Origin of the sequence: Celeribacter indicus (assembly GCF_000819565.1) — a bacterium.
Taxonomy (GTDB): domain Bacteria; phylum Pseudomonadota; class Alphaproteobacteria; order Rhodobacterales; family Rhodobacteraceae; genus Celeribacter; species Celeribacter indicus.
This window is the reverse complement of sequence record NZ_CP004393.1, coordinates 3,277,719-3,389,334: the sequence shown is the minus strand read 5'-3', so window position 1 is coordinate 3,389,334 and position 111,616 is coordinate 3,277,719. Positions and strand designations below refer to the sequence as shown.

109 protein-coding genes, 4 tRNA genes and 2 pseudogenes (2 of these 115 only partly in view) are annotated in these 111,616 nt (G+C 64.5%); 71 read left to right on the top strand and 44 right to left on the bottom strand.

Features of this window, described 5'->3' with window-relative positions:
- Window positions 1-1,250, bottom strand: the 5' portion of a protein-coding gene (locus P73_RS16710; RefSeq protein ID WP_043870454.1) for a TadE/TadG family type IV pilus assembly protein. It extends 487 nt beyond the left edge of the window; the window shows 1,250 of its 1,737 coding nt (coding positions 1-1,250); the start codon lies at window positions 1,248-1,250; its stop codon lies off the left edge, out of view.
- A gap of 343 nt (window positions 1,251-1,593) precedes the next feature.
- Here P73_RS16710 and dnaG point away from each other — a divergent pair, with 343 nt between their 5' ends.
- The 4 genes from dnaG (at window position 1,594) to P73_RS16695 (ending at window position 6,793) form a co-directional block, all read left to right on the top strand.
- Window positions 1,594-3,555, top strand: a complete 1,962-nt coding sequence (gene dnaG / locus P73_RS16705) for a DNA primase (RefSeq protein ID WP_043870453.1) — start codon at window positions 1,594-1,596, stop codon at window positions 3,553-3,555.
- A gap of 311 nt (window positions 3,556-3,866) precedes the next feature.
- Window positions 3,867-5,867, top strand: coding sequence for an RNA polymerase sigma factor RpoD (gene rpoD / locus P73_RS16700; RefSeq protein WP_043870452.1), 2,001 nt, complete (start codon window positions 3,867-3,869; stop codon window positions 5,865-5,867).
- A gap of 89 nt (window positions 5,868-5,956) precedes the next feature.
- A complete protein-coding gene (locus P73_RS25730) occupies window positions 5,957-6,280 on the top strand; it encodes a hypothetical protein (protein WP_174446914.1) in 324 nt (107 codons plus the stop codon).
- A 222-nt stretch (window positions 6,281-6,502) separates the two neighbouring features.
- Entirely contained in the window at window positions 6,503-6,793 is a 291-nt protein-coding gene (locus tag P73_RS16695) for an HlyU family transcriptional regulator (protein WP_043870451.1), read from the top strand.
- A 6-nt stretch (window positions 6,794-6,799) separates the two neighbouring features.
- On the opposite strand, the gene budC is transcribed toward P73_RS16695, so the two are convergent.
- Both budC and P73_RS16685 read right to left on the bottom strand, forming a co-directional pair.
- Complete coding sequence (budC, locus tag P73_RS16690; protein ID WP_043870450.1) at window positions 6,800-7,558, bottom strand: meso-2,3-butanediol dehydrogenase; 759 nt, start codon at window positions 7,556-7,558, stop codon at window positions 6,800-6,802.
- A 121-nt stretch (window positions 7,559-7,679) separates the two neighbouring features.
- A complete protein-coding gene (locus P73_RS16685; RefSeq protein ID WP_043870449.1) occupies window positions 7,680-8,534 on the bottom strand; it encodes an SDR family oxidoreductase in 855 nt (284 codons plus the stop codon).
- A gap of 127 nt (window positions 8,535-8,661) precedes the next feature.
- On the opposite strand from P73_RS16685, the gene P73_RS16680 reads away from it, so the two are divergent.
- The 5 genes from P73_RS16680 (at window position 8,662) to ribD (ending at window position 11,675) form a co-directional block, all read left to right on the top strand.
- Window positions 8,662-9,054 (top strand): winged helix-turn-helix transcriptional regulator, encoded by a 393-nt coding sequence (locus P73_RS16680; protein ID WP_043870448.1) that lies wholly within the window; start codon window positions 8,662-8,664, stop codon window positions 9,052-9,054.
- Window positions 9,055-9,155: 101 nt separating this feature from the next.
- Window positions 9,156-9,419 carry a hypothetical protein gene (locus P73_RS16675; RefSeq protein WP_043870447.1) on the top strand — a complete coding sequence of 88 codons (264 nt, stop codon included), beginning with the start codon at window positions 9,156-9,158 and terminating at the stop codon, window positions 9,417-9,419.
- 107 nt (window positions 9,420-9,526) lie between these two features.
- A complete protein-coding gene (locus P73_RS16670) occupies window positions 9,527-9,946 on the top strand; it encodes a secondary thiamine-phosphate synthase enzyme YjbQ (RefSeq protein WP_043870446.1) in 420 nt (139 codons plus the stop codon).
- Window positions 9,947-10,079: 133 nt separating this feature from the next.
- Entirely contained in the window at window positions 10,080-10,547 is a 468-nt protein-coding gene (nrdR, locus tag P73_RS16665) for a transcriptional regulator NrdR (protein WP_043870445.1), read from the top strand.
- Between the two features lie 6 nt (window positions 10,548-10,553).
- Entirely contained in the window at window positions 10,554-11,675 is a 1,122-nt protein-coding gene (gene ribD / locus P73_RS16660) for a bifunctional diaminohydroxyphosphoribosylaminopyrimidine deaminase/5-amino-6-(5-phosphoribosylamino)uracil reductase RibD (protein ID WP_052453361.1), read from the top strand.
- On the opposite strand, the gene P73_RS16655 is transcribed toward ribD, so the two are convergent.
- From P73_RS16655 to P73_RS16645, 3 genes are all read right to left on the bottom strand, one after another.
- On the bottom strand, window positions 11,643-13,412 hold the full coding sequence (locus P73_RS16655; protein ID WP_052453360.1) for a capsular polysaccharide export protein, LipB/KpsS family: 1,770 nt from the start codon (window positions 13,410-13,412) through the stop codon (window positions 11,643-11,645). The genes ribD and P73_RS16655 overlap by 33 nt on opposite strands.
- Window positions 13,409-14,542, bottom strand: a complete 1,134-nt coding sequence (locus P73_RS16650; RefSeq protein WP_174446913.1) for a polysaccharide biosynthesis/export family protein — start codon at window positions 14,540-14,542, stop codon at window positions 13,409-13,411. The genes P73_RS16655 and P73_RS16650 overlap by 4 nt, the downstream gene beginning before the upstream one ends.
- Window positions 14,543-14,811: 269 nt before the next feature.
- Window positions 14,812-16,116 (bottom strand): capsule biosynthesis protein, encoded by a 1,305-nt coding sequence (locus tag P73_RS16645; protein ID WP_043870444.1) that lies wholly within the window; start codon window positions 16,114-16,116, stop codon window positions 14,812-14,814.
- A gap of 231 nt (window positions 16,117-16,347) precedes the next feature.
- On the opposite strand from P73_RS16645, the gene P73_RS16640 reads away from it, so the two are divergent.
- From P73_RS16640 to P73_RS16610, 7 genes are all read left to right on the top strand, one after another.
- Window positions 16,348-16,947, top strand: a complete 600-nt coding sequence (locus P73_RS16640) for a riboflavin synthase (RefSeq protein ID WP_043870443.1) — start codon at window positions 16,348-16,350, stop codon at window positions 16,945-16,947.
- Window positions 16,944-17,498 (top strand): hypothetical protein, encoded by a 555-nt coding sequence (locus P73_RS16635; protein WP_245629189.1) that lies wholly within the window; start codon window positions 16,944-16,946, stop codon window positions 17,496-17,498. The genes P73_RS16640 and P73_RS16635 overlap by 4 nt, the downstream gene beginning before the upstream one ends.
- 104 nt (window positions 17,499-17,602) lie before the next feature.
- Window positions 17,603-18,703 (top strand): 3,4-dihydroxy-2-butanone-4-phosphate synthase, encoded by a 1,101-nt coding sequence (gene ribB / locus P73_RS16630; RefSeq protein ID WP_043871857.1) that lies wholly within the window; start codon window positions 17,603-17,605, stop codon window positions 18,701-18,703.
- Between the two features lies 1 nt (window position 18,704).
- Window positions 18,705-19,250, top strand: coding sequence for a 6,7-dimethyl-8-ribityllumazine synthase (locus P73_RS16625; RefSeq protein WP_043870441.1), 546 nt, complete (start codon window positions 18,705-18,707; stop codon window positions 19,248-19,250).
- Window positions 19,247-19,744, top strand: coding sequence for a transcription antitermination factor NusB (nusB, locus tag P73_RS16620; RefSeq protein WP_043870440.1), 498 nt, complete (start codon window positions 19,247-19,249; stop codon window positions 19,742-19,744). Before P73_RS16625 ends, nusB begins: the two co-directional genes overlap by 4 nt.
- Window positions 19,745-19,840: 96 nt before the next feature.
- Complete coding sequence (locus tag P73_RS16615; protein WP_043870439.1) at window positions 19,841-20,149, top strand: hypothetical protein; 309 nt, start codon at window positions 19,841-19,843, stop codon at window positions 20,147-20,149.
- Between the two features lie 347 nt (window positions 20,150-20,496).
- The gene (locus tag P73_RS16610; RefSeq protein ID WP_043871856.1) at window positions 20,497-20,973 is read left to right on the top strand and encodes an MmcB family DNA repair protein; all 477 of its coding nucleotides are present in this window, start codon (window positions 20,497-20,499) and stop codon (window positions 20,971-20,973) included.
- Window positions 20,974-20,976: 3 nt separating this feature from the next.
- Here the strand turns inward: P73_RS16610 and P73_RS16605 are convergent, their stop codons facing one another.
- On the bottom strand, window positions 20,977-21,162 hold the full coding sequence (locus tag P73_RS16605; protein ID WP_043870438.1) for a DUF6324 family protein: 186 nt from the start codon (window positions 21,160-21,162) through the stop codon (window positions 20,977-20,979).
- Between the two features lie 137 nt (window positions 21,163-21,299).
- Between P73_RS16605 and P73_RS16600 the strand changes: the two genes are divergently transcribed.
- Together P73_RS16600 and P73_RS26685 are read left to right on the top strand one after the other, a co-directional pair.
- Window positions 21,300-21,376: transfer RNA gene (locus tag P73_RS16600), tRNA-His, on the top strand.
- 272 nt (window positions 21,377-21,648) lie between these two features.
- Entirely contained in the window at window positions 21,649-21,777 is a 129-nt protein-coding gene (locus P73_RS26685) for a hypothetical protein (RefSeq protein WP_275451662.1), read from the top strand.
- 89 nt (window positions 21,778-21,866) lie between these two features.
- Here P73_RS26685 and P73_RS16595 read toward each other — a convergent pair whose 3' ends face one another.
- Window positions 21,867-22,427, bottom strand: a complete 561-nt coding sequence (locus P73_RS16595; RefSeq protein ID WP_043871855.1) for a type 1 glutamine amidotransferase domain-containing protein — start codon at window positions 22,425-22,427, stop codon at window positions 21,867-21,869.
- A 115-nt stretch (window positions 22,428-22,542) separates the two neighbouring features.
- Window positions 22,543-22,866: a DUF6476 family protein gene (locus P73_RS16590; RefSeq protein ID WP_082033276.1), complete on the bottom strand. Its 324-nt coding sequence runs from the start codon at window positions 22,864-22,866 to the stop codon at window positions 22,543-22,545.
- Between P73_RS16590 and P73_RS16585 the strand changes: the two genes are divergently transcribed.
- The 3 genes from P73_RS16585 (at window position 22,865) to P73_RS16575 (ending at window position 26,162) form a co-directional block, all read left to right on the top strand.
- Entirely contained in the window at window positions 22,865-23,887 is a 1,023-nt protein-coding gene (locus tag P73_RS16585) for an RluA family pseudouridine synthase (protein ID WP_043870437.1), read from the top strand. The two genes, P73_RS16590 and P73_RS16585, sit on opposite strands and share 2 nt — an antisense overlap.
- A 288-nt stretch (window positions 23,888-24,175) precedes the next feature.
- Window positions 24,176-25,072, top strand: coding sequence for an RNA polymerase sigma factor RpoH (gene rpoH, locus P73_RS16580; protein ID WP_043870436.1), 897 nt, complete (start codon window positions 24,176-24,178; stop codon window positions 25,070-25,072).
- Window positions 25,073-25,187: 115 nt separating this feature from the next.
- Complete coding sequence (locus P73_RS16575; RefSeq protein ID WP_043870435.1) at window positions 25,188-26,162, top strand: Gfo/Idh/MocA family protein; 975 nt, start codon at window positions 25,188-25,190, stop codon at window positions 26,160-26,162.
- 335 nt (window positions 26,163-26,497) lie between these two features.
- Here the strand turns inward: P73_RS16575 and P73_RS16570 are convergent, their stop codons facing one another.
- Entirely contained in the window at window positions 26,498-27,667 is a 1,170-nt protein-coding gene (locus P73_RS16570) for a dipeptidase (RefSeq protein WP_043870434.1), read from the bottom strand.
- 127 nt (window positions 27,668-27,794) lie between these two features.
- On the opposite strand from P73_RS16570, the gene P73_RS16565 reads away from it, so the two are divergent.
- On the top strand, window positions 27,795-28,112 hold the full coding sequence (locus P73_RS16565) for a DUF4389 domain-containing protein (RefSeq protein ID WP_043870433.1): 318 nt from the start codon (window positions 27,795-27,797) through the stop codon (window positions 28,110-28,112).
- Window positions 28,113-28,115: 3 nt separating this feature from the next.
- On the top strand, window positions 28,116-28,385 hold the full coding sequence (locus P73_RS16560; protein WP_043870432.1) for a DksA/TraR family C4-type zinc finger protein: 270 nt from the start codon (window positions 28,116-28,118) through the stop codon (window positions 28,383-28,385).
- Here P73_RS16560 and P73_RS16555 read toward each other — a convergent pair whose 3' ends face one another.
- The 4 genes from P73_RS16555 to P73_RS16540 form a co-directional block, all read right to left on the bottom strand.
- Window positions 28,386-28,859, bottom strand: a complete 474-nt coding sequence (locus tag P73_RS16555) for a GNAT family N-acetyltransferase (RefSeq protein ID WP_043870431.1) — start codon at window positions 28,857-28,859, stop codon at window positions 28,386-28,388.
- 2 nt (window positions 28,860-28,861) lie between these two features.
- A complete protein-coding gene (locus P73_RS16550) occupies window positions 28,862-30,682 on the bottom strand; it encodes a M3 family oligoendopeptidase (RefSeq protein WP_043870430.1) in 1,821 nt (606 codons plus the stop codon).
- Window positions 30,683-30,745: 63 nt separating this feature from the next.
- Window positions 30,746-31,708, bottom strand: a complete 963-nt coding sequence (locus P73_RS16545; protein ID WP_043870429.1) for an alpha/beta hydrolase — start codon at window positions 31,706-31,708, stop codon at window positions 30,746-30,748.
- 2 nt (window positions 31,709-31,710) lie between these two features.
- Window positions 31,711-32,001 (bottom strand): SCP2 sterol-binding domain-containing protein, encoded by a 291-nt coding sequence (locus tag P73_RS16540; RefSeq protein WP_043870428.1) that lies wholly within the window; start codon window positions 31,999-32,001, stop codon window positions 31,711-31,713.
- A 96-nt stretch (window positions 32,002-32,097) separates the two neighbouring features.
- On the opposite strand from P73_RS16540, the gene P73_RS16535 reads away from it, so the two are divergent.
- The 5 genes from P73_RS16535 (at window position 32,098) to P73_RS16515 (ending at window position 37,353) form a co-directional block, all read left to right on the top strand.
- Window positions 32,098-32,655: a tetratricopeptide repeat protein gene (locus P73_RS16535; RefSeq protein ID WP_043870427.1), complete on the top strand. Its 558-nt coding sequence runs from the start codon at window positions 32,098-32,100 to the stop codon at window positions 32,653-32,655.
- A gap of 34 nt (window positions 32,656-32,689) precedes the next feature.
- Entirely contained in the window at window positions 32,690-35,680 is a 2,991-nt protein-coding gene (locus P73_RS16530; protein ID WP_043870426.1) for a helicase-related protein, read from the top strand.
- On the top strand, window positions 35,681-36,061 hold the full coding sequence (locus P73_RS16525; protein ID WP_043870425.1) for an RNA-binding S4 domain-containing protein: 381 nt from the start codon (window positions 35,681-35,683) through the stop codon (window positions 36,059-36,061).
- 53 nt (window positions 36,062-36,114) lie between these two features.
- Window positions 36,115-36,453, top strand: coding sequence for a ferredoxin FdxA (fdxA, locus tag P73_RS16520; RefSeq protein WP_043870424.1), 339 nt, complete (start codon window positions 36,115-36,117; stop codon window positions 36,451-36,453).
- 390 nt (window positions 36,454-36,843) lie between these two features.
- On the top strand, window positions 36,844-37,353 hold the full coding sequence (locus P73_RS16515) for a CarD family transcriptional regulator (RefSeq protein WP_043870423.1): 510 nt from the start codon (window positions 36,844-36,846) through the stop codon (window positions 37,351-37,353).
- 66 nt (window positions 37,354-37,419) lie between these two features.
- Here P73_RS16515 and cobS read toward each other — a convergent pair whose 3' ends face one another.
- Window positions 37,420-38,172, bottom strand: coding sequence for an adenosylcobinamide-GDP ribazoletransferase (cobS, locus tag P73_RS16510; protein ID WP_043870422.1), 753 nt, complete (start codon window positions 38,170-38,172; stop codon window positions 37,420-37,422).
- 91 nt (window positions 38,173-38,263) lie between these two features.
- Between cobS and cobT the strand changes: the two genes are divergently transcribed.
- Entirely contained in the window at window positions 38,264-39,268 is a 1,005-nt protein-coding gene (cobT, locus tag P73_RS16505; RefSeq protein WP_043870421.1) for a nicotinate-nucleotide--dimethylbenzimidazole phosphoribosyltransferase, read from the top strand.
- Between the two features lie 74 nt (window positions 39,269-39,342).
- Here the strand turns inward: cobT and P73_RS16500 are convergent, their stop codons facing one another.
- From P73_RS16500 to P73_RS16485, 4 genes are all read right to left on the bottom strand, one after another.
- Window positions 39,343-41,235 (bottom strand): monovalent cation:proton antiporter-2 (CPA2) family protein, encoded by a 1,893-nt coding sequence (locus tag P73_RS16500; RefSeq protein WP_043870420.1) that lies wholly within the window; start codon window positions 41,233-41,235, stop codon window positions 39,343-39,345.
- A gap of 167 nt (window positions 41,236-41,402) precedes the next feature.
- Window positions 41,403-44,387, bottom strand: a complete 2,985-nt coding sequence (locus P73_RS16495; RefSeq protein WP_043870419.1) for a ribonuclease E domain-containing protein — start codon at window positions 44,385-44,387, stop codon at window positions 41,403-41,405.
- A gap of 141 nt (window positions 44,388-44,528) precedes the next feature.
- Window positions 44,529-45,533: a hypothetical protein gene (locus P73_RS16490; RefSeq protein ID WP_043870418.1), complete on the bottom strand. Its 1,005-nt coding sequence runs from the start codon at window positions 45,531-45,533 to the stop codon at window positions 44,529-44,531.
- Window positions 45,534-45,671: 138 nt separating this feature from the next.
- Window positions 45,672-46,394: a dienelactone hydrolase family protein gene (locus P73_RS16485; RefSeq protein ID WP_052453358.1), complete on the bottom strand. Its 723-nt coding sequence runs from the start codon at window positions 46,392-46,394 to the stop codon at window positions 45,672-45,674.
- 409 nt (window positions 46,395-46,803) lie between these two features.
- On the opposite strand from P73_RS16485, the gene P73_RS16480 reads away from it, so the two are divergent.
- Genes P73_RS16480 through P73_RS16465 form a run of 4 tightly spaced genes read left to right on the top strand, consistent with a single transcriptional unit; the run spans window position 46,804 to window position 49,093 of the window.
- Complete coding sequence (locus P73_RS16480) at window positions 46,804-47,223, top strand: hypothetical protein (protein ID WP_043870417.1); 420 nt, start codon at window positions 46,804-46,806, stop codon at window positions 47,221-47,223.
- Window positions 47,220-48,554: a relaxase/mobilization nuclease domain-containing protein gene (locus P73_RS16475; protein ID WP_074743067.1), complete on the top strand. Its 1,335-nt coding sequence runs from the start codon at window positions 47,220-47,222 to the stop codon at window positions 48,552-48,554. The genes P73_RS16480 and P73_RS16475 overlap by 4 nt, the downstream gene beginning before the upstream one ends.
- Before the next feature lie 19 nt (window positions 48,555-48,573).
- Entirely contained in the window at window positions 48,574-48,792 is a 219-nt protein-coding gene (locus P73_RS16470) for a hypothetical protein (protein WP_139267064.1), read from the top strand.
- 4 nt (window positions 48,793-48,796) lie between these two features.
- On the top strand, window positions 48,797-49,093 hold the full coding sequence (locus P73_RS16465; protein WP_043870415.1) for a hypothetical protein: 297 nt from the start codon (window positions 48,797-48,799) through the stop codon (window positions 49,091-49,093).
- Between the two features lie 36 nt (window positions 49,094-49,129).
- Here P73_RS16465 and P73_RS16460 read toward each other — a convergent pair whose 3' ends face one another.
- The gene (locus P73_RS16460) at window positions 49,130-49,519 is read right to left on the bottom strand and encodes a phosphoglycerate kinase (RefSeq protein WP_245629188.1); all 390 of its coding nucleotides are present in this window, start codon (window positions 49,517-49,519) and stop codon (window positions 49,130-49,132) included.
- Between the two features lie 322 nt (window positions 49,520-49,841).
- Here P73_RS16460 and P73_RS16455 point away from each other — a divergent pair, with 322 nt between their 5' ends.
- Window positions 49,842-50,105 (top strand): hypothetical protein, encoded by a 264-nt coding sequence (locus P73_RS16455; protein WP_043870413.1) that lies wholly within the window; start codon window positions 49,842-49,844, stop codon window positions 50,103-50,105.
- 4 nt (window positions 50,106-50,109) lie between these two features.
- Here P73_RS16455 and P73_RS16450 read toward each other — a convergent pair whose 3' ends face one another.
- Both P73_RS16450 and P73_RS16445 read right to left on the bottom strand, forming a co-directional pair.
- On the bottom strand, window positions 50,110-50,550 hold the full coding sequence (locus tag P73_RS16450; protein ID WP_043870412.1) for a hypothetical protein: 441 nt from the start codon (window positions 50,548-50,550) through the stop codon (window positions 50,110-50,112).
- Window positions 50,547-50,783, bottom strand: a complete 237-nt coding sequence (locus P73_RS16445) for a hypothetical protein (RefSeq protein ID WP_043870411.1) — start codon at window positions 50,781-50,783, stop codon at window positions 50,547-50,549. Before P73_RS16445 ends, P73_RS16450 begins: the two co-directional genes overlap by 4 nt.
- Window positions 50,784-51,312: 529 nt before the next feature.
- Here P73_RS16445 and P73_RS16440 point away from each other — a divergent pair.
- Window positions 51,313-51,492 (top strand): hypothetical protein, encoded by a 180-nt coding sequence (locus P73_RS16440; protein WP_043870410.1) that lies wholly within the window; start codon window positions 51,313-51,315, stop codon window positions 51,490-51,492.
- Window positions 51,493-51,503: 11 nt separating this feature from the next.
- Here P73_RS16440 and P73_RS25725 read toward each other — a convergent pair whose 3' ends face one another.
- Entirely contained in the window at window positions 51,504-51,800 is a 297-nt protein-coding gene (locus P73_RS25725) for a hypothetical protein (RefSeq protein WP_139267063.1), read from the bottom strand.
- Window positions 51,801-52,014: 214 nt separating this feature from the next.
- On the opposite strand from P73_RS25725, the gene P73_RS16435 reads away from it, so the two are divergent.
- Window positions 52,015-53,205: a Fic family protein gene (locus P73_RS16435; RefSeq protein ID WP_082033275.1), complete on the top strand. Its 1,191-nt coding sequence runs from the start codon at window positions 52,015-52,017 to the stop codon at window positions 53,203-53,205.
- A 281-nt stretch (window positions 53,206-53,486) separates the two neighbouring features.
- Here P73_RS16435 and P73_RS16430 read toward each other — a convergent pair whose 3' ends face one another.
- From P73_RS16430 to P73_RS16410, 5 genes are all read right to left on the bottom strand, one after another.
- Complete coding sequence (locus P73_RS16430; protein WP_043870408.1) at window positions 53,487-53,747, bottom strand: hypothetical protein; 261 nt, start codon at window positions 53,745-53,747, stop codon at window positions 53,487-53,489.
- A 30-nt stretch (window positions 53,748-53,777) separates the two neighbouring features.
- A complete protein-coding gene (locus tag P73_RS16425) occupies window positions 53,778-54,686 on the bottom strand; it encodes an ArdC family protein (RefSeq protein ID WP_043870407.1) in 909 nt (302 codons plus the stop codon).
- Between the two features lie 327 nt (window positions 54,687-55,013).
- Window positions 55,014-56,294: an McrC family protein gene (locus tag P73_RS16420; protein ID WP_043870406.1), complete on the bottom strand. Its 1,281-nt coding sequence runs from the start codon at window positions 56,292-56,294 to the stop codon at window positions 55,014-55,016.
- A gap of 15 nt (window positions 56,295-56,309) precedes the next feature.
- Complete coding sequence (locus tag P73_RS24520; RefSeq protein ID WP_052453357.1) at window positions 56,310-57,911, bottom strand: McrB family protein; 1,602 nt, start codon at window positions 57,909-57,911, stop codon at window positions 56,310-56,312.
- 3 nt (window positions 57,912-57,914) lie between these two features.
- Entirely contained in the window at window positions 57,915-58,946 is a 1,032-nt protein-coding gene (locus tag P73_RS16410; RefSeq protein ID WP_074743065.1) for a DNA-methyltransferase, read from the bottom strand.
- 1,376 nt (window positions 58,947-60,322) lie between these two features.
- Between P73_RS16410 and P73_RS25720 the strand changes: the two genes are divergently transcribed.
- Complete coding sequence (locus tag P73_RS25720; RefSeq protein ID WP_158401949.1) at window positions 60,323-63,634, top strand: LamG-like jellyroll fold domain-containing protein; 3,312 nt, start codon at window positions 60,323-60,325, stop codon at window positions 63,632-63,634.
- 86 nt (window positions 63,635-63,720) lie between these two features.
- Complete coding sequence (locus P73_RS16405) at window positions 63,721-64,038, top strand: H-NS histone family protein (RefSeq protein WP_043871849.1); 318 nt, start codon at window positions 63,721-63,723, stop codon at window positions 64,036-64,038.
- Window positions 64,039-64,061: 23 nt separating this feature from the next.
- Here P73_RS16405 and P73_RS16400 read toward each other — a convergent pair whose 3' ends face one another.
- Window positions 64,062-64,658 (bottom strand): recombinase family protein, encoded by a 597-nt coding sequence (locus tag P73_RS16400; protein WP_052453355.1) that lies wholly within the window; start codon window positions 64,656-64,658, stop codon window positions 64,062-64,064.
- A gap of 327 nt (window positions 64,659-64,985) precedes the next feature.
- Here P73_RS16400 and P73_RS16395 point away from each other — a divergent pair, with 327 nt between their 5' ends.
- From P73_RS16395 to P73_RS16375, 5 genes are all read left to right on the top strand, one after another.
- Entirely contained in the window at window positions 64,986-65,597 is a 612-nt protein-coding gene (locus P73_RS16395; protein ID WP_139267061.1) for a hypothetical protein, read from the top strand.
- Window positions 65,598-65,600: 3 nt separating this feature from the next.
- Window positions 65,601-66,302, top strand: a complete 702-nt coding sequence (locus P73_RS16390) for a hypothetical protein (RefSeq protein ID WP_043870404.1) — start codon at window positions 65,601-65,603, stop codon at window positions 66,300-66,302.
- A gap of 78 nt (window positions 66,303-66,380) precedes the next feature.
- Window positions 66,381-67,490: a VWA domain-containing protein gene (locus tag P73_RS16385; RefSeq protein ID WP_158401948.1), complete on the top strand. Its 1,110-nt coding sequence runs from the start codon at window positions 66,381-66,383 to the stop codon at window positions 67,488-67,490.
- Window positions 67,487-69,034, top strand: coding sequence for a type IV secretory system conjugative DNA transfer family protein (locus tag P73_RS16380; protein ID WP_043870402.1), 1,548 nt, complete (start codon window positions 67,487-67,489; stop codon window positions 69,032-69,034). The genes P73_RS16385 and P73_RS16380 overlap by 4 nt, the downstream gene beginning before the upstream one ends.
- A gap of 4 nt (window positions 69,035-69,038) precedes the next feature.
- A complete protein-coding gene (locus P73_RS16375) occupies window positions 69,039-69,461 on the top strand; it encodes a hypothetical protein (protein ID WP_043870401.1) in 423 nt (140 codons plus the stop codon).
- 59 nt (window positions 69,462-69,520) lie between these two features.
- Here P73_RS16375 and P73_RS16370 read toward each other — a convergent pair whose 3' ends face one another.
- A complete protein-coding gene (locus tag P73_RS16370; RefSeq protein ID WP_043870400.1) occupies window positions 69,521-69,910 on the bottom strand; it encodes a hypothetical protein in 390 nt (129 codons plus the stop codon).
- A gap of 210 nt (window positions 69,911-70,120) precedes the next feature.
- Here P73_RS16370 and P73_RS16365 point away from each other — a divergent pair, with 210 nt between their 5' ends.
- The 12 genes from P73_RS16365 to P73_RS16315 all read left to right on the top strand — a co-directional run bounded on the left by P73_RS16365 (window position 70,121) and on the right by P73_RS16315 (window position 80,480).
- Complete coding sequence (locus P73_RS16365) at window positions 70,121-70,747, top strand: VOC family protein (protein WP_139267060.1); 627 nt, start codon at window positions 70,121-70,123, stop codon at window positions 70,745-70,747.
- Window positions 70,748-70,854: 107 nt separating this feature from the next.
- Complete coding sequence (locus tag P73_RS25715; RefSeq protein ID WP_139267059.1) at window positions 70,855-71,463, top strand: hypothetical protein; 609 nt, start codon at window positions 70,855-70,857, stop codon at window positions 71,461-71,463.
- 25 nt (window positions 71,464-71,488) lie between these two features.
- A complete protein-coding gene (locus P73_RS16355) occupies window positions 71,489-73,120 on the top strand; it encodes a recombinase family protein (protein ID WP_074743061.1) in 1,632 nt (543 codons plus the stop codon).
- A 103-nt stretch (window positions 73,121-73,223) separates the two neighbouring features.
- A complete protein-coding gene (locus P73_RS16350) occupies window positions 73,224-74,444 on the top strand; it encodes a tyrosine-type recombinase/integrase (RefSeq protein WP_074743059.1) in 1,221 nt (406 codons plus the stop codon).
- Window positions 74,441-75,016, top strand: a complete 576-nt coding sequence (locus P73_RS16345; RefSeq protein ID WP_139267058.1) for a hypothetical protein — start codon at window positions 74,441-74,443, stop codon at window positions 75,014-75,016. Before P73_RS16350 ends, P73_RS16345 begins: the two co-directional genes overlap by 4 nt.
- 51 nt (window positions 75,017-75,067) lie before the next feature.
- Window positions 75,068-75,295 carry a helix-turn-helix domain-containing protein gene (locus P73_RS16340; RefSeq protein ID WP_052453353.1) on the top strand — a complete coding sequence of 76 codons (228 nt, stop codon included), beginning with the start codon at window positions 75,068-75,070 and terminating at the stop codon, window positions 75,293-75,295.
- 194 nt (window positions 75,296-75,489) lie between these two features.
- On the top strand, window positions 75,490-76,050 hold the full coding sequence (locus P73_RS16335) for a hypothetical protein (RefSeq protein ID WP_043870396.1): 561 nt from the start codon (window positions 75,490-75,492) through the stop codon (window positions 76,048-76,050).
- Window positions 76,051-76,064: 14 nt separating this feature from the next.
- The gene (locus P73_RS16330) at window positions 76,065-78,464 is read left to right on the top strand and encodes a phage/plasmid primase, P4 family (protein ID WP_074743057.1); all 2,400 of its coding nucleotides are present in this window, start codon (window positions 76,065-76,067) and stop codon (window positions 78,462-78,464) included.
- 470 nt (window positions 78,465-78,934) lie between these two features.
- Complete coding sequence (locus tag P73_RS16325) at window positions 78,935-79,216, top strand: hypothetical protein (RefSeq protein ID WP_043870395.1); 282 nt, start codon at window positions 78,935-78,937, stop codon at window positions 79,214-79,216.
- Complete coding sequence (locus P73_RS16320; protein WP_043870394.1) at window positions 79,216-79,734, top strand: hypothetical protein; 519 nt, start codon at window positions 79,216-79,218, stop codon at window positions 79,732-79,734. The genes P73_RS16325 and P73_RS16320 overlap by 1 nt, the downstream gene beginning before the upstream one ends.
- On the top strand, window positions 79,734-79,925 hold the full coding sequence (locus tag P73_RS26680) for an HGGxSTG domain-containing protein (RefSeq protein ID WP_074743055.1): 192 nt from the start codon (window positions 79,734-79,736) through the stop codon (window positions 79,923-79,925). The genes P73_RS16320 and P73_RS26680 overlap by 1 nt, the downstream gene beginning before the upstream one ends.
- 249 nt (window positions 79,926-80,174) lie before the next feature.
- Window positions 80,175-80,480 (top strand): hypothetical protein, encoded by a 306-nt coding sequence (locus tag P73_RS16315; protein WP_043870393.1) that lies wholly within the window; start codon window positions 80,175-80,177, stop codon window positions 80,478-80,480.
- A gap of 123 nt (window positions 80,481-80,603) precedes the next feature.
- Here the strand turns inward: P73_RS16315 and P73_RS25860 are convergent.
- Window positions 80,604-80,687, bottom strand: a tRNA-Tyr gene (locus tag P73_RS25860).
- A gap of 135 nt (window positions 80,688-80,822) precedes the next feature.
- On the opposite strand from P73_RS25860, the gene rlmB reads away from it, so the two are divergent.
- Together rlmB and P73_RS16300 are read left to right on the top strand one after the other, a co-directional pair.
- Window positions 80,823-81,602 carry a 23S rRNA (guanosine(2251)-2'-O)-methyltransferase RlmB gene (gene rlmB / locus P73_RS16305; protein ID WP_043870391.1) on the top strand — a complete coding sequence of 260 codons (780 nt, stop codon included), beginning with the start codon at window positions 80,823-80,825 and terminating at the stop codon, window positions 81,600-81,602.
- A gap of 198 nt (window positions 81,603-81,800) precedes the next feature.
- Window positions 81,801-82,232: a CoA-binding protein gene (locus P73_RS16300; protein ID WP_043870390.1), complete on the top strand. Its 432-nt coding sequence runs from the start codon at window positions 81,801-81,803 to the stop codon at window positions 82,230-82,232.
- 6 nt (window positions 82,233-82,238) lie between these two features.
- On the opposite strand, the gene P73_RS16295 is transcribed toward P73_RS16300, so the two are convergent.
- The 3 genes from P73_RS16295 to hisA form a co-directional block, all read right to left on the bottom strand.
- Complete coding sequence (locus P73_RS16295; protein ID WP_043870389.1) at window positions 82,239-82,553, bottom strand: phosphoribosyl-ATP diphosphatase; 315 nt, start codon at window positions 82,551-82,553, stop codon at window positions 82,239-82,241.
- Window positions 82,554-82,562: 9 nt separating this feature from the next.
- The gene (gene hisF, locus P73_RS16290) at window positions 82,563-83,360 is read right to left on the bottom strand and encodes an imidazole glycerol phosphate synthase subunit HisF (RefSeq protein ID WP_043870388.1); all 798 of its coding nucleotides are present in this window, start codon (window positions 83,358-83,360) and stop codon (window positions 82,563-82,565) included.
- A 136-nt stretch (window positions 83,361-83,496) separates the two neighbouring features.
- On the bottom strand, window positions 83,497-84,219 hold the full coding sequence (gene hisA, locus P73_RS16285; RefSeq protein WP_043870387.1) for a 1-(5-phosphoribosyl)-5-[(5-phosphoribosylamino)methylideneamino]imidazole-4-carboxamide isomerase: 723 nt from the start codon (window positions 84,217-84,219) through the stop codon (window positions 83,497-83,499).
- Window positions 84,220-84,374: 155 nt separating this feature from the next.
- On the opposite strand from hisA, the gene P73_RS16280 reads away from it, so the two are divergent.
- The gene (locus P73_RS16280) at window positions 84,375-84,761 is read left to right on the top strand and encodes a DUF2147 domain-containing protein (protein ID WP_043871843.1); all 387 of its coding nucleotides are present in this window, start codon (window positions 84,375-84,377) and stop codon (window positions 84,759-84,761) included.
- Between the two features lie 3 nt (window positions 84,762-84,764).
- Here the strand turns inward: P73_RS16280 and P73_RS16275 are convergent, their stop codons facing one another.
- From P73_RS16275 to P73_RS16250, 6 genes are all read right to left on the bottom strand, one after another.
- Window positions 84,765-85,751, bottom strand: coding sequence for a hypothetical protein (locus tag P73_RS16275; RefSeq protein WP_043870386.1), 987 nt, complete (start codon window positions 85,749-85,751; stop codon window positions 84,765-84,767).
- A 152-nt stretch (window positions 85,752-85,903) separates the two neighbouring features.
- Complete coding sequence (gene hisH, locus P73_RS16270) at window positions 85,904-86,542, bottom strand: imidazole glycerol phosphate synthase subunit HisH (protein WP_043870385.1); 639 nt, start codon at window positions 86,540-86,542, stop codon at window positions 85,904-85,906.
- A 27-nt stretch (window positions 86,543-86,569) separates the two neighbouring features.
- Entirely contained in the window at window positions 86,570-87,157 is a 588-nt protein-coding gene (gene hisB / locus P73_RS16265) for an imidazoleglycerol-phosphate dehydratase HisB (protein ID WP_043870384.1), read from the bottom strand.
- 411 nt (window positions 87,158-87,568) lie between these two features.
- A tRNA-Gly gene (locus tag P73_RS16260) sits at window positions 87,569-87,643 on the bottom strand.
- A gap of 55 nt (window positions 87,644-87,698) precedes the next feature.
- Window positions 87,699-87,773: transfer RNA gene (locus tag P73_RS16255), tRNA-Gly, on the bottom strand.
- Between the two features lie 95 nt (window positions 87,774-87,868).
- Complete coding sequence (locus P73_RS16250; RefSeq protein WP_043870383.1) at window positions 87,869-88,438, bottom strand: helix-turn-helix domain-containing protein; 570 nt, start codon at window positions 88,436-88,438, stop codon at window positions 87,869-87,871.
- Window positions 88,439-88,550: 112 nt separating this feature from the next.
- On the opposite strand from P73_RS16250, the gene P73_RS16245 reads away from it, so the two are divergent.
- Window positions 88,551-89,714: a benzoate/H(+) symporter BenE family transporter gene (locus P73_RS16245; RefSeq protein WP_043870382.1), complete on the top strand. Its 1,164-nt coding sequence runs from the start codon at window positions 88,551-88,553 to the stop codon at window positions 89,712-89,714.
- A 191-nt stretch (window positions 89,715-89,905) separates the two neighbouring features.
- Here the strand turns inward: P73_RS16245 and P73_RS16240 are convergent, their stop codons facing one another.
- Window positions 89,906-93,349, bottom strand: a complete 3,444-nt coding sequence (locus P73_RS16240) for a pyruvate carboxylase (RefSeq protein ID WP_043870381.1) — start codon at window positions 93,347-93,349, stop codon at window positions 89,906-89,908.
- Window positions 93,350-93,644: 295 nt separating this feature from the next.
- Window positions 93,645-95,186: an MDR family MFS transporter gene (locus tag P73_RS16235; protein WP_082033274.1), complete on the bottom strand. Its 1,542-nt coding sequence runs from the start codon at window positions 95,184-95,186 to the stop codon at window positions 93,645-93,647.
- 145 nt (window positions 95,187-95,331) lie between these two features.
- Here P73_RS16235 and P73_RS16230 point away from each other — a divergent pair, with 145 nt between their 5' ends.
- The 4 genes and pseudogenes from P73_RS16230 to P73_RS26785 all read left to right on the top strand — a co-directional run.
- Window positions 95,332-95,916 carry a MarR family winged helix-turn-helix transcriptional regulator gene (locus P73_RS16230; RefSeq protein WP_052453351.1) on the top strand — a complete coding sequence of 195 codons (585 nt, stop codon included), beginning with the start codon at window positions 95,332-95,334 and terminating at the stop codon, window positions 95,914-95,916.
- Window positions 95,917-96,004: 88 nt separating this feature from the next.
- Window positions 96,005-98,656: an ATP-dependent helicase gene (locus P73_RS16225; protein ID WP_043870380.1), complete on the top strand. Its 2,652-nt coding sequence runs from the start codon at window positions 96,005-96,007 to the stop codon at window positions 98,654-98,656.
- 70 nt (window positions 98,657-98,726) lie between these two features.
- Complete coding sequence (locus P73_RS24515; protein ID WP_139267057.1) at window positions 98,727-99,863, top strand: Hint domain-containing protein; 1,137 nt, start codon at window positions 98,727-98,729, stop codon at window positions 99,861-99,863.
- 179 nt (window positions 99,864-100,042) lie between these two features.
- Window positions 100,043-100,162 (top strand): annotated as a pseudogene (locus P73_RS26785) (IS481 family transposase); the annotation flags it as partial.
- A 14-nt stretch (window positions 100,163-100,176) separates the two neighbouring features.
- Here the strand turns inward: P73_RS26785 and P73_RS25705 are convergent.
- Window positions 100,177-101,078: pseudogene (locus P73_RS25705) on the bottom strand (IS630 family transposase).
- A gap of 931 nt (window positions 101,079-102,009) precedes the next feature.
- Window positions 102,010-102,225, bottom strand: coding sequence for a DUF1127 domain-containing protein (locus P73_RS16205; RefSeq protein ID WP_043870378.1), 216 nt, complete (start codon window positions 102,223-102,225; stop codon window positions 102,010-102,012).
- Between the two features lie 373 nt (window positions 102,226-102,598).
- Here P73_RS16205 and P73_RS16200 point away from each other — a divergent pair, with 373 nt between their 5' ends.
- The 8 genes from P73_RS16200 to mraY form a co-directional block, all read left to right on the top strand.
- Window positions 102,599-103,684: an Mrp/NBP35 family ATP-binding protein gene (locus P73_RS16200; RefSeq protein ID WP_043870377.1), complete on the top strand. Its 1,086-nt coding sequence runs from the start codon at window positions 102,599-102,601 to the stop codon at window positions 103,682-103,684.
- Window positions 103,685-104,507: 823 nt separating this feature from the next.
- Entirely contained in the window at window positions 104,508-104,999 is a 492-nt protein-coding gene (mraZ, locus tag P73_RS16195; RefSeq protein ID WP_043871839.1) for a division/cell wall cluster transcriptional repressor MraZ, read from the top strand.
- Window position 105,000: 1 nt separating this feature from the next.
- Window positions 105,001-105,996 carry a 16S rRNA (cytosine(1402)-N(4))-methyltransferase RsmH gene (gene rsmH, locus P73_RS16190; protein WP_043870376.1) on the top strand — a complete coding sequence of 332 codons (996 nt, stop codon included), beginning with the start codon at window positions 105,001-105,003 and terminating at the stop codon, window positions 105,994-105,996.
- 2 nt (window positions 105,997-105,998) lie between these two features.
- Window positions 105,999-106,358, top strand: coding sequence for a cell division protein FtsL (ftsL, locus tag P73_RS16185; protein WP_043870375.1), 360 nt, complete (start codon window positions 105,999-106,001; stop codon window positions 106,356-106,358).
- A complete protein-coding gene (locus P73_RS16180; RefSeq protein WP_043870374.1) occupies window positions 106,355-108,163 on the top strand; it encodes a peptidoglycan D,D-transpeptidase FtsI family protein in 1,809 nt (602 codons plus the stop codon). Before ftsL ends, P73_RS16180 begins: the two co-directional genes overlap by 4 nt.
- 29 nt (window positions 108,164-108,192) lie before the next feature.
- Complete coding sequence (locus tag P73_RS16175) at window positions 108,193-109,665, top strand: UDP-N-acetylmuramoyl-L-alanyl-D-glutamate--2,6-diaminopimelate ligase (protein ID WP_043870373.1); 1,473 nt, start codon at window positions 108,193-108,195, stop codon at window positions 109,663-109,665.
- A complete protein-coding gene (locus tag P73_RS16170) occupies window positions 109,662-111,059 on the top strand; it encodes a UDP-N-acetylmuramoyl-tripeptide--D-alanyl-D-alanine ligase (protein WP_043870372.1) in 1,398 nt (465 codons plus the stop codon). Before P73_RS16175 ends, P73_RS16170 begins: the two co-directional genes overlap by 4 nt.
- A 41-nt stretch (window positions 111,060-111,100) precedes the next feature.
- A protein-coding gene (gene mraY / locus P73_RS16165) for a phospho-N-acetylmuramoyl-pentapeptide-transferase (protein ID WP_043870371.1) crosses the window boundary here: on the top strand, window positions 111,101-111,616 show its beginning. 567 nt of this gene lie beyond the right edge of the window; 516 of the gene's 1,083 nt are visible here — the first part of the coding sequence; its start codon is at window positions 111,101-111,103; the stop codon falls past the right edge of the window.

Genomic DNA, 111,616 nt, shown 5'->3' with positions numbered 1-111,616 from the left:
ATCTTGTAATTGTCCGTCTTGAACGAGGTGACGCCCTCCGGCGAGACGAAGGCGTCGGTGTTTCCGCGGCGGTATTTGTCCTTGATGAAGTAATGCGTGTCGTGTTCCCCGTCGGTCATCAGCACGATGATTTTCTGGGTGCCGGCACTGTCGTTCTCGGCGGGAAAGTCCAGCGGGTACTCCTTCAGGGTGGAGGACACCTTTCCCTTCGCTTCGAGCGAGGCGGTGATCGGGCGGAAACTCGGATCGAGCAGGGCGGTGCCCCATTTCAGGCCGATGTTGATCGAGGTGCCGCCAAGGGCGCGAAGCCCCCGGATCTTGCTCCTTGCGTCTTCGTAGGAGTTGACGAAGGGCAGGATTTCGTTGGCTGCCGCAGAGTCGCAATATTCGAGCTCCAGGCCCTCGGACCTGTCGTTCCAGGCGTCGAAGGTGAAAGCCTGCGGATAGGTTTTCGCACCCGGCATCGTGTTGGGCTGGATGGAGATGGTTTTGAAGTCATTCGAATCGAATTGCAGACAATAGGAATAGTCGTTCGGGTCGCCGCGATTGAACATCTTCCCGATGGACGGGCCGGCATTCACCTGTCCGCTGTAGGGCACGATGGACAGGGCGATCTGTCCCCTGTCGTCGGCGCTGAAAATCGTCTTTGCGAAATCGTCGGCGGCGTCCCGCAGGTTGGCGATGCGGTGGTTCTGATCCATTGACCCGGACACGTCGAGCACAAGGGCGATTTCCATCTTGCCGACGGATTGCTCGGCGGTGCCGGCGGCGGAGAGGCCGATGTCGTCGACGCCTGCGAGACGCATGAAAAACGTGTTGATCGAGCCGTCGACCGTGGCGCTCACCCTGCGTCCGGCCATGCCGCGGGTCACGTCGATGTCGTCCTTCGAGATGTAGTCACCAAACCCGGCCTTGTCGAAATAGTCCAGCACGATGTTTTTCACATCGTCGTCGGTCGCGGCCTGTGTCTGGATGTTGGCGGCGACCAGGATGGAGCGGTCCAGCGTGCCCTGGAGCTGGGTGCGGAGGGTTTCGTGGCGAATGACGTCGACCCCCATCCCCGCGACCATGAGAATGATCACGAAGGCGAAGAGGCCAAAGATGAAGAGCGCCCCGTCCTCGTCGCGCCAGTAGGCGCGGCGCGCGGCGCGCATCGTGGCAAGCAGCTTGTAACGCGACAGACGGGCGCGGCCTTGCTGCCGGACCGGCTCCACAGGCGCCGCTTCGCGACGCGTAACATTCCCCAACATGACACCGTCTCTCGTTCCGAGTGGTGCCCCCGTGACCCCAGTTTGCGTGACGCCCGGCCGGAGTTTCCCCGTGCATGACAGTCGCCACCCGAGAGCATTCTGGACGCTTCTCGGGCGCCGGTAAAGCGCCATGACGTCTCGCCCCGAAATGGTCAGATTTGGCGCCGGAAGCGGCCCGGCGCGAGAGGGCGGCGCGGGGTCGCGCCACGATCTTGCCTTTTTTCGCCATGAGTGCGCCGGATTTTCGGCGCATTTTTTCCCAGATGTGAGTCCTTCGCGGAGAGGCGGGCATGGCGTGCGCATGCTCTGGACCTTGGCGCCGTGAGAGAGGATACTCCCGCCCATGTCTTTGCCGCCGGGATTCTTGGATGAGCTGCGCAACCGCCTGTCGCTGACCGACGTGGTCGGCCGAAAGGTCATGTGGGATGCGCGCAAGTCGAATGCCGGCAAGGGCGACATGTGGGCGCCATGCCCGTTCCACCACGAGAAGACCGCTTCCTTCCACGTCAACGACAAGGACGGCTATTACTATTGTTTCGGCTGCCATGCGAAGGGCGACGCGATCACCTTCGTGCGCGAGACGGAGAACGTCGGCTTCATGGAGGCGATCGAGATCCTCGCGCGCGAGGCCGGAATGCCCGTGCCCGAGCGCGACCCGCAGGCACAGAAGCAGGCCGACCGCCGCAGCGAGCTTGCGGAGGTGAACGAGGCGGCGAACCGGTTCTTCCGGCTCTGCCTGAACCAGCAGGGCGGTGCGGAGGCGCGCGCCTATCTCGACCGGCGCGGGATGAGGCCGGCGACGCGGGAGCGCTTCGAGATCGGATATGCGCCGTCCGGCAATGCGCTGATCCGGGCCCTGCGGGATCAGGGCGTCTCGCTCGACCTCGCCATCGAGGCGGGGGTGGTTGCGAAGCCCGACGACGGGCGCGATCCCTACGATTTCTTCCGCGACCGCATCACCTTTCCGATCCGCGATGCGCGCGGGCGGCTCATTTCCTTCGGCGGGCGGGCGATGGACCCGAACGCGCGGGCGAAATATCTCAACGGGCCGGAGCGGCTGCTGTTCGACAAGGGCGCGGCGCTCTACAACCACAGGGAGGCGCGGGCGGCCTGCGGGCGCGGCCAGGTGCTCGTGGTGGCCGAGGGCTACATGGATGTGATCGCCATGGCCGAGGCCGGATTCGAGGCCACCGTCGCCCCGCTCGGCACCGCGATCACCGACCGCCAGTTGCAGCTCATGTGGCGCATGTCGCCCGAGCCGGTGATCGCGCTCGACGGCGATACGGCGGGGCTGCGCGCGGCCTACCGGGTGATCGACCTCGCGATGCCGCTCTTGCAGGCCGGCCAGTCGCTGCGCTTCGCGATCATGCCGGAGGGGCAGGATCCCGACGACCTGATCAAGGCGAAGGGGCCGGAGGCGATGGCCGAGGTGCTCGCCGCCGCCGTGCCCATGGTCACGCTCCTGTGGCGGCGGGAGACCGAGGGCAAGGTCCTCGACAGCCCCGAACGGCGCGCGGCGCTCGACAAGGCGCTGCGCGACGCGATCCGCCCGATCGCGGATCCGTCGATCAAGCGACATTACGGCGAGATCCTCAAGGAGATGCGCTACGAGCTCTTCCGTCCGCAGCGCGGCGGCCAGGCGCGGGCGGAGCGGCGGGCGTGGACACCCCAGCGCGGGCGCTTCGGAAGGGGGCCGGCCGTGCCCACGGAGGGGCTGAAGGCCTCCGCCCTCGTCGCGGGCGACGAAAGCCATGCCGATCTGATGCGCGAGGCCGTGGTGCTCGCCACGCTGCTGCGCAATCCCGGCGCCGGGCTGAAATTCATGACGCAGCTCGAGGCGCTGCATCCGCAGGGCGAGGAACATGCCACGCTTCTCCACGCGCTTCTGCTGCATGCCGAGGAGGAGGATGCCGCCGCGCTGCGGGAAAACGTGATCGCGATTGCCGGGCTGGAGGCTCTTGACCGGCTGTTGGCGCATCCCCATGTGCAGATCGCGCCCCCGGTGCGCCGTCCCGACCCGGAGATCGCGGAGATGTGCCTGGCCGAAGAGCTTGCCAAGCTCAAGGCCCGCCGCGGCTACGGTGCGGAACTCGACGAGGGGGTGGCGGCGCTTCTCGAGGCAGAAGACGAAAAGCTGACATGGCGCCTGAGGCAGGCGGCGGAGGCGCGCAACCGCGCGACCAAGGCCGAGGCCGAGGATCGCACCGAGTTCGATATCGCCGAGAACGGGCTCGAATTGTCGCGCAGCGAAAGGGAGGCGTTCCGGGCGCTGCTGTCGCGGATTGATCCGCAAAGCCGGTCCTGACGGGGCTGGACACGGGGCGCCGGAGACATAGCTGTTGCCTGTGGACGGACAGGGGCGCGCGCTGCCCTCTGGTGCAGGAATGGTTAAGGAAATATGGGTATCCATGTGGCGAATCGTCGATTCGCGTGACATGATTCGCTTTAACTCAGTGGGGCGTCCTCGGGCAGGGGCGGTTCACGGGCTCCAGCGGTGCCTGCGCGGGACCGACGGTCCGGCAGGGGACTGACCCGTCCGTTCGACCCGATGGCATCGGGGCGGGGGTGCGGAACGGGACCGCCGGGCGGAGCCAAGTGACAGAAGGGGAGTGCCGTATGGCCGCAAAGGACAACGACGACACCAAGACCGAGGATCAGGATCAGGACGCCATGCTCGATGTGAGCCAGGCCGCGGTCAAGAAGATGATTTCCGAGGCACGCGAGAAGGGCTACATCACCTACGATCAGCTCAACAAGGTGCTTCCGCCGGAACAGGTGAGCTCCGAGCAGATCGAGGATGTCATGTCCATGCTCTCGGAAATGGGCATCAACGTCATCGAGGACGAAGAGGTCGAGGACGAGGACGGCGCGGTCGAGGGCGAGGCCCGGCCGGGTGGCGAACTCGTGACCACGGGCGGCTCGCGCGAGCTGGCCACGGCCTCCGGCGAGACCGAGAAGCTCGACCGCACGGACGATCCGGTGCGCATGTACCTGCGCGAGATGGGCTCGGTCGAGCTTCTGTCGCGCGAGGGCGAAATTGCCATCGCGAAGCGGATCGAGGCGGGCCGGAACACGATGATCGCGGGGCTGTGCGAAAGCCCGCTGACCTTCCAGGCGATCACGATCTGGCATGACGAGCTTCTGTCCGAGGACATTCTCCTGCGCGACGTCATCGACCTCGAGGCGACCTTCGGCGGCGGCGTCGAGGGCGACGACGAGGCCGGCGTGGTCGAGGGGCTCGCTGTCGAAAGCGGCTCCGGCGAGGCGAAGGAGAAGGAACAGGAATACGACGCGGACGGCAATCCGATCAGTTCCGACGACGACGAGGACGACGACGAGCAGGCCAACATGTCGCTCGCCGCGATGGAGGCCGCGCTGAAGCCGCAGGTGCTTGAGACGCTGGCGCGCATTTCCTCCGATTTCGCGACCCTGTCGGAGATGCAGGATCTGCGGATGAGCGCCACGCTCAACGAGGACGGTTCCTTTTCGGCGGCCAACGAGGCGGACTATCAGACCCTGCGCGGGGAGATCGTGGCGCTGGTGAATTCGCTTCACCTGCACAACAACCGCATCGAGGCGCTGATCGACCAGCTCTATGGCATCAACAAGCGGATCATGACGATCGATTCGAGCATGGTGAAGCTTGCCGACCAGGCGCGCATCAACCGCAAGGAATTCATCGATGAGTATCGCGGGGCGGAGCTCGATCCGACCTGGCTCGACCGCATGGCCGGGAAGGCCGGCCGCGGCTGGCAGATGTTCATCGAGCGCCACAGCGACAAGGTCGAGGAGCTGCGGTCCGAGATGGCGATGGTCGGGCAATATGTCGGCGTCGACATTTCCGAATTCCGCCGCATCGTGGCCCAGGTCCAGAAGGGCGAGAAGGAGGCCCGTCAGGCCAAGAAGGAAATGGTCGAGGCCAACCTGCGCCTCGTGATTTCCATCGCGAAGAAATACACCAACCGCGGGCTGCAATTCCTCGATCTCATCCAGGAAGGCAACATCGGCCTGATGAAGGCGGTGGACAAGTTCGAATACCGCCGTGGCTACAAGTTCTCGACCTATGCGACCTGGTGGATCCGGCAGGCGATCACCCGCTCGATTGCCGATCAGGCCCGGACCATCCGCATTCCGGTGCACATGATCGAGACGATCAACAAGCTGGTGCGCACGGGCCGTCAGATGCTGCACGAGATCGGCCGCGAGCCGACGCCGGAAGAGCTGGCCGAGAAGCTGCAAATGCCGCTGGAGAAGGTCCGGAAGGTGATGAAGATCGCCAAGGAGCCGATCTCGCTGGAGACGCCGATCGGCGACGAGGAGGACAGCCAGCTCGGCGATTTCATCGAGGACAAGAATGCGGTCCTGCCGCTCGATGCCGCGATTCAGGAGAACCTGAAGGAGACGACGACGCGGGTTCTGGCCTCGCTCACGCCCCGCGAGGAACGCGTGCTGCGGATGCGCTTCGGGATCGGGATGAACACCGACCACACGCTCGAGGAGGTCGGCCAGCAGTTCTCCGTCACCCGCGAACGTATCCGCCAGATCGAGGCGAAGGCGCTGCGCAAGCTGAAGCATCCGAGCCGGTCGCGGAAACTGCGGTCGTTCTTGGATCAGTGATCACAAAAGGCGCTCATCGGAGCGCCTTTTATTTTTCTCGCTTTTGGGTCTTTGTGAGACATAATTCCCTTGTTTTATTGGAGGGGAATATGGCTTTTACATATCGAGAGACCCAAATGGTTAAGGGAATGTTAAATCGTGGTGATAAGCAGCATGATATTGCTTCTTACTTCGGTGTGAATGGTGGGAGAGTAGCAGAGGTCGCGACTGGAAAGTGCGATTATCCTAATGCACAAGCGTTTCCAGAGGACAAGCTTCCCCCTCCGGGTCCTTATGTCGGAGCAAAGACAGTTTTCGAGATTAAAGAAATCTTGTCGGAGGCGAGAGAATTAATTGAAGAAGCGGGCACTCCCGAGGGTGAAGGCGCTGTGGCGATAGATGCAATTGAGACGGCGCTCAAGAAGCTGGATTAAATGACCGATTGCGCGGAACAAGACCGCAGGCCGCCGCACGTTGCCTGACCATTTTGGGGGCTAGCGATTTTATTGGATTGAGGCCTATCTCATTCGTCCGGCGGATTGGGCGGACATGAGGGGAACGGTTCAACCATTTGATCGCTGTCCCCCGCTCAGGCGATCCTCAGCTTGCACTCCCGACGCTCCCGCTCCAAACTGCCTCCCAAACAGGAGGTCCGCATGTCCCTTTTCTCGAAACTCTTCGGCGGCAAATCCCGGTCCGAAGATGCGCCGCGCCCCGCCGCGAAGTCGGAAGTGTACGGCAAGGGCTTTCGCATCTTCCCTGAGCCGCAAAAGGCCGAGAGCGGGTATCGCATCGCCGCACGGATCGAGAAGGATTTCGACGGCGAGACCCGTGAACATGTGATGATCCGCGCCGATACCATCGCCTCCGAGGACGAGGCGCGGCTGGCGAGCCTGCGCAAGGCGCAGATCTTCATCGACCAGATGGGCGACGGGATCTTCGACTGAGCCCGCTCAGCTCTGCGGCGGTTGCCCGTTGGAGGCCGACAGGCCGCCGTCCACCGGCAGGTTCACCCCGTTGACGAAGCCGGCGTCCTCCGAGGCGAGGAAGGCGATGACGGCGGCGATATCCTCGGGTTCGCCGGGGCGGCCGAGCGGGATCCGCTCCACGAATTTCGCGACCAGTTCCTCGTCCTTGAGCATGTCTTCGGTCAGCGCCGTCTTCGTGAAGGTCGGGTTCACCGCGTTCACCCGCACACCGGAATTCCGTGCGTCGAGCGCCAGCGCCCGCGTCAGATTGGTCACCGCTCCTTTCGCCGCGTTATAGGCGAACATGCCCCAGTCGCCGCCCGTGCCGGAGACGGAACTCGTCATCACCACATTTCCCTTCGACGCCTTCAAGTCCTCCCAGGCCGCCCTGGTGACGAAATAGGCGCCGTTCAGGTCAGTGTTCATCACATCGCTCCAGGCGTCGGTGCCGACCTCCCCGATCTCTCCCATCGCCACGATGCCCGCGTTGTTCACGAGCACGTCGATCTGGCCGAAAGCCGCCCTGGCCTCCGCGACGATCCTGCCCGCATTCTCCTGTTCGCGGACATCCGCGACGACCACCTTCGCCTGCGGGATGTCGGCGGCCACCTTCTCGAGCGTTTCCTGCGTGCGCGCCACGAGCACCACGTTTGCGCCTTCCCCTCCGAAGCGGCGGGCGGTGGCCGCGCCGATGCCGGAGGAGGCGCCGGTCACGATGACGGTCTTTCCTTCAAAGCGGGTCATGAGATCTCCTTCGCGGTATCTGGTCCCTGTCTGTCGGGGGAGCAACGCCCGCCGCGGCGGCCCGGTTCGCAGGATGCGGCGGGGCAGGGCACACAGTCGCGTGACCCGCCCCCGCGCGCGGTCAGGCCAGCGCCCGTTTCACCGTCTCCGCGATCGGTTCCGTCGGATGGCCGATGAGCGCCGAGAGGGTCCGGCTGTCGTCGAACAGCGCCCCCTGCGCCGCCTTCGCGTCGCTGTCCGCGAGCACGGCGGCGAAGCCCCCCGGCACCCCGGCCTCCACCAGCGCCTGCCGGAAGGTCTCTTCGGGCAGATCGGTATAGGCGACGGGCTTCCCCGCGGCGTCCGACAGGATCGCGGCATAGTCGGCGAGCGTGTAGGCCTCGTCCCCCGCGAGTTCGAGCACCTCTCCGTCATGGCCGCCCGCGAGCACGATGGCGGCGGCTTCGGCATAATCCTTGCGCGGCGCGGTGGCGAACCTGCCGGTTCCGGCGGCGCCGAAATGCTGGCCTGTCTCCAGATCCTGGGCGGCCGTCATGGTGATGTTGTCCGAATACCATCCGTTGCGCAGCAGAGTGAAGGCGATGCCGCTTTCGGCGAGCTTTGCCTCCGTGGCGAGATGTTCCTCGGCGAGCCGCATGCCGCCGGTGTCCGCATGGAGGATCGAGGTATAGGCGATGAAATCGACGCCGGCCGCGCGGGCCGCGTCGATGACATTGCCGTGCTGAGCGGCGCGCTGGCCCACCTCGGACGAGGAGATGAGCAGCAGGCGGTCGACGCCCTCCAGCGCGGTACGGAGCGCGGCGGGATCGTCGTAATCCGCGCGCCGGCTGGCGATGCCCTTCGCCGCGCAGGCCTCCGCGGCCGTATCGGAGCGCACGAGGGCGAGGATGTCCTGCGGGGCCACGAGCGTTGCGAGATGGTCGAGCACGAGCCGGCCCAGATGGCCGGAGGCGCCGGTGACGAGATAGGTGGTCATGGAAGCATTCCTTTCCGCTTCGGTGTCGCATATGATCGGTCTCATTTAGAGACCTTTTGGGCGGATCGAAAAGGAGGCACTTTTCGCGCCCCAGGTTACGTGCAGGGAACCGCCGGGGAGAGCCAGCATGCGTGACATACCGACCAGCCGCCTCGAGGAGTGGAAGGCGCGGGGATTCCATCCGGAGAACTGCCCGGTGCGGCAGGTGCTCGACCATGTGGCGGCGAAATGGACGGTGCTCGTCCTGCTCGAACTCGAACGCGGACCGCGCCGGTTCAACGTGCTGGGCCGGGCCCTGCCCGATATTTCCAAGCGGATGCTGACCCAGTCCCTGCGCGGGCTCGAGCGCGACGGCCTCGTCCGCCGCAGGGTCTTCGACACCAAGCCGCCGAGCGTGGAATATGCCCTGACGGATCTCGGGCGGGCGATGCTCGATCCGCTCGGCGCGCTCGTCGCCTGGGCCGAAGCCCGGATGCCGGAGATCGAAGCCGCGCGCCGCACGTTCGACGCGGCGGAGTGAAGAAGGCGCGCGCCACGGCGCGACAGTGAAACCATGGAATGAAACCATCTTGCGCGATCGGGTGTTATCTTCCTGTAGGACATGCTCAGGAGGGCCTGAAGATGCGATCGACGACCTTGACCTTTGGACTGCTCGGCGTGGCGGGACTGGCCGCCGCGGCCGCCGTCGCTTCGCCCTACGTTCCGCTCACCGAGGATCATCTTCACCCCGAACCGATCGTGATCGAAGTCCCGCAGGAGGATCTGTCGCGTTGCATCGCGACGCTCGAACAGGTGTTCATCGGCCCTGTCGTCGACGCGACGGTGCAAAGCGCCGCGCTCGATCCGGCGGAGCGGGGGCCGACCGTCACCTGTGTCGCGAAATGAGACCGGAAGGGTCCGGATCTTGACTTCGCCGCCGTCTGCAATGCCTATGCCGGGGTAGCGGTCTGCCGCGGCGCAGAGGGATTCATGACGCGGAAAGGAGCCTGAGGGTGAGCCACACGAGTTTCGACATCGACACCCATGGGCCGGGTCTCTACGAATTCACCGAACAGGTGGCGCGATGGGTCGCAGGCGAGGGGCCGATGGAGGCCTGCCTGACGCTGATGGTCCAGCACAGTTCTGCCTCGCTCCTCATCCAGGAAAACGCCGATCCCGAGGTGCGGACGGATCTCCAGGCGTTCTTTCACCGGCTGGTGCCGCCGTCCACCGATCCCGCGATGTCCTACCTCACCCACACCTACGAAGGGCCGGACGACATGCCGGGACATATCAAGGCGGCCTTGCTGCCGACGACCTTGTCCATTCCCGTCATCGGCGGCCGCATGACGCTCGGAACGTGGCAAGGACTTTACCTTTTCGAACACCGGGCGCGGCCGCACCGGCGCAGCGTCGTCGCCCTCCTGCGCTGAGAGGAGCGGCCACTACATCTAGGCTGGCAAATTTCATCTACCCAAATTCTGGGCGAGACCCTATAGTACCTGTGGATAAATGGGGCGCAGACCCCATGGGGGCAGAGGCAGAGAAGGATAGAGGGGCGCCAGAATGCGTTGTCCATTTTGCGGAAATGTTGATACCCAGGTGAAAGACAGCCGCCCGGCTGAGGATCACGTCGCGATCCGGCGGCGGCGTTTCTGTTCGGCTTGTGGCGGGCGCTTCACCACCTATGAGCGTGTGCAGCTGCGCGACCTCGTTGTCGTGAAGTCTAACGGCCGGCGCGAGGATTTCGACCGCGACAAGCTCGAACGCTCCATCCGCATCGCGGCGCAGAAAAGACCCATCGAACCGGAACGCCTCGACCAGATGATCTCCGGCATCGTGCGCCGCCTCGAGAGCATGGGCGAGACGGACATCCCCTCCAAGACCATCGGCGAGATCGTGATGGAAAGCCTCGCGCGGATCGACACGGTCGCCTATGTGCGCTTTGCCTCCGTCTACAAGAATTTCCAGGCCGCCGACGATTTCGACAAGTTCGTGAGCGAGCTGCGCCCCGACGCGAAGATCGAAGAGTAACCCGCGATGGACGACGACCGGGCGCATATGCGTCACGCGCTGGCGCTGGCGCGGCGCGGCCTCGGGCGCACCTGGCCCAACCCGGCGGTTGGCTGCGTCATCGTGCAGGACGGGCGGATCGTCGGGCGCGGCTGGACCCAGCCGGGCGGACGCCCCCATGCGGAGACGATGGCGCTGGCGCAGGCCGGCGCGGCCGCACGCGACGCCACCGCCTATGTCACGCTCGAACCCTGCGCGCATCACGGCAGGACGCCCCCCTGTGCGGATGCGCTGGTGGCGGCGGGCGTGGCGCGCGTGGTCGTGGCCCTCGGCGACCCGGATCCGCGCGTCGACGGGCAGGGCATCGCGCGGCTGCGCGCCGCCGGCATCGCCGTGGACACCGGGATCTGCGCCGCGGAGGCCCGCGAAGCGCAGGAGGGTTTCCTGCGCCGCGTGACGCAAGGGCGCCCGATGCTCACGCTGAAGCTCGCCCTGTCCTGGGACGGGCGCATCGCGACGGCGACGGGGGAGAGCCAGTGGATCACCGGCCCGGAGGCACGGCGGCGTGTGCATGCGATGCGCGCCGATCACGATGCCGTCCTCATCGGCGCGGGCACCGCGCGGGCGGATGATCCGGGCCTCACCGTGCGCGGCCTTGGCATCGCGCATCAGCCGGTGCGCGTGGTGATGTCGCGCCGCCTCGACCTGCCGCGCGACGGACAGCTCGCGCGCAGCGCGCGGGAGGTGCCGCTCTGGCTCCTGCACGGGCCCAGCGTGGCGGCGGACCTGCGGGAGGCGTGGCGCGATCTCGGCGCGGAGCTGATCGAGGCGCCGGTGATCTGCGGACAGCTCGACCCGGCCGCCAGCCTCGCGGCGCTCGGCGCGCGCGGGCTGACGCGGGTGTTCTGCGAGGGGGGCGGGACGCTTGCCGCGTCGCTCCTCGGGGCGGGGCTGGCCGACCGGGTGGCGCTGTTCACTGCCGGGCTCGCGATCGGCGCGGAAGGGATGCCGGGGCTCGGCGCGCTCGGGCTCGACCGGCTTGCGCAGGCGCCGCGCTACAGCCTTGCGCGGATCGAACGGCTCGGGCCGGATGTGCTCACCCTCTGGCGCTCCGCCTCATCCGGCGAGGCCGAGCCACCGCGCCCGTAGCTGCCTGAGCCGGGCGAGCAGGACCTGCGCCGCCCGGCTGCGCCCGTCCGGCGCCTCTGCCAAGTGTTCGATTGCCTCCTCGGGCGACAGAGGCGCGCCGCTGCGGGGATGGAAATAGCGCGGGTAGTCGATCAGCGTCGCATGGGCGAGCGCGGCGAGGCTCACCCGCCGGCTCCGCCGCGCCGGCACCGGGCCGAGATCGGTCGTCAGGCCCCAGCCGGCATAGAAGGGCGCGCCGGTGCAGGTGACGGGCCGTCCGCGCAGCAGCGCCTCGAACCCGATCAGTGAGGTCATCGTCCACAGCTCGTCGCAGGCCGCGATGAGGGCGAGCGGATCGGCATCCCGCGCCACCACATCGGCGATCCGCGCGGCATCGGGCAGGTGGCCGCGGCGCAATCCGGCCTCCACGTCCGGATGCGGCTTGTAGACGATCACAGCCCCCGGATGCGCCCGCCGCGCCGCGTCGAGAAGCGCGCGGTTGGTTGCCGGCGTCCCCGCGCCGAGCCGGATCGAGGCGTCGTCCTCCACCTGGCCCGCGACAAGGATCCGGTGGCCGGGGGGAAGCTCCGGCAGGCCGCGGCCGACATTGTATTTCGACAGGTCGAGCGCGGTGAGCCGCGACAGCAGGGCCTCGATCCGCCGCGCGGCGTGCTGTGGCAGGTCGGCGCGCGCGGCGATCAGCGCCTCGAGCCGGGAGGGCCGGGTCGGGTCGAAATAGATCCCGAGGTCGTCGAAGACGAGAGACACCGGCCGCACCAGCGCCGCGCCGAGCCCGCGCGAGCGCAGGAAGCCGTCCTCGATCCGCAGATCGGCCTCTGGCTGTGCGGCGCCCCAGGCGAGGTGGCGGCGTCCTGCCCCGCGGGCCCGTGCGATCCCCTCCGCGTCGTCGCGGAAGCTGAGCCCGCCCGCGCCGATATAGCGCCGCAGGAACCGGCGTTTCCACGGCAGGATCCCGGAGGCGACATATCCCGCCGCGTCCTCGCGCCGCGCCCGCGCCCGTGCCTCGAGCCGGGCGAGAAGGCTTTCGAGCGTGCAGGATCGCCCCCCTGCCTGCCAGTCCAGCGCCTCGAGCGCGACGGCGGCGAAGAGTTGCGCGCGGGTGAAGGCGGGCCGCGGCGCGGGTGGGGGAACCTCGTCCCCGGTCAGCCCGAGCCCGTGATACCACGGCATGCCGAAGACGCGGGGGCGGTGACCGGCGAGGATGGCATCGAACCCGTAGCCCGCGCCATGGGTATAGACCGCGGTGGCGCGTTCGAGCGCGGGATAGAGCGCGGTGCCCGGCGGCAGGCGGGTCAGGCGCGGATCGTCCTCGGTCCCGAAATAGCCGTCCGCACAGCCGAGGACCGCGACGCGGGCGTTCAGCGTCTCGGTCTGGGCGAAGACGAGCATTTCCCGCATTGCCTCCTCGGAGGGGGCGTCGGGGCGGCGGCGCGTTTCGTCGAGGACGAGCACATAGGGAAATTCGGGGAGCGGACTGCGGTGTTCCGCCGGATCCGGACCCTCCGCCTGGAGCGCCGCCCACCAGTCCATCGCGTCGCGGGCGCGGACGAGTTGCGCACTGTCGTCGAGCGGCCCGGCTGCGAGCACCTCGTGCAGCCCGCGGCGGGGCAGGGCACCGAGGTCCGGCTCGGCCATCGCGCGTTCGATCAGCAGCGGCGGCGCGGAGAAAAGCCGCCCCCGCGCGGTGGCGGGGACGGCGGATGTCGCGCGGCGCGCGGGGGCGCCGGCCGGCGTCATTGGCCGGCGAGACTGTTGATCTGGTTCGCGGAGCCGGCGGTTCCGGTGATCGCGCTGAGCGTTTTCTGCCACTGGACGAACGGTGCCTCGGTCACATAGACCGTGTCGCCGTCGCGGATGAGGAAATCGCGGGCGAGGAACAGCCCGTTCGGCTGGGTCAGGTCGAGCACGTAGACCACACGTTGCGGTCCGATGAGATCCGTGCGGCCGAGGACGATCCTCGCGATCTGCTCGGGCTCGTTGCGGAAGACGAAGACGCCCTTCGGATCCGCCGAATTGGTCTGGAGCCCGCCGACCTGCGCGATCGCCTCGAGTGCGGAAAGGTCGCGGGTCTTGAACGGGATCACGCTCTGCGCCCCGGTCGCCCCGAGTGCGGTGTAGGACCGCGGGTCGGCCTCGACCAGCACCCGGTCGCCGTCCCGCAACGGAATGTCGAATTTCGGATTGCTGTAGAGATCGTTGAACCAGATCGTGCCGATCCGTCCGCCGCGCATCACCTTGACCTGCGCGACCTCGGGCTCGACCGAGGGACCGCCGGCGGCGGCAAGCATCGCGGTGAGGCGCCGGGTCGGGCGTTCGATCGGATAGACGCCCTGGGCGCCGATCTTGCCGCTGACGGTGACGGTCGCGCCGTTCCCGGCGGCGCGGGTGACCATGACCTGCGGGTCGGGCGTCTGGGCGTCGAGCTTTTCGGTGATGATGCGGCGTATGGCCTCGGGGCTGTTGCCCGCCGCCTTGATCCGGCCGGCATAGGGCACGAAGATGAAGCCGTCCCCGTCGACCTGGACCTCGGAGAGGGCGGTCGCATTCGCGCCCTGGCCGGCCAGCAGGCCGTCGTCGACGTTTTCCCAGATCGTGAGCGACAGGACGTCGCCGGGGCTGATCGTGTCGGAGCCCACGAGGCCCGCGTTGAGGAAGGTGGAGGAGAAGCCGAGTTCGCTGTTGATCGCGGTTGCGGTGTTGACGCGGTCGTTGACCGAGATGACGAAGGCGTCGCCCTCGTTGAGGACCGAACCGGAGAAGACCTCGCGCTTGTTCGGACCGGAGCGGGGCAGGCCGCAGGCGGACAGGCTCGCCAGCACGGCCACGAGCGCGACGGCGCGGGTGGTACGCGATGTCAGAAATGCCACGGATTGCTCTCCTCTGCCCCGGTAGATTTTTTATTGGGTCTAATCAGAAGATTATCGGCACGCGAGTCAAAAATCCACGAAACTGTGAATGGCCGGCGCAGGGTGGCGGGCGGTGTTGCCGCAAGGACGCGCCGGGAGCAGGGGCTGTGGTCGCGGCCCGTTCGCCCGCAGGATATGGTGGGAGGGGAGGCGGAATTTCGCGGCTGTCCCGCCCGGATTTCGCCTCATTTCCTCCGGGTTTCGTCCGGCACGGGGCCGTCGGGGCCTCTTCATCGCCTGAGGCGCAGGGGCTGGCGCGGCTGGGCGGTGCCGTGCAGAAGTGCGGTGTCCGGCGCCTCCGGCGCGAGCATCAGGTCGACCACGACGCGCATGAGCTGCCGCCGCCCGCGTTTCGAATAGAACCCGCCGGGGATCTGCGAGCTTTCAAGAAGGAATTGCCGGTAGTCGCGATAGGCGCGCCGGTCCGGGCGGACCGGCCGGGAGAAGAATTCGTCGAGCGGCTGGTGGGACACGAATTCCGGCTTGTCGTAGACCGCGCGTCCGAAGACCTTGAGCGGGAGGCCGAGGGCGAGCACCTGCTGGCCCGCGGTGGAGTTGACGGTCACGGCCGAGCGCGCCATGTGCAGCAGCCGTTTCAGCTTTCCGCCGCGCACGTAATGCACCCGGTCGGGGACGCCGTGTTCGGCGGCGATGCGGCGCACCTCCTGGGTGAGGTTGCGCCGGTCGTTCTCGAGAGGATGCGCCTTGAACACGAGATGGTGGTGGGCGGGGGCGCCGCTTGCGAAACCCGCGATCACGTCGGCGATGAATTCGGGCATCGTCGTATAGGGCGAATGCACCTGAAAGCTCGTGTCGTGTTCGAGCTGGAGCAGGGCGATATGAAAGGGAAAGCCGCTCGCGAGGATCCGGCGCGTATGCCATTCGCGCGACAGGTGGTGCCGCGGCATGAGCACCAGTCGCTTGAAATACAGCAGGAATTCCTTTGAGACGGGCAGCTCGCGATGGCCCTTGTAATGCCGGAAGGCACCATTGCGGAACATGACGAACCAGTGATAGAGCGCGCCGTAGAAGATGTGCTGGCGCATCTCGCCCCATTGCGGAGGCGGTTCGATGGGGTCGAGGTCGATCTTCTCGAGAGCGGTGCGCATGTCCTGCACGCTCAGGTGCATCAGCATCGAATTGCCGTTCGAGCCGTCGCGTTCATATGTGACCCAGTAGGGGCGGATATATCCTTCCTCGAAGACGTGCACGGTCAGGCCGAGCGCGCGGGCCCGGTCGGTGGCGAGCGCATGGACGGGCCGGGTATCGCCGTAGAGCACGATGTCGGTCACGCCCTTCTCGCGCACGAGCGCCTCGAACCGGTCCGGCCAGTCCTCCGCCTGCCCGGTATAGGGCAGGAAGCTGCCGGGGGAGAACCAGAAGGCGCGGTCGCCGGCGTTGAAGCCGACGCGCCACACCTCCGACCCGGTCCGGCGCAGCATGCGTCCGAGGCTCCAGAAGAACGGCCCGTGCGGGCCCTGGAGCATCAGGAACACCTTCCTGCCGGGGGTCGTGTCGGAGGTTTCGGTCTGCATGGGGATGTCTTGGCGTAAAATGGTTAAAAAATCTTCGCGAATATTCGGCTAGGAGAAAAATCCGGCGGTTTTGTGGCCACGGCTCCGCAGTCGCGCCGCGGTTGTATCCGCTCCGGGACCGGGTGCGATGCGCGAAAAACTTCGCGGCGGGCGGGGCCGCGCCGCTTGCAGCCGCGGCACGCCGGGGCTACCACTGGGATCACGGACGAACGGAGCCAAGGCGGAGGCGGGATGTTTACGGGGATCGTGACCGATATCGGCGAGGTGCTGGAGCTTGAGAAGCGCGGCGATCTGCGGGCGCGGATCGGCTGCACCTATGACGTCGCGACGATCGAGATCGGCGCGTCCATCGCCTGCGACGGCGTCTGCCTGACGGTGGTCGCGCTGGGGCGGGAGCCGCGCAACTGGTTCGACGTGGAGATTTCGGCGGAGACCGTCTCGAAATCGGGCATCGGCGGCTGGGAGGTCGGCACCCGGATCAACCTCGAGCGCGCGCTGAAGCTCGGGGACGAACTCGGCGGGCATATCGTCTCCGGCCATGTCGACGGGGTGGCGCGGATCACCGCGATGCAGGACGAGGGCGACAGCACCCGGATGACCTTCGACGTGCCGGAGGCGCTTGCGAAATTCATCGCGCCGAAGGGCTCCGTGGCACTCAACGGCACCTCGCTCACGGTGAACGAGGTCGAGGGCCGCAGCTTCGGGGTCAACGTCATCCCGCACACGCAGGAGGTCACGACCTGGGGCGGTGCGAAGGTGGGCGACGCGGTCAATCTCGAGATCGACACGCTCGCGCGCTATGTGGCGCGGCTTCAGGAATGGCAGGCATGAGCGGGATCGGCCACAACGGCGGCCCCGCGCTCGATGCCGGGGTGAGCTACCGGCGCTTCCTGTGGAAGAAGGCGCGGCACGGGCTGATGGGGGAGACGCTGTCCGTCGAGGTGATCCGCATGCGCGTGCGCCGCGCCGCGGAGCTCGGCCTGCCCTACCGCTCCTATGCCTCGATCCGCGCCTCCACGGGGCGCGACGTCATCGGCTTCCTGTTCTCCACGAACGCGCTGCGGATCGTGCGCGCGGGCGACCGGATGCCGGCGGCCTGCGCCGACCGGCTCGCCGCGCTCGGCGCGGCGCGGGTGGCGGCGGTGCATCATCCGCTCGCGCCGGGGGAGATTGCCGCACTCGCGGGGATCGACCGGGCCGGGCGCGCGCCGCGGCCTTTCGCTTCCTGGCCCGACCAGCGCGCGGCGCTCGCCGGGCTGCTGGGGCGGGAGTTGCCGCGCGACGGCATCGTGCTGGTCGCGGACGCCCCGTTCGAACGGGAATGGTGCGAGGTCGGAAAGCTCGCCGGCGCGCTGACGGCGGAGGGATTTTTCGGCCTCTGAGCGCGCATCGGCGCGTGTGCGCTGTGCGTCCAAGTGGCTGGCTTTCCCGCAAGCAAAGCTGTATCGGAGGGCGGAAGATGGACATGAGGCCCGCCGAGACGACCATGACTGAGACGAACGACAGCTACGAAGCCGCGATCTCCCCCATCGAGGAGATCATCGAGGATGCCCGCAACGGGCGGATGTTCATCCTCGTCGATCACGAGGACCGCGAGAACGAGGGCGATCTCGTCATTCCGGCGCAGATGGCCACGCCGGAGGCGATCAACTTCATGGCGACCCACGGGCGCGGGCTCATCTGCCTGACGCTCACCGGCGAGCGGATCGACGCGCTCGGCCTGCCGCTGATGGCGTCGAACAATTCCTCGCGTCACGAAACCGCCTTCACCGTCTCGATCGAGGCGCGGGAGGGCGTGTCCACCGGCATTTCCGCCCATGATCGCGCGCGCACCGTCGCCGTGGCGATCGACCCCAGCAAGACCGGGGCCGACATCGCGACGCCCGGCCATATCTTCCCGCTGCGCGCCCGCGAGGGCGGGGTGCTGGTGCGGGCGGGGCATACCGAGGCCGGGGTCGACGTGGCGCGGCTCGCGGGGCTTCTGCCCTCCTCGGTGATCTGCGAGATCATGAACGAGGACGGCACCATGTCGCGCCTTCCCGATCTCGTGGCCTTCGCGCAGAAGCACGGGCTGAAGATCGGCACGATCTCCGACCTGATCGCCTATCGCCGCCGCCACGACAACCTCGTGGTCAGGACCGCCGAGCGCGACGTGACCTCGGCCTTCGGCGGCGACTGGCACATGCAGGTCTTCACCGACGTGCTGAAGGGGGCCGAGCATATCGTGCTGACGAAGGGCAACGTGGCGACGCCCGAGCCGGTGCTCGTGCGGATGCACGCGATCAACCCGCTCGAGGACGTGCTGGGCATTGGCCGCACCTCGCGCGAGATCGAGGGCGCGATGGAACTCATCGCCGAAGAGGGTCGCGGCGTGATCGTGCTGCTGCGCGACACGGAGATGAAGCTGCTCGACGAGGGCAGCGAAGTGCCCCATACCCTGCGGCAATACGGGCTCGGGGCGCAGATCCTCGCGGTGCTCGGCCTGCACGAGTTGATCCTGCTCACCGATCATCCGCAGCCGAAGATCGTGGGGCTGGAGGCCTACGGGCTCAACATTTTCGACACGCGCAAGATCAAGGGAGCCTGACATGGCCGCCAATGAACAGCATTACACGCTCGCCCTGCCGGACTTCGACCGGCCGGTGAAGCTCCTGATCGTCGTCGCGCCCTATTACAAGGATATCGCCGACGAGCTCGTCGCGGGGGCGAAGGCGACGGTGGAGGCGGTCGGCGGCACCTGGGATCTCGTCGAGGTTCCGGGCGCGCTCGAGGTGCCGACGGCGATTTCCATCGCGGACAAGATGTCGAATTTCGACGGGTACGTGGCGCTGGGCTGCGTCATCCGGGGCGAAACCACCCATTACGAGACCGTGTGCAACGACAGCTCGCGCGCGCTCGCGCTCATGGGGCTCCAGGGGCTGTGCATCGGCAATGGGATCCTGACCGTGGAGAACCGCGAGCAGGCTGTCGTGCGCGCCGAGGCGAAGGGACAGAACAAGGGCGGCGGCGCGGCCGCTGCGGCCTTGCATCTCGTCGCGCTTTCGCGCAAATGGGCGAACCCGGAGAAGAACGTGGGATTCCATTCCGACGCGATCCGCCTCGCGGGGACGCCCGAAGGACGCGACAAAGCATGACTGATGAAGACGCCGGCGGCAACGCCCATCTGAAACCGCCCTCCAAGCGCGAGATGCGATCCGCCGCCCGGCTCTATGCCGTGCAGGCGCTCTATCAGATGGAAGCCGCCGACATGACGGTCGACAAGGTGCGCCGCCAGTTCTACGACCATTTCTTCGGTCTGGTGACCGAGGAGGAGGGCGAGTTCATCGACGGGGACAGCGACCTGTTCCACGAGATCACCGAGATCGCGGTGAACGACCAGGCAAAGATCGACCAGATGACGAACCGTGCCCTGGTGGCGAAATGGCCGATCGCGCGGATCGATTCGACCCTGCGCGCGCTGTTCCGTGCCGCCGGGGCCGAGCTCGTTTCCGACCGCACGCCGCCGAAAGTCGTGATCAGCGAATTCGTGGATGTGGCGAAGGCGTTCTATCCCGAGGGGCGCGAGCCGAAATTCGTCAATGCCGTGCTCGATCACATGGCGCGGGAGGCCCGGCCGGAGGCATTCTGACGCAGGGGCCGGGGGCCGTTGCGGAGGCGGCGCCGCTGGAAACCGGCCGGAAACATGCTATCTTCGAGACATGTTTCCCGCAACCGGTGCGCTGCCATGCCGAAACTCGTCAAACTCTACATCACCCAGGTGTTCATCGGATTCGGAGTCGCCGCCGCCTTCGTGGCGGGGCTTCTGTATTTCAACGTGGTGAACATGTGGCATCTCGTGAGCCATTCCGACATCGGCTGGCTCGCCGTTCTTATCCTCTGGTTCGCCAACGGGATCGTGTTTTCCGGCGTGCAGTTCGGGATCACGGTCATGCGCATGGCCGAGGCCGAGGGGGGCGATACCGGCGGCAAGCGCGACGATCTGCCCGTGGGTCTTCTGGAGCCGGTCCGGGTGGAGCAGGGCGAGCGCCGCTGACCGCCCGGCTGCACCCGCTGCACCCATAGGCCGATATGAAAAGCGCGCCCCCGGAGACAGGGGCGCGCTTTTTCGATCATGGGTAAGGCGGCGGGGGACCACAGCATCCGTAGCGACGCGTTGCTCCCGATGCCTGATAAATCAGGTGGGCGCCGGGTAACCGGACCAGGGCCCGGACAGAGCCAGCTCCCATTCGGTTGCGTAAGGCCTCCGGAGACGTGCGCCCGTGTGTACGAGAAGAGCAGATCCCGCCTGAGACCGGAGATAATATGCTGGCGGCCCGCGGACAAGGGGGCAGGGCGAAACAAACTCTTGAACTTCGTTTCCGTTTTGTTCACCTTGTCGCCATGTCCCCGACTCCCGATCCCTTTCACGCCACCGCGCAGCCCGGCCAGTTGCTTGCCCGCGGCGTCTGCCGTCATCTGCGGGAGCTCGACTTCGTCTGCGTCGAGGAACTCGTGCCGGCGCGCGGGCTGCGCGTCGACGTGATGGCGCTCGGCCCGAAGGGAGAGATCTGGATCGTCGAATGCAAGTCGAGCCGGGCGGATTTCATGGCCGACGGCAAGTGGCAGAACTATCTCGGCTTCTGCGACCGCTATTTCTGGGCGGTGGATCAGGCCTTTCCGCTGGAGCTCCTGCCCGAGGAGACGGGTCTCATCCTTGCCGACAGCTATGGTGCCGAAATTCTCCGCATCCCGGAGGAGGACAAGCTCGCGCCGGCGCGGCGCAAGGTCATGCACATGAAATTCGCCCGCCATGCCGCGAGCCGCCTTCAGGCCTGGCGCGATCCGGGCGTGGCGGCGCTGTTCGGCGGCGAGGGCTGAGCCCTACCTGGCCTTGCGGGCCTGTTTTGCGGCGGCGAGGATCTCCTCGGCGATTTCCTCGGCCTCTTCGGGTTCGAAATCCATCGGGATCTCGACCCCGCCGGCCTCGATGAAGATCCGCACCATCCCGAGCGTGGTCGGGCCGATTTGCAGATTGGCTTCGATGTCTTTTTCCGAATTGATGCCCATGGGACTGGTCTCCGTCATGATCGCGAAGGGGCATACGCCGAGAAGGGCAGCCGGCGCAAGGGGCGCGGGTTTTTCCGCCGCTTTTCGCGATCTGCCTCTTGCATTCACCGGCCGGGGGCAGTAAATCCGCGGCCAGTGCCGCCTTAGCTCAGTTGGTTAGAGCGCTGGATTGTGGATCCAGAGGTCCCCCGTTCAAGCCGGGGAGGCGGTACCACCTCCCCCCCTTTCCCCGTGCCCGTCTCATGCGGTTCCGCCGTGACCGTCCGTGGCCATCGTCGCACGCGCGGTCCGAGCGTCCCCTGACACGACCTCCCGCCGGTCCCGGAGCTTCGGAGCGGCGTTGCATGTTCCGGAATTTTCATTGAATTTCCGTCTGGTGTTCGTCCGGCAGCGGGGTGGGGCGGGACCATGTGTCGCAGAAGGGTGCGACAAAATGTAGCAAGATGGGCGATGCCGCGCTACAGTCTTCCTCAGGGAGGACACAGAATGCAGCTTTTCATCATCGGCCTCGTGTACGGACTTCTGGTCGCCTCGCCGGCCATATTCCTCGCCTTCGTCCTGTCGGACCTGCGCGACCCCGGTCGCGCCGCCGGCATGGAACGCCGGGCGGCATGACCGGTCGCGCGCCTTCGGGAGGAGGGCGCGCAAAAAAAACGCCCCGCGATCTGCGGGGCGTTTTCCTTTGATCCGGATCGGGGGCTGGCTTACGCGGCCTTCCGGTCGTGGCGGCCTTCCTGCACCTCCTCGACGATCTTCTTGCAGAACGCCTCGAGGTCGCCGGGATTGCGGCTGGTGACGATGCCGTTGTCGGACACGACCTCCACATCCTTCCAGTTGCCGCCGGCGTTCTGCACATCGGTCGAGATCGACTTGTAGGACGTCACCTCGCGCCCGGACACGAGCCCGGCCTCGATCAGCAGCCAGGGCGCGTGGCAGATCGCGGCAATCACCTTCCCGGCGTTGTTGAACTCCTTGATGAGGGCGATCGCCTCCGGCTCCACGCGCAGCAGGTCGGGGTTGATCTGGCCGCCGGGCAGCACGAGCGCGTCGTAATCGGTGACACGCACATCGTCGAGCGCCTTGTCGACGTCGACCTCCTGGCCCCAGTCCGTCTTGTCCCAGCCCTTGATCTTCTGCCCGTCGAGCGAGGCGACATCGACGGTCGCCCCCGCCTCGCGCAGCTTGTCGCGGGGCACTTCGAGTTCGGCCTGTTCGAAGCCGTTGGTGGCGAGAATGAGAATCTTCGCCTCGGTGATCTTCGGCATTATGTCCTCCATCACGTCTTTCGGTCCTGGCGCGGGTCCATCCCGTGCCTTCGGGGACATAACAGGCGGCCGGGCAAGTCGTTCCGGCCTCACGGCGGATGTGATGGGATCCCGGCTATTCGATGCCGATCCGCTGGCGCAGCGCGCCGGTCTCGGGATCGAAGATCAGGATTTCCCGCCCGGCGACGACGGCGATCCAGTCGGCGCCGCGGGTGAAGGCCTCGGGCCTCACGCCCTCGGGCAGGTCGAGGCGGTCGGGAAGATCGAAGGAGACGGGGGAGCCGAGGGACGGGAAACGGGTGACAAGCAGTCCGATCAGCACTAGAAACCCGGCAATCATCACCACCAGGAGCCCGGTGACGAGCCGGCGCAGGAGCGTCAGCCGCGCCGCGTCTCTCGGGTCCATTTCGCCCGCCTCGTTCGCCTTCGGATCGCTCATGCCCAAAACCACCCTGTCCTTCACCATCGCGGAAGACCCGCCCAAACGTCTTGATAAGGCGATCGCCCGCGATGTGCCAGAAGAAGCCACGCTCTCGCGCTCGCGTCTCGCAAAGCTGCTGGCGGAGGGTGCGGTCGCGGTGAACGGCGCGGTGGTCATGGATCAGAGCGCCAGGGTGGCCGAAGGCGACCGGATCGAGATCGCGGTGGAGGAGGCGGTCGAGACGGCGCTCCGGCCGGAGGAGATCCCGCTCGACGTGGTCCATGAGGACGACGATCTCATCGTGGTGGACAAGCCCGTGGGCATGGTCGTCCACCCGGCGCCGGGCGCGCCGACGGGAACGCTCGTCAACGCGCTGATGGCGCATTGCGGCGGCAGCCTGTCGGGGATCGGCGGCGAGCGGCGGCCGGGCATCGTGCACCGGATCGACAAGGATACCTCCGGCCTCCTTGTGGTCGCGAAAAGCGATCAGGCGCATCAGGGGCTGGCGAAACAGTTCGAAAGGCACACGGTCGAGCGCCGCTATCTCGCGCTCGTCTACGGCGGTCCCGACGCGATGGATCCGCGCCTGCGGGGCGTGAAGGGCGTCGGGTTCGAGGGCTCCAACATCCTGAGGATCCAGACCTTCCTCGGACGCCACAAGACGGACCGGCAGCGGCAGGCCGTCTCCTTCACCGAGGGGCGGCATGCGGTGACGCGCACGCGGGTGCTCGAGCTTTTCGGCCATCCGCCGCAGCTTGCGCTCGTGGAATGCTGGCTCGAGACCGGCCGCACCCACCAGATCCGCGTGCACATGGCCCATGCCGGCCATGGCCTCGTGGGCGACCAGACCTATGGCGGCCGGCGCAAGCTCAGCCAGAAGGCCCTGTCCGAAGAGGTGCGGGCAGCGGTGGCGGCCTTTCCCCGCCAGGCGCTGCACGCGGCCGTCCTCGGCTTTGTCCATCCGGTGACGGGGGACCGGATGCGCTTCGAGGCGCCGCTTCCTGCGGATATGCAGGACCTGCTCGATCGTCTTCGGTGATGCGCAGGGGCATGTTCCCACGCGCACATAAGTTTGATTTTACCGCACCATGTGTGCGTGATATGGATGTTGAAACAACCGGCACATTGCCGTGAGGGGAACGAAACCGCGTGGAACGACGACAGGGTTTCGTTCATTCTTCGTTCAAGACTTGACGATAGGAAAACGCGTGTCGCGGCCCTTGAAATCGCCTGTTAGCGGTCCCAAATGGATGTTAACACCCGTTACATCCGGAAGAGAGAGCGCCGCTGCAACAGGACGGGCCGTACATGTGGGAGAGTGAAGGACATGAGCAACTATGCAAATCTGCCGGCTCCGTCCCCCGAACAGGGGCTGAACCGGTATCTTCAGGAAATCCGGAAATTCCCGATGCTGGAACCGGAAGAGGAATACATGCTCGCGAAACGCTGGGTCGACCATGAGGACGCCTCCGCCGCGCACAAGCTCGTCACCTCGCACCTGCGCCTGGCGGCGAAGATCGCCATGGGCTATCGCGGCTACGGCCTGCCTCAGGCGGAGGTGATTTCCGAAGCCAATGTGGGGCTGATGCAGGCGGTGAAGCGATTCGACCCGGAAAAGGGATTCCGCCTCGCGACCTATGCGATGTGGTGGATCCGGGCGAGCATCCAGGAATATATCCTGCGTTCGTGGAGCCTCGTGAAACTCGGCACCACCTCGGCACAGAAGAAGCTGTTCTTCAACCTGCGCAAGGCGAAGGCCCGCATCGGCGCGCTGGAGGAAGGCGACCTGCATCCCGACAACGTGAAGCAGATCGCCCATGACCTCGGCGTGACGGAGGATGAGGTCGTGTCGATGAACCGGCGCATGTCCGGCTCCGACGCCTCGCTCAACGCCACCGTCGGCAATGACGAGGAAGGATCGGCCCAGTGGCAGGACTGGCTCGAGGACGAGAATGCCAACCAGGCCGCCGAATACGAGGCGCGCGATGAGCTCGAAAGCCGCCGCGAGCTGCTGGTGCAGGCGATGGACGTGCTCAACGACCGCGAGAAGGACATCCTGCTGCAACGCCGTCTGAAGGATCAGCCGGTGACGCTCGAGGAATTGTCGAGCCAGTATCAGGTGTCGCGCGAACGCATCCGCCAGATCGAGGTGCGCGCCTTCGAGAAGCTGCAAAAGCGGATGCAGGACCTCGCGGCCGAGGCCGGCATGCTCGAAGAGGTGTGACCCGCACTCAGGCGGAGGGATGAAACCGGACGGATGAAAGGGGTGCAGCGCACCCCTTTTTCTTTGCGCCGGGACTTGTCATGCTCCGCCGGACGGACAGGGACAGGAGGCAGAGATGACGCAACCGCTACGCTTCGGCATTCTGGGCGCCGCGAATTTCGCGCGCGAGCACATGGCGCGGGCGATCCATGAGGCAGAAGGGGCGGAACTCGTCGCGCTCGCCACCACCGCGCCGGAAAAGGCCGCGCCGTTTCTGGCCTTTGCCCCGCGGCTCGAGATCGAGCCGGGATATGACGCGCTGCTCGCCCGGCCCGATATCGACGCGGTCTACATCCCGCTGCCCAATCACATGCATGTGGACTGGAGCCTCAGGGCGCTCGAGGCGGGCAAGCATGTGCTCTGCGAGAAGCCGATCGCGATGAGGGCGGCGGACATCGACCGGCTGATCGCGAAACGCGACGAGACCGGGCTGCTCTGTGCCGAGGCCTTCATGATCGTGCATCATCCGCAATGGCAGCGCGCCCGTGCCCTGATCGCCGCGGGCGAGATCGGGCGGCTCCTGCATGTCGACGTGGCCTTCTCCTTCAACAATCCCGACCCGGACAACATCCGCAACAAGGCCGCGCTCGGCGGCGGGGTGCTGGGCGACATCGGCGTCTATGCCTTCGGCTGCGCCCGGTTCGCGACGGGCGAGGAGCCGGAGGAGATCACCTCCACCCGGATCGTCTATGCCAATGACGTGGACGTGACCGCCGAAGTGACCGCGCGCTTCCCCTCCTTTGCCTATCACGGCTATGTCTCGATGCGGATGGCGCCCTATCAGCAGGCGCGGTTCCACGGTGAGCGCGGTGTCATCACCCTGCGCACGCCCTTCAACGCCGGCGTCTACGGGCTGGCCGCGATGGAGCTGCGCGCGGCCTCGGGCCGCATCCGGCGCAAGGAATTTCCGACGGTGCGTCAATACGTTCTTCAGGTCGAGGCCTTCGTGCGCAGCGCGACCGAAGGTGCGGCCTATCCCTGGACGCTCGAGGAAGCGCAGGGCACGCAGGCGATGATCGACAGGGTGCTTGAGGCAGATCAAGGAAAATAGGTCCGAATCGGACTAAATTTTGATATGTTGGAACGGCGAGGAAAGGAGGTTCCGGGGAAGACGATCCCGAAAAGCCTGCCGATCCGACGCGGAGGAGCCGCCCGCGATCCCGCGACCGCGCCCCGTGGAGGGAGGAACGGTCAACGGAGACGGAGCGACCCGCCAGGTGCCGCCGGTTGTGGCGACGCGCTCTGGATGAAGCGAGACGGAGGAGCATGTGCCCCCTCGCTCAAAGAGCAGACATCTGACGGGATGGCCGGATGCGGAACGGCCCTCGGGAGGTAAATCTGGAAGGGCGCCCCTGATCGGGCGCCCTGTTTGCGTGGCGGCCGGCGTCACTCCGGCAGAAGTTCGGACAGCACGCGGACCATGTTGCCGCCCATGACCGCGGCGATGTCGTCGTCGCTCAGCCCCTCGTCGATCAGCGCCTGCGTGAGCGCGGCCAATTCGGAGCTGTCCATGTGGACCTCGACCGAGCCGTCGTAATCGGACCCGAGGGAGACGTGATCGACTCCCACGAGGTCGACGGCCGCGACGATGGTACGGGCGATGCCCGCCGGCGTCGCATCGCAGGTGACGTCCTCCCAGTAGCCGACCCCGATCACGCCGCCGGTCCCGGCGATTTCCCGCATCAGATCGTCCTCGAAATTCCGGTGCGCCTCGCAATGCGACCGGATGCCGGTATGGGACAGGATGACGGGCACATCGGTCATCGCGACCACGTCGTGCGCCATCTGCGGCGAGGCATGCGCAAGGTCGATTATCATGTGCCTCTCGACCATCTCCGCGACCACCTGCCGCCCGAAGTCGGTGAGCCCCGCGCCGCCCTCGCCATGGAGCGAGCCGCCGAGGGCATTGTCGAAGAAATGGGTGAGCCCCATGAGGCGGAAGCCCGCGTCGAAGATCCGGTCGAGATTGGCGATGTCGCCCTCGAGGATATGCCCGCCCTCGGAGCCGAGGAGCGCGCCGATGGTCCGCGCCCCCTCCGCGCGCGCCGCGAGAAGCGCATCGAGATCGGATTTCGTGCGGATCACCCGGACCACCTCCGGCGCCTCCTCGGCATAGCGTGTGAGCCGGTCCGCCATGTAGAGGCCGCGCTCGGTCAGGTCGAACCAGCTCTTCACCGGCCAGAGTTGGCCGATGGCGAGGGCGGTGATGTTGTCGCGCGTCTCGGCGGAGTTTTCCGCGTAATTCTGCCCGGCGGGGCTTTTCGTCACGGTGGTGAAGACCTGGATCGCCACATTGCCCTCCTGAAGGCGCGGGAAATCGACATGGCCACGATCGCCCCGCTCCAGAAGGTCGCGTTTCCACATCAGGCTGTCGGCATGCCAGTCGCCGATCACGAGGCGATCGTGGAGCCTTTGCGCCTCGGGCGAAATGGCATAGGGGGCATGGGCGACGTAACCGTTCTGCGCCTTTTCGACGATGCCGGGGGCGAAGGTGAAGAACAGCACCGCGCCGAGCACGATCAGGATGGCGATCCCGCCTGCGATCCGTTTGAGCATTGAAATTTCCTCCCTTTTCCCGCGAGCCTATCCGTCCCGTTGCCCCGCGCAAAGCGGGACCGCGCGTCACGTTCTCCTGCGGGGCGCTTCGCGCTAGACTGCAAGCTGCGCAGGAAGGGAATCACCCATGGCCAACCCGAACGAATTCGATCATGTGATGCCGGACCTCTCCGCCCCGCGCGAGGAGCGGGTGGAGGTGGTGCGCGAACCTCTCGGGATGCGCATCCTGTTCTCCGTCGTGATCTGGGTGATGATGAGCTTTGCCTCCACCGTCATCGGTGCGCTCGCGATCCTCCAGGGCATTATCCTGCTGACGGCGGGCCGGAAGCCCAACCCGCGCCTCGCCGGCTTCGGCACGGACATCGGGATCTGGTTCGCCAAGGCCACGCGCTACATCACCGCCGACAGCGAGGTGAAGCCCTGGCCCTGGACGGAGCTCGATTGAGCCATGGCGGGCGGCTGGGCCAGGGACGGTGCGGTGAGCGAGCAGATCGAGGCCTCGATCAGCGACGAGCTCGAGCGGATGAAATCACGCCGCGCGCCGGTCGGGGAAAGTTTCACCCATTGCGCGGAATGCGGGGAGGAGATCCCCGAGGCGCGGCGCCGCGCGGTGCCGGGGGTGAAGCTCTGCATCGACTGCCAGACGGGCCGGGACCGGGCCTACAGGCCGCGCGGCGGGATCAACCGGCGCGGCTCGAAGGACAGTCAACTCAAGTGATCAGCGAAGCGCGAGGCGCAGGATATGCTGCGGCCCGATCGCGCCGCCATGGTAGAGCGCGCCCGTATCGGTGAACCCGCCGTTGAGATAGGCCCTGCGCGCATGCGGATTGCGGCAATTCACCGTGAGATAGCACAGCGCCCGGTCGGGATAGGCGCGTGCGAGATAGCCGGCGAGCTGGCGGCAGGCGGCGGAGGCGATGCCGCGCCCCTGTGCCCGACGGTCGATCAGGAACATCCGCAGCCCGAGCGCGCCCGCCTCCGCGAACTCATGCGCCGTGGCATAGCCGCGGTCGATGGCGAAGAAGCCGACTGGGGTGCCGTCTTCCTCGATCACATGGCCGTCGCGATCGGGCGGGGCGTCGTCCATCGTCCGGGCCGGCAGGCCGCTGAACTGCGCCTGCTCCGGGGGCAGGGAAAACCCCGCGACACGGTCGAGCGCGTCGCGGGGCAGCGGTGAGATCGTGACGGTCACTGTTATTCCATCGCCTCGAGCTGGTCGATGAAGCCGGAGATCATCGACAGGCCCTTGTCCCAGAATTTCGGGTCGGAGGCGTCGAGGCCGAAGGGTTTCAGAAGCTCGGTGTGGTGTTTCGAACCGCCCGCGCGGAGCATGTCAAAATATTTCTCCTGAAAGCCCTCGGGCTGTTCCGTATAGGCCGCATAGAGCGCGTTCACCAGCCCGTCGCCGAAGGCATAGGCGTAGACGTAGAAGGGCGAGTGCACGAAATGCGGGATGTAGGACCAGTAGACCTCGTAGCCGTCCATGAAGTCGAAGGCCGGGCCGAGGCTTTCGCCCTGCACGCTCATCCAGATGCGGTTGATGTCCTCGGGCGTCAGCTCGCCGCCCTTGCGCGCCTCGTGGAGCTTGCATTCGAAATCGTAGAAGGCGATCTGGCGCACGACCGTGTTGATCATGTCCTCGACCTTGCCGGCGAGGAGCACCTTGCGTTCGGCATCCGTCGTCGCGGATTTCAGGAGCTTCTGGAAGGTCAGCATCTCCCCGAAGACGGAGGCGGTCTCGGCAAGCGTCAGTGGAGTGGAGGCCAGGAGCTCGCCCTGGTCGGCGGCGAGCACCTGGTGGACGCCGTGGCCGAGCTCATGGGCGAGCGTCATCACGTCGCGCTGCTTGCCGAGATAGTTGAGCATCACATAGGGATGGGCATCGGTCACGGTCGGATGGGCGAAGGCGCCGGGCGCCTTGCCGGGCTTCACCCCCGCGTCGATCCAGCCCTCGGTGAAGAAGGGCTGTGCGATCTCCGCCATCTTGGGATCGAAACCGGCATAGGCGTCGAGCACCGTTTCCCGCGCCTCGTCCCAGCCGACCACGCGGTTTTCCTCCATCGGAAGCGGCGCGTTGCGGTCCCAGACCTGCAACTTGTCGAGGCCGAGCCAGCCGCGTTTCAATTCGTAATAGCGGTGGCTGAGCTTCGGATAGGCGGCCACCACGGCGTCGCGCAGCGCCTGGACCACCTCGGGTTCGACATCGTTGGCGAGGTGGCGCCCGGTCTGCGGCGTCGGCATGCCGCGCCATTTGTCCTCGACCTGTCCCATCTTCGCCAGCGTGTTGTGCACGCGGGAGAAGATCTTGACATTGTCGCCGAGGACGCGGCCGATCTCCCGCGCCGCCGCCTCGCGCACGGAGCGGTCCTGCTCCATCATCAGTGTCGTGGTCGCCTCGATCCCGCGCGTCTCGCCGTTCACGGTGAATTTCAGGTCCGCGATGGTCTCGTCGAAGAGCTTGTTCCAGGCCGCGGCCCCCACGACCGACATGTCGTGCTCGTAGCGTTCGAGCTCGTCGGAGAGCTGGTAGGGCCGCATCTTGCGCATCCGCTCGAAGATCGGGCGATAGCGGGCAAGGCCCTCGTGGGTCAGCATCTCCTCGAGTTTCTCGTCGGGAATGCGGTTCACCTCGAGCGAGAAGAACACCAGCGGCGCGGTGTAGGTCGTGATCTTGTCCTGGATGTCGGAGTAGAATTTCGCCCGCCCGGCATCGACCGTGTTCTGGTAGTAGAGCAGCCCGGCGAAGGAGCCGAGGCGGCCGGCGACCTGGCTGATGCGTTCGTCGCGCAGGAGGCATTCGTACATGCCCGCGCCGTCGAGTTCCGCGAGCTTGCCTTCGTAATCCCGCGCGAAGGAGGCGCAGGCCTCCTCGAGCCAGTCGAGATCCCGCTTGACCTCCGGCGCGTCGGTCGCCGGATAGAGATCGGTCAGATCCCAGTCGGGAAGGTCTCCGAACTCCTGGCCGCCGCCGGTGGCCTTCGCGTCGAAAACCTTCTGTGGAAGCGTGAACCGCATCTCGTCTCTCCTCTGATCAGTCTCGTCCCAAGAGATAGGCGCTCGGGGGACGGGATGCAAAGGTCAGCGCGCCTGCGCGGCGAAAAAGGCGGCGAGGCGGTCGTAGAACAGCGCGCGCGTCTCCGGCCGCTCCATCGGGATCTCGTGCCGGGCGCCGGGGATCTCGATATAGTCGCAGGCGGGCCACAGGCTCGCGTAGGCCCTGACCGCCGCGGTGTCGATGATCTTCTCGTCGCCGCCGACGAAGCACAGCGCGGGCGTTTCCGGGTAGGGTTGCGTGCGGGACCAGTCGTTTTCCGCGACCGCCTCAATCACCCAATGGCTCGACGGGCCGCCGAGCGCGAGATCGGGCTGCGCGCGCACCTGCCGGGTCATGTAGTCGAACATCTCCCGGTCCGAGGTCAGCAGATTGTCCTCGAACCCGTGCCATTCCATATAGGTCGGCGCCCTGGTGCCGGGGGCGCGGCGGTTGTCGAGGCCGAGGAGTTTCAGCACCGGCGCAACGAAGCGCACCATCGCCTTTTGCAGTCCCGACAGCCCGATGCCCCACATCGGTGCGGAGAAGGCCGCGGCGGCAAAGGGCTTGCCCTCCATCAGCGCGCGCAGGCCGATCGCGCCGCCCATCGAATGACCGATGAGAAACCACGGTTTCGGCATGTCGCGCGCTTCCGCGAGCGCGATCACCGCATCGAGATCCTTCTGGTAATCGGGGAAATGCCCGACATGGCCGATGCTGCGATCCGTCAGGAGCCGGTCGGCGATGCCCTGTCCGCGCCAGTCGATCGCGAGGCTGGCAAAGCCGCGCGCCGCCAGATCGCGCGCCCCGCGGCCGTATTTCTCGATACATTCGGTCCGTCCCGGCAGGATGAAGACGGTGCCGCTGCACCGCTCCGCCCCGCCATGTTCGGTGCCGGCATGGGGCCAGAGGACGGCGCGGATGCGCAGCCCGTCCGCGGCGGTGAGCCAGAAGGCCTCCCGGCCCTCCGGTCCCTCCGCCAGGTCGGCGAAGTAAGGCGCGGTCTGCATCGTCAGGAGAGGGCGGATCCGAGCTGCATGGCGAGCCCCATGTCGCCGTCGACGGAGAGCTTGCCCTGCATGAAGGCCGCGGTCGGATTGACGTCGCCCTCGATCATGCCCTGGAAGGTGTCGACATCCGCGGTCAGCGTCACGTCGGCCTCCTCGTCGCCGGCGCGCGCGCCATCGGCGTCGAGCATGATCGCGCCTTCGCCCTCGATGACGAATTTCGCCACGCCGGCGTCGAAACCGCCCGCCATCTTCTCGTTCAGGGCTTCGACGGCCTTGGTCAGGACTTCGCTCATATCCGGTCTTCCTCCGTTGGGGTTCACGTCGGTCATATATAGGCGCGGTTTTGTGACTTTGCCCATCCCGCGTGAAAAGCTACACTCGGGGGTGTTATGAAATCATTGCGACAGTTTCTCAAACATGCCGTTGCGTCGGGCGCGTTTTTTGCGGCCGCAGGGGCGTTTGCGGCCGACCAGGCGCGGCTCGACCGGATGTTCGGCGAACTCGCCGGCGCCGGTCCGGTCGAGGCGGCGCAGCTCGAACAGGAGATCGCGCTCGAGATGGCGCGCTCCGGCTCCGATGCGATGGATCTGCTGCTCGACCGCGGGCGCGCGGCGTTGCAGCGGGGCGATGTCGACGGCGCCCTCGGGCATCTGACCGCGCTCGTCGATCATGCCCCCGACTTCACCGAGGGCTACAACGCCCGCGCCACCGCCTATTTCATGGCCGGCCTCTACGGACCGGCGGTGGACGATATCGGGGAGGTGCTGACCCGCGAGCCGCGGCATTTCGGGGCGCTGTCGGGGCTGGCGCTCATCCTCGAGGAGATCGGCGACGAGCCGATGGCGCTCGAGGCGCTCCTGAAGATCCGGGAGATCCACCCGCAGATGGCCGGGCTCGAGGCGCGGATCGACCGGCTCGAACTGGTCCTCCAGGGCACCACGCTCTAGAACGGTCCCGAGTCACAAGAAGAAAGCCGGTCTCATGCAAGGCGCGAGCGGGGCGGGCGGCCGGATCACGGCCGTGCTGGGCCCCACCAACACAGGCAAGACGCATTACGCTATCGACAGGATGCTGGCGCACCGCACCGGTGTCATCGGTCTGCCGCTCAGGCTCCTGGCGCGCGAAGTCTACGACCGGATCGTGGCCGCGCGCGGCCCCTCCGTCGTGGCGCTCGTCACCGGCGAGGAGCGGATCGTGCCGCCGCGGGCGCAATACTGGGTGTGCACGGTCGAGGCGATGCCCACCGGCATGGGCGCGGATTTCCTCGCGGTGGACGAGATCCAGCTTTGCGCCGATCCGGAGCGCGGCCATGTCTTCACCGACCGGCTCCTGCATGCGCGGGGGCTGCACGAGACGCTGTTCCTCGGCTCCGACACGATGCGCTCGGTCATCGCCGAGCTCGTGCCGAAGGCGCAGTTCATGCGCCGGGAGCGGTTCTCGCGCCTGACCTATTCCGGTTCGAAAAAGATAAGCCGCATGCCCGCCCGTGCCGCCATCGTCGGGTTTTCGGTCGACGATGTCTATGCCATCGCGGAATTGCTGCGCCGCCAGAAGGGCGGGGCGGCGGTGGTCATGGGCGCGCTCAGCCCGCGCACGCGCAACGCGCAGGTGGCGATGTACCAGAATGGCGATGTCGACTATCTCGTGGCCACGGACGCCATCGGCATGGGGCTCAATCTCGACGTGACCCATGTCGCCTTCTCCTCGCTCGTCAAGTTCGACGGCCGCCGCATGCGTCACCTCGCGCCCAACGAGCTGGCGCAGATCGCGGGCCGGGCGGGACGCTACCAGACCGACGGCACCTTCGGCGTGACGGGGGAGGCCGAGCCGCTCGACGCCGATGTGATCGAGGCGATCGAGGAGCATCGCTTCACGCCGCAGAAGAAACTCCAGTGGCGCAATTCCGCGCTCGAATTCGGATCGGTCGACGCGCTGATCGGCTCGCTGGAACGCGCGCCCGGCGATCCGGCGCTGGTGCGGGCGCGGGAGGCGGACGACCTGCTCGCGCTCAAGACGCTCGCGGATCTGAAATCCGTCCGGCCGCGCCTGCGCACCGGCCGCGACGTGCGCCTGCTGTGGGACGTCTGCCGCATCCCCGATTTCCGTTCGATCAGCCATAACGAGCACAGCACGCTGCTTGAACGGATTTTCGAGTTCCTGCACGAATATGGGCGGGTTCCCGACGATTGGCTCGCAGGGCAGATCAAACGCATTGACCGCACCGAGGGCAACATCGACACTCTCTCCAAGAGACTCGCCTACATCCGCACCTGGACCTATGTTGCCCAGAGGACGGGATGGGTCGATGACGAAAGTCATTGGCGCGACGCGACCCGCGCTGTAGAAGACCGACTGTCGGACGCGCTGCATGGCGCGCTGACGCAGAGATTTGTGGACCGGCGGACGAGTGTGCTCCTTCGGCGGCTCAAGCAGAAGGAGGGCCTGGTGGCCGACGTAAACGACAAGGGTGAAGTGACGGTCGAGGGCGAGTTCATCGGCCGTCTCGAAGGGTTCCGGTTCATACAGGACAAGGCAGCCCATGCCGACGAGGCGAAGACCCTCGCACAGGCCGCGATGACGGCGCTCGCGCCGGAGTTCAGCCTCCGGGCGGACCGCTTCTACAATGCCCCCGACACGGAGATGGATTTCACCGACCAGGGCGGGCTGATGTGGGGCGAGCACGCCGTGGGCAAGCTCGTGCCGGGCGACGAGGCCATGAGGCCGCGTGCGGTCGCCTTCGTCGACGAGGGTGCGGGCGCGGATGTGACGGAGAAGGTGCAGCGCCGGCTCCAGCACTTCATCGACCGGAAGGTCGCGACGCTCTTCGAGCCGCTGCTGGCGCTTGCGAAGGACGAGATGCTCCAGGGCATCGCGCGCGGCTTTGCCTTCCGCCTGTCGGAAACCTATGGCGTGATCCCGCGCGATACGGTCGCCCAGGAGGTGAAGGAGCTCGACCAGGACGCCCGCGGCGCGCTGCGCAAGCATGGCGTGCGCTTCGGCCAGTTCACGATCTTCATGCCCGCGCTGCTGAAACCGGCGCCGACCCGGCTGCGGCTTCTGCTCTGGGCGCTCAATGCGAAATTCGACGAATTCCCCGAGGCCCCGCCTCCGGGACTCGTGACGATCCCCGCCGTGGGCGGTGCGCCCGAGGGGTATTATCCGATGTCGGGCTACCGGCTCGCTGGCGAACGCGCGATCCGCATCGACATGCTCGAACGCCTTGCGGACCTGCTGCGCGCGCAGGACAGCCGCGGCGGGTTCGAGGCCAATCCCGACATGCTGTCGATCACCGGCATGACCCTCGAACAGTTCGCGGGCCTCATGGAAGGTCTCGGTTATCGCGCGGAAAAGGCCGAGCGGACGAAGGTGAAGGCGGTCGACCAGGTCGTTCCGACGGACGAGGGCGTGGCGCATGAGGATGTCGTTCCGCCCCTGGAGGAGGGCGCGGAGAACGCCGACCGCCCGGTGTTCGACGCGGGCACGCCCGAGGCCGTGGAGCCGGGCGCGGTCACCGGCGAAGCGGCGGAGCCCGCTGCCGCCGACGCGGTCCCCGCAGCCGAGACCTATCCCGACGAGGACATCGCGCCGATCGCGGAAACCGCGCCGGCCGAGGGCGATCCCGATGCGGACATCATTCCCGATGTCTCGTCCGAGGAGGTGCCGACGGGCACGTCGCCCGATGCGCCGCTCGCCGGGGCGGAGATCGAGACCTTCTACACCTTCACATGGGGCGGAAACCGGGGCGGCCATCGTGGCGGCAACCGCCGGTCCCATGGCGGCGGCGACCGCCCGCAGGGCAAGAAGGGCGGCGGCAAGCCGAAGGGCAAGGGGCCGCGCCGCGACAACGGCGGCACCGGCAAGGGCGGCACTGGCCCGAAGACCTTCTCTGCCCGTCCGCCGCGCAAGGAGAAGGCCATCGACCCGGACAATCCCTTCGCCGCGGCGCTGATGGGGCTTAAGGACAAGAGCTGATTGGAACAGCGGGAAACCATCCGTCTCGACAAGTGGCTGTGGTATGCCCGCTTCTTCAAGACGCGGGGACTGGCGACGAAGCTGGTCTCCGCCGGCCATGTCCGCGTCAACTCTGCGAAGGTGTCAAAGCCCGCGACCGCCATCGGGGCAGGGGATGTGCTCACCTTTCCGCAGGCCAGCCGCATCCGCGTGGTGCGCCTTCTGGCCTGTGGCACGCGCCGGGGTCCGGCGCCCGAGGCGCAGGCGCTCTATGAGGATCTCAGCCCGCCGCCCGTCCGCCGGGACGAGGTTCCCCCCGCGCCGCGATACGAGGGAAAAGGTCGTCCGACAAAGAAAGATCGCCGCACCTCTCTCCTTTCCCGCGGGGATCCGCTTGAATGATCGCGCGACTGACGCTAGCTAGGGCGCGGTAAAGCGAATTTGGATGAACCGGCATGACCTACGTCGTTATCGAGAACTGCATCGCCTGCAAATACACCGACTGCGTCGAGGTGTGTCCCGTGGATTGTTTCTACGAGGGCGAGAACATGCTGGTGATCCATCCCGACGAATGTATCGACTGCGGTGTGTGCGAACCGGAATGCCCGGCGGATGCGATCCGGCCGGACACGGAGCCGGACATGGAAAAATGGGTCGAGTTCAACCGCAAGTATTCCGAACAATGGCCCGTCATCCTTGCCAAGAAGGATCCGCTTCCGGGCTATGAGGAAAAGGACGGCGAAGACGGCAAGCTCGAGAAATATTTCTCCGAAGCCGCGGGCGAGGGGTCCTGAACCGGCCGGTTCACCTTATTGCAACTGATTCGCGCCTTTCGCGCCTGTTTGCGGGGTGCGGAAGGACTGTGCAGACGCGGCATAACCCTTTGTAAATACAGCCAGTAGGCTGAAAACCTTTGGCTTTTCATGGGCAGAAACTGCGCTCGGCTTTCTTTTCGGCGCCGATTCTGGTATGGTTGGGAAACCACATCAGGGCATAACCACCTCAACCCCAATAGCATGCTAGTTCGGGGATTGAGTTTTTCGCGTCCTGTTGCCGGGCGCCGGTCCCGAACGGACCTGCCGCGGCGATGTCGGAGGGCTTTTGTGTGTGCCGTCCGGAACGTGAAGAGCGGAGCTTCTGAGCATGTGGCCGATACGGTTCCCTCGTGAGGAAAAAGGCTGCAAATGAGCAAGACCAAGAAATCTGAATTCCGTCCCAATGACTATGTCGTCTATCCGGCGCATGGCGTGGGCCAGATCATGTCGATCGAAGAACAGGAAATCGCGGGCATTCCGCTCGAACTCTTCGTCATTTCCTTTGAAAAGGACAAGATGACCCTGCGTGTGCCGACGAACAAGGCGGTGGAATCCGGCCTGCGGTCGCTCTCGACTCCCGATGTCGTTCAGGAGGCGATGAAGACGCTGAAGGGCAAGGCGAAGGTGAAGCGCGCCATGTGGTCCCGCCGGGCGCAGGAATACGAGCAAAAGATCAACTCGGGCGACCTCATCGCCATCGCGGAGGTCGTGCGCGACCTGCACCGCACCGACGACCAGCGCGAGCAGAGCTATTCGGAGCGTCAGCTCTACGAGGCCGCGCTCGACCGCCTGACCCGCGAGGTTGCCGCCGTCTCCGGCACCGGCGAGGCCGAGGCCCAGAAGAAGGTCGACGACGTGCTGGTGAACCGGGCCGCCTGAGAGGCCGCCACGTGAGACCATGGGACCGCCGGGAGGGAGACCTCGCGGCGGTTTTCCTTGTGCGCCCTATGCAAGGGCAGTGAAGGTGGCGAGAACCGCGATCTCGCCCAGAACCTGCGCGGCGCCCAGCACGTCCCCCGTCTGCCCGCCGATCTTCGCGCGGGCGATGCGCCCGGCGAGGAGGGTCACAGCGACCAGGGCGCTCGCCGCCACGACCGAGGGGACGAAGCCGACGAGCAGCCAGGAGAGGCCGAAGGCGACGCCCGCGCCGAGGCTCGCGGCGTCGCGTGGCGGCCGCCCCGTGCGCACCGACAGGCCGTCGTTCCGCGCCGGCGGCAGAAGCAGCATGAGATAGGCCAGTGGCGCGCGGGACAGCCCTGCCGCGGCGATCAGCGCGGTGACGATCGCGTCCTCATGGGCGAGGGCGGAGAGGGCGGAAAACCGCAGCAGAAGCGCGAGGCCGAGCGCGAGGACACCATAGGTGCCGATCCGGCTGTCGCGCATGATCTCGAGCCGCCGGGCCCGCGTGGCCCCGCCCCAGAACCCGTCCGCGGCATCGGCCAGCCCGTCCTCGTGCAGCGCGCCCGTCGCGACGACACCTGCCGCAAGCGCGAAGGCCGCGACGAGATCCGCGCCCAGCCCGAGCCAGATCGCGACGGTCGCCACCGCCCCGGACATGAGCCCCACCGCGAGGCCGGCGAGCGGGAAGGCCCAGGCGCATTCGGCGCTGCGGGCAAAGCCGGCGCGCACCGGGATGCGCGTGAGGAGCGCGAGCGCGGTGGCGAGATCGGCGGAACGGGGGCGGAAATCCGGTGACATGGCGGCCTCTTTCGCAGCAAATGGGTCCTGTCCTTTGCACAGTCATGGGGATAGAACCTCCACAGGTCAAAGACAATAACGGAGGGGGCGGATGACATTTTCCGATCTGGCGGGCTTTGAGGCACTGTTGCGGGAGGCTCCCGAACCCGACGCCGCGGCGCGCGCGGCCGCGGAGGCACGCAATGCCCGGCTCACCAAGCCCGCCGGCAGCCTCGGACGCCTCGAGGAGATCGCGATCTGGTATGCCGGCTGGCGCGGGACCGCCCGTCCCCGGATCGCGCGTCCGCAGATCCTGGTCTTCGCCGGCAACCACGGCATCGCCGCGCGGGGCGTCTCGGCCTTTCCCGTCGAGGTGACGGCGCAGATGGTGGCCAATTTCGAACACGGGGGCGCCGCGATCAACCAGCTCGCGCGCAACGCCGGGGCGACGCTGTCGGTCCACGCGCTCGACCTCGACCGCCCGACGGAGGATTTCACCCGCGGTCCGGCGATGGACGAGGCGGCCTGTGTGGCGGCTCTGCGCACCGGTTGGGACGCGGTCGATCCCGAGGCGGATCTCCTGGTCACCGGCGAGATGGGGATCGGCAACACCACCTCCGCGGCGGCGCTCGCCAATGCGCTCTTCGGCGGAACGGCGGAGGACTGGGTCGGGCGCGGCACCGGCGTCGACGACACCGGCCTCGCGCTCAAGCGGGAGGTCTGTGCCGCCGGGGTCGCGCGCCACGCCGGCAAGCCGCCGCTCGGGCTTCTTGCCGCCTTGGGCGGGCGCGAGGTGGCGGCGATGGCGGGTGCGATCGCGCGGGCGCGCCGGCTGCGCATTCCCGTGCTGCTCGACGGATTCATCTGCACCGCGGCCGCGGCCGTTCTCGACCGGACGGTGCCGGGGGCGCTCGACCACTGTCTTGCGGGCCATGTCTCCGCAGAACACGCCCATCCGCGCCTGCTCGCCGCCCTCGCGAAGGAGCCGCTCCTCGCGATGAACCAGCGCCTTGGCGAGGGGACGGGCGCGGCGCTCGCCATCCCGGTCCTGCGCGGCGCCGTCGAATGCCTCTCCGGCATGGCGACCTTTGCCGAGGCGGGCGTCTCCGGCGGCTGAGCGCGCCGGCACCGCAGAAGGACAGGTCTGAACTGTCGCCGGCGCGGCCTCCCGCGGGCGCGGGGTCGGTCGTCCTATTTCCCGCCCTCGCGCGACGCCCGCTTTTCTTCCAGGTGGGAGATGAGCGCGGCCTCGAAATCCTTGTCGAGCGTCTTCGACCGTTCGATATAGGCGCTGTTTTCCGAGGTCGGAATCGCCGGATCCCAAAGCTCGGCGAGTGTGCGCAGCGCCTCGCGGTCGTGCTGATAATAGGCCGCCTCCGCCTCGGCGGCGTCGTATTCGGAAAAGCCCATTTCCTCGAGCACATAGCGCCCGGCGCGCAGGGAGCTGTCGAACATCTCCCGCACGATCTTGTCCGCGCCGGCCTTGTAGAGGTCGTAGACATGGATCCGGTCCCGCGCCCGCACGATGATGAAGAGATCGGGCCGGCGATGGCGCGCGTAGCTCACGAGCTGGGTGCAGGCGCCGGGATCGTCGAGCGCGACGACCAGGACCCGCGCGGTGTCGAGGCCCGCGGCATGCAGGAGCTCCGGGCGCGTCGGATCGCCGAAGAATCCCTTGAACCCGAACTTGCGCATGAGCTGGATCGTCTTGAGATCGTGGTCGAGCACCGTGGTGTGGAAACCCGAGGCCTGAACGAGGCGGTTCACCACCTGTCCGAACCGGCCGATCCCGGCGATGATGATCGCCTGCTGGTCGTCGATATGGTCGTCGGGCTGGTCCTCGCTGCGCTCGGAGAGCTTGGCGCGCAGATAGTCCTGGAGCATGAAGAAGAGCGGCGTGAACAGCAGCGACAGCGCGATGATCAGCAGGACCCGCTGGCCGAGATAGGGCGCGAGCACGCTTTGCTGGAGTGAGAAGGTCGTGAGCACCATGCCGAATTCGCCGGCCTGGGCGAGCGAGAGGGTAAAGAGCCACTGGTCGCGCTGCCGCAGCTTGAAGAGCCTGCCGATGGCGTAGAGGATCACCCCCTTCGACACCATCAGCAGGATCGTCAGGCCGACGATCAGGACGGGTTCGCGGAACAGCAGGGTGAAGTTGATGCCCGCGCCCACGGCGATGAAGAAGAGACCGAGGAGAAGACCCTTGAACGGCTCGATGGAGCTTTCGAGCTCGTGGCGGAATTCGCTGTTGGCGAGAACGACGCCGGCGAGGAAGGTGCCGAGCGCGGGGGAGAGGCCGACCGCGGTCATCAGAAGCGCGATGCCGATGACGATGAGCAGCGCGACGGCCGTGTAGATCTCGCGCATGTTGGCGGCATGGATATAGCGAAACACCGGCCGGGTGAGATAGACACCGGCGAGGATGATCGCCGCGACCGCGCCGAGCGTCGCGAGCGTCACACCCCAGGCCGGGAGCCCGTCGACGAGCGACAGCGCCTCCTGCCCATGCGCCGCGGTGGCCTCTCCCGCGCGGGCGATCGACCCGTCCGTGTTGAGCGAAAGCTGGGACTGCGTCGCCAGAAGCGGCATGAGCGCAAGCATCGGGATCACCGCGATGTCCTGCATGAGCAGCACGGAAAAGGCCGCGCGCCCGCCGCCGGTGTGGATGAGCTGTTTCTCGGTCAGGGTCTGGAGCACGACCGCGGTCGAGGAGAGCGACAGGATCATGCCGAGCGCCACGCCGGTCTGCCAGGCCAGCCCGGCCCAGGTCGCCGCCGCGGCGATCGCGGCGCCGGTGATCAGGATCTGGAGCCCGCCGAGGCCCATGAGCTTGTGGCGCATTTCCCAGAGCGCGCGCGGATCGAGTTCGAGCCCGATGACGAAGAGCATCATCACCACGCCGAATTCGGCGAAATGCATCAGATCCTCGCTTTCCGAATGCTGCACGAGGCCCAGCAGCGGCCCGATCACCATGCCGGCGAGCAGGTATCCCAGAACCGAGCCCAGCCCGAGCCGCCGCGCCAGCGGCACGGCGATGACCATCGCGCCGAGATAGACGACAGCGGAAATCAGTAGGCCTTGCATCAGGAACTCCTTCGGACGCGGCAGGTGAGGGGCGTGCGGAGTTCAAAAGTAAAGGCTTCGCCCGCCGCAGCAAGAGGGGGCGAAAGGTTTTGGCCGGAATGTGGCACGGGAAACAGCAGCTTGTGCCCGGTCGCGCCGCGGAACCGCCCGGTTCGGGCGCCGCCGCCTCAGCTTCCCACCTGGATCGTGTAGGCGCGGCCCTTCTTCACATAGGTGAGGGTGCTCGAGCCGATCGACTGCACCCGTCCGCCGTCGAGCTTGTCGCCGACCTGCACCTTGGCAAAGCGCCCGGAGGGCAGGCGCACGAGGGCCCGGCGGTCGGAATTGCCGCCGTAGACGCCCATCAGGTTGAGCTTGCGCAGGTTGATCGCGTTCTCGACCGTGGCCGCGCGCGCGACCGAGGTGGGCGCGGAAGAGGGCAGGGCGGGTTCCGGGACGCGGGCGGTGACCTGCGCCGCCGCCGAGCGTGCGGTGGTTTCTCCCTCGGGCTCCGATGCGGCGTCGCTGGCGGCATTGGCCGCCGCGGCCGCAGCCGCCGCGAGCTTTTCGAAATCCTGCGGCCTGGCCTGCGGGACGAGGGAGACCGCGACGTCCGGCGCGGTGGGAGAGGGCGCGCTGGCGCCCTCCTCGGTCGCATCCTCGGTCGCGCGCTCCTGTTCGGACACCGGCCGCGGCGCGGGCCGGAAACCGCCGAGCTGGGCGCGGGTGAGGCCGCCGAGATTGGCGCGCTCGTTGTCCTCGATCAGATCCTCGGGCCGGAGCGAGGGCCGCGCGGAGGCAAGCGAAAGGCGCACGGGATTGTCCACATCGGTCGCCGCCTCGAGCGGGTCGGCCGGGGTGGCCTCGGCCGTGTCGGCATCGCTGCCGGGACGCGGGCGCGTGGTGATCTCCGGCCGTCCGGCATAGACCACGACCCCGTCGGGCGTCACCGTGCCCTCCGGCGTCGCGCGCAGGAAACCGTCGTCGTCGTAATCGTAGACCGTGCCCGGCGGGGCGGGCGGGGTGGCGGCGCGCGGCGGCGTCTCCGCCGAATGACCGGCGCCGGGGGCGAGGGCAAGCGCGTCCTGCGGTTCGATCTCCGGGTCGATCGAGGCGATGTAGACGTCTTCGAGGCGGTCCTCCGCGACCTCGCCGTCACCGCCTTCCGGAGCGAGCGGCCAGATCCCCGTCGCCGCGTAGCGCTGCGCCACCTCCGCCGGATCGGGCGCGTCTGCGGCCTCCGCGCCGGCGGGCGGTTCGGGCAGGACGGCCTGGTCGAGCAGTTCGGGCTCCTCTTCCGTCCCGTCGCTCTCATAGGCGAGTTCGCTCTCGTCCACGCCCGTGCCGGCGGCGTCCGGCTCCACAAGCACGGTGGTCGTGGGGGCCTCCCCGCCGTCCGGGTCACTCTCCGCCTCACCTTCGGTCCCGGCGAGGTCGCGCGGGGCGGTCTGTTCGAGGCTGGCGGCAGGGCCGGAGGCGTCGGTCGGCGCCTCGTCCTCGGGCAGCAGCCCGGCAAGCAGGCCCGCGACGAGCAGCAGCAGGATCAGCAGCGCCGTGAGGATCAGGCCGAGACGGCGCGGCTTGCCGGTTCCCGCACGCGCCTGACGCCGCGCACCGAACACGGTCAGCGCCTCTGCCTCGTCGCGCGCGTTCTCCATCCGGTCGAGCCCCGCGGCACGGTCCGAAAGCGGCAGCAGCGTCTCGCCCTCGGTCACCGCGATCGGCAGCGGTGCGGTTCCGATGTCCGCGGGCGGCGTCGCCTTCGCCTTGCGCTTCGCCTTGGCCTGGGCGGCGCGGCCCGACAGCCCCTTGAGCGCGCCGAGCGCCCGGCCGCCGGGCTTTGCCGCAGCGTCGGACTGCGGATCCGGCCGGGCGGGCGCCGCAGGGGCGGGCATGGGCGGCGGTTCGGGAAGCGGCCCGGTCTTCGGCGACTTGCGCAGCCGGGGTTTCGGCGTCTCGTCCGCCTCGAACAGCGGCACTTCGCCCGAGGTCACCGAGACATGCGGCGAAGGATCCGGTGCGCGCGTGGCGGCATCGACGCGCGGGGCCGGCGGGATGTCCGCCGCCGCGGGCGCGGTGCTGAACACGCGCGAGGGCAGGGCCGCGAGGCGCGGCGCGGCCTCCGCCTCCTCGCCGGATTGCGGAAGCTCCGCGCGGTGGCTGTGGAAGGCGGTCGCCGGATCTTGGTCCGGTTCGGACCGGATCTCCTCCGCCTCGTCTTTCGCCTTCTCGGCCTTTTCGGACGGCGCTTCTGGCTCTGTCGCGTCGGCGGCGGGGTCGGGCCGGGGCGTCGGCTCGTCGCCGCCGGGGGCGGCCTGCGCCCCGGTGGCGCGCGGCGCCTCGGGGGCCGGATCCTCGAAATCCTCGGGGGCGGCGTCCTCGAGCATGGGCGCTTCCTCGCCGGCGCCGGTTTCGGGCGGGAGAGGTTCGGCCGGCGCAGCGTCGGTGGCGGGAAATGCCTTCTCGTCCGTCTCCGTCGCGACGAGGGGAATCGGCAGCATGCCGGAGGCCGCCTCGCCGGGAGCGGTCTCGGCGGGAACCTCAGCAATCTCCGCCTCGGGCACGGTCTCCTCCGGCACGGTCTCCTCCGGCGCCGGGGCAGGGGCGGGCGCTTTCGCGGTGGCGCGATGGGACAGGAGGTGCATCGCCTCCCGGTCGGGCTCCACCGTCACGTCCGCGCCGATCAGCGCATCCGCGGAGCGGGTGCGTCCGAAGAACGGCTCACCGCCGAACAGCGCGGGATCGGGCATCGCGACGAAGGTGACCGGGTTGAACCGGTGCTCCGTGGCGAAGGCCTCCGCCTCCTCCAGCGTCTCGCGCGCGACCACGGCGATCTGCAACCGTCCCGCGACGGTGCGCCAGTCCCAGACCAGATCGCCGAGCGCGTAGGGCGTCGCACCCTCGAGCGCGGCGCGGATGGCCGCGTCGCGGGTCGCCGTATCGGGCCCCGGATCGGGAATGCTGCGGTACAGGATCTGGCTGTCGGGAATGACGAGCTTGCTCGAAAGCCCGCGCGTCGAGACGGCGGTGGCGAGATCGCGGAGCTGCTCGAGCTCGGCCGCCATGTCGGGGGCGTCCAGCGACACTTCGCCCATGTGATGCCACCCGGCGGAGGCGCGATGCAGAAGCACGATCCCGTCATGGCTCAGATCAAGGGCGAAATTCGGTTTCATTTCCGTGTTCTTGCTCGAGTTCCCCGGAGTTCGGAGGGCACACTATCGCAGCTTCCGCCCGGAGCAAAGAGAAACCGGCGTCCCGGACGCCGCTGCGCGGGCGGCGGGCGAAACCTCGCCTGTTTTGCCGCCGCGGGCGCTTCAGCGCATCCAGAGACCCGCCTTCTTGATCTGGTTGCGGATCATCTGTTCGCGGCGCGGCAGGTGGTCGCGGTCGAACATCCCGCGGATCCGGTCGCCCTTCGGCTGGTAGACGAGCCGCCTGATCGGCTCGTATTCCTTCAGCACCTTCTTGATCCAGTTCGGGGAGGCGGCCTCGCGCAGCACCTCGACCACGCGATCCTCCTCGCGCGCGAAGAGCAGCGGGAAGGTGCGGTAATGGCAGCTCGTCCTGCCGTCGAGCGTGTCCGCGGGAATCGTCCGGCGCGCGCCGCCGAGCGCATGGATCACGAGCGGCAGGGCGACCTGGTCGAGCCAGGGATCGAAGACCTGGAGCTGCGCGGCTTCCGGTGGATCGTCCCGGATCGCCAGCGCGATCTCGAGATAGCGCCGGCCGAAGACGCCGGGGCATTCGTAGAAGAAGAAGCCCGCGTTGAAATAGAGGTAGCGCCTCCAGTATTCGTCCGGCTGCGACAGGTCGAGCGTGCTCTCGAAATCGAGCCCGAACCGGTCGTAGAGCGATTTCCAGATTTCCGCATAGCCCGGCCCGTACAGCTCGATCTGCGGCCATGTGCCCTCCGCCTTCAGCGAGGCACAGGGCCGCGAGAAATCGAACGGCACCTCGGAGAGCGGTCCGGTGATGAGCGTGTCCGTGTCGAAGAAGACGAAGGGCTCGCCCTCGGGCAGGGCGAGAAGCGCCTCGATCTTGTTGCCATAGGGATAGGCATGACCGAAATGGCGGCTCTCGAAGGGCAGGATCTCCGCCCCGAGCCGGTCGAAGGCGGCGCGGGCATCGGACTGTTTCATGCGCGGATCGCCGGGCCAGAGCGGCCCCGGCTGCGGCTCGGCCACGAAGAGGCGGCCGGAAAACCCCGGATCGGACTGCCGCAGCGAGGCCGCGAAGAGCAGCGCTTCATACATCAGCCGCCCGTCCTGGCCGACGACGACGACATTGAACGGGGCGGCGCTTTCGGATTTAGCGGCCATGGGAACTCACTTTCTCCTCCGGGCGGGGGAGGCTGACTGCGCCGCCACCATATGCCGGAGCGCGCCGCATCAAAAGGTGCCAATTGCCCGGATCGGACCGGCGTGTTGCGACGCGGTGCCACGGCGGCGGCCGCCCGGTCAGTCGAACAGCCCGCCCAGGAAATCCACCGTCGTCCGCCAGCTCCGTGCCGCCGCCGCGGGGGCATAGCCGAAACCGGGCTGCGCCCCGGCCTTCGCCGCCGGGTTGGTGAAACCATGGCCGGTATGGCCGTAGGCATGGATCTGCCAGTCCGTCGCGCGTGCGGTCAGTTCCTCGCCAAGCTCCGTGACGCTGTGTGGCGGGGCGAGCGGATCGTCCCAGCCGTGGCAGACCAGCACCGCCGCCCTGATCGGGACGTCGGGTGCGGTCGGGGCGCGGTCGAGGATGCCGTGGAAGGAGACGATGCCGCAAAGCTCCGCCCCCTGCCGCGCGAGATCGAGCACGCTCTTGCCGCCGAAGCAGAAGCCCATGGCCGCCGTGCGGGCGGGATCCACGAGAGGTTCGGATTTCAGCGCGCCGAGCGCCGCCTCCATCCGCGCGGCCAGCGCCGGGCGATCGGCATCGAGCCGGTCCTTGGCGGCATGGGCCTCCTCCGCGCTCTCGGTGGTCCGGCCGCCGCCGTAATAATCCATGACGAAGCCGACATAGCCGAGCGCGGCCAGATCCTCCGCGCGCTGGTCCTCGAACGCGGACCGTCCGCGGAAGGCCGGCGACACGATCACACCGGGACGCGGCCCCTCGAGATCGGCGTCCCAGTGCAGCTTTCCGATGAACGGCCCGCCGGGCCCGTCATAGGCGATATCCTTGCTCTGAAGATTCATTGCGCGCTCCTTTCGCTGCCGCCCCAAGGGTGCGTCGTTGGCGCGCGCTGTCAAGATGGCGGGAGGGGGACGGTGCGCCGGGGCGGGACCGGGTCGCCATGCCGGTCGCTCCGGGAAGGACGGCCGATGTCCCGGCTGAGCCCTTGATCCTCGAGAGTTCCCGCGCCTCCACAGGGCGCGATGAGGGGCGGAGACGGGAGACGGCTTCGGGGCCTCTCCCCCGCAAGGCGCTTCGCTCAGGTGCCGACAGGACGGGCCGGTGCGAAAGTCTCGCGCGCAATTCCGGACCTGAAATTTCGGGTATGAGTGGTGGACCCAACGGGAGCGGAATCGAACCGTCTCTTCGAAGTCCTCCAGGAATGGGAACACCATCTCGCACCTTATGATCTGAGCGATCTGAGGTGCGGCGATGAGCACCTTAGATAGACGATTCAATAAGTTAGCAAAGGATCAGCGGCCCAAGTACCCGCCGCCGTTCTCGCTGCGCTTCACGTTCGATGAGCGGGCCACACTGGATATGTTGCGGGGCAGCATGCCTCTTGGACGGTATATCCGCGAAGAGCTGCTGGGCGATGATGCTGCGCCGCGCAAAAGGCGTGGGCGCCGTCCGGTCAAGGATCAGGAAGCCCTTGGGCGCGTTTTGGGCGCGCTCGGCTCGTCGCGTTTGTCGCAGAATCTCAACCAGCTCGCCCGAGCGTCCAACAGCGGATCACTGCCTGTCTCGCCGGAGGTCGAAACCGAACTTCGTCAGGCCTGCGCCGATGTGAAGGCCATGCGAGAAGAGTTGATGCGCGCGCTCGGCAGCTTGAGCGAAGGGGGTGAGCCATGATCCTCGAAGGCTCTCAGCGCGGCAACGCCGCCAGGCTCGCCCGTCACCTGATAAACACCCGCGACAATGAGCATGTCGAGCTGCACGAGTTGCGGGGTTTCGTCTCCGACGAGCAGCTTCTCGACGCGCTTCTGGAAGCGCAGGCCGTTGCCAAGGGCACGCGCTGCCAGCAGCATCTGTTCTCCCTCAGCCTGAATCCGCCGGAAGGTGAGCGGGTCGATGCCGCTACTTTCGAGACGGCCATCGATATGGTCGAGCAGAAGCTTGGCCTGGACGGGCATCCGCGCGCTATCGTCTTCCACGAAAAGGAAGGCAGGCGGCACGCCCATGCCGTATGGTCGCGGATCGACGCCGAGACGATGACGGCGAAGAACCTGCCGTTCTTCAAGCGCCGTCTGATGGAGGTCTCGAAGGAGTTGTATCTCCAGCATGGCTGGGACATGCCGAAGGGCATTGTCGATCAGGCCTTGCGGAACCCTCTGAACTTCACGCGCGCCGAATGGCAGCAGGCCAAGCGTGCGATGGCCGACGCCCGGCTTGTCAAGGCGATGTTCAGGCAGGCATGGCAGTCCTCCGACAACGCGGAAAGCCTCCAGTCTGCCTTGGAAGAGAAAGGCTTCTATCTCGCGCGCGGTGATCGTCGCGCTGTCGTCGCCGTCGATTATCAGGGTGAGATTTACGCGCTCGCCCGCTGGTCGGGCGTGAAGGCCAAAGATGTCGCGGCCCGCATGCCGGATGCAGTCAAGCTGCCCGGCGTGCAGGAACGCCGCGCGGAGATCGCGCGGGCAATGAGCGGGCAACTCCACAAATACGCCCTCGAAATCAATAAGACGTACTTCCAGAAGCACCCGGCTATCGAGTTCAAGCGTGCCCAGATGGTCGAGCGTCATCGCGCGGATCGCAAGTCTCTGGACGATGCGCAGCGCGTCCGCTGGGACAAGGAGACGGCGGCAAGAGCTGCGCGCCTGCCGAAAGGCATTGGCGGCCTGTGGAGCCGGATCACGGGAAAATACTCGAAGATCAGAACGCAGAACGAGATGGAGACCTGGCACAGCTACGTGCGCGATCAGGCCGAGCGGGATGATTTGGTCGCCCGCCAGCTCGATGAGCGCCAGCAACTCCAGCGTGCCATCAAGCAGATGAAGGACAAGCGCAGCAAGGACATCGCGGACCTGCACAACGAGCTATCCGCCTATCTGATGATGGAGCGCGGCCATGCTGCGACGGCCAAGGTCAATGCCGACCTCGCCAAGCAGCCCGAGACGCCGAAGAAAGACAAGAGCCGCGAGCGAGGCCGCTCACGGGATAGCGGCCCTGATTTCAACCTCTAGCATTTGAAAGGAAACTATTATGCGACATACACTTATGCTCAATCTTGACGAGGCGCATGCCTGCTTGCTCGATGAGCTGCGGCAGCATTTTCATCTGGCGGCGGAGGAAACGGTGCGCCTTGCCATCCGCCTGACCCATGCTCGGCACAAGCAAAAGCCGGACGTGCTGGTGCCCGAGTTCAAGCCCCGCGCAAAACGCGATGACTGGTTTGATGATGAAGATCACGTGCCGGAATAGACCGATGGCCAAAGATGATGAAGATATTGAACGCCGTCTCAAAGAACGGGTCATGGACGAGTTCTGGCGCAAAGTATCTGCCGCAAAGAAGCAATACGGCCAGCATTTTATTCAGCGGCTTATTATCCTAAGCGTGCGCGTCATGAATGAAGGCAATGAGGTCGTGCGCGCTTCCTACGTGGACCGAATATATTCCGTGGTGCTATTGGCGAAGAATGGCGATGCATTCTTGCAAAGCCCATACGCGGATGCTCTCTTTGCTCTGCTCAGGCACTATCGCCAGCGGCGAAGTGTGCATTGAAGCGCCGCCCGAGGCCGGGCGGCGCTCAAAGGTCGATTACCACCAGGCGTAGTAGAAGACGGTATCACCATCGGCGATGGCTTCACGCGCCTTGGCAACGAAGGCCAGATCGTCTTCGGACTCCGATCCATCGGACGCGCCGAAGAAGAAGCCTTCGGTTGGTGGCAGGTTTCCGGCATTGATGTCGGCTTCCAACCTGCTGAGGTCAGTCTCGGTCAAGGTGACGGGCGTGCAGTTGAAATCAGGCTGCTCGCCGCCCTTTTCAAAGTAAAGCGTTCTCATCCAGCCGTGCAGGTTGGGATGCTTGCGCCAGTAGTGCAACTCCCCCACACCCTGACCGGGCTTGAAATCGACCTCGCGGTCGAAGCTCTCATCTGAAATCATCGCATACATATCTAGTCCCATTGCTTTCTCCTTTCGTTTCATGGGTTTCGTCCTGATGGACGCGCCCAAAACGGCAGGGACGAAGACGCAGGCGATCATGGGCAACACGGGCGGCGAAGCCGCTGGCGCGGGCAGCCCATTGACCGGCAAGTCGGCCATGCCAGGGTTAGCGGCAAATCTGCTGGAAGGACGAAGCCGGAACGAAAGGACGTAAGGGCGTTGGGGCGTTCGAGACTGCGATGTGCCAGAGGTGATGGCAGCGGGGTCGATAATGCCAAGAATGATATGGATGGAGCGGCGTCGGGGCTACGCCCGAGCGCGGCCTCAGTGCTACGATGGGGAGCAAGAGCAGGAAGGAAGATACATGACGACAAATATGTCCGGGCACTACGATTGGCATCACGCGATAATGGAAGAGGAATTCGGATCGATCATTGAATGCCTTGGTGAAAAGGGAGCGTCGGTCATTGATATCGCGCTGACACATAAAGGCGTGCGGATATGCGAACTCTGCGATGGATATTACGGCATGACGCTTTCGAAAGACCAACTCGACCGATTCATTGTCGAGTTGCAGGCGTTATCCGATAAACTCGCAAAGTTGGAGCCTTCGGATGAAGGCTCCTGATTTTTCAAAGTAGATCAAACATATTGGCCTGCTCGGGCGCGGCCTTTTTTTCCGATGGAAGAAAGAGGCTGGCAGGGCCGATCAGAACGCAATCCAGCTTGCCCCATTTCACGGCCATGCCGTGATAGAAGCCCTCCAGAGGTTTAGGGGCAGAGACGCTTTCCTGATAGGTGATCGGGGTGCCGTCAAAGAACCTGCGCTCTATGATGCGGTAGGCTTGCACGGCGCGGTAGTCACCTTTGGACGTGCCGCCGACCGATACCCAAAGGGCATTTTGCCATTTGAAGGGCGAGCGGACGCGGCCTTCCAGTCCGATCTTGTCGGCGCTGTAGGAGGCGCTGATATCGCCTTCACCGATCTGGCGGTCTCGCGTGTGGCACCATGCGCCGGACGCAAGACGGGCAGGATCAACGTGGAACTCCTGCAAGGTGATGGGGGCGCTCATGCGCGCCCCGCGTCGTTTGCAGTCTCGGGGGCATCTTCCGGCGGCAGGCGCAGAACGATGCGGCCATTGATCGGACAGGTCTCAAGCTGGAGCGTGTAGCCCCGCCCGTCCTTGTGCATCCATGCGGCTCCCACCTTGTTCCAATAGGCCTTGTCGCCTTTCTGGGTGACGTGCCACGCCAGATAGTCGGGCGCATTCAGGGGCGGGTTCTGGTTGGTTTTTTCGCGTGCCATGATGTTTCTCCTTTGCTTGTCGTTGGCTTGCTAACGCCCTCCCGATTGGCCGAAGCAAAGGATCGGCTTTCATGTTCAACACGGCACCTTGGAGCGGGCAGGACATTGAAGGGCGAGCCGCTTCGGCCAGGGAATAAGGGCTCTCTGCGGCAAGCCAGCGATGAGCAAAGGAAGTTCACCAGCACGGTTATCGAAAGAAGCGGCTATCCTGACGCCATGCGCCGACGCGAGACGGATGTGCACCTGTTCTCAGATCGATAATTGCGCCTTTGGAACACGTCGCCGCTCCTGGGTGCATGGAGGCGGACAAACGCTGTGGTCAGACCTCTCCCGACATTCCGATCAATCCCGCCAGAGCTTTGAAGATCACCGCATCAAACGGTTAGCGAAGCGCGCCATGCGCATCCACCTGTTTGCAGGATCAAGTTCACCTCCCGAACCATCAGGCCTTCCATGGGCCGATGATGGTTGTGCGGGGCCGAAAGGCCCTGAGTGGTTTGGGGCCTCCTTGAAGCAAAAGGAGGATGAGATGACACTCGTCTCACGTTTTGAAGCGGCATCCCGCAGCACGGCAGAATTGCACGGCCTTCTGGCCGAGGCGTTCAACGCCTTTGCCGCCGCCCCGCGCGGGTCTCAAGAGCGCCGCAACGCGCTCAAATCGATGCGCAACATCGAAGCTGAACTGGCGGCGCGTCCGCCAGGTCTTTAGTCAATCAGCGGTCAGCCGTCAGGCTGGCCGCATTTTCTTGCGCGCTCCCAAAAGCCCACTTCGGTTTTTTCAAGAATCTTATCAACAGATTTTGTCGCTATTGGCTGATGGATTTCTTCATAATTCAAGATCAGCCATGCGATATTATTGATGGCTTGGACAACCGAATAGCCAGAGCGTCTCCAAGCCGTGCACATCTTGTCGAAGCGGCAGGCCTGAGAATCCAGCCGCAAATTTCGCAAGGCATCGAGTCGTCGCCCCCCGCGACGGCTCGATGTTCCTGTCCTTTCTCCGGCTTTCGCGGACATTGCGCTAGGCTCAGGCCGTGCGCTGCGGCACTTCAATCATGACTATTCATTTCCGCCCGCTCATCCGGCCTTGAAACCGGCCATAGAAGCGGCCATAGAAGCGGCCAGATATGCGGCGCTTGCATCGCTTCCTTTTCCATCAACTATATGATATTGTGTGAATCTATTGGTTGGGCGTCCGGCCACAGAACCGGACAGAAAGCAGGTGGGCGCAATGGCGCGCGACGATGGCGAGAGCATAGCACTTTTCGAGCCGCTGATGGTGGCGGAAGGCTCTCCGCGCAGGGGGACGCTGAACGATCTCGCCCTGGAGCTGGCCGAGAAGTCCGCCGCCTTCCGCGCCAGCCTGCCGGAGTCGATTGCCACCGCGCTGGCCGATCTCGTGCGCTCGATGAACTGCTACTATTCGAATCTGATCGAAGGCCACAACACGCATCCCATTGATATCGAACGCGCGCTTGCGGGCGACTACAGCGCCGACCCGAAGAAGCGCGACCTCCAGCTTGAGGCGAAGGCTCATATCACTGTCCAGAAATGGATCGATGAGGGCGGCTTGGAAGAGCCGCCGACCGCCCCCGCCATGATCGCCGAGCTGCACCGCCGCTTCTGCGAGCTGCTGCCCGAAGACCTGCTCTTCGTGGAGAATCCCAAGACCGGCGAGCGTCTGCCGGTCGTGCCTGGCGCGTTCCGCACGCACTATGTCGAGGTCGGTCGCCATGTCCCTGTCAGCCCTGGCGCGGTGCGCCGGTTTCTGGGCCGGATGCATCAGGCCTACGCGCGCGCAGGCCGGACGGAAGCCATCCTTGCCGCCGCCTGCGCCCATCACCGCCTGCTCTGGGTTCACCCGTTTCTGGACGGCAATGGCCGCGTTGCCCGCCTGATGTCCTATGCGATGCTGCGGCGCGCACTGGATACGCGCGGGCTGTGGTCTGTCGCGCGCGGCCTTGCGCGGCGCGAGAAGGACTACAAGGCACATCTGGAGGCCTGCGACGGGCCGCGTCGCGGTGATATGGACGGGCGCGGCAATCTCAGCGAAGCCGCGCTGGCGTCCTTCACTGAATTCTTCCTGCGTGCCTGCATCGATCAGGTGGAGTTCATGGGCTCGCTGATGCAGGCGGATCGCCTGCGCGACCGGATCATGATCTGGACGGAGGAAGAGATGCGCGCGGGGGCGCTGCCGCCCAAATCCGATATCGTGCTCAAGGCAATTCTCTATCGCGGCGTTCTGGAGCGCGGTGAGGTTGACGACATGCTTGGTATGAGCGACCGCGCGGCTCGGCGCATCACCTCGGCCCTGCTCAAGGCGGGCGCGATCCGCTCGGAGAGCACCCGCGCCCCGCTGTATCTGGCATTCCCCGCGAAATTCGCGGAGCGGTGGATGCCCGGCCTGTTTCCCGAACGTTGATTATTTCGCAGGGCTCCATTTCTCTTGACTGAATAACGCCAAGAAAATAAATCTTATTGATTGGATCAGAGGAAATCAGGGCTCTTTAAATTATTGCAGCGAGAGCCGGCAGTAGTGAATGATGAACTTCCGGTGATTGTTTTCTTGATTTCTTGGAATCAATTTTGCTAAGTTATGTCTTCCTGCCTGACGATTATATCCCAACCGCATTAAGAGTCAGGTACGATATACCGCAACTACGCGGCTGGCCGTAAGGCTAGCCGCGAAATTTTTCCGCTCCATCAAAACAAGGATAGCTGCGCGCCGTTCCAGCCTGTGCGGCTCGCCTCATGCTCCAGCCAAGCGGTGATGAATTCGGCCGCGCCGCCATATTCGGCCACCGTGCCAACCGGAATAAAGTGCGAGCGATAGCCCGTCTCGGTGACGGGCAGCGGTGCGCGGCCTTTGGTTTCGATCTCGATATGATCGACCAAGCCGAATTTCTCGGGCGTGAAGGTGATGATCAGCTCAACGCCGCGCCATGTGATCTTGTGCGTTTCCATGTCGTGCCCTCCCCATGGGGGAGTCGCCGCTTACGCGGCGACTCCTTCGGCCTGTTCGTCCTCAGTGAGGGGCTGGATGCCATGCAGGAAATCGGCGGCGCGCTGCGCATGGGCAGCGGCGGCAAAGATCGCGCGCTTGTCTTCCTTCAAGACCTTGAGCCAGCTCTGGATATAGGCGGCATGATCCATGCCCGGCTCGGGGGTCAGCTCCAGATCGGCGCAGAGAAACGCCGCGCCCAGCTCGGCAACCAGTTCCTCGCGGGCATAGCCTTCATCGCCCCAGCGCTTGCGGCCAAAGTCGCGATCAAGGCGGCTTTTGTGCTTCGTCCAGTGGGTCAGTTCATGGGCAAGCGTGGCGTAGTAGGCCTCGGGGCTGCGGAACGTCTCGAATGCTGGCATCTGCACGTGATCGCTGCCGCCGCTATAATGGGCGCTGTTCCCGCCGTGGCGAATGTCCGCGCCAGTGTTTCCGAAAAACTCTTCCGCGTGGCTGATCCGCAAGGCCGGATCAATGATCGCCTCGGGCTTGGCGTAGTAGTGCTCGGGCAAGCCTTCGATCTGCTCGACATTGAAGACGCTGTATCCCTTTATGAAGGGGATTTGGCGCTCTTCCTCGCTGCCATCGTCCTGCTCTTCGGTCTTGGTGATCGTGTTGGCGTAAACCACCAGATTGCCGCGCTCGCCCTTCTTGACATGCGCCCCCAGCTCCTTGGCCTGTTTGAAGGTCATCCAGTGTGGGGAAAGATAACCCGCCTCAACACTCGCCCCCCAGAGCATCAGCACGTTGATGCCGTTGTAGGGCATGCCGTTGTGCCGCAGGGGCTTGGTGATCTTCCCTTCCAGATTCCCGCTGTTCCACGGCTTGAGCCAAGACAGCTCGCCTTTCTCCAGATCGGCAATAATCTTGTCGGTCACTTTCTGATAAACATCTGCTTTCATTTCTTTTTTCTCCTTTGTTCGGCTTTCGCATGAAACCGAACTGCCCCTCTGGCGAAGAGAGGGGGGAGACCGTCCAGACCGAAGGCCATGGTGGGTGGTGCGGGCGCAGGCGAAGCCGAGCCACGGCCCATGGCCTTCGCCCGAAGCCATAGCGAAGGGCTTGGTCTTGACGGGTGATGGGCCGTCAGGCCCCAATGAAAGAGAAGGATGTCAGCCGTTCACGGCTGGCCGATAATGCGCAAGGGATCGATGCCGGATGGCGGAGACTGGCCTATCAGGCTCCGTTCACGAGAGCCCGGCCCGCAAGGGGTGCGCCGAACAACTCGGCTAGGCTTCTGCTAAAGTTTCTGCTTCCGAGGGGGCAGGCAAAATAGCTGTAATTTCTCTAACCATCTGCGCCTGTGCAGCCCGAATGTCGCCCTTGATATCGACGCGGTAATGGTAGAACTGCGCTCCTGTCGCAAGACGCCCGATCCGGTCAAGACGCTGGCTTTCTCCTTCATTGGCCGGAGAAAACAAAATCCCGAGCGGCGCTTTGGCAGAGGTGACATGGCTAATAATCTGATAGCGGTCTGCCTCTTTCAGCCTTGGTTTGTATTTTACCTCGCCAAGAGCGATGACGTTTTTCTTGCCTCGCCGGAAGATCAGGTCCGATTTTGTCGGGTAGACCTTGCTATCTTCAAAAAGCTTGCCCTGATGTTTGTTCCCGTCAAGAACGCCAATCTTCTTTTCACGCAGAGCATCGACAAAAGTCTGGCGGATAAAGCGCTCGAAGATGTCTTCCAGATTGAACAGAAAGGACGGCAACTCCTTGCCGCCGGGCTCGAATGTGAAGGCGATTCCACCGCCCGTAAGAAGCAACTGGTAGACGCGCAGCAGACCTTCATAATTGCCGCGCAACCTAAGCGACACGGCCTCGTCCAGATAAAAATCGTGGGGGCCTGGCTCCCGCGCATTGACACGCTGCAACGTATCCAGCGCAATCTGGATCAGGTGGCGCTCTTCTTCCCAGCTCTTTTGCCGTGGAATGATGCGGGCAAAACGCAGACACGCCGCCTTGACGATCTGGTTTACGGGGCTGTCCAGTCCGAATTCGAAGACGCTGGAGACCGTATCGATTGGGTTTCCGCGCGAGAGATAACGGCTAATGGTCGGGCCAAACTCGACGCGCGGCTTGTAGAAGCCCGAGACAGTTCTGGGATAATAGCTCCGCTCGAAACCCGCCGAAAGCGCGCCTTTGAGATAATGACAGAAGCTTCTCGCGAGAAGCTGGAGCGGCGCTGGCTTGTCGGCGCTCTGATATCGCCGGATCGTCGGCAATATCCGGTCATAGTTTTCTCCGCCGACTTCCAGCATCGTCCAGAGGTTCTCGATGGGAAACTTCGGTACGATATTGAGCGTGATCGTGCTGGTAAGCGGCAGGTAGCCAATCAGACCGAGGGCAACGAGATGCACACCATCGGCGACATCCTTGAATTCCAGCGCTTTTAGCTCGCGGGTTTCGGGCAGGATGAGCGAGTGGCCGTACTGGTCGATCAGATCACCGCGCGGAAAATAGCGCTGCCCACGCTCTTCAACTTCAATGATACGCCCCTCTGGAACTACCACGCCATCAACTCCGCTCTAAGCTTCGTTGTCCGCGTCATCATCGCCCGCAGCTTCGGCGTCTTCATCCAGCTTCAAAAGTTGATCGACGTCTTCCCTGATGCCGTCATATTTCTGGCGGTCATGGAACAATGTGCGTTGCAAGCCAAGTTTGACCCGCCCCTCCCAGACATCGGCCAGATCTTCAATCGAGCGAACACCAAGAAAATTCGTGTGCCCGAACCCGGCCGGAAAGGCCTCGTTCAAAATATCAAAAAGCCGGAGCGTGCGCGATAGAACGCGGGCCTCCACGTTCTTGCCTTTCAGGTAGTTGCTCAAGAAGGCCTTGTCAGGCTCCAGCGTGATAACGATGAAGCGCCGTAAAAGCGCATCATCCAGATCAGTGACGGAGCGGTCAAACGGGTTGGCTGTGGCGAGAACGATCAGGTTGCGCGGCAATCTTGTCTTGGTGCCCGAGATCGCGAGCGTAAATTCTTTATCGCGGTAATCGAGTTCAAGATAGGTCAGAAGCTCGCCAAAGATGCGGGCCACATCACCCCGATTAAGCTCGTCGATGACCAGAACATAGTGTTTGTCGGGATCAGCCTTGGCGCTACTGGCGAAATTCAGGAAATGGCGGGCATCAAGCTTGTAGGTCACGCCCCGCGCTTCACCGCCAGCGTCTTTTGCCTCGACTGGTCGGAAGCCCTCTACAAAATCATCATATCCAAAGGCCGGATGAAACTGGAGGAAGAGGATGCGGTCTTTATCGGCCTTGGTCAGGAAGTTCGCGATATCATGCGCATATTTCGTCTTGCCCGTGCCGGGCGGCCCTGCCAGCAGGAACGAATGGCTGGTCTTCTTCTGGATGGCGTTCAGGATGATCGCAAGGACGGCATCATCCGCGCTCATTAGCTCCAGCGCCGCTGGATCGCTGCTTGGTTCGTCATCTTCTGGCGCAGGTGCGGCAAGATGAGCTGCCAGCCTGGGAGCAAGTTCCTGCAGAAACTCTTCGTTCGAGGGCCGCTCGCCCAATGTCTCCGGCCATGGCCGTTCAGGCCGCAGCCGGAAGCGTCCTTTGTAGGGGTCCTGAAAGTCGAGAAGTTCCAGCTCTCCTGTGACAAGATGATCGTATAGCCCCTGCCAGCTATCGATTTCATCCGGGAAACCTTTGAAGGCGAAGAGCCAGACCATGAAGTCTTCAAACTGGAATGACGCTGGAATTTCGGCTTCGAACGCCCCTTGAAACGCATCGGTAAGACGGGTGGTTGTCTTCTCGCCTTCCAGATAGCCCTGCATCCGCATCTCGCGGTAGCCACGACTGGAGAAGAGATTTCCCCACATCTTGGTGTCCTGGCGGATCATGTAGTCGCCTGCAAAATCACCGCGGTCCCAGCGTATGCCCTTGAGGCGCGGCCTGAGCAGATTGTTCCCCGTCTTGAAAGGCTCGACGCCGATCAGCGCAGCGTTGAAGTAGCGGTCGAGAAACTGGTCCGTGCCAAGGTTCTTGGACATATCCACGAGGGCGTCCGTTCCCACATCATTGGCAGCAAAAACAAAGGCAGGGATCAGCCAGTTGGCGCTGACCCCTTCCAGGGCTTCGATTGAAGCTTTGATTGTGGGAATGTCGAAATACTGCACGGGCTACTCTTTTTTTGTTTTGCCTGCCGTTCCCGGTTTGCGGAAGTTCTGACGGTTTCCGGCCCACCCGTCCCAGAGCGCCGAAGGCTTTTGAAGGCGCTTGGTCAGGTCTTTCCAGGATGAGGATTCGTATCCCTCGCCTTCAATAGCACCTTGCCCGTAGTCGATATAGTCATTGCTCATATCGATGCCGACAACATTGCGATGGTTCGCAATGGCGGTGAGGGCGGTCGTGCCGCTGCCAACGAACGGATCAAGCACATGGCCGTTTGGCGGGCTGCCGACTTCGATGCAGCGCCGCACCAACTCGGACGGGAAGGCGGCATTGTGCTTGGCGCGGCGGTTGCGCTCGATGGGAATATTCCAGACGTCTTCCTCAACCAGCTTGGAGCGGTCAAAGCTGTAGAACCGCGTTTTGGAGAACATAAAAACAAATTCATACTGGCGATATGGACGGTCCCGGGCTGTCGGCTCGACAAAGGCGTTGCAGCGGTTCCAGATGATGGAGCTGCGCAATGTCCAGCCGCGCTGCTGCATTTCGAAGGCAACCTTCCAGGGAATACCAATCATGCTCTTTTTGGGAATGTCCCAGCCGCTGACATCCACAGGGCGCACTTTTTGCCGCAGAAAATTCCGGGATGAGCATTTCGGGTCGCTGCCATGGGGCTGGCCGTTGCCGGAGTAGTACGTATCGCCGATATTGAGGAAGAAGACACCTTCGGGGTGCAGGGTTCGTTTCACCTCATCGAAGACATCCATCAAGGCGTCAATATAGCCTTCGACGGACTCCTCATGACCAAGCTGACCGTCGAAACCGTAATCTCGTACCCAGAAATACGGCGGTGAAGTTACGGCCACGTTGAAAACATCGCTCGGTAGGGTTTTGAGCATAGACGCGGAATCGCCATGCATAAGCCCCGCATAGTGACCGGATTTCGATGTGTAGGCGTAGGTAGAGGCGGCAGAGTCGTCTGAAACGGATGAGCTTGATGCGTCAGCGTCGATGGAAAGTGCGGGTGATGAGGCCGTGTCCATGTTCTTGTGTCCTTCAGTTATGGGAGCGCGGTGACGGCTTGGGGATACCAGCCGCGCCGGAACATAACAAGAACATACGCGGAAATGTCTAAAGCATTGTGGGGGCCGTGCCTGACGTGCATCGCGGGTCCTGCCCTCCCCGAATCTTCGTGTGTCCCTGCCTGATGCTACAAGGTGTAGAGGCTCACGCAACCTCTGGCAACAAGCGCTAGCGGCGGATCGGCAGGCGGCGATGAAGGCGCGGCGGCGTGGCAACAGCGCAGCGCGGCCGCGCGCGTGTCCAGCCGAAGGCGCGCTGGTGATTTCGGGTCCATCTGCGGACAGATGGCGGGTTTCAATCGCCCGGTCGGTTGTGCCCAAGGTTCGGTGTAGGTGGAGAGGCAAGCCTCCGGGTCTGACGAGTTCGGGAATTCCAAGGGGGCGGCGATGGGCCTCCTGGAGCGTGATTCACCTTCGACAAGGTGGCGGGCATCCAATCCTCGCAGGGTTGGTCAGGGTTCCAATGGGGCTCGAAGGCTCCGTGGTCGAAGGGATGGTTCCAAGGCAAGGGCAGCTATGAAATGCTCGCTTCCTGGTCTCCATGACATGGCGCGCATCCAAACTGCGGAAGGTTGGTCTCCATGAAATGGTCTGGATGAAGTCCTCATGGGGGTATCGGTGGGAGCAGGAACGCTCCCCTGATTGGTGGTCAAGCGGGCAGCCGTTTGTGCATGGTTCGGTGCAGGTGGAGAGGCATGTCTCCAAGCCCTGCGAGTGGTTCCAAGGGGCGCGATAGCCCCATGGTCTTCCTGAAAGGATCGATGGGTGCAGGGAGAGCGAAGTCTCCCGCGAGTGGTTGATCGGCGATACGATCTATGGCTCTGGAATGGGTTCAATGCCCTGTAGGAGCCACAGGCCGGGGGGATGCAACGGGGGCGCGCAGCGGGCCACCTTGCCAAGCTGTTTTGTACTACAAAACACAGCTTGCGGTCGCTCTAAGCTCAGCCGTCTGTCTTCCGGGGAGGGACGTAGTACAGACCTCTCCACCGAGCGATTCTACCAAACGCGACTTTTGTCGAACCGTTTCGAGAGATGTAGTGCGTCGGGTGAAAATTGGACGAACAGGCACCCGCACTACCTATCACGGGGATGGCTGGTGAAACTTGACGCTGAGCAAGACTTGGTGCTCTCCTCATGATTTCCTTAACCGCTCCCTTCAATAATTGCCGTATCAATTTGCGCCTATTGCGCATTAATAAAAATTAAGCAAATATGGATTAGAATGTTAAATGTAGGTTTTTATGAGGATATTGATATCATTTCTATTTGTGTTGCTTCTTTATGGTCAGAATGCGCATGCGGACTGTGCCGCCCCGCATGGCGTGGTTGGTCAGGTCATGTTCAACAGCACCTACAATGTGCCACAATATTGCGACGCTGACGATAACTGGATTGCGATGACTGGCGGAAATCCGGAAAATGACAGGCCTTACATACCAAATGCTACAGAGTTTGTTGCAATTGAGGGTGACTACCTTGAGAACCTATCGCCAACGGGAATGCCGAATACGACGCAATTCACAGTAAGCTTTTGGAAGTACTTTAACACATTCTCAGCGAATCGAATTCTTAGGATAGGCACCCCAACGGATGCGGCTCTTAGTATCTCTACAAACAACAGCCAAGAGAACTTTTGGTTTAACATGCACGATGCGGGCGGTAGCGAGATATTGAGATTTCGCTCAACGCCAGGGCAATTGAGGGCCGGGCGATGGTATCACTACCTCGCGAGTGTAGACCTAAGTGATCCGAACAGACGCCACTTGTATATTAATGGTGAGGATGCTTCGGCGGGATTGCAGACGCATACCAATACTGTGTTCCCAGCCTCAACCGCAAATAGCATCGAAATCGGTGGCACCTTTACCCATGCTCTCGACGCCAATCTAGCGGAATTCTGGTTTGACGCCGGAACATATCTCGACCTCTCCCTCAGCGAAAATCGAGAAAAGTTTATAAACTCCGCCCGCAATCCGGTGTTTCTGGGAAATGATGGCTCCCTACCCACGGGCGGCGCGCCGGATATATTCCTCTCGGGTGATACGGATCATTGGCACATCAACAAAGGAACAAGCGGCGCTTTTACGGAAGTCGGAACATTGAGTTCCGCTACATCCTCACCTTACACCCCACGCACCCAAGTCGTCCCCAGCGGCCTTATCGGGCATTGGAGGCTGGATGAAACAAGCGGAACAACAATTTACGATAGTAGCGGCAATGGTAATAATGGAGCATTATTAGGAGGAAGCGGAACAATCGCTGGTTATGGCGTTCCTTCGCCTATAGGTTCACATATTGATTTTGCGAACTCGCCTCCTGATAATTCGGGAAACCGCATTGAAGTGTCGAACGTATTCCCTATAGGTACAAACCCCCCATTTTCTGTGACGATGTGGTTAAAAAGAGATTTCTCCTATCAAAGTTTATTTGAAGGCGGTGGAGTTTTAGAAATAAGGGGCAATACAAGTATCTGGTCCCCATCGCGTTGGGATGTTTGGAATATTACCAGTTTGGCTGACAAATGGGAACATTTAGCACTTACATATAATGGAACAATATTTTATGTTTATGTAGATGGAGTGCTAAAAGGAAGCTCTACCCAATCAATGACTACAACAAATGGTAATTTTAAGTTTGGATCATTAGGTGGTGCACATGGAAATGGCGGAACGGATTTTGATGACGTACGTCTTTATAGCCGCCCCCTTACAGTTATCGAAATAAATGAACTCTACCAAGCACGCGACGGCATTCGCTACAACAGCAACCACCGCAGGATGGAGTATTTTGACGGCAACCGCTTTGTCTCCATGACCCCGGAATGGGCGGAGGTAGATCGCGGCCCGATCTATGGTGGGTTCCCGGACCTTGCCTGTCCGAATGTAGGTGACATTTGCTCCGATGGATCGGTTTATGTCGGGACCACGCCTGATGGGAACGTACCCATGTACATGACATCCGCAGCATTTGAAACAAGTGGCGCTTTTGGTGCGTTTTCGGAAACGGGTAATCAAGTGTGTGATAGCGGCGGCTCGAACGAACAGTGCTGGGCGGGTGAGGCCAACACCGCAGCTCTGGCGGCAATGGCTGATGTCCAAACTGTTCCTCGCTATTGTCTGAACTTGTCGGCGCACGGAAACGATGACTGGTATCTGCCTTCAAGGGCGGAGTTTTACGTGATTCATCAGATGCATGACGCTGTTGGAAGCGACCTTAACACCAGTGACTACTACTGGAGTTCATCGGAATCAGATACGATAAGCTACATCTGGACTGTAAATGCTTCCACCGGCCACTTTTGGCATGAGGGATGGAAAGGTAATAATTTGCCCGCCCGTTGCGTTCGCAAGGCGTCACGAGAAGTAGCGGGTACAGGTGGACTTGTCAGTCATTGGGCCTTTGATGAGGGTGAGGGTGCGACGGCAGAGGACTCGGTGAGTGGCAACAATGGCACGTTGAACGGCGGCCCGGTTTGGGTGCCGAAAGGTGTCCATGGGGGCGCGCTCCTGTTCGATGGCGTGGATGATTACGTGGAGGTAGCCAACGAGTCTGCCTTTGACAGTGGCCCGTTTTCCATCTCGCTTTGGCACACAACAAACGCAATGACGGTGAGTGGCCACGCGCTGCTTGCCAAACGTGATGCCTCGAACAACGGCTACAGCATCACCCGAAACGGCAACGGAAACGGTCTCGCTTACCGGCTGGACGGGACAAGCAATCCATACCGCTTGGCCGATACGACGACGCTGAACGATGATGGCTGGCAGCATGTGGTTCTGGTCTATGACGGCACGTCATTCTCGGGCATCTACAACAATGGCGTGATGGACAACACCAACACCGACCCCAGCACTGGAGCCCTGACCCAGAACAACAACGCCTTGCTAATCGGTGGCAACACGGCGGGAACCGCGACCTTCTGGCCAGGTATGATTGATGAGGTACGGTTCTATAACCGGGCCCTGACCGAAGCGGAAATTCAAGTTCTGTTTAATCAAGCAGGCCCCGTGGGGCAAAATTTGGACGACCCAGAAGGCTGTCCGAGTATTGGCGATGTCTGTGATGATGGAACGATCTATGCCGGCTTAAGCCCTGATGGAAATGTGGAGATGTATGCGGCGCCCCACGATTCGTCTACGGAAATTCTTACCTGGGGTCCATCTACGGACACTTCTATGGTCAATTGTGTGTCGCCGCACTCTCAAGCAAGTTGCAGAACCGGACGGGCTAATACACTATTTCTATTGGGGCTTGGAGCAAGCTATCCGGCGGCGCAATACTGTGCAAATTTGAATTTTAGCGGTTACTCAGATTGGTATTTACCCGCGCGTGCAGAACTCAACAGAATGTTTGAAAATCTATCTGATGGAAACCCCGAAGGAACGCACGGTTTCACGCATACACTATACTGGTCTTCATCGGAGGTATCTTCTACAAACGCAAACAAACAACATTTGGGAACCGGATCGATTTATGGATGGGGTAAGAATGACACAAACACTAGAACACGCTGCGTGCGCAAAGGCCCGGCCCCGCGCTGCGCAAACCCATACGGAATTGAAGGGCAGATGATCTACAACACCAGCCATGATGTCGTCCAGTTCTGTGACGGCGCGCGTTGGATCGCCATCGGAAAGCGTGGCCCGTAGGACTAAGGGCACCGTGCTTTCCATGTCTTGACAAGACCTTGCGCGCGTCCTGTAAGATTTTTGCGAACACCGACCGAGAGGCGAAGATGGCGAATATCGACTTGAGCAAGCTGGACCTTGAAGAGTTGAAAACGCTTCAAAAGGACGTGGCCAAGGCGATAGACGACTATACGGAGCGGAAGCGGCGGGAAGCCCTGGCGGCCGCGCAGGCTGTGGCGAAAGAAGCGGGGTTCACACTGGACGAGTTGGTGCGGCCCTCGGGCAGTTCAAAGAAGCCTGCGCTCCCGGCCAAATACCGTCACCCCGAGAACCCCGAGGTCACATGGTCCGGGCGCGGCCGTCAGCCGCAATGGATCAAGGACGGTCTGGCGCAGGGCAAGAGCCTTAAGGACTTTGCCCTCTGATGCCCATGGCCAGCGCGTGATGGTCACTCCGCTTCGATCCGCTCTAAAGCACGGCCAAGCGTTGTGCGGTTGACGCCGAGGCGGCGCGCTGTCTCGGCGATGCTCGCCCCATCCTGCTGAACAGCGCGGTGGGCTTCCAGAACAATCTCGATGTCCAGCGTGGGCGGACGCCCGAGGGACTTGCCGCGCTTCCTCGCCGCTTCAAGCCCCGCGCGGGTGTTCTCGGCGATGATCTCGCGCTGGAACTCCGCCATGGCGGCGAAAATGTGGTAGACTAGCTTCCCGCCGGGTGTCGTCGTGTTAATCCCCTCGCTCAGACTACAGAAGTGGATATTCTCCGCCCGAAGCCGCGTCAGAAGATCGGCCAGATGCAGGACGGAACGCCCCAACCGGTCGAGCTTGAAGACGACAATGGCGTCATCGCTCCTGATGTCGGCCATAAGCTCGTCAAGTCCAGGCCTGCTCGATGTCGCTCCAGAAACGCCGTGGTCTTCGTAGATGCGCTCGCACCCAACCGCGACCAGTCCGTCACGCTGCATGCGCAGCTTCTGGTCCTTGGTGGACACGCGGGCGTAGCCGATCTTGCGCCCCGGTACGTCGATCAATGGCCATACATCCATGCGTCCTCCTGCCCGGAAATACTTACTCAGGATATCAAGTAATACGCTGACTTTAAAAGGAAGTTCGGCTCTATTCGCATTTCAACCCCAAATATGTTCGGTTCCGGGCGTTTGCGAGCGCCAATTCTGGAAAGCACGAAAAGGCAGCAGCACAGCTTCTCTGATTCATTAAATAAAGCCTGATCCAACACCCGTTTGGCGAAGCGATTTCCGATCCGTTTCCGCCGCAGGTGCAGGCCGCTACAAGGCCTGCGGGTCCTTCTTATCCCATGTGTGAGCCACGCCCAAACGAGGGCGCTCAACGCAACCTGATGAGAAATGCCCACTATGAAACCTCTTCGTCCTTCTCCCCTCCCGCCCGAATCCTACCTGCCTGGTGGCGGCGGTCCTCGCTTCAAGCAGATCGCAGCCTTCGTCTTGGCTGCTTTACTAGAGCTGTCGATGCTGGTGCTGCTGGCCTCGACTTACACCGAGACGATGGGGCTGATCTCCGGCCAGTACCTTTGCGACCTGCCGGGCTTCGGCGGCCTGTTCTGCGTCATCGATGAGGACATGACCGTCTCGCACCTGCTGGCCTTCCTGTTGGCCGTGTTTTCCGTGGCCGTGCCGATGATGATCTGGTCGGCGGTGCTGGACGAAAACATCCACGAAGACCCGAGGGCATGGCTCGCCAGCCCGATGAACCGCGTCAAGGCGGGCATGGCGGGGATCGTCTATGGCGCGGTGATCGCGTTGGAGGTGGTCAACCTCTACACCCTGATCGCCCAGGAGACCGCCCCCAATCCCTTCGGGGGCTCGCAAGATGCATCTCCGATGATGGATTTCCTCGCCCAGAATCAGGGGCTTGGCATCTTCGTGGCTCTCCTGATCGCCCTCGTCAACACCGTGCTGGCGCTGCTCACCGTGCGCGCCTCCCGCTCTCTCATTCAGAAAGGCTGACCCATGACTGCTCGAATTCTTCTTTCCTCCGTCGTCCTTGCCGGGCTGCTCGCCCTGCAATCTGCATTGCCCGCGAATGCCTGGGGCGGCGATGACGCGATGGCACCGACCTTCTTCGTCGTCATCGAAAACGGCGGCGTCGTCACCGACCCCGAAAGCCAGATGGAAGCTGCACGGTCTACCTTGGGCGAACTGACGGACCTGCGCCGCAGGCGGGCGACGAAGCACAGCACAATCCATATCATCACCTCGGCCAACCCGACCGAAATCACATGGTCGGGCACGCCGGAACAGCTCTATGCGCAGGGCGCGGAGGTTATCGAGGCCATTCAAGTCCGTCCGACTTGCTCGGACTTGACCTTGGCCTGGCAGGAGGTGCGCAACAATGTGCGCATCTCAAGGCCGGACGATCTGCGCTTAATCGGGATCGGCCCCTTCATCCATGCAGGATACCCCTGCGATGACGGGGACGGGCTGATCACGTTGCCCCAGGCCGTACCTGTAGAAGTGCAGCTTGGAAGTCTGGCGATGGACGCCAGCTTCCTGCGGCTTCTGAATGTCCACGCCGATCAGGATGAGATGGCGCTGGAGCATCTGGAAAGCGCGGGCGCTCTGGATCGCGTCACCTCCGGGGCGCTGGATTTCGACCTGATGGATAACGCGCGCACGCGCAGCAATCTCGGCAACATTCTGGGGAGGGACTGAGCCATGTGTGTACGTTCTCTCCTTCTTTCGTCGGCGCTCGCCTCGCTCCTTGGCGGTGCGGCGTTGGCCGAAAGCCCCGTGCGGATCGATGATCAGCGTTCCGGCGGCGCTCCAGTCACCATCGGTCTGCAAGAGCAGAGCGGAGGCGGCACCGCCCGCCTTCGTCTCGCCCCGCGCGTTGATCAAGAGTCTTCCGCCAATCTCAGCGTGCAGCGCTGGGTGGATTTCAGGGGCGATGTGCTCCTGAACATCCGCACCGATCCGGCGCTCGTGCCGAGCGCGCGGGTTTTGGAGATGGTCGCCTCGATCCGCATGGTCGATGATTTCGGGGCGGTGATCGCCAGCGGCTACGATATCAATGCGGAGCATGATATCGTGCTGGCCTTCTCCGGCGGCTCGGCCGAAATCACCCATATCGCCAGGGACGATCAGGGCCTCATCATCACGGCGCTCGTCCGTGATGACGCGGGGAACGTGATCGACCCGCCGCAAGGTACGCTCGCGCTCTACAGCACGGGCGGCGAAAAACTCTGCTTCACCGAAGAGGTGATCAGCGCGCCCGAGCAGATCACCCAGGATGTCTATGCCCCGGCCAGTCCCGCCAGCATCCCGATGACCTTCGCGGTGCTGATGGATCGCTCGGGTTCCATGGCGGGGCACATGGACGAGATGCGGGACGCCGCACGCGGCTTTGTCGATGCGCTGCCGAACCGCGCCGGATGCCTGGTCGGGGCATTCTCGGAAGGGACTGCCAGCTTCGATCCGGGTGAAGGTTTCGGCTATTTCCAATGCCGGGCAAGGCACTTCCCGATGGGCGGCCTGCAAGCTGGCGGCGGAACCGATCTCTTCGGATCGCTGGCTCATCTCTATGACTGGATGAACCAAAGCGCTCTTCAAGACCATCAGCGTGCCGTGATCATCATTACCGATGGCAAGGTAAATCGGAACCTTGAACGTGAGGCCTCGGTCATTGCAGCCAAGGGCGATGTCGTCACCTTCGTCTATTTCCTCGGCGGTGACGAAGAGCGCTTCCTCAAATCCCTGGCCGACAGCTATATCGGCCATGACGGGGATTTGCGGGCAGAGCTGCCGCGCTTCTTCAACGTTGTGCGTGAGGTCTATACCAGCCAGACGGTGCTGCGGCAGACGCCTTGCGGGGATGCCTCAACGGCAGGCGCGCAGCCATGATGCAGCGCGACTTGAAAAAAGAGCAGGCCCAGCGGCGGCTCTGGAGCTTCGATCCAGACAGCCATGGCTCTGCGAGCTGGGCGGATGCCGCCCATCTCATCGCGCGGGGCTACGGCCCTGGCGGACGTCATACACTGGGCTATTTGCCGGCCAGCGATGCCAGGCGAAGCGCGGTGCGCGTGAGCTATGGCGGCGACAGGCACGAGCTGATTGTCGCCCCGACGCGCGGCGGCAAAGGCGTCTCGGGCGCGATCCCGCGTCTGCTGGAGCATTCCGGCAGCGCAATCGTGCTCGACATCAAGGACGGCGAGCTCGCCCTGATCACGGCCAGATACAGGCGTGACGTGCTGGGTCAGAACGTCATCCTGATCGATCCCTTTGACGTGGCGGCCAGTCAGCTTGGAATGGATCGCTCCGCCTTCAATCCGTGCGCCCAAATCCAGCCCTTCGGCGATGATGCCTTCGATGATGCGATGCTGGCCGCCGATAGCATCGTCATCCCTGACGGCGGCTCGGATTCACACTGGTCAGGCGAAGCCGCCAGCCTGATCGCGGGCTTCCTGCTCCATGCCTCCGAACATGGCACTGCCAGCCTCAAGGCTGTGCGGCAGGCCCTGAACGCGGGCCGCGAAGAATTTCGCAGCCTCATCGATCAGATGCTCGCCTCGCCCTTTGATCTGGTGAAGGCCGCAGGCGGGCGGATCGACAACAAGGAAGAGCGCGAACTATCCGGCGTAATCTCGACCGCGCACCGCAACACGCATTTTCTGGAAGGCGCACGCATAGCGGATACGCTTTCGGGCTCCGATTTCGACCCCCGGAGTATCGGAGAGAACACCAGCATCTATATTGTCTTGCCAGCCCGGCGGATCGGGACGGCGCGGCGCTTCCTCCGTGTGCTGATCGGGGCGCTGATCGCCAGCATCACGACGCTCCCCCAAAAGCCGTCCTCGCCCGTGATGTTCCTGCTGGAAGAGATGGCCACGCTGGAGCGGATGGCCATCATTGAGCAAGCGGTTGGCCTGATGGCGGGCTTCGGCATGCAGTTCGTCATGGTCGTGCAGGATTTCACGCAACTCAAGGAACTGTACAAGAACCGCTGGGAGAGCTTCCTCGCCAATAGCGCGCTGATCCAGTGTTTCGGCACCAATGACCGTTTCACGGCGGATTACCTCTCGGCGCTCTGCGGGCAGACCAGCCTGCACCAGCTCAGCCTCGACAGCGCGATGGAGCGCGGGCGGCTGCTGGGCGATCCGGCTTTCCGCTCGGCCTCGGATTCATCTACGCCGCGCCGCCTAATCACACCCGACGAGTTGATGAGCCTTCACCCGTCCGTGCAGGTCATCGCCCTTGCGGCTGCACGGCCCGTCATCGGCTATCGCCCGGTCTATTTCCTCGAAAAGCGCTTTCGCGACCGAAGCGGCAGGCCGCTCTACGACATCCACCCCTCGCGCGCGGGCCAGCCGATCACGCGCGCGGTGGATTTCACGACCCCCGGCCTGGCGCTCGGCGCGCTGCTTGGCGACTATCTGAGTGTGGGGTGAGGCCATGGGAAAATTCATCCTCCTGACCGCCGCCAACGTCATCTTCGGCTACGCCGCGCTTGCCATCATGCTGCGCGGCCTCATCAACCTGCCGCTCTTCCATCCGTACTATGCGCTGGCAATTGGATATGTCGGGCCGATCCCGCTGCTGGTCTCGGCACTGTGGAGCGCCGCAAAGCTCTGGCAGGTGCGCCAGGTCTCGAACTTGCGCAAGATCGATCTGCCGGATGTCTCGGATGCACTGGCGCGCGGCGATCATCATCCGCAGCGCATCGCTACTCACGGCCCCGCAGGGCCGGAACTTCTGGCACGGGGGCTGTTCTGGCTGGCCCTCTTCGCGCTTCCTGTCTGGCTGGGCTGGCCGCTGCCACTTGTCTGGCCTGCGATGATCTATGGTCTCTGGGCGCTGCTGCGGTGGATGCTCTGAACGTGGAAAGCCCCGAGGCGCGGACGGCGCTCGGGGCTTCTGGTCGTCCGGCGGCGGGATTACGCTTCGGCACCTTCCATCGCACTGTAGAGGCGACAATACAGTTCGATCATGCGGATGCGGTTGTAGGTCATCGGGCTGGCATAGCGCTTCGGGGCGCTGCCGCATGGCGCGGCTTCAAGGAAGAGGCCCATCCAGCGGTTGCCGACATCGGGGAACAGGTCGTGAATTTCCGGGTGCCGGAACGGGCGCTGATCGGGATAGTAGAGCCGACCGTCATAATCCTCGATCTCGACCAGAACCCGCCGCCACGCAGCGTAGGAGCCGACTTCCTCGTGCATGGCGCGGGCGGGCTTCCAGATGCGCTCTCTGTAGAGGCGGCGGTTGGCGATATGGTGATCGGCCAGAACAGTGATCTTGTCGTCCTTCTTGCAGATGGTGTCGAACATGGGTGAGCTTTCTCAGGTCTATGGGGTCATGGATTTGTTCCTTGGGTGTCATTTCGGTCAGCATCGCTTCTACATCTGTCCTCTTTCTCCAGGCACGGCTTGTCGTGCCAAGGCAGACATGGGCGCCCCACGGAAGTTCTCCAAGTGTTCCGTTTCCGCCGTTGTGCTAACTGTAGGCGTTGAGCGTACCGGGTGATTCGGAGAGGTCTCTTGCCGCGCCGCGAGTGGGTCAGGAAAAACCGCTACTGCCGGAACTCGCGCCTTGATGAGACGAGTTTCGAGAAGCTTGTATTTCTGTGGTTTTCTGAATTTTCAGCACGAAAGGCGGCGCGCGTGATGGCCTCGCTGGGGCAACTCGGTTTGGTGCAGACCCCGGATGCCAAGACGATAGCGGGCTACATGCAGCGCCTCGGCTTTGCACTCTCGGAAATGACCCTGGAGCGGGACTTCCTGCGGGAACATCCCGGCTTCGAAGTGACCCGCAGGGAGGATGAAGCCCTATACGTCAAAACCATCGAAATGCGCGCCCAGGCTACCGTCGAGCATGCGCTCGGCACGCATTCCTATCGCGTCTATCGCGCGCTCTATGGCAACGCCTTTAGCCTGGAGACGACAGGGGAACTGGCCCTCGAAATCCGCCGCATGAACGCGCTGCGGCGAGGGATCAAGCCGCCTTATCGCGGCGATGTGGCCATGGCGCTGTATCGGCTCAGCACCCGTGAAGCCATTGGCGAAGAAGTCAGCATCGATGACTTCAGGCGGGCGATGGCCGAACCCTTCCTGCAAGACCTTGCGCGCCGCCCGATGGATATCGGCCGCGCGGGGTTGAGATGGTAGCTCGGCTGCGGATTTCTGATGCGTTTCCGGCTCGCATGCCGATGACCACCCCGGCGAGCGTCAAAAGGAGAAGGCCCGCATCGCCAGCTTTTCATCATCGATAAACGATGATGGAAAGACTACCAATGCCAAGAAAACGAACAAGGACCGGGAAGCAAGGTGCGGCCAAAGTTTGCGGCCAGCGCATAAATTATGCTAAACTTAAAGTAGATAAAGAAGTCAAAAGGACAACCTGTTTGACTGCGGCACCGGAGATAAAAAACGCTCCGGGCCACCATCTCACCGGATTGGATGGCGACACTAAAAATCAGGGGCAATGTTTAACTGACGCCCCTGTGCGTCCTATCGCGCCAACGCGCAGATGGGCAGGTATTGTTATGAGTGAGAATGGTTTCGAGTATGCGCCTGATATTTGCGGCACTTTGGGGATCGCCTTTGAAATGGGTGATCAGCCCAAATATCAGATCGACTATGAGCGGTATCGCGGCTTCTTCGATGATCTTGATGTCAGCGATGTCCAGAAGGATCAGATGATCGAGGCGCTATTCCTGATCGGACAGGCTTTCTATGACGCCGGTTTCGGTTTCGAATTTGTGGGCCAAACCTGTGGAAAACCTCACGAAAATGAGGAAGACTCTCCCGATGGGGGAGAAGCTGTGATAAGCTCCGCCGGAGTCATCCTGACAGAACATTTCAACCTATGCGCGGCCGAGTGACATCGCCGCTGGAGAAGGAGGAGTCATGAATCATGTAGTAACAGATGCCGAAGTGACGACGAGCGCGCTCATCTATTGCCGAGTCTCGGACAAGAAGCAGAAGACGCAGGGCCACGGCCTCGAAAGCCAGGAGCACCGCTGCCGTCAGTTCGCCGAAGAGCGTGGCTACGATGTCGAGATGGTCTTCCCCGACGATATCACCGGGGGCGTCGACTTCATGAAGCGGCCCGGCATGCGCGCCATGCTGGCCTATCTCGATGCCCAGAAGGGCAAGCCTTATGTGGTCATCTTCGATGATCTCAAGCGCTTTGCCCGCCACACCGAATTTCACCTCAAGCTCCGCCGCGAGTTCGCGCAGCGCGGGGCGCGGGTCGAATGCCCGAATTTCAAGTTTGAGGATACGCCGGAAGGCGTCTTCATCGAAACCGTGATCGCTGCCCAAGGCCAGCTTGAGCGCGAGCAGAACCGCCGCCAGGTCATCCAGAAGATGACCGCCCGCGTCGAGAAGGGCTACTATGTCTTTCACCCGCCGGTCGGTTATTGCTACGCCAAGGACCGAGTGCACGGTAAAATCCTTGTCCCCGACGAACCCGTGGCTTCCATCGTCCGCGAAGCTCTCGAAGGCTTCGCCAGCGGACGGTTAGGCTCTCAGGTCGAGGTCAAGCGCTTCCTTGAAGGAAAGCCTGATTTCCCGAAGAGTGGCGCGCGCGGCTATGTCCATCCGACCAAGGTCAAGGACATGCTGGAGCGGTCGGCCTATGCAGGATGCGTCGAAGCCCCGAATTGGGGCGTGTCGCTGCGCAAGGGACATCACGAGCCCCTGATCAGTTTCGCCGCCTATGAACGCATTCAGGCGCGTCTCAAGGGCACGGCGAACGCGCCTGCGCGCAAGGACATCAATCAGGACTTCCCGCTGCGCGGTTTCGTCCTGTGCGATGATTGCGGCGAGCCGATGACCTCGTGCTGGTCGAAGGGGCGGAGCCAACTCTATCCTTATTATCTTTGCGACACGCCGAACTGCGGCTCCAAGCGCAAGTCGGTCCGGCGCGCGGATATCGAGGACGGGGCGGAGGCCATCCTCCGCAATCTGCAACCGGCAAGGCAGCTTTTCGCCGTGGCCAAGGCCATTTTCACCGATATCTGGGAGATGCGCCGCGCAGAGGCCATCGCTGCGCGAGGCGCAATCGAGACGCAGCTCAAGGAGACGGGTAAGCAGATCGACTCGCTGCTCGACCGGATCATGAATGCAACCAGCCCGTCCGTGATCGGGGCATACGAGACGCGCATCGCGGAGCTGGAGCGGCAGAAGATCAGACTGGCGGAGCAGGCCGATTCAGCCGTGCCCTCGCATGGACGCCTGACCGAATTTATCGAACCGGCCCTGACCTTCCTGTCAAACCCTTGGAATATTTACAAAAATGGCAGCTTCGCCCTCAAGAGAACGGTGCTCAAACTGGCCTTTGCGGAGCCTTTGAGATACAGCCGGAATGAGGGCTATCGAACCGCTGAAACCACCTTTCCTTTCAAGGTGTTAGCGGATTTTTCATCCCTAAAGTGCGGGATGGTGGGCGACCCTGGAATCGAACCAGGCATGGGTCTCCCCGGCGGAGTTACAGTCCGCTGCAATGGTGTTCTAGTAATCCCGTGTAAGCACTAAAGTATATTGTTTTGTTGGGTTTTTCATTCTAATAATCCGCCGTAGATAGCAGGTGTTTTCTATTTGTCCTGCTTACATAGTGCTTACACGGGGCGGTGCGGGAATGAAACTGACAAAAACAAGCGTGGCGAAGATCGAAGCCGTGGAGGGCAAGCAAACCTTCCACTGGGATGCAGAGGTCAAAGGTTTTGGGGTGCGCGTTTCGGCGGCTGGCGTGAAGTCATACATCATGCAACGCCGGGCAGGCACGACCACGCGGCGGCTCACAATCGCGCGTTGTGACGACATGGGGGCAGATGAAGCGCGCAAACGTGCTATCAAGCTGGCCGCCCAATTTGCCGATGGGATCGACCCGACCGCAGAGGAGCGGCGTCGCAAGGCGCAGGCGCAGACTCTTCGTCAGGCGTTCAATGCCTATAAGAAAGCGCCCAAGAAAAAAGGTGAGGGCCGGGGGGCGCCCAAGAAGGCGCGCACAATTCGCGACGTCGAGAAGATGATGCCGCGTTTTGCCGACTGGCTGGATAAGCCCGTCACCGCGATCACGTCTAAGATGGTCAAAAACCGCCACGCGGAAATTGCCGCGACATCTCCGGCGCAGGCAAATCTTGCGATGCGCTATCTCCGGGCCGCTCTCAATCACGTTATGGCTGACGCCGACGACGATGCACCCATCCTGAAATCAAATCCGGTGGACGCCCTCAACAAAGTGCATCAATGGGCGGAGACGAAGCGGGCCGTGCGACATCTGCCAGATGATCGAATTGCCGATTGGGTGGATGCCGTGCAAACCGGCCTTGTGGGCTTGAAGAATGAAAGTGAGGTCCGGGACGCACTTCTTTTCATGCTCTTGACTGGCGCGCGGCTTGCAGAGGTGTTGGGCAACTCGAAAGATGGCTATCCGCCTTTGGCGTGGGCTGACGTCGATCTTGCTGGGGCAACTGTGACGTTCCGCGACACCAAGAACCGAACCGACCACACATTGCCGCTGTCTGCCCAGCTTGTCGCCCTTCTGGCAGCGCGAAAAGCTGTCTCCGGCAAGTGGGTGTTTAGCGATAGGTCCGGTGCTTTGCCCGGTGATCTGCGTGGGGCATATGCGCGGATCGAAAAAGCAACTGGCCTGCATATAACCGCCCACGATTTGCGCCGGACATTCGCGACCGTGGCAAGTCGTATCGACATTTCGGCTTACAAGCTAAAACGCCTCACCAACCACATATCGGGCGGGGATGTGACTGCGGGTTATGTTCAAGTGACCACCGAAGACTTGCGCGACGCCATGCAGCGGATCAGTGACAGGCTTTTGAGTGTGGGGGTGGTATCGTGAGCGAAGATCTAGATCGGCGGTTTAAAGAATTGGTCACCCGCAATCAGGTTAAGTTTAGCGAAGAGATGGAAGCTCAAGGAATCGACCCGGTGGACGCTTTGCGGAAGGCCGCCAGCGTTTTGTTGAGGTCTGCAAATGCCGAGGCGGATGAAATGCGCCGACGTTGGAAAGCAGCCAGTGGTGATGAAATCTCGCCAGAGGGGGAATCTGTAATTTCTCGGATGTTTGAGGAGGCGACTAACAAGGCCGAACTTCTGAATAGCTTTGCGGTGGTAATTGAGGCTTATCGAAAGGTTGGTATGGGCAAGGCTTTGTATGCCGGTGAAAAGCAGGTGAAAAACTCAGTTTCGGCCAACAAGCTGCGCGTTGAAAATTCTTTTCATAATCTCCACGGCCAAAGGGCGTTTGAGATTTACTCCGCATACATGGAGCGGCGCCCCACGCCTTCAAAAAGTGCCGGATATAGACACGTTGAGAAGCAGTTGGCGCGCGAAGGCGTGACCATAGGGGAGACCAAATTGAAGGAAAGCATTCGGGCATCAGAAAAAGTTGGTCAGGACGGGGGGAACTGACCAATTCCGCCAAGCTAACAAGTTCTCAGAGACCCACTTTGAGGATTTGTTATGAATACTGCGACCACCACACCGAACACCGCAACCGTCGTGCTTCCCGCGCTCGTCACGCAGCGCCAAGCAGCCGATTATCTCGCTATTTCTGAGAAGAAGCTTGAACGTCAGCGCTGGATTGGCGGGGATGACTGCATCCCGTTTGTCAAACTCGGTCGCCATGTGCGTTACCGTGCCGCCGATCTGCTTGCCTATGTGGAGAAAAACATGGTGGCGAGCGTTTGATACGCAAAAGCCCCGCCGGGCATTGGCGGGGCTATCGAAATCGGCGCGTATCATCGAAACAGTTATAATGTAACACAATGAACGCGCCCCGTCAATTTTTGAGGGCGAATATGATCCCAACCACACCACAATTCTATTTCTGCCGTGGAGACGTGCCTTTAATCCGACGAGCCAATGCGGCACGATCAAAACCCGTGGCCGACGCCATGCTGGACAAGGCGCTAGGCGGATTTGAGCGCCTGCCGGTCAATCCCGCACCTATCACGCCACAGATCGACCACATGGGCGCATATGAGCGCGGCGAGGTCTTCCTATCGCTTGCTCTGGCTGTGCACTACACCACGCGCTTTCGGGACCGCGACGAAAGGTTCAACTGGCTGACCGAAACCCCTGCGGGGATATTGAGTAACGCCGATGAACACGCCCGGCGCTCTGTCGGCGGCATGTGCGCCGTGGGGGCGCTCGCAAAGATCAAGAAACCCTCAATCTCCCCTGTGTCTAAGCATATGTTTGAGAAGAGGCCCTATCGCTTGCAGGACTGGGGGCTGGTCTGGAATTGCTCTTATCTGTCGAACACCTCGATGCTGTCCGCCTTTTTGCACCAGCAGTATGAGTTTGTGAAAACCCACGACCGCCATTTCCTTTTTTGCGCGTCAAAAGCGTCAATGAAATCAGTGTGGAAGGCCGAAAAGTTAGCCTCCGGCGACCAGTGGGGCTGGGCATATCCCACGCTCATGCCGCGTCCAATCCAATAAAATCGAGTAGCACAATGAAAAACATTCACGACTTCGCCCGTCTCGGGTGGCACATCTTTCCGGCACCTGTCGGGACAAAGAAATCACACATCAAGGCCGACGGCGGCCCACGATGGGGCGCGACGAACGATCCCGAGACGGTTGCCCGCATCTGGCAGCAATTTCCTGACGCCAACATCGGCATTGCGTGCGGTGAGTCTGGCCTGTTCGTAATCGACATCGACACGCCCGAGGGACATGGCCGCGACGGCTTCCAATGGTTGAACAGCGTGTCGTTACCTCACACAGTCACTGCCGTCTCACCGTCAGGCTCAATGCACTTCTATTTCCGACAGCCGACCGACGGTGATCCGATCCGAAACAGTGAGTCCCGCCTTGCGCCTGGCGTTGACGTGCGCGGCGAAGGCGGAATGGTCATTGCACCGCCGTCACGCAAGCCTGATGGACGGGCGTATGCGTGGGCTGACGGATGCGACCCTTGGTCTGTCGCTGTTGCTGAAGCGCCTGAATGGCTGCTCGATCTGGTCCGCACGGAAAAACGTGTCGCCATGCCACGCCCGGCAAACACGGCCAGTCTTGCCGAGGTGCGCGAACTGCTCACATACATCCACCCAGATCAAGACGGGCAAGACGGATGGTTTTTCGTGATGGCCGGAATCCACGAGGTTTCCGGCGGATCTGATGAAGGCATGGCACTCCTTGACGAGTGGTCGCAACAATCTGCGAAATACGACCCTCAAGAGATTGTCACACGATACCGCTCATTCACCGCCGGACAGTACAGAAACGCGGGCATAGGGACTATCGCAGCGGCAGCGAAGCGCGGCGGGGCAGACGTGGCCGCAATCGGCCAACGCCACCGCTTTCTAGCCATGTCTCCGCCCACAGGTGGTTATCGTCCGGCGGGCATGATGGACGCGCCCAGCGCAACGACCATGCCCCAGCCTGACGCTCCTATCGCTGAGACCGTGGACGAAAACCCTTTCGGCGAACGCGATTTTTCCCACGACGGCCTTGCGCTGGCGCTGGGACAAGACAGCTTCGACCGGGATGCAAAATATGTTGCGGACTGGAAGTCGTGGTTTTTCTGGACTGGCACCCACTGGGCAAAGGACAACCGGCGCGAGGTCTGGACGCGCACGCGCTCTTTCTTGCGCTCACAGGCGCAGCAAGTAGAGGTCGAGGCTGCGGCAAGAGTTGCAAGCGCTGAGCCGTCAAAGGTGCCTGAGATCATCAATAAACTTGCCCGACGCACGGAACAACTTAAGCACAAGCAAACCGTCGCAGCGGTCGAAACATTGGCGCAAGCAAACCCGGCAAGCGTGGCGGTGCCTGACGACTTCGACCGTGATTTAATGCTGGTCGGGACGCCGGGCGGCAACATCGACCTGCGCACGGGTGAACTAAAGGTCGCGCAGCGTGAGGATATGCTGACCATGCTGACAACTTGCGCACCGGCTGAGGGCGGCACATCGCCAGACCGCTGGCTGGCTTTCCTGCGTGAAATTTTTGCTGGTGACGAAGAGGTGGTCGGTTTCGTGCAACGGCTTGCGGGCTATGCGCTCACCGGCAGGACCACAGAGCACAAACTGTTTTTCCTTTATGGCACCGGGCGCAACGGTAAATCTGTTTTCATGGATACGCTCATGAAAATTTGGGGGGACTATGCCCGCAAGGCCGCTGCAAAGACGTTTCTAAACACCACCGGCGAGAAACACGACACGGGGCTGGCTGACCTTCGCGGGCGTCGCCTTGTGATCGGCAGCGAGTTGCCAAAGGGGAAAACATGGGACGAAGCGGTCATAAAAGACCTTACCGGCGGCGACCGGCAAGCGGCGCGCGTCATGCGGGGCGACTACTTTGAGTTTGACCCACAGCTTACGCTCATGATCGCTGGCAACTCGAAACCGTCGTTCCGTGCGGTCGATGTGGCAATTCGTTCCCGCGTCGTGCTGGTGCCGTTTACGGTCACGATCCCGGATGACCGTCAGGACAGGAACCTAGCGGAGAAATTGCAGGCCGAAGGTCCGGCCATTTTGCGCTGGGCGGTGGACGGGGCGCTGGAATGGCAGCGCATGGGTGGTTTGGCCGTGCCAAAATCCATTGCCGACGCCAGCGCCGCCTATATGGACTCCGAGGACATCCTTGGACAGTTCCTAGCCGACGAAGCCGAGATAGCTTCCGATGGGTTTGAGGCTATGAGCGATGTGTATACGCGCTATGAGGGGTGGAGCACGTCGCAGGGTTTTTCTCACCGCTGGTCGAAACTCAAGCTCAAAGAAGAACTGGTAGCCCGACCCGGCCTGTCTGAGCACCGCCGGAACAATGCGCGCGGAATTGCTGGGATGCGGCTTAATCGAAGCATTGCCTCCGGCTTTCCACACGTGGTGCCGCTGCAAATGCCGAGGCCGTAAAATTTAACGGCGGCTTTCGGGTCGCCGTTAATTTGCCGCCAGTATTTTAACGGACTGCCAGTTATTTTAGCTGCACGGCGGAAGCGTCACCCGAAAAAATAAAACGCTTAAAAATCAATGGCTTTTAATTATCGGTGACAAAGTGACATTTTCTATATTATCAACCGTATACGCGAGGCCTCAAAACATTCTCTATATATACTACTCACGTATACGGCGGATAAGGCGCGTTTTGTCACTTTGTCACTCGGTTAATTAGCGCGACAGACAGTTAATTAGCGCCGCGCTGCAAAAAAACTGTGGCTGCATTCCCGAACATCGCGCAGCGCCACGGGTTTGCCGAACATTCCATGCGCGCGCCTCATGGGGTCTTAGATACCATCTAATACCTTGAAAAGGCTTGCTATTCCCAGAGTAGGTGTAATGTGATAACGTATCGTCACATCGAAATCGAATAGGATCGAAACGAAATGGCATACAGCAAACAACTGACCGCCCGCATTGCCGGAAAGGTAGCAAACAAATTCCCCGGCATTCCTGCCATCACGTTGGACTCGATTGTGGACGAAGCATTGCTTGAGCGTGAACGTCTCTCCGCAGCCCGTGGCGACAGCGTGGATGAAGTCGCCGCAGCGTCAGGCACCACCGCGCCCTCTCAGCGCACTGAGGCCGACCGGGAGCGTGACCGTATGCAGGCCCGGCAGGACGCCGCCTTGCACGACATCAAAGCGCAATCGCGGGGTGGTCGCTGATGATCGCCACCGAAGCCCTCGCCACCCTTGACGATGAAATCGCGGCCCATGAGGCCAAGCTAACCGAAGTGCGTGAGGCTTTTGACCGCGTGGCCGCAGACCCCGCGCTATCAGCCAAAGCATTTAAGGCCGTGCAGGCCGCAGAAAGCGTCCTGAGAGCAGCTAAGGCCCGTCAGGCCCCCTTGGCCACCCAAGCAGAGCAAGAAGCCCGTGACGCGGCTCTGGTGGCCGCTGAGGCCGATGCGGTCACGGCGAATGCCCTGCGTGCGGACATGATTGCAAAGATCGACCGCGTTGCGCAGATCGCCCATGGCCTCGACGCCGCTGTCGGCGAGTTGGATCAGCACGCGGCGTTGAAATGGTTTGTTGCTGCCCGGAAAGCCAATGAAGGCGGCGCGTATGTCGAACGTGGCCGCATTGAGGGCGTTGGCGAACTCACTGAGATGCTGACCCGGGCGGCACGCAAAGTGCAGCATGTTGCAGCCGATTACAGCGCTCGCAGTGTGCAGGCCCGCTAATGTGGGTTTGTGGTGCAAAGACTAGGTCGGGCGGCGCGTGCCAGTGCCGCCCGGTGCACGGTTCGAAGCGGTGCAGGCTACACGGTGGCCTGTCCACTGGCCCGAAGACAGCCGCCGGGCGCGAACGCATTGCGGAAGCCCAGCGCCGCCGCCATGCCTCACACCGCAAAACAGTGATGCCCCGACCATGAGTACGGCCTTCTCATTTCGCCCGATGCCCCTTTGGGCGCAGCCCTACGTCCCTAGCGCGGTGATCCTTGTCGATGAAGACGGGAATATCCTTGTGGACGAGGGCGGCAACATTTGGGTGGTCTACGCGTGAGCGCATTGCAGAGGTTCAGCGCCGTTCCCGCCAACACCTCCTTTCTGAACAGGGCTTCCTCAGCGTAGGCTGATCGCATAGCATTCTCCGAAAGTCGGTATCGCCTGAGGAGGGCATCATGTTGCGTTTAGTGATTTTCTTCGTCGTCACCCTGTGGGCCTCAATATCGTTGGCTGACACAGTCTGTATTGAATCAAATGAAGACATCATCGTGATACGTGGGATTGAACAGCACGGCAGCACCTACTCCGGCACTGTGTTCGAGATTGTCGGGAGCAAGATGGTTCCGGTTCTATGCGTTGCGTTCGATGATGCCGGGCAGCCGGTCGGAACCAGTTTTGGCTCTACGAAATATGGCCGCGCCAGCTTCGAAGGTCTGTTCCTCGAACAAATTGAAAAAGTAACCTGCCGCTACACCCGTTGACCCACAACCTAGTGTCTAAGTTGGCGCTTTTCTAACTGTTTTGCTTACATAGTGCTTACACGGGTCAAAGCGGCAGTGGCCGCCACTTCGGCGTTAAAGCCAAAAAACTCAATGTTTTGAAAGTGGTGGGCGACCCTGGAATCGAACCAGGCATGAGTCTCCTCGGCGGAGTTACAGTCCGCTGCCGCACCTTGCAGCTCGTCGCCCACATCGCGAAGCGTCTTCGCTTGTGTGGGGCGGTGGATACCGTTGCGGGGTGGGAGCGTCAACAGGAAAATCGCTTGTGCTCGCCATTTCCTTTCGGCAGGTAGGGGAGGATCGGCAGACCGGAAAGTGCACCCCATGAAGAAGCCCAGATGGGTCATCGAGAAGGAACAGCAGAAGCGCCGCGCGGCGCAGGAGACGGTGTGGCTTTTCGGGCTGCACGCGGTGCGTGATGCGCTGCGCAATCCGGCGCGGGAGAGGCTCCGGCTTGTGGTCACGAAGAATGCCTTCGACAAGCTCGGGGCCGATATCGCGGCGAGCGGGATCGCACCGGAGATCGTCGATCCGCGGCGGTTCGACGCGCCGCTCGATCCCGGCTCCGTACACCAGGGCGCGGCGCTCGAGGTGAAGCCGCTGACATGGGGCTCGGTGGCCGAAGTCTGCCTCTCGGCGGGCGAGGGGGCGCCGACGGTCGTTCTGCTCGATCAGGTGACCGACCCGCATAACGTGGGCGCGATCCTGCGCTCGGCCGAGGTCTTCGGCGCAGAGGCCGTGATCGCCACCGCGCGCCATGCCGCGCCCGAGACCGGGGCGCTGGCGAAGACCGCCTCGGGCGCGCTCGAGCGCCAGCCCTACCTGCGCGTGCGCAACCTGTCGGAGACGATCGTGGAGTTGCAGGGGATGGGCTTCGTCTGTCTCGGGCTCGACGGGACGGCGGAGGAGACGATCGACACGGCGGTCACGGCGCTCGCCGGGCGTCCGGTGGCGCTCGTGCTGGGGGCCGAGGGGCCGGGGCTCAGGCAGAAGACGCGCGAGACGGTGGACCGGCTCGTGAAGATCCCCTTCGCCCGCGATTTCGGTTCGCTCAACGTCTCCAACGCCGCGGCGGTGGCACTTTATGCGGCCTCGCGCCGGTAGGGCGCATGTCGCGACAAGTTAACGTTGTGTTCACGTTTATCTTACACGCCCTTTTCGCCGGGGGCGGCCTCCCTATCTATAGTCACGAGACGCGCAGTTTGGAACACGCGCGTCGCTCTCACTGTCCCTCGTTCCAAAACTTCGCCCAGGCTTCGTGCCTGGGCTTTTTTCTGTCGCGATTTCCTCTATCTTGTCGGTATGACCCATATTGATTTGCTCACAGACGACGACATCGCCCGGATCCTCCGCGACACCAAGGTGATCGCGCTCGTGGGGGCGAGCCCGCGGCCGGAGCGGCCCTCCCACGGGGTCGGCAATTTTCTGGCCGCGCGCGGCTACAAGGTGATCCCGGTCAATCCCGGTCAGGCGGGCCGGGAGCTTTTCGGCCAGACGGTCGTCGCCTCCCTCGCGGAGGTCGGTGAGCCGGTGGACATGGTGGACATCTTCCGCCGCTCCGAGGATGTGCCGGAGGTCGTCGAGGACGCGCTGAAGCATCTCAAGAACCTCAAATACGTCTGGATGCAGCTCGGCATCGTCAACGAGAAGGCGGCCGCGCTGGCACGGGCGCAGGGCGCCGAAGTGGTGATGGACCGCTGCCCGGCCATCGAGATCCCGCGTCTCGGGCTCTGACCGCGGTCACTCCCCGCGCCCGGCCTTTTCCGCGATCCCCGACAGGCCCTGGCGGCGCGCGAGTTCGCCGAGCACGTCCTCGAGGGCGATATCGCGCGCGGCGAGCATGACGAGCAGGTGATAGAGCACGTCGGCGGCCTCGTAGGTGAGGTTGTCGCGGTCGCCCTTTGCGGCGGCGACGATCGCCTCCACCGCTTCCTCGCCGAATTTCTCGGCGCATTTCTCCGGGCCCTTGGAGAAGAGTTTCGCGGTCCAGGAGCTGTCGGGATCGGCGCCCCTGCGCGAGAGGATCACCTGTTCGAGGTCGTGCAGAACGGACATGGGAGTTCCTCAGTTGAGCCGCATGGGAATGCCCTTCGAGGCCATGTAGGCCTTGGCCTCGGCAATGGTGTAATCCCCGAAATGGAAGATGGAGGCCGCGAGCACGGCGCTGGCATGGCCTTCGGTGACGCCCTCGACGAGGTGATCGAGCGTGCCGACCCCGCCCGAGGCGATCACCGGGATGTCCACCGCATCGGCGATGGTGCGGGTCATCTGGATGTTGAACCCCGCCCGCGTGCCGTCCCGGTCCATCGAGGTCAGCAGGATCTCGCCCGCGCCCTTCGCCGCGATCCGTTTCGCGAAGTCCACCGCGTCGACCGGATGGCCGTCCTTGTCCAGCGCCGCCTTGCGCCCGCCATGGGTGAAGATCGCCCATTTGACCGGAATGCCGTCGCTGTCCCAGGCGATGGTCTTCGCGTCGATGGCGCAGACGATGCACTGGCTGCCGAAGCGGTCGGCGGCGCGGGCGATCACGTCGGGATCGGCCACGGCGGCGGAGTTGAAGGAGACCTTGTCCGCCCCTGCCAGCAGCAGGTTGCGCACGTCCTCCGTGCTGCGCACGCCGCCGCCGATGGTGAGCGGCATGAAGCATTGCTCCGCCGTGCGGGTGGCGAGGTCGTACATCGTGCCGCGGTTCTCATGGGTGGCGTGGATGTCGAGGAAGCAGAGCTCGTCCGCCCCCGCCGCGTCATAGGCGCGCGCGCTTTCCACCGGATCGCCCGCGTCGATGAGATCGACGAAGTTCACGCCTTTCACCACGCGGCCATCGGCCACGTCGAGGCAGGGGATGATGCGGGTCTTCAGCATATGTGTCTCGCCTTTTCCGGTCGGGGCAGGGGGCGCTCGCGCCCCCTCTGGCTGCGCCATTCACCCCCGAGGATATTTTCGAGCAGATGAAGGCAGGTCAGGTTTAGTGCGCGGCGCCGCGCGATGCAATCGGGCCTCAGTCGCGGAGCAGGGCAAGCGCCTCCCCGAGGTCGATCGCGCCGTCGTAGAGCGCGCGGCCGGAGATCGCCCCGTCGAGCGGCGCGCCGCAGGTCTTGAGCGCGCGCAGGTCGTCGAGCGAGGAGACCCCGCCGGAGGCGATGACCGGGATCGAGACGGCATTGGCAAGCGCCGCCGTTTCGGCGACATTCGGCCCCTGCATCGCGCCGTCGCGGTTGATGTCGGTATAGATGATGGCCGCCACTCCGGCATCCTCGAAGCTTTTCGCGAGGTCGGTGGCGTTGACGCCGGTCTCCTCGGCCCAGCCTTTCGTGGCGACCATGCCGCTGCGGGCGTCGATGCCGACCGCGACCTGTCCCGGAAAGGCGCGGGCGGCCTCGCGCACGAGATCGGGATCTTCCACCGCGACGGTGCCGAGGATCACGCGGGCGAGGCCGCGGTCGAGCCATGTCCCGATCGTCTTCATGTCGCGGATGCCGCCGCCGAGCTGGGCGGGCACCTTGCAGCGCTTCAGGATCTCCTCGACCGGGGCGGCATTGACCGGCGTGCCGGCGAAGGCGCCGTTCAGGTCCACGAGGTGAAGCCATTCGCAGCCGGCCGCGACGAAGTCCATCGCCTGGGCGGCGGGATCTTCGTTGAACACGGTCGCCTTCTCCATCTCGCCCTTGTAGAGGCGCACGGCCTGGCCGTCCTTGAGGTCGATGGCGGGGTAGAGGATCATGTCGGGACTCCCGTGGTGGAACTGTCGCGCCTCCTTTGGCACGATTGCACGGCAATTGCAAAACCCGGCTTGCGCGGCCCGTGCCCCAACGTCAGACTTGCCCCGGAGCGGCGTGGCTCCGCAGGATGCGGGCATCTTCAGGGAGGAGAACCATGATGAAGACAGTCGCACTCGCCGCGGTCGCGGCGCTCGGCCTGGCCCATGCGGCCCATGCCGCCGATCCCGTCACCGGCACCTGGCAGACGCAGGTCGACGACGGCCATTACGCCCATGTCCGCATCGCCCCCTGCGGCGACAGGATCTGCGGCACGATCGCGAAGGCCTTCGACGCGGGCGGCCCGATCGAGTCGCCGAATGTCGGCAAGCCCATCGTCTGGGACATGGTCCCGCAGGGCGGCGGCGCCTACAGGAGCGGCAAGATCTGGCAGCCCTCGACCGGCAAGGTCTACAATTCCAAGATGCAGCTGAACGGCAATTCGCTGAAGGTGTCGGGCTGCGTCGGGCCGATCTGCAAGGGGCAGACCTGGAGCCGCCTTCCCTAGCGCTCAGAAGCTGAGCTTGTAGCCGAAGCCGAGCGAGGGCGCGTCGAGCCCGTCGGTGATGTCGGCATCCTCCGCCGTGACGGAGACCTGTTCGCCCGTGTCGAAGGTGAAGCGGGCGCCGAAGCCGATGCGGGCGCTGTGGGCGACGGTCCCCGTCGTCGTCTCGCTCCAGATGCCGCTGAGCCCGCCGGTGAGATCGAGAAGCCCGTGGCGGCGCGACAGGCTGTGCAACATGTCGAGCCCGTATTCGACCTTCGTGTTGTGATAGCCGAGCGGGGCGCTTCTTGCCGAGGTCGTGCCGATCTGGCGTTCCGCGAGATAGCGCGCGCCGAGAAAGGGCTCGAGCTCGAACGCCTTCAGCGCGATGGTTCCCGTCATCCGGAGCTGCGCGAGCAGCCGGTCGGCGGCAAAATGCTCCGCGCTTCCTTCCCGGAGGGCGACGCTGTTGCTCGTGCGCCCGTAGAGCAGGCGGCCCTCGACATAGAGGGGATGATCGGCATGGCGAAGGGCGAAATAGGGACCGGCGAGCGCGCCGTCCGCGTGATGTTCCGTGCGTGTGTCGAGCCGGTCCGTGCGGTCGAATTCGACCATCGTGCCGAGGAGGAAATCCTCGCTGATCCAGCGATGCGCGCCGAGGGTGGCGAGGTAATAGCCGCGTTCGTCCACCTCTCCGCCGGACCACTGGCCGCGCAGCCGGAACCAGACCGGGCGGCGCGTGCGGCTCGTCAGTTCGAGCCGGCCCTGGTCGTTTTCGACATAGGCGTCGAGCGTGCCGGAACTGTCCGTGTCGAAGAAGGCGGTGAGATCGGGCTGGTAGGCCGCGCTGCGCTGGGCACGGAAGGAGAAGGCATCGGTGATCGTCGTCTTCGCCTGGGCGGCCCCGAGGTGCTGCGGCGGCTGGTCCTCCTGCGCCTCGGCCGCGCAGGGGAGGGCGAGACCCAGACAGATCGCCCCGGCCCAGCCTGTCAGACTGTCCAAACGCTTGCGCATCTCCGGCTGTCGTCCCTGTGCGTGAGACAGAGGCGAGCGGTCGCGCGCCGCCGCGGGCACGGGCCGCTCCCGTCACACTCAGGTTAACAGCTCGGGCCGGGGGTGCTAAGGTCCCGGCCGTTCACGAGGCCGGGAGGAGCGCGCGGTCGGCGTCAGGGCGCCCATCCGAGGAAGTTCGAGATGATGCGAAGGCCGGCGCGCTGGCTTTTCTCCGGGTGGAACTGGCAGCCGACCATGTTGCCCTTCGCGACGATGGCGGTCACGTCGCCGCCATAGTCGACATGTGCGAGGCGGTCGGCCGGATCGCGGACCCGGAAGTGATAGGAGTGGACGAAATAGGCGTGGTCGCCGGTTTCGATGCCGTCGAGCACCGGGTGCGTGGCGTCGATCACCAGATCGTTCCAGCCCATGTGCGGCACCTTGAGCGCGGGGTCGGAGGGGGCGATGCGCACCACCTCTCCGTCGATCCAGCCGAAGCCCGGTGTCTCCTCGTATTCGAGGCCGCGCGTCGCCATCATCTGCATGCCGATGCAGATCCCCATGAAGGGGCGGGCATTCCGCGTCACCGCCTCCGAAATCGCCTCGAACAGGCCGGTGTGGTCGAAGAGCTGCCCGCGGCATGCCGGGAAGGCCCCGTCTCCCGGCAGCACGATCCGGTCCGCCCTGGCCACCACGTCGGGTTCCGAGGTCACGACGATCGTGCCGGAGCCGCGTTCGCGCGCCATCCGTTCGAAGGCCTTGTGGGCCGAATGCAGGTTGCCGCTGTCGTAGTCGACGAGTGCCGTGAGCATGGGTGTCCTTTTCGTGGGGGAGGCGGCTCAGAGCGCGCCTTTGGTGCTGGGCAGGCTGTCCGCCATGCGCGGGTCGATCTCGAGCGCCATGCGCAGCGCGCGGGCGACCGACTTGAACGCGGCCTCGGCGATATGGTGGCTGTTGAGCCCGTGCACCTTGTCGACATGGAGCGTGATGCCGCCATGGGTGGAGAGCGCCTGGAAGAATTCGCGCACGAGCTCGGTGTCGAACGTGCCGATCTTGCCGGTCGGGAAGTCCACGTTCCAGACGAGGAAGGGCCGGGCGGAGAGATCGAGGGCGCAGGCGACCTGCGTGTCGTCCATCGCAAGCGCGAAATGGCCGTAGCGGTTGATGCCCTTCTTGTCGCCCACCGCCTGCGCCAGCGCCTGTCCGAGCGCGATGCCGGTATCCTCGACCGTGTGGTGATCGTCGATATGGGTGTCGCCGGTGGCGCGGATCGTCATGTCGATGAGGGCGTGCCGCGCGAGCTGGTCGAGCATGTGGTCGAAGAAGCCGACGCCCGACTCGTTGTCATAGCGTCCGGTGCCGTCGAGGTCGATCTCGACGCTGATCTCGGTTTCCGCCGTCTTGCGGGTGATGCTCGCCTTGCGCATGGGGAGGTCCTTTCGCTTGCCCGCCGCTTATACGCGCGCGAACCGGGATTTGCCAAGCCGCTCGGACGCGGGGCCACGGGGGAGGAGGGGCGGACCGGGCCGGAGCGCGTCTCGTGCTGCGGCTGTCGTGCGGCGAAGGGCCGTTTGCGGCCTTTCCCAGGTGTGAAGTGCCGCAGGCGGATCCCGGCCCCGTCAGGTCTTCGGAAAGGCGGACGCGGGGTGCCGCATGGCGCTGGCGATCCCCATTCCACCCGGCGCTCGCCCGGCTGGCGGACCCGCGGCGCGTCTTCGTGTCTCTGTCAGGTCCGGAGGGCGTCGGGCGAACGCCCATGCCGGGCCGAAGCGGCTGCCGCGGGAGTGACTCGTGGCGCGAAAGGGAAATGTCGCGACCCATCGCATCGGAAAGGAAACTGGAGCGGGCGATGAGATTCGAACTCACGACCCTTACCTTGGCAAGGTAATGCTCTACCCCTGAGCTACGCCCGCTCGCGTCCACCTGTGTCGTCGGTCGGTCACGTCCTCCGGTCGTTCCGGAGGAAACTGGAGCGGGCGATGAGATTCGAACTCACGACCCTTACCTTGGCAAGGTAATGCTCTACCCCTGAGCTACGCCCGCATCCTTGGGTGAGGCGTGAGATATGAAATCCCGTTCGGGGCTGCAAGGGGAAAATCGCCTCGGGGAGGATTTTTTGCCGCCGCGGGGCGGGCCGGTCAGGGCGCGGTGCCTGTCCCGGTCCGGCGCGGATAGTGGATTGTGTTGTGAAATTCCGCGGCGGCCCCGCCCCGGTTGCGGTAGCCATGCGGCACATCCGCGGCAAGGCGCAGTCCCTCTCCCTGCGCACAGGCCCGCCAGTCGTCCCCGATCAGGACCTCGATCCCGCCCCGCAGCGCAAAGACGTCCTCGACCACGCCGGTGTCATGGGCCTGCGACAGATGCGTCTGTCCGGGGGCGAGCGTCACGACGAAGGTTTCCGATCCGAGACGCGGATCGAAGGGAAAGACGGTGCGGATGCCGATGCTGCCCGTGACCTCCTCCGGGATGCCGCGCGCGGGGGCGGAGAGGCGGGGCATGTCCCCCACCTCCTCGAGCAGGGCGGTCAGCGGCAGGTGGAACCCCTTCGCGAGCTTCCACAGCGTCGCGACCGTCGGGCTCGACTCGCCGCGTTCGATCTGGCCGAGCATCGCCTTGCTCACGCCGGTCAGCTCGGCGGTCCGGGCAAGGCTCAGCCCGGCCTCCTGCCGCAGGGCTTTCAGATTGATCCTGATCTTGCTGTCGCTCACCGGCGGGCCGCCCCGATTGTCTCTTGTGCGCTATAACGTCCGTGCGTTATAGCGGTCATGTCTCTTATACCGCAGGCGCCCGCCCTTGCCAAACCCTCCCGGAAGGTTTCCCATGTTCGGAGTGAAGCTGTCCCATCTCGTCGCCGGCGCGGTCGCCGTGCTCCTCGGCTATACCAGCAGCGTCGCGATCATCTTCCAGGCCATCGACGTGCTCGGCGCGACACAGGCGCAGGCGAACAGCTGGATGCTGGCGCTGGGCCTCGGCATGGGGATCAGCGGGCTCGTCCTGTCGCTGCGCTACAGGATGCCGATCCTCACCGCATGGTCCACCCCCGGCGCGGCGCTTCTCGGGGTGAGCCTCGAGGGCGTGCCGATGGCGCAGGCGATCGGGGCCTTCGTGTTCTGCGGGCTCCTGCTGACCCTGACCGGCCTCTCCGGCTGGTTCGAGCGGCTCGCGCATATCATTCCCGAGGCGCTGGGCAGCGCCATGATCGCCGGCATTCTCTTTCAGTTCGGGCTGGGGATCTTCTCCTCCATGGAAGAGAACCTGCCGCTGGTGGCGCTCATGTGCCTGACCTATCTCGCCGCGCGGCGCCGCTTCGCCCGTTTCACCATTCCGCTCGTGCTTCTGGCCGGGATCGTCTTCTGCGCCGTGACCGGGGCCTTCGACACCTCCCTGCCGGTGGATTTCGGGATCGCGCGGCCGGTGTTCGTCATGCCGGACTTCACCCTTGCCACGCTGATCGGCGTCGGCCTGCCGCTCTATATCGTCACCATGACGTCGCAGAACGTCCCCGGCGTCGTGACCCTCCGGGCCTCCGGCTACGAGCCGCCCGTGTCGACCTCGATCACGGTCACCGGCCTGACCACGCTGCTCCTCGCGCCGTTCGGCGGATATGCCTTCAACCTCGCGGCGATCACGGCGGCGATCTGCGCCGGGCCCGAGGCCGACGAAAACCCCGCCACCCGCTACAGGGCGGCACTGGTCGCGGGGGTGCTCTATTGCGTCGTCGGGCTGCTGGGCGGGGCGGTGATCGGGCTTTTCCTCATCGCGCCTTCGGCGCTCGTCGTGACGGTCGCGGGGCTCGCGCTGCTCAACACGATCTCCTCGAGCCTCACCGCCGCGCTCCAGGATCCGGCCCAGCGGGAGGCGGGGCTCGTCACCTTCATGACCACGGTGTCGGGAATTTCCTTCTTCGGCATCGGCGCCCCGCTCTGGGCGCTGCTGTTCGGCGGGATCGTCTCCGCCGCCGTCTCCCTGCGCCGGGCGCGGTGACGAAAGTCGCGTTGTCGACGCCAGCGCGGGGGGATCGACGCCTCGCGGGCCCGGCGGAACAAGGCGAAGACCACGAAGGGCAGGCGACCGTCCGCTGCCCTCCTCACCTCAGGCCCGACGCCGCCCTCGCCCGGAGACCGGAGGCGCAGATGGCGGCGCGCGCCCGGCACATTGTTCCGGGCGAGACGCGGTCACTCGAATTCGACGAGCAGATCCTTGGCGTCGATCTGGCTGCTCGGGGAGACATGGACCGCCTTCACCGTGCCGTCCTGATCGGCGGTGATGGAGGTCTCCATCTTCATCGCCTCGATGGTCAGGAGCACGTCGCCCTTCTTCACCGCCTGGCCGGCGGCGACGGCCACGGTCGCCACGACCCCCGGCATCGGGGCGCCGACATGTTTCGGATTGCCCATGTCCGCCTTTGCGTTCACCGCGACGGAGGCGGCGGCGGAGCGGTCCGGCACCCGGATGGTGCGCGGCTGGCCGTTCAGTTCGAAGAAGACCTTCACCTCGCCCTTCTCGTCGGGCTCCGCGAGCGCGAGGCAGCGGATCTCGAGCGTCACGCCCTCGTCGATGGAGGCAGAGATCTCCTCGCCCTCCTGCATGCCATAGAAGAAGTTCCGCGTCGGCAGGGTCCGCACCGGGCCATATTGCTCATGGCGCGCGACATAGTCGGTGAAGACCTTCGGATACATGAGGTAGCTGTTGAAATCCTCGTCGTCGAAGTCCACATCCGGGAATTTCGCCTGCAACTCGGCGCGCAGCGCGTCGAAATCGACAGGCTCGAGATGCTTGCCGGGACGGTCGAGGTTCGGCTTCTCCTTGCCCAGGACCTTTTTCACGATCGCCTCCGGGAACCCGCCCGGCGGCTGGCCGAGATTGCCGCGCATCATGTCGATGACGCTGTCGGGGAAGGCCACGTCGGTCTTCGGATCCTCGACCTCGGCGCGGGTGAGGCCCTGGCTGACCATCATCAGCGCCATGTCGCCCACGACCTTGGACGACGGCGTGACCTTCACGATATCGCCGAACATCATGTTCACATCGGCATAGGCCTGCGCGACCTCGTGCCAGCGCTCCTCGAGCCCGAGGGAGCGGGCCTGCGCCTTCAGGTTGGTGAACTGCCCGCCCGGCATCTCGTGCAGGTAGACCTCGGAGGCGGGGGCCTGGAGCGAGCTTTCGAAGGCGGCATATTGCGCGCGCACCGCTTCCCAGTAATTCGACATCTCGCGGATCGCGCCGATGTCGAGCCCGGTGTTGCGCTCGGTGAAGCGCAGCGCCTCCACGATGGACCCGAGCGTCGGCTGGGAGGTGTTGCCCGAAAGGGCGTCCATTGCCGCGTCCACGGCATCGACGCCCGCCTCGGAGGCGGCGAGGACCGTCGCGATCGCCGCGCCGGAGGTGTCATGCGTGTGGAAGTGGATCGGCAGGCCGACCTCCTCCTTCAGCGCGCGGATCAGCATCCCCGCCTGCGTCGGCTTCAGCAGCCCGGCCATGTCCTTCAGCCCCAGCACATGCGCGCCGGCGGCCTCGAGCTCCTTCGCCATCTTCACGTAGTAGTCGAGCGTGTATTTCGGCCGGGTCGGGTCGAGCAGGTCGCCCGTGTAGCAGATCGTGCCCTCGCAGACCTTGCCGCTCTCGATCACCGCGTCCATCGCGACGCGCATGTTCTCGACCCAGTTGAGACTGTCGAAGACGCGGAACACGTCGACGCCGGTCTCCGCGGCCTGTTTCACGAAGCTCTGCACGACATTGTCGGGATAATTCGTGTAGCCGACGCCGTTGGAGGCGCGCAGCAGCATCTGGGTCATGATGTTCGGCATCCGCTCGCGGATGTCGCGCAGGCGTTGCCAGGGGCATTCCTGGAGAAAGCGATAGGCGACGTCGAAGGTTGCGCCGCCCCAGCATTCCACCGAGAAGAGCGTCGGCAGGTTCGCCGCATAGGAGGCGGCGGCGTTCACCATGTCGATCGAGCGCATCCGCGTCGCAAGGAGCGACTGGTGCCCGTCGCGCATCGTCGTGTCGGTGATCAGGAGCTGTTTCTGGTCGAGCATCCAGTCCGCGACCGCCTTCGGCCCCTGCCGGTCTAGAAGCTGGCGCGTGCCGTCCGGCGGCAGTTCGGCCCGCAGCGCGGGCGGCACCGCGCGGGGGGCGTCGGACTTCGGCCTCGGCCGGCCGACGGTTTCCGGATGCCGGTTCACGGAGATGTCCGCGAGATAGGTGAGGATCTTCGTCGCCCGGTCGCGGCGCGGCTTGAAATCGAACAGCTCGGGCGTCGTGTCGATGAATTTCGTGGTGTATTCGTTGTTGAGGAAGACCGGGTGTTTCAGCAGGTTGATCACGAAGTCGATGTTGGTCGACACGCCGCGGATGCGGAACTCGCGCAGGGCGCGGTCCATCCGGGCGATCGCGGCCTCGGGCGTGCGCGCCCAGGCGGTCACCTTCGTGAGCAGCGAATCGTAATACCGGGTGATCACCGCGCCGGAATAGGCCGTGCCGCCATCGAGGCGGATCCCCATGCCGGTGGCCGAACGATAGGTGGAGATGCGGCCGTAATCGGGGATGAAGTTGTTGGTCGGATCCTCGGTCGTCACCCGGCACTGGAGCGCGTGGCCGTCGAGCCGGACGTCGTATTGCGAGGCGACGCCCGTCGCCTCCATCAGGCTCTTGCCCTCGGCGATCAGGATCTGGGCGCGCACGATGTCGATGCCGGTGACTTCCTCGGTCACGGTGTGTTCGACCTGGACGCGGGGATTCACCTCGATGAAGTAGAACTTGCCTGTCTCCATATCCATCAGGAATTCTACAGTGCCCGCGCATTCGTAATTCACATGCTCGCAGATGCGCTTGCCGAGGTTGCACAGCTCCTCGCGCTGGGCGGCGGAGAGATAGGGGGCGGGGGCGCGCTCGACGACCTTCTGGTTGCGCCGCTGCACCGAGCAGTCGCGCTCGTAGAGGTGGTAGATATTGCCCTGGCTGTCGCCCAGGATCTGCACCTCGACATGGCGCGCCCTGGTGATCATCTTCTCGAGATAGCCCTCGCCATTGCCGAAGGCCGCCTCGGCCTCGCGCCGGCCCTCCTTCACCTTCTCCTCGAGCTCCTCCGCGGTGTCGATCGGACGCATCCCGCGCCCGCCGCCGCCCCAGGATGCCTTGAGCATCAGCGGAAAGCCGATCTCCTCGGCCTCCTTGCGGATCGCGTCGAAATCGTTGCCCAGAACCTCGGTCGCGGGGATGACCGGCACGCCTGCCGCGATGGCGACCTTGCGCGCGCTGGCCTTGTCGCCGAGCTTGCGCATCGTTTCCGCCTTCGGCCCGATGAAGGCGATCCCGGCCTCCGTGCAGGCATCCACGAAATCGGGGTTCTCCGACAGGAGCCCGTATCCCGGATGGATCGCGTCGGCGCCGCTTTCCCTGGCGACCCGGATGATCTCGGGGATCGAGAGATAGGCGGCGACCGGTCCCATGCCCTCGCCGATCTTGTAGGCCTCGTCCGCCTTGAACCGGTGGAGCGACAGCTTGTCCTCCTCGGCATAGATCGCGACGGTACGCTTGCCCATCTCGTTGGCGGCGCGCATGACGCGGATGGCGATCTCGCCGCGGTTGGCGATGAGGACTTTCCTGAACTCGGCCATGGTGTGAAGGCTCCCTTGGCTGCCGTTTTTTTCAGCAGGTTAGGGATTTCTGCGTTGCAGTAAATGTCTAAAAACGAAAAGCCGGATCGAATGACGCAAAACTCCTGCGCCATGGACGCTAAAATGTCATGCTGGCGGAATAATTTGCGAGTTTGCAGCGACAACTCAGAGATTTAGAAAAGGCCCGGTTTCGTTTTGCCGGCCTTTGCAAATCGTGCTGCGGTGCGAGAATCACCGATATGCGCCGCAGCGAGACGCGCCCTTGGCGGGCGCGTCGGGCCGGGGGGCGCGGCGCTCAGGCGCGGCGGCTCTCGAGCGGGATCTCGCGCAGCTTCGTGGCGACGAGAAGCCCGAAGACGGCGAGGCCGGCGGCGATCCAGTAGACCGGATGCAGCGCCTCGGAGACGGAGCGGCCGATCATCGCCTGGGTCTCCGGGGAGAGATGCGCCATCACCTGCGGGCCGAGTTCGGCGATATCGCCGAGCCCTTCGGGCGGGGTGGTGCCGATGAGGGCGGCCATCCGCGCCGAGAACAGCGCGCCGAAGAGCGCGACGGAGATCGAGGCGCCGACCTGGCGGAACATCAGCCCCGCCGCCGTGGCCGTGCCGATCTGCCGGCGGCTCACGGCGTTCTGCACGGCGGTCGTGACCACCGGGAAGATGCAGCCCATGCCCGCGCCGAGGCCGGCGAGCGCGGCCCAGAGCACCGGGGCGGGCATCGCCGGGGACAGCCGGGTGAGCACGAGCAGCGCCAGCGTCGCGACGCAGAGCCCGATCAGCGGCAGGATCCGGTACCGTCCGGTGCGCATCATGTAGCGGCCCGACAGGGTCGAGGCGGTGAGGATCCCGGCGGTCATCGGGATCAGTTGCAGGCCCGATTGCGTCGCGGAGGCGCCCGTCGCCATTTGCAGGAAGACCGGGATGAAGGTCAGCGCGCCGAACAGGAGCGCCCCGGAGACGAAGGAGATGACCGCGGTCACCGTGAAGACGTTCATCGAGAACAGGCTCATCGGCAGGATCGGCTCCTCGGCGCGCCGCTCGATGCGGACGAAGGCGGCGGTGGCCCCGAGGAACAGCGCCATGAGCAGAAGCCCCGCCGGATCGGTGATGGCGAATTCCTTGCCGCCGAGCGCGGTCAGCAGGACGATGGAGGCGAGCGACAGGCTGAGCGCGGCGGCTCCGGCATAGTCGATCCGGTGGGCGACGCGGTCCGGGTTGGCCTTGAAGCCGAAGGTGAAGCCGGCGAGGGCCAGCGCGCCGAGCGGCAGGTTGATATAGAAGATCCAGTGCCAGCTGAGCGCATCCACGAACCACCCGCCCAGAAGCGGCCCGGCGACGGAGGAGACGCCGAAGACGGAGGCGAAGACGCCCTGGATGCGGCCGCGTTCCCGCGGCGGGATGATGTCGCCGATGATCGACAGCGCGAGCACGAACAGCCCGCCGCCGCCAAGGCCCTGGATGGCGCGGGCGGCGATCAGGAACCCCATGGACCGCGCGAGGCCGCAGAGCACGGAGCCCGCGAGGAAGAGCAGGACGGCGAGGATGACGACATTGCGCCGTCCGTAGAGGTCGCCGAGCTTGCCGTAGAGCGGGGCGACGACGGTCGAGGCGAGGATATAGGCGGTCACCACCCAGGAGAGGTGGTCGAGCCCGCCGAGGTCCGTGACGATCGTGGGCAGGGCGGTGGCGACGATGGTCTGGTCCAGCGCCGCGAGCAGCATCAGGACGGCGACGGAGGCGACGGTGAGCGGGATCGAGCCGTGCTCCCGGTGCGGGGTCGGCCCGGTGTCGGACGCGGGCATGGCGTCGGCCTCGGGCGGGGGGCTTGTCTGTGGCATGAAATCTCCTTCCGGCGCCTCGCGATGTCGATCCGCGGCGCCGTGTCTGGGACGGAGATAGGGGAGGCCGCTTTGTGTGTCAACGGCACATATTTGTCGAAAGCACATCATTGACAACCGCACAGCGAACTGCCACCTGAGGCCCATGACAGACGATCCCCACCGCTTCCCTTTCGATCCGCGCGTCCACGCGGGCGTGCCCGACCTGCTCGATGCCCGCGGCTTCTCGCGCGGCGCGGCGGAGGATCTTCTGGCGCTCGATCTCGTGCTGTTCCAGTGGCGGCGCATGGCCGAGCGCGGCGAATTCAAGGGGCGGGTGCTCGAGGACATGAGCGAACGGCTCGAACCGGCCATCCTCCAGGGCCTGCTGTCGGTGGCGCAGCTCTCCGCCGGGATCGGGCAGCGCGCGCCGGTGCAGCCGACCATCGGCATGGTCGCGGAGATCATGGCCGTCGATCCCTCCCGCGCCTCGCGCATCGTCTCCGAACTCGTGTCCCGCGGCTATGTCGAACGCCGTGCCGCACAGGAGGATGCGCGCCGCTCCGTGCTCGTGACCACGGCGAAGGGGCGGCGCTTCCTCGACGAATACACGCGCTCGAAATGGCGCATTTTCGCCGAGATCTTCGACGGCTGGGAGGCCCAGGACATCGCCGATTTCTCCCGTCTCTTCGCGCGCTATGTTTCCCGCCTGGTTGAGGTTCTCGCCCGCGCGCCCGGCGAGGCGAAGTGAGGGGCGGTGCGCCGTTCCCGCCTCCGCGCCTGCGGAACATTACAAGAACGTGCTTTCCCTCTCCCCCCGGCTCCTGTAGTCTCGACCCATGAGCAGTTTCAACGAAGATGACGCCTTCGAGGCCGCCGCCCGCCCGTCGCTGTCGCAGATGGCGATGGCCTCCCGTCCTGCGCCCTATCTCGACGGGCTGAACCCCGCACAGCGCGAGGCGGTGGAGGCGCTCGACGGGCCCGTCCTCATGCTCGCCGGTGCCGGCACCGGCAAGACGAAGGCGCTCACCTGCCGTATCGCACATCTGCTGAACACCGGGCGTGCGCGCCCGAACGAGATCCTCGCCGTGACCTTCACCAACAAGGCCGCGCGCGAGATGAAGGACCGCGTCGCGGGCCTCATGGGCCATGCGATCGAGGGCATGCCCTGGCTCGGCACCTTCCATTCCGTCTGCGTCCGGCAGTTGCGCCGCCATGCCGAGCTTGCCGGGCTGCGATCGAATTTCACCATCCTCGACACGGACGACCAGATCCGCCTGCTGAAACAGCTCATCTCCGCGGCGGGAATCGACGAGAAACGCTGGCCCGCGCGGCAGCTCGCCGGGATCATCGACGGCTGGAAGAACCGCGCGCTCACGCCCGGCAAGGTGCCCGGCGCGGAAGGCGCGGAGTTCAACGGCCGCGCGACCCGGCTCTATGCCGACTACCAGGAGCGGCTGAAGACGCTCAACGCCGTCGATTTCGGCGACCTGCTGCTCCACATGGTCACGATCTTCCAGGAGCATCCCGACCTTCTGGCGCAATACCAGCGCTGGTACCGCTACATCCTCGTCGACGAATACCAGGACACGAACGTGGCGCAATACCTCTGGCTGAGGCTGCTGGCGCAGGGCCATCGCAACATCTGCTGCGTGGGCGACGACGACCAGTCGATCTATGGCTGGCGCGGCGCCGAGGTCGGCAACATCCTGCGGTTCGAAAAGGATTTTCCCGGCGCGAAGGTGATCCGGCTCGAACAGAACTACCGCTCCACGCCGCATATCCTCGCCGCCGCGTCCTCGGTGATCTCCGCCAATACCGGACGGCTCGGGAAGGAGCTCTGGACCGATGTGGCGGAGGGCGAGAAGGTGCGGCTCATCGGCCATTGGGACGGTGAGGTGGAGGCGCGCTGGGTCGGGGAGGAGATCGAGGCGCTGCATGGCGGCACCTCCCGTTACGCGAAACAAAGAAATAATCCGAGATCAAAGGATATTGTTCAGGAATTTGAACGCCTTGCAAAGAAAGGGGCGCTGGGAGGGGTGAGGACACCGGAAGAACTATACGAGCGATTTCGAACTCAAAACAGCCCTCTTAAAGAGTTTAAAACACGTAAACTGATGTGGGATCTCACGGAGCGGTGGCAAAATGAAGAGCCGCTTCATCCTGCTTTCCATAGGTTTAGTATGGAAGAAATCGCAATCCTCGTCCGCGCCTCGCATCAGATGCGCGCCTTCGAGGACCGGTTCCTGACCATCGGACTGCCCTATCGCGTGATCGGCGGCCCCCGATTCTACGAGCGGATGGAGATCCGCGACGCGATGGCCTATTTCCGCGTCGTCACCCAGCCCTCGGACGATCTCGCCTTTGAACGGATCATCAACACGCCGAAACGCGGCGTGGGCGACAAGGCCTTGCAGGAGATCCAGATCGCGGCGCGGGCCAATGGCATGAGCCTGCTCGACGGGGCGCGCATCGCGGTCGGGGAGGGGCTTTTGAAGGGCAAGGCGAAAGCGGGCGTGGCGCAGCTCATCGCGGATCTCGACCGCTGGGCCTCGCTCAACGTCCAGCAGATCCGCTATCCCGGCGTCGACGACGAGGATGCCGTGGTGGAGGATGTCGATTACGCCCCTGCCGAGATCAGCCATGTCGAACTGGCCGAGAAGATCCTCGACGAGAGCGGCTATACGGCGATGTGGCAGAACGACAAGTCGCCGGAGGCGCCGGGACGGCTCGAGAACCTCAAGGAGCTCGTCAAGGCCCTGGAACAGTTCGACAATCTCGCGGGCTTCCTCGAACATGTCGCGCTCATCATGGACAATGAGAGCGAGGAGCAGGGCGAGAAGGTCACGATCATGACGCTGCACGCGGCCAAGGGGCTCGAGTTTCCGGTGGTCTTCCTGCCGGGCTGGGAGGAGGGCCTGTTTCCCTCGCAGCGCAGCATGGACGAGAACGGCCTCAAGGGGCTCGAGGAGGAGCGGCGTCTGGCCTATGTCGGCATCACCCGCGCCGAGGAGCTTTGCACGATCTCCTTCGCCGCCAACCGCCGCGTCTACGGGCAATGGCAGTCGCAACTCGCCTCGCGCTTCATCGACGAACTCGATCCGGAACATGTCGACGTGATGACGCCCTCGGGCCTTTACGGCGCCAATGCGGGCTTTGCCGCGGGCGGCGCGGGCGGCGGGATGTCGTCTTTCGAGGACCGCGCGGCGAAGGCCGATGTCTACAATTCCCCCGGCTGGAAGCGGATGCAGGCGCGGGCGGGGCAGCGCGGGATGCGCCAGCCGGCGGAAAGCCGGCATATGGTGATCGACGCGACCGCCACCTCCGCCTACACGGTCGGCGACCGGGTATTCCACAAGAAGTTCGGCTATGGCGAGGTGATCGAGATCGAGGGCGACAAGCTCACGATCGAATTCGACCATTCCGGGCCGAAGAAGCTCGTCGCCGGATTCGTCCTGCCGGCCGACCAGGCCGGGGATGTGCCGTTCTGAGGCGATTCCCGCGCGTTTTTACCGGAGCTTAAGCCTGTGCCGGTAATGTCCTCCCCGATTGGAGGGCGCCATGGCACTGACCATCTATGCCGAAGACAGCCAGTTCGCGGTGGCGACCGGCCGGAATGTGAATTCCGGACGCGGCACCTCCAGCTTCGACTATCCGCCCACCGCCTCGCATGATCTCGTCATCACCTCGCAGCCGGGCGACGACAGTCCCTATGTCTTCTCCCCCGGTGACACCTATACGGTCAGTTTCAGCGGGGAAAAGGCGGTCGTGCTCGAGAATGCCCGCGTCGTCCGGTCCGACGCGGTGAATTACGGCGGCGACCGGGGATATGCCGTGGTCTTCGAGGGCACCGACGGCGACGGAGCTCTCGTGCAGGTGGTCTGGACGCCGGAGTTCGACTTCGAAACCTGGTACTGGAATGCCTATCGTCCGGGCGCGCCGCCCGGTTTCTACAACACGGACCAGAGTGCCGCGACGACCTATCAGGCGGTGTGTTTCGAGGCGTCGATGCGGATCGCGACGCCCTCGGGCAGCCGGGCGGCAGGCGCCTTGCAACCCGGCGATGCGGTGCGCACGCTCGATCACGGTCCGCAGCCGCTGCGCCGGATCGCGACGCGCCGGATGGAGGGCCGGGGGCGGCATGCGCCGGTGACGGTCGCGCCGGGCGCCTTGGGCAACACCGATGCGCTCGTCCTGAGCCAGCAGCACCGCATCCTGCTCCAGGGGCCGGAGGTGCGCCGCCTCCACGGGGTCGCGCAGGTGCTCGTGCCGGCGGTGGCCTTCGTCGACGGGCGGGCCATCCGCGTCACGCCGCGGCCGGATATCACCTATGTGCATCTGCTCTTCGACCGCCACGAACTCCTCTGTTGTCACGGTGTCCTGTGCGAAAGCCTCTATCCCGGTCCGGTCGCCCGTCAGGCGCTTGCGGCGACGGCAAGGACCGGGGCGGCGGACCGCGACCTCGACGACAGTCTCGCCGGGGCGGCGGCGCGCCCCGCGCGGGCCTTTCTCACTGCGCGGGAGGGGCATGAACTGATCGGCCGGATCGCGGGCCGCAGGCCGCGCAGGCCCGCCTTCCTTCTCACGCCCGGCCGCAGGCACGCCTGCGCCTATCGCCTCGATCCCGCCCGCATGCGGGGCAGGGTCCCGCCGGGGCACCTGCCGGCCTGTCGCATGCTGCGCGAGACGGAGCCATGATCTCGTGGTGGCGCGGTGGCGCGATGGCGCGGCGGTGGGCGACCGGCGGCGCCGGGGCTCGGGGGCGAATTCCGGGCGCCTGCGGGGAGGAGGGCCGGCGCAAAGAGCGAGTCCCGGCGAGCGGGCCCCAGGTGTTTGATCCCACGGTTTGATGGTGCGATCCATTCGCCGGAATCGCTATAGACCAAGTTCGTCACGGCAGCGCCACGACCACGTGCGCCAGAGCTGCAATGCAGCGATCGCAGGCTGCGACCGCGGCGCTGAGCCGGGAGCGCGGGATCACCCCGAAGGCCGTCGCTATAGCATTTCGAGATTAACTTGAGACATATCCGGCGATGTTGAAGTAGTTCCAGCACTCTCTGGGGTCATAGAGATTGCAGATGTCACCGATTGCCTCGAAGACCGCCGAGAATGAACACGCCCCGATCCGTCGAGGTGCGCCTTGAGTTTTGAGAACGCCTGCTCAATTGGGTTGAGGTCTGGTGAATAGGAGGCAGGTACAGGAATCAGCAGCCATGCGCCTTGAGTGCGGCTGCGGCCTCGCGGTTGCGGTGGGTGGCGAGGTTGTCGAGAATGACTGCCGTGCCAGGAGCGATCTCGGGCACCAGCACCTCGCGGACATAGGCGGCGAAAGCGGGGCCGTCCATTGCGCCTTTGATCACCCAGGGTGCGATGAGGGCATCCGGGGTCAGCCCGGCGATCAGCGTCTGTGTCCCCCAACTGCCGAACGGCGCGTCCATTGTCAGCCGCTCGCCTTGCGGTGCCCGGCCGCGCAGCCGGGTGAGGGTCGTCTTCACGGCCGTTTCATCGAGAAACGCAACGCGGCCAGGCATTCGGGCGATGGCAGGCGAACGATGTGCCACCCAATCATCGCGCTGCCGTCTTACCTTTGTGCGCCGTCGCTCGGTGGCAACCAGCGACTTTTTTTGTGCGTAAAGCCGAGGCGCCCAAGCAGGCCCGCAATCGCCGAGTGGTGGACGGTGACACCTTTGGCATCGGCAAGCGCGTCGCGCAGTTTGTGATGTCCAGGTCCTGCGCCACAAGCTCGCGGACGAAGTCAACATGCGCGGCCAGTTTGCCAGTTCCCGAAGGCCGGCCCATCGGCGCAACCTTTGCAGCGCCGGTGCTCCGAACCTGCCGCGCCCATCGCCCAGCTGTGGCCGCCGACACCTGCAATCGACGCGCGGCCTCTCGCCTGGTCAAGCCCTCCTTGATTAACCGCGCAAATCAACCCCAGTTCCTTTGGCAACGGTGCTGGCATGATCCGATCCTCCCAATCAGGGGGAATCACAGATCAACCTTCAAGGGAATCCCTCCGATTCAAACTTTCCTCGAAACGCTTTATGTGACGCAAGCGCGGGACTGTGGAGGATCGCAAGACAGGTCCGAAGGAACCGCGCTCGTCCGTTCTCCGCGAGGCAGAGGGCGATGGGGGGTGCGTCCGCCTGAGTTGCTCCTCGCCGATAAAGCCTGTGACGCAAACCGGCTGGGGCTCTGGTTCGACGAACAGGGCGCCGTGGCCGTCATTCCCTCCACCTCCTCCCGCCGAGTCCCTGCGACACCACGAGATACAAGAGAGATACAAGGCGCGTAACCTGATCGAGCGCATGTCCTGCCGTCTGAAGGACTTCCGACGCATCGCGACCCGATACGATAAGCGCGCCGACATCTTCCTGTCAGCCATATGCCTCGCCGCAGCTATCTCATGGTGGATCTAATTGAGTCCCGATCCTGGCGCGAAGAAGGAGCCCCGGAGCGAAACAAAGCCGGCGCAAAAACAAAGACACCCGCGCCAGGGAGGAGGAGAGGCGCGGGTGTCTCGGTATCGGACCACGAGGGAGGAAGGGCCCGTATGACATAAATCGAAAAAGAAATGCGGCGGTGCCAAGGAGGAGGAAGGCACCGCCGCCTTCAGTCACGACCCCTCAGGGAGGAGGAGAGAGAGGCCGCATCTTACCGGGCTTTCGCCCTGTATAGGCGCGGCGATGCTAGGGAGGAGGACGCATCGCCGCTCTGGTCTTCAGGGCCCCAGGGAGGAGGAAAGGACCCCGAATTCCGAATTTTGAGCGGCAGCACCAGGGAGGAGGAGAGGTGCTGCCGCAGGTATCAAGGCCCCAGGGAGGAGGAAGGAGCCCAGATAGGTAACTCAGCCGCCGTAGGCCGCCGTGTGGGCCACCGCGCGGATCGACGCGCGGGACAGGCCCAGATCCGAAAGGTCGCGGTCGGAGAGGCCGGAGAGTTCCGCAACCGTCTCGCGATAGACCCGATAGCGGGCGTAACGCTCGGCGACGGTCTTGAACACACCCCCGAAGGATCCGGTGGAGGCCGGTGCGACCGTGCGAATGTCGTTTGCGTAAGCCATCTGACTTTGCCCTTGATATGCGTCGGGCTTTCGCCCGCAATTTCCGTGTCGCCCTGCCTGCGCCGGCCCCCTTTGCGTTTCGAGGGGCCTGTCCGGTTCGCCGCCCGTGGGTGGCTTCGGAGCGCTGGCTTGGCTGCCTTGCTTGATCCTCAATTTAGACGAATGCTGCGGATGCACAATCCATCGCGCCGTCAATGCCGCTATGCAGAAAATGCAACGCGCCCGGCTCCGCCTCTGGCGGGGACGAGGCGCGCCCCGGACAGCGGCCTCCGGCGCGCCGGGCGGGGCGCATTGAAAACCGGGCGAAAACACGGTGGAAATCGCCCGCCGGGGGGCTTATCTCGGAGGCGGGCCAACGAGGAGGGCGCGAGACATGACGATCACCCAGGACGATATCACAGCGGTCTTGCGGCAGGTGCGCCTGCCGGACGGCTCGTCTCTCGTGGAGGCGGACCGGATTCGCGCGCTCTCGGTCACGGGCGGCAAGGTGAGCTTCGTGATCGAGGCGCCGGACGCCGCGGCGGCACGGGACTGGACGGCGGTCGAGGCGGAGGCGAAGGCGCGCCTGCTCGCGCTCGAGGGGGTGGAAACCGTCTCGGTCGTGACCACGGCGCATGGGCCGGCCGGCCGGGCCCCGGCGGGCGGTTCGACCCCGCCGGATCTGAAGATCGGCCGCCATCCCACTCCGCAGCAGGGCAAGACGAAGCCCGCCGGCGTCAGGAACGTGATCGCCATCGCCTCGGGCAAGGGGGGCGTGGGCAAATCCACCGTCGCCGCCAACCTCGCCGTCGCGCTGGCGCGGCTCGGGCGGCGGGTCGGCCTGCTCGATGCCGATATCTACGGCCCGAGCCAGCCGCGCATGATGGGGGTCAACAGGCGACCGGCCTCGCCCGACGGCAAGACGATCGAGCCGCTCCATGCCCATGGGGTCACGCTCATGTCCATCGGTTTCATGATTCCCGACGGGGAGGCGGTGGTCTGGCGCGGGCCGATGCTGATGGGCGCGATGCAGCAGATGCTCGGGCAGGTCGCCTGGGGCGAGCTCGACGTGCTCCTGATCGACATGCCGCCGGGCACGGGCGACGTGCAGCTCACGCTGGGCCAGAAGACCGAGCTCACCGGCGCGCTGGTCGTCTCCACGCCGCAGGACGTGGCGCTGATCGACGCGCGGCGCGGGATCTCCATGTTCCAGAAGCTCAACGTGCCGGTGCTGGGCCTGATCGAGAACATGTCCACCTATGTCTGTCCCAATTGCGGGCACGAGGCGCATATCTTCGGTCATGGCGGGGTCGCCGCCGAGGCGGAGGCGCTCGGCGTGCCGCTTCTGGCGCAGCTCCCCCTCGCGCTCGAGGCCCGCGTGTCCGGAGACGAGGGCCGGCCCGTCGCCGCGGACGACGGCCCGCTCGCGGAGCCTTACCTTCAGCTCGCCGACCGGCTGGTCAAGGGCGGCCTGGCCTGACCTGGCCCCGCCCGGCTTCGGCCCGGCGTTTCGTGGAACCTGCTTGGGAAAAGCCCGCCGGACAGAGGCGGGCTTTCGCGTGTTCGGGCGGCGGCGGAGGGGCGGGACGGTTCGCCGGATCGGAAAGGGGGCCCTTTGAGCATCCTTTTCCTTGCGTGCCGGGGTGGCTTGCCCGTGTTTGGGAATTCAGGGTTTGGGAATTCAGGGTTTGGGAATTCATGGAACTGATGGGAATACACGGCCCATAACGGGAGTTGTCCTCACATGCGAATCAAATTCCTGTGGATAACTCGGTGGAGTTTTGTGGCCTATCGCAAAATCTTTCCCCATTCCGCCAAAATCCAGACCCGTGGCGAAAAAGACACGATACACAAGATCTAGCAAATCGGCGCGATTTTCTGACCATATGAAGCGTCAGAATTTGCCATCTCACCCCAAAATGTGGAATCCCAGACCCGGCGGGGGCAAGATGTGGGGTCTGTGGAAAAGAAACCCGTTGATTACCATGAATTCCCGTGGCACATTGAGTCCATCAGATGAGGCGGGAATGAGCGGCGCATCCAAGACCGCGAATAAAACCCCAAAGTCAGGTTTCATACAGGCGCCCACTTCATCCGAACAATGAGATCCGGCGCGCGAGCGAGCAGACATCCCCCCAGGTGGCGCGCGCAGTCGGACACCCCGGTTCACGGGACGAGGGCGGCGGATCGAGCAGTGGCAGCAGCTCGGTCCGCCGTTTCGATGAATAGCCCCGGAAAACGGGCAGCGATCAGGGCCCCGGCGAGCGGGGCAGGGACAGGACAAGGAGCGCCGCGTGGTCGGCATGTTCATCGGCGAACACACCTTCAAGGTGGACGGAAAGGGGCGCGTGTCGATCCCTGCCGATTTTCGTCGCGAACTCGAGCTCGGCGATCCGCTCGCCTCGGAGACCGGCCGTCCGCGCATGGTCATCGTCTACGGTCCCGAAAAGCAGCAGCATCTCACCGTCTACACCTACGAGGGCTACAAGGCCCTCGCCGGCGACATCGCCCGCCTGCCGCGGGGCTCGCAGAAGCGCAAGATCATGGAGCGCATGATCCTCAACCGCGCCCGCCCGACCGAGGTCGACAACGACGGCCGGCTGGTCCTGCCGCAAATGCTGCGCGACAAGATCGGGCTGGAAAATACCGCCTATTTCGCGGGGCTTGGCGAAACGTTCGAGATCTGGAAGCCGGAGGTGCACGAGGCGCAGGACGAGGCGCTCGACGACCGCATCTTCGAGGAATTCGGCGAGGATTTCGATCCGCTGAGCCTGCTGGACGACCTGGAGGGATGAGGTGAGCGACGAGGCCGACATTCCCGCCGCGCCGCATATCCCGGTCCTCCTGCGCCCGCTCCTGCGGGAATGCGCGCCGATCCGCGGGCGCTGGCTCGACGGCACCTTCGGGGCCGGGGGCTATGCGAAGGGGCTGATTGACGCGGGGGCCGCCCATGTGACGGGCATCGACCGCGATCCGCTGGCGCATGAGATGGCCGCCGGCTGGATCGACGCGCCGCCCTATGCCGGAAAGATCGACCTTGTGCTCGGCCCCTTCTCCCGGCTCGACGACTATGCCTCAGATCTCGACGGGATCGTGCTCGATCTCGGCGTCTCCTCGATGCAGATCGACCAGGCCGAACGCGGCTTCTCCTTTCTGAAGGAGGGACCGCTCGACATGCGCATGTCCCAGGAGGGTCCGAGCGCCGCGGACTTCGTCAATACCGCCTCCGAGCAGGAAATCGCCGATATTCTCTATCACTATGGCGAGGAACGGCAGTCGCGGAAGATCGCGAGAGCGATCGTGAAGGACCGTGAACAGGTGCCCTTCACCACCACGGTGCAGCTCGCGGGCCTCATCGAGCGGCTTCTGCCGCGCCGCAAGCCCGGCCAGAGTCATCCCGCGACGCGCAGCTTCCAAGCGATCCGGATCGCCGTGAACGACGAGTTCGGCGAGCTCGTCGCCGGGCTCGAGGCCGCCGAACGGGCGCTTCGTCCCGGCGGCCAGCTCGCCGTCGTCACCTTTCATTCGCTGGAGGACCGGGTGGTGAAGCGCTTCTTTCAGCAAAGGGCCTCGACGGGCGGGGGCGGCTCGCGCTATGCTCCGCAGGACGAGGTGAAAACACCCGGTTTCGAGCAGTTGTCCAAGGCCATCGGTCCCGACGAGGACGAGTTGGAGGCGAATCCGCGCGCCCGGTCCGCGCGGCTCCGCGTCGGCCGTCGCACCGATGCCGCCTTCGCGGCGGCGGATCGCGAGGGCCTCGGCCTGCCGAAACCCGTAGTGAGGCAAGGGTAAAGATGCGCAGTTTCTATTTCATCGTCTCGGCAGTCGTGGTCATGGCGCTGGCCTTCTGGGCCTATCAGGAAAACTACGCGACCCAGCAGGTCCTGCGGAAGGTCGGGCGGATGCAGCGGGAGATCGGCCAGCAGCGCGAGGAGCTCGCCGTCCTCAAGGCCGAATGGGCCTATCTCAACCGTCCCGAACGGCTGCGCGATCTCGCGGCGCTCAATTTCGACCGGCTGGGGCTCCTGCCGTTCCAGCCGGAGCAGTTCGGCCGCGTCGACCAGATCGCCTTTCCGGTCGAGGAAGAGCTCCAGAACGCGCTCGAGGCGGCCGTGGCCGTGGCCGGGCGGCTCGACGGGGAGGACGCGGAATGAGCAGCACCCGCACCCCGCTTCGCCCGCTCGCACGGATCCTCCAGGCCCGCTCGAAGGGCGAGAATCCCGACGCGATCGAAAAGGAGAACCTGCGCATCCGCCACGAGGAGATGCGCGACCGCTCGCGGCTGCGCGCCGAGGGACGGCTGCTGGTGCTCGGCCTGTGCTTCGTCTCCGCCTTCGTCGTCGTCGGGCTGCGCATGGGGCAGGTCGCCGCCACCGTGCCCGAAGAGCCGCGCGCCGATGCCTCGGGCACGCCGATCCTCGCCCAGCGGGCCGACATCGTCGACCGCAACGGGCGCATCCTCGCCACCAACCGCGTCACCCATTCGCTCTACGCCCAGCCGCAGGAGATGGTCGACCCGCTCCATGCCGCCGACGAGCTCGTGAAGATCTTTCCCGATCTCGACCGCGAACGGCTGATCCGCGACTTCACCGGGCAGCGCAAGTTCCTCTGGATCAAGAAGAAGATCGCGCCCGAGCAGCAGCAGGCCGTGCATGACATCGGTGAGCCGGGTCTTCTCTTCGGCCCGCGCGAGGAACGGCTCTATCCGAACGGCAAGCTCGCCGCTCATATTCTGGGCGGGACGAAATTCGGTCGCGAAGGTGTGATGAGCGCGGAGATCGTCGGCCAGGCGGGGGTCGAGAAGGCGCGCGACGCCTATCTGTCCGACCCGGCCAACGGCGACAAGCCGCTCCAGCTTTCCATCGACCTCACCGTGCAGTCCACCGTGCGCGAAGTGCTCTACGGCGGGATGAAGATGCTCGACGCGCGCGGGGCTGCGGCGGTGATGATGGACGCCAATACCGGCGAGATCATTTCCATGGTGTCGCTGCCCGATTTCGATCCGAATTCGCGTCCCGAATTCTTCAAGGGCAAGAACCCCGCCGACAACCCGCGCTTCAACCGCGCGGTGCAGGGTGTCTACGAGCTCGGCTCGACCTTCAAGATCTTTGCCGCGGCACAGGCGATGGAGATCGGCCTCGCCGGTCCCGGCACGCAGATCCCCGCCACGCCGCCCTTCCGCTGGGGCAAGTTCAGGATCCATGAATTCGAAGGCCACAATTACGGCCCCTACCTGTCGCTGCGGGGGATGATCGTGAAATCCTCGAACGTCGCGACCGCCTATGTCGCCCAGCAGATCGGCGTGACACGCCAGCAGGAGTTCCTGAAATCGCTCGGGTTTTTCGAGGCGACGCCGGTCGAGCTGTCGGAGGCGCCGTCGGGCAAGCCGCTGCTGCCGCCGAAATGGTCGGAGCTGTCGACCCTGACCATCGGCTACGGTCACGGGCTGTCCGCCTCGCCGCTCCACCTCGCCACCGCCTATGCCTCGGTGCTGAACGGCGGGCACCGGGTGGAGCCGACGCTGCTCAAGCGCGAGGGCTATACCGCGCCCGGTCCGCAGGTGGTGCGTCCCGAGGTCTCCGCCGCCGCGCGCGAGATGCTGCGCGCCGTCGTCTCCGATCCCGCGGGCACCGCCTCCTTCGCGGAGGTGCCGGGCTACCGCATCGGCGGCAAGACCGGCACCGCCGACAAGCCGCGCGAGAACGGGCGGGGCTATTACAACGACAAGACCATCACCACCTTCGCCTCGATCTTTCCGGCGGACGATCCGAAATACGTGCTCATCGTGTCGCTCGACGAGGCGGTGGAGACCGCGGGGCCGCGTCCGCGCCGCACCGCCGGCTGGACCGCCGTGCCCGTCGCCGCCGAGATCATCCGGCGCACCGCGCCGCTCATGGGGCTCAGACCCGAGATTGAAACCGCCCCGCAAGCTGAGGTAACACTGACCTCGTCACATTGACCACCATGCGGGAAGGGGCGCGCGCGACCATGTTGAAGACGCTGACGGAGCTTGGACTGACCGCACAGGGGGGGCGCGATGCCTCGGTCACCGGCCTGTCCGTGGACAGCCGCCAGACCCGCGAGGGGCATCTCTTCGCCGCGCTTCCCGGCGCCCGCGCGCATGGGGCGGATTTCGTGGACTTCGCGCTGCGCATGGGCGCGCGCGCGGTGCTGACCGACCCGGAGGGCGCGCGCATCGCCGCCCCCGTCCTCGCCGAACACGACCCCGCCCTCGTCGTCGTCCAGGATCCGCGTCAGGCGCTGGCCTATGCCGCGGCGCTCTATTACGGGCGGCAGCCGGAGATCATGGTCGCGGTGACGGGGACCAATGGCAAGACCTCGGTGGCGACCTTCGCCCGCCAGATCTGGCAACTGCTGGGGGCGCGCGCGATCAATGTCGGCACCACGGGCGTCGAGGGCGACTGGCAGGCGCCGAGCCCGCACACTACGCCCGAACCCATCACCCTGCACCGGATGCTGTCGGAGGCGGCCGCCGCGGGCATCACCCATGGCGCGATGGAGGCGTCGTCGCACGGGCTCGCGCAGCGGCGTCTCGACGGCGTGCGCCTGACCGCGGCCGCCTTCACCAATTTCACCCAGGACCATCTCGATTACCACGCCACCTTCGAGGCCTATTTCGCCGCGAAGGCGGGGCTGTTCAACCGCGTGCTGCCCGAGGAGGGCGTCGCGGTGATCAACATCGACGATGCGAAGGGCATGGAGATCGAGGGCATCTGCGCCGAACGCGGCATCGAGGTGATGCGGATCGGACGCTCGGACGCCGCGGACCTGCGGGTGATCGCGCAGCGCTTCGATGCGACGGGGCAGGACCTGCGCGTCGATTTCGTCGGCAACATCTATCAGATCCGGCTCGATCTCATCGGCGGGTTCCAGGCGGAGAACGTGATGGCGGCGGCGGCGCTCGTCATGGCCTGCGGCGGCGATCCCGAGGAGGTCTTTTCCTGCCTGCCGGAACTCGCGGGCGTGCGCGGCCGGATGCAGCATGCCGCGACGCGCGACAACGGCGCCGCCGTCTTCGTCGATTACGCCCATACGCCCGATGCGGTCGCCACAGCCATCCGCGCGCTGCGGCCGCATGTGATGGGCCGGGTCGTCGCCATCGTCGGCGCAGGCGGCGACCGCGACCGCACCAAGCGCCCGCTGATGGGGCAGGCGGCGCATGACCATGCCGACCTGGTGATCGTCACCGACGACAACCCGCGTTCCGAGGATCCCGCCGCGATCCGTGCCGAGGTCATGGCAGGCGCGCCGGAGGCGATCGAGGTCGGAGACCGCGCCGAGGCGATCCTGCGCGGCGTCGACGCGCTCCAGCCCGGCGATGCGCTCCTGATCTGCGGCAAGGGCCATGAGAGCGGCCAGGTGATCGGCGACGACGTGTTCCCCTTCGACGATGTCGAACAGGCCTCGATGGCCGTGTCCGCCCTGGACGGTGCGCTGTGACGCCGCTCTGGACCTCCGGGGAGGCCGCCCGTGCCACCGGCGGCCGCGCGACGCGGGACTTCGAGGTCACCGGCGTCTCCATCGACACGCGCAGGCTGCGCCGGGGCGATCTTTTCGTCGCGCTGAAGGATGTGCGCGACGGGCATGACTTCGTCGCCCAGGCGCTCGCGGATGGCGCGGGCGCGGCGCTCGTCTCGCGCATTCCCGAGGGGCTGGACGAGGAGGCGCCGCTCCTGGTCGTGGAGGACGTCCTGGTCGCGCTCGAACGGCTCGGCGCCGCCGCGCGCGCCCGCGTCGCGGGCAAGGTGATCGGCGTCACCGGCTCCGTCGGGAAGACCTCGACCAAGGAAATGCTGCGCACCATCCTGTCGCGCCAGGGCCGGACCCATGCCGCCGAAGCCTCCTACAACAACCACTGGGGCGTGCCGCTCACGCTCGCGCGGATGCCGCGGGACACCGAATTCGCGGTGGTCGAGATCGGGATGAACCACCCCGGCGAGATCGCGCCGCTTGCGCGCCTCGCCCGTCCCGACGTGGCGATGATCACCACGGTCGCGCCGGCGCATATGGCCGCCTTCGACAGCCTCGAGGCGATCGCGGCGGAGAAGGCCGCGATTTTCGACGGGCTTGTCCCCGACGGCGTCGCGGTGTTCAACGGCGATCTGCCGGTCTCGCCGATCCTCGAGGAGGCCGTGCCCGGTCAGATGATCCGTTTCGGCGAGAGCGCGGGCTGTTCGGCGCGGCTCGTGGGTGTCGAACTCGGGGACGGGGCGACGATCGCGCGCGCGGAGATCGACGGGGAGACCTGCGGCTTCGACCTCTCGACCGCCGGGCGCCATTTCGCCACCAATGCGGTCGGTTGCCTCGCGGTGGTGCGGGCGCTCGGGCTCGACCTGAGCCGCGCCGCGCGCGATCTCGCGCTCTGGGCCCCGCCCGAGGGCCGCGGCGCGCGGGAGACGATCCGCCTTGCCGTCGGCGCGCCCGTCGAACTGATCGACGATGCCTTCAACGCCAATCCGACCTCCATGGCCGCCGCCCTCGAGGTGCTCGCCCGCGCCGAGCCGCACGACACCGGGCGGCGCATCGCCATCCTGGGCGACATGCTCGAACTCGGTCCGCGCGAACGCGCCATCCACGAGGGCCTCGCGGCGCTGCCGTGGTTCGCCGCGCTCGACGCGGTCCATTGCGTCGGGCCGCTGATGCGCGCGCTCTACGATGTGCTGCCGCCCGACCGGCGCGGCGAGTGGTTCGAGACGGCGGAGGCCGCCCGAGACACGCTCGGCGTGCTGATCGGACCCGGCGATGTCGTGCTCGTGAAGGGGTCCAAGGGCTCGAAGGTGAGCATATTGGTTGACGCGCTGCGGAAACCGGGTAAAGCGCAGCCGGCAGAATAAGACCAACGGTCGCGAACGGCCGCTGAAAGGGGACAGAGCAGATGTTGTACTGGCTTGCGGAACTCTCGGAGGGCGGCGGGGTCTTCAACCTCTTCCGCTACATCACCCTGCGCTCCGGCGGGGCCTTCTTTACCGCGCTGATCTTCGCGATGCTCTTCGGCCGCCCGCTCATCGACATGCTGCGCCGCCGCCAGGGCAAGGGCCAGCCGATCCGCGACGACGGCCCGGAGGGCCATTTCGTCAAGGCCGGCACGCCCACGATGGGCGGGCTGCTGATCCTCACCGCGCTGCTCGTCTCCACGCTCCTCTGGGCGCGGCTCGACGTGGGCTATGTCTGGATCGTGCTCTTCGTCACCTATGCCTATGGCGCCATCGGCTTTGCCGACGATTACGCGAAAGTGTCCAGGGCCGATACCAAGGGCGTGCCCGGTCGCGTGCGGCTTGCCCTCGGCTTTCTCATCGCGGCCATCGCCGCGGTCTGGGCGTCCTATCTCCATCCCGACGAATTGCAGCTCCAGCTCGCGCTGCCGGTGTTCAAGGATGTCCTGGTGAACCTG

Coding starts and splice junctions, on each gene's coding strand:
- dnaG (WP_043870453.1), top strand. CDS start 1,594: ATGTCTTTGCCGCCGGGATTCTTGGATGAGCTGCGCAACCGCCTGTCG.
- rpoD (WP_043870452.1), top strand. CDS start 3,867: ATGGCCGCAAAGGACAACGACGACACCAAGACCGAGGATCAGGATCAG.
- P73_RS25730 (WP_174446914.1), top strand. CDS start 5,957: ATGGCTTTTACATATCGAGAGACCCAAATGGTTAAGGGAATGTTAAAT.
- P73_RS16695 (WP_043870451.1), top strand. CDS start 6,503: ATGTCCCTTTTCTCGAAACTCTTCGGCGGCAAATCCCGGTCCGAAGAT.
- budC (WP_043870450.1), bottom strand. CDS start 7,558: ATGACCCGCTTTGAAGGAAAGACCGTCATCGTGACCGGCGCCTCCTCC.
- P73_RS16685 (WP_043870449.1), bottom strand. CDS start 8,534: ATGACCACCTATCTCGTCACCGGCGCCTCCGGCCATCTGGGCCGGCTC.
- P73_RS16680 (WP_043870448.1), top strand. CDS start 8,662: ATGCGTGACATACCGACCAGCCGCCTCGAGGAGTGGAAGGCGCGGGGA.
- P73_RS16675 (WP_043870447.1), top strand. CDS start 9,156: ATGCGATCGACGACCTTGACCTTTGGACTGCTCGGCGTGGCGGGACTG.
- nrdR (WP_043870445.1), top strand. CDS start 10,080: ATGCGTTGTCCATTTTGCGGAAATGTTGATACCCAGGTGAAAGACAGC.
- ribD (WP_052453361.1), top strand. CDS start 10,554: ATGGACGACGACCGGGCGCATATGCGTCACGCGCTGGCGCTGGCGCGG.
- P73_RS16655 (WP_052453360.1), bottom strand. CDS start 13,412: ATGACGCCGGCCGGCGCCCCCGCGCGCCGCGCGACATCCGCCGTCCCC.
- P73_RS16645 (WP_043870444.1), bottom strand. CDS start 16,116: ATGCAGACCGAAACCTCCGACACGACCCCCGGCAGGAAGGTGTTCCTG.
- P73_RS16640 (WP_043870443.1), top strand. CDS start 16,348: ATGTTTACGGGGATCGTGACCGATATCGGCGAGGTGCTGGAGCTTGAG.
- P73_RS16635 (WP_245629189.1), top strand. CDS start 16,944: ATGAGCGGGATCGGCCACAACGGCGGCCCCGCGCTCGATGCCGGGGTG.
- ribB (WP_043871857.1), top strand. CDS start 17,603: ATGACTGAGACGAACGACAGCTACGAAGCCGCGATCTCCCCCATCGAG.
- P73_RS16625 (WP_043870441.1), top strand. CDS start 18,705: ATGGCCGCCAATGAACAGCATTACACGCTCGCCCTGCCGGACTTCGAC.
- nusB (WP_043870440.1), top strand. CDS start 19,247: ATGACTGATGAAGACGCCGGCGGCAACGCCCATCTGAAACCGCCCTCC.
- P73_RS16615 (WP_043870439.1), top strand. CDS start 19,841: ATGCCGAAACTCGTCAAACTCTACATCACCCAGGTGTTCATCGGATTC.
- P73_RS16610 (WP_043871856.1), top strand. CDS start 20,497: ATGTCCCCGACTCCCGATCCCTTTCACGCCACCGCGCAGCCCGGCCAG.
- P73_RS16605 (WP_043870438.1), bottom strand. CDS start 21,162: ATGGGCATCAATTCGGAAAAAGACATCGAAGCCAATCTGCAAATCGGC.
- P73_RS26685 (WP_275451662.1), top strand. CDS start 21,649: ATGCAGCTTTTCATCATCGGCCTCGTGTACGGACTTCTGGTCGCCTCG.
- P73_RS16595 (WP_043871855.1), bottom strand. CDS start 22,427: ATGCCGAAGATCACCGAGGCGAAGATTCTCATTCTCGCCACCAACGGC.
- P73_RS16585 (WP_043870437.1), top strand. CDS start 22,865: ATGCCCAAAACCACCCTGTCCTTCACCATCGCGGAAGACCCGCCCAAA.
- P73_RS16590 (WP_082033276.1), bottom strand. CDS start 22,866: ATGAGCGATCCGAAGGCGAACGAGGCGGGCGAAATGGACCCGAGAGAC.
- rpoH (WP_043870436.1), top strand. CDS start 24,176: ATGAGCAACTATGCAAATCTGCCGGCTCCGTCCCCCGAACAGGGGCTG.
- P73_RS16575 (WP_043870435.1), top strand. CDS start 25,188: ATGACGCAACCGCTACGCTTCGGCATTCTGGGCGCCGCGAATTTCGCG.
- P73_RS16570 (WP_043870434.1), bottom strand. CDS start 27,667: ATGCTCAAACGGATCGCAGGCGGGATCGCCATCCTGATCGTGCTCGGC.
- P73_RS16565 (WP_043870433.1), top strand. CDS start 27,795: ATGGCCAACCCGAACGAATTCGATCATGTGATGCCGGACCTCTCCGCC.
- P73_RS16560 (WP_043870432.1), top strand. CDS start 28,116: ATGGCGGGCGGCTGGGCCAGGGACGGTGCGGTGAGCGAGCAGATCGAG.
- P73_RS16550 (WP_043870430.1), bottom strand. CDS start 30,682: ATGCGGTTCACGCTTCCACAGAAGGTTTTCGACGCGAAGGCCACCGGC.
- P73_RS16545 (WP_043870429.1), bottom strand. CDS start 31,708: ATGCAGACCGCGCCTTACTTCGCCGACCTGGCGGAGGGACCGGAGGGC.
- P73_RS16540 (WP_043870428.1), bottom strand. CDS start 32,001: ATGAGCGAAGTCCTGACCAAGGCCGTCGAAGCCCTGAACGAGAAGATG.
- P73_RS16535 (WP_043870427.1), top strand. CDS start 32,098: ATGAAATCATTGCGACAGTTTCTCAAACATGCCGTTGCGTCGGGCGCG.
- P73_RS16530 (WP_043870426.1), top strand. CDS start 32,690: ATGCAAGGCGCGAGCGGGGCGGGCGGCCGGATCACGGCCGTGCTGGGC.
- fdxA (WP_043870424.1), top strand. CDS start 36,115: ATGACCTACGTCGTTATCGAGAACTGCATCGCCTGCAAATACACCGAC.
- P73_RS16515 (WP_043870423.1), top strand. CDS start 36,844: ATGAGCAAGACCAAGAAATCTGAATTCCGTCCCAATGACTATGTCGTC.
- cobS (WP_043870422.1), bottom strand. CDS start 38,172: ATGTCACCGGATTTCCGCCCCCGTTCCGCCGATCTCGCCACCGCGCTC.
- cobT (WP_043870421.1), top strand. CDS start 38,264: ATGACATTTTCCGATCTGGCGGGCTTTGAGGCACTGTTGCGGGAGGCT.
- P73_RS16500 (WP_043870420.1), bottom strand. CDS start 41,235: ATGCAAGGCCTACTGATTTCCGCTGTCGTCTATCTCGGCGCGATGGTC.
- P73_RS16495 (WP_043870419.1), bottom strand. CDS start 44,387: ATGAAACCGAATTTCGCCCTTGATCTGAGCCATGACGGGATCGTGCTT.
- P73_RS16490 (WP_043870418.1), bottom strand. CDS start 45,533: ATGGCCGCTAAATCCGAAAGCGCCGCCCCGTTCAATGTCGTCGTCGTC.
- P73_RS16485 (WP_052453358.1), bottom strand. CDS start 46,394: ATGAATCTTCAGAGCAAGGATATCGCCTATGACGGGCCCGGCGGGCCG.
- P73_RS16480 (WP_043870417.1), top strand. CDS start 46,804: ATGAGCACCTTAGATAGACGATTCAATAAGTTAGCAAAGGATCAGCGG.
- P73_RS16475 (WP_074743067.1), top strand. CDS start 47,220: ATGATCCTCGAAGGCTCTCAGCGCGGCAACGCCGCCAGGCTCGCCCGT.
- P73_RS16470 (WP_139267064.1), top strand. CDS start 48,574: ATGCGACATACACTTATGCTCAATCTTGACGAGGCGCATGCCTGCTTG.
- P73_RS16465 (WP_043870415.1), top strand. CDS start 48,797: ATGGCCAAAGATGATGAAGATATTGAACGCCGTCTCAAAGAACGGGTC.
- P73_RS16460 (WP_245629188.1), bottom strand. CDS start 49,519: ATGAAACGAAAGGAGAAAGCAATGGGACTAGATATGTATGCGATGATT.
- P73_RS16455 (WP_043870413.1), top strand. CDS start 49,842: ATGACGACAAATATGTCCGGGCACTACGATTGGCATCACGCGATAATG.
- P73_RS16450 (WP_043870412.1), bottom strand. CDS start 50,550: ATGAGCGCCCCCATCACCTTGCAGGAGTTCCACGTTGATCCTGCCCGT.
- P73_RS16445 (WP_043870411.1), bottom strand. CDS start 50,783: ATGGCACGCGAAAAAACCAACCAGAACCCGCCCCTGAATGCGCCCGAC.
- P73_RS16440 (WP_043870410.1), top strand. CDS start 51,313: ATGACACTCGTCTCACGTTTTGAAGCGGCATCCCGCAGCACGGCAGAA.
- P73_RS25725 (WP_139267063.1), bottom strand. CDS start 51,800: ATGTCCGCGAAAGCCGGAGAAAGGACAGGAACATCGAGCCGTCGCGGG.
- P73_RS16435 (WP_082033275.1), top strand. CDS start 52,015: ATGGCGCGCGACGATGGCGAGAGCATAGCACTTTTCGAGCCGCTGATG.
- P73_RS16430 (WP_043870408.1), bottom strand. CDS start 53,747: ATGGAAACGCACAAGATCACATGGCGCGGCGTTGAGCTGATCATCACC.
- P73_RS16425 (WP_043870407.1), bottom strand. CDS start 54,686: ATGAAAGCAGATGTTTATCAGAAAGTGACCGACAAGATTATTGCCGAT.
- P73_RS16410 (WP_074743065.1), bottom strand. CDS start 58,946: ATGGACACGGCCTCATCACCCGCACTTTCCATCGACGCTGACGCATCA.
- P73_RS25720 (WP_158401949.1), top strand. CDS start 60,323: ATGTTCAACAGCACCTACAATGTGCCACAATATTGCGACGCTGACGAT.
- P73_RS16405 (WP_043871849.1), top strand. CDS start 63,721: ATGGCGAATATCGACTTGAGCAAGCTGGACCTTGAAGAGTTGAAAACG.
- P73_RS16400 (WP_052453355.1), bottom strand. CDS start 64,658: ATGGATGTATGGCCATTGATCGACGTACCGGGGCGCAAGATCGGCTAC.
- P73_RS16395 (WP_139267061.1), top strand. CDS start 64,986: ATGAAACCTCTTCGTCCTTCTCCCCTCCCGCCCGAATCCTACCTGCCT.
- P73_RS16390 (WP_043870404.1), top strand. CDS start 65,601: ATGACTGCTCGAATTCTTCTTTCCTCCGTCGTCCTTGCCGGGCTGCTC.
- P73_RS16380 (WP_043870402.1), top strand. CDS start 67,487: ATGATGCAGCGCGACTTGAAAAAAGAGCAGGCCCAGCGGCGGCTCTGG.
- P73_RS16375 (WP_043870401.1), top strand. CDS start 69,039: ATGGGAAAATTCATCCTCCTGACCGCCGCCAACGTCATCTTCGGCTAC.
- P73_RS16370 (WP_043870400.1), bottom strand. CDS start 69,910: ATGTTCGACACCATCTGCAAGAAGGACGACAAGATCACTGTTCTGGCC.
- P73_RS25715 (WP_139267059.1), top strand. CDS start 70,855: ATGATGGAAAGACTACCAATGCCAAGAAAACGAACAAGGACCGGGAAG.
- P73_RS16355 (WP_074743061.1), top strand. CDS start 71,489: ATGAATCATGTAGTAACAGATGCCGAAGTGACGACGAGCGCGCTCATC.
- P73_RS16350 (WP_074743059.1), top strand. CDS start 73,224: ATGAAACTGACAAAAACAAGCGTGGCGAAGATCGAAGCCGTGGAGGGC.
- P73_RS16340 (WP_052453353.1), top strand. CDS start 75,068: ATGAATACTGCGACCACCACACCGAACACCGCAACCGTCGTGCTTCCC.
- P73_RS16330 (WP_074743057.1), top strand. CDS start 76,065: ATGAAAAACATTCACGACTTCGCCCGTCTCGGGTGGCACATCTTTCCG.
- P73_RS16325 (WP_043870395.1), top strand. CDS start 78,935: ATGGCATACAGCAAACAACTGACCGCCCGCATTGCCGGAAAGGTAGCA.
- P73_RS16320 (WP_043870394.1), top strand. CDS start 79,216: ATGATCGCCACCGAAGCCCTCGCCACCCTTGACGATGAAATCGCGGCC.
- P73_RS26680 (WP_074743055.1), top strand. CDS start 79,734: ATGTGGGTTTGTGGTGCAAAGACTAGGTCGGGCGGCGCGTGCCAGTGC.
- P73_RS16315 (WP_043870393.1), top strand. CDS start 80,175: ATGTTGCGTTTAGTGATTTTCTTCGTCGTCACCCTGTGGGCCTCAATA.
- rlmB (WP_043870391.1), top strand. CDS start 80,823: ATGAAGAAGCCCAGATGGGTCATCGAGAAGGAACAGCAGAAGCGCCGC.
- P73_RS16300 (WP_043870390.1), top strand. CDS start 81,801: ATGACCCATATTGATTTGCTCACAGACGACGACATCGCCCGGATCCTC.
- P73_RS16295 (WP_043870389.1), bottom strand. CDS start 82,553: ATGTCCGTTCTGCACGACCTCGAACAGGTGATCCTCTCGCGCAGGGGC.
- hisF (WP_043870388.1), bottom strand. CDS start 83,360: ATGCTGAAGACCCGCATCATCCCCTGCCTCGACGTGGCCGATGGCCGC.
- hisA (WP_043870387.1), bottom strand. CDS start 84,219: ATGATCCTCTACCCCGCCATCGACCTCAAGGACGGCCAGGCCGTGCGC.
- P73_RS16280 (WP_043871843.1), top strand. CDS start 84,375: ATGAAGACAGTCGCACTCGCCGCGGTCGCGGCGCTCGGCCTGGCCCAT.
- P73_RS16275 (WP_043870386.1), bottom strand. CDS start 85,751: ATGCGCAAGCGTTTGGACAGTCTGACAGGCTGGGCCGGGGCGATCTGT.
- hisH (WP_043870385.1), bottom strand. CDS start 86,542: ATGCTCACGGCACTCGTCGACTACGACAGCGGCAACCTGCATTCGGCC.
- hisB (WP_043870384.1), bottom strand. CDS start 87,157: ATGCGCAAGGCGAGCATCACCCGCAAGACGGCGGAAACCGAGATCAGC.
- P73_RS16245 (WP_043870382.1), top strand. CDS start 88,551: ATGTTCGGAGTGAAGCTGTCCCATCTCGTCGCCGGCGCGGTCGCCGTG.
- P73_RS16240 (WP_043870381.1), bottom strand. CDS start 93,349: ATGGCCGAGTTCAGGAAAGTCCTCATCGCCAACCGCGGCGAGATCGCC.
- P73_RS16235 (WP_082033274.1), bottom strand. CDS start 95,186: ATGCCACAGACAAGCCCCCCGCCCGAGGCCGACGCCATGCCCGCGTCC.
- P73_RS16230 (WP_052453351.1), top strand. CDS start 95,332: ATGACAGACGATCCCCACCGCTTCCCTTTCGATCCGCGCGTCCACGCG.
- P73_RS16225 (WP_043870380.1), top strand. CDS start 96,005: ATGAGCAGTTTCAACGAAGATGACGCCTTCGAGGCCGCCGCCCGCCCG.
- P73_RS24515 (WP_139267057.1), top strand. CDS start 98,727: ATGGCACTGACCATCTATGCCGAAGACAGCCAGTTCGCGGTGGCGACC.
- P73_RS16205 (WP_043870378.1), bottom strand. CDS start 102,225: ATGGCTTACGCAAACGACATTCGCACGGTCGCACCGGCCTCCACCGGA.
- P73_RS16200 (WP_043870377.1), top strand. CDS start 102,599: ATGACGATCACCCAGGACGATATCACAGCGGTCTTGCGGCAGGTGCGC.
- mraZ (WP_043871839.1), top strand. CDS start 104,508: ATGTTCATCGGCGAACACACCTTCAAGGTGGACGGAAAGGGGCGCGTG.
- ftsL (WP_043870375.1), top strand. CDS start 105,999: ATGCGCAGTTTCTATTTCATCGTCTCGGCAGTCGTGGTCATGGCGCTG.
- P73_RS16180 (WP_043870374.1), top strand. CDS start 106,355: ATGAGCAGCACCCGCACCCCGCTTCGCCCGCTCGCACGGATCCTCCAG.
- P73_RS16175 (WP_043870373.1), top strand. CDS start 108,193: ATGTTGAAGACGCTGACGGAGCTTGGACTGACCGCACAGGGGGGGCGC.